The 115,343-nt window shown below is 65.7% G+C and carries 109 protein-coding genes (2 of these 109 only partly in view); 66 read left to right on the top strand and 43 right to left on the bottom strand.

Translation table 11 applies throughout. From position 1 onward, the window contains the following. Positions 1–248, top strand: the 3' portion of a protein-coding gene (locus tag ACRVY7_RS18475) for a hypothetical protein (RefSeq protein ID WP_431818131.1). The gene continues 373 nt to the left of window position 1, outside the view; 248 of the gene's 621 nt are visible here — the last part of the coding sequence; its start codon lies beyond the left edge, outside the window; the stop codon is at positions 246–248. A gap of 13 nt (positions 249–261) precedes the next feature. On the opposite strand, the gene ACRVY7_RS18470 is transcribed toward ACRVY7_RS18475, so the two are convergent. The 3 genes from ACRVY7_RS18470 to ACRVY7_RS18460 form a co-directional block, all read right to left on the bottom strand. Then, positions 262–873, bottom strand: a complete 612-nt coding sequence (locus ACRVY7_RS18470; RefSeq protein WP_431818130.1) for a universal stress protein — start codon at positions 871–873, stop codon at positions 262–264. Positions 874–1,154: 281 nt separating this feature from the next. Continuing rightward, positions 1,155–1,856: a 3-phosphoshikimate 1-carboxyvinyltransferase gene (locus ACRVY7_RS18465; RefSeq protein WP_431818129.1), complete on the bottom strand. Its 702-nt coding sequence runs from the start codon at positions 1,854–1,856 to the stop codon at positions 1,155–1,157. Then, positions 1,853–2,746 (bottom strand): Lrp/AsnC family transcriptional regulator, encoded by an 894-nt coding sequence (locus ACRVY7_RS18460; protein ID WP_431818128.1) that lies wholly within the window; start codon positions 2,744–2,746, stop codon positions 1,853–1,855. The genes ACRVY7_RS18465 and ACRVY7_RS18460 overlap by 4 nt, the downstream gene beginning before the upstream one ends. A gap of 260 nt (positions 2,747–3,006) precedes the next feature. On the opposite strand from ACRVY7_RS18460, the gene ACRVY7_RS18455 reads away from it, so the two are divergent. The 8 genes from ACRVY7_RS18455 to speB are packed head-to-tail and all read left to right on the top strand — an operon-like array spanning position 3,007 to position 10,195. Then, the gene (locus tag ACRVY7_RS18455; protein ID WP_431818127.1) at positions 3,007–3,843 is read left to right on the top strand and encodes an ABC transporter substrate-binding protein; all 837 of its coding nucleotides are present in this window, start codon (positions 3,007–3,009) and stop codon (positions 3,841–3,843) included. 2 nt (positions 3,844–3,845) lie between these two features. Beyond that, positions 3,846–4,580 carry an amino acid ABC transporter permease gene (locus ACRVY7_RS18450; protein WP_431818126.1) on the top strand — a complete coding sequence of 245 codons (735 nt, stop codon included), beginning with the start codon at positions 3,846–3,848 and terminating at the stop codon, positions 4,578–4,580. Next, complete coding sequence (locus ACRVY7_RS18445; RefSeq protein ID WP_049699276.1) at positions 4,577–5,344, top strand: amino acid ABC transporter ATP-binding protein; 768 nt, start codon at positions 4,577–4,579, stop codon at positions 5,342–5,344. Before ACRVY7_RS18450 ends, ACRVY7_RS18445 begins: the two co-directional genes overlap by 4 nt. A gap of 57 nt (positions 5,345–5,401) precedes the next feature. Next, complete coding sequence (locus ACRVY7_RS18440; RefSeq protein WP_431818125.1) at positions 5,402–6,379, top strand: C-terminal binding protein; 978 nt, start codon at positions 5,402–5,404, stop codon at positions 6,377–6,379. Beyond that, positions 6,373–7,263 (top strand): sugar phosphate isomerase/epimerase family protein, encoded by an 891-nt coding sequence (locus tag ACRVY7_RS18435; protein WP_431818124.1) that lies wholly within the window; start codon positions 6,373–6,375, stop codon positions 7,261–7,263. Before ACRVY7_RS18440 ends, ACRVY7_RS18435 begins: the two co-directional genes overlap by 7 nt. Beyond that, a complete protein-coding gene (locus tag ACRVY7_RS18430) occupies positions 7,260–8,456 on the top strand; it encodes an aromatic ring-hydroxylating oxygenase subunit alpha (RefSeq protein WP_431818123.1) in 1,197 nt (398 codons plus the stop codon). The genes ACRVY7_RS18435 and ACRVY7_RS18430 overlap by 4 nt, the downstream gene beginning before the upstream one ends. Continuing rightward, the gene (locus ACRVY7_RS18425; protein WP_431818122.1) at positions 8,456–9,220 is read left to right on the top strand and encodes a class II aldolase/adducin family protein; all 765 of its coding nucleotides are present in this window, start codon (positions 8,456–8,458) and stop codon (positions 9,218–9,220) included. Before ACRVY7_RS18430 ends, ACRVY7_RS18425 begins: the two co-directional genes overlap by 1 nt. 6 nt (positions 9,221–9,226) lie before the next feature. After that, entirely contained in the window at positions 9,227–10,195 is a 969-nt protein-coding gene (gene speB / locus ACRVY7_RS18420; RefSeq protein ID WP_431818121.1) for an agmatinase, read from the top strand. A gap of 111 nt (positions 10,196–10,306) precedes the next feature. On the opposite strand, the gene rplI is transcribed toward speB, so the two are convergent. From rplI to rpsF, 4 genes are all read right to left on the bottom strand, one after another. Beyond that, entirely contained in the window at positions 10,307–10,759 is a 453-nt protein-coding gene (rplI, locus tag ACRVY7_RS18415; RefSeq protein ID WP_049699270.1) for a 50S ribosomal protein L9, read from the bottom strand. A gap of 19 nt (positions 10,760–10,778) precedes the next feature. Then, a complete protein-coding gene (rpsR, locus tag ACRVY7_RS18410; protein WP_005177187.1) occupies positions 10,779–11,036 on the bottom strand; it encodes a 30S ribosomal protein S18 in 258 nt (85 codons plus the stop codon). Between the two features lie 61 nt (positions 11,037–11,097). After that, positions 11,098–11,619, bottom strand: a complete 522-nt coding sequence (locus tag ACRVY7_RS18405; RefSeq protein ID WP_049699269.1) for a single-stranded DNA-binding protein — start codon at positions 11,617–11,619, stop codon at positions 11,098–11,100. Between the two features lie 126 nt (positions 11,620–11,745). Then, entirely contained in the window at positions 11,746–12,027 is a 282-nt protein-coding gene (rpsF, locus tag ACRVY7_RS18400; RefSeq protein ID WP_005202393.1) for a 30S ribosomal protein S6, read from the bottom strand. A gap of 206 nt (positions 12,028–12,233) precedes the next feature. Between rpsF and ACRVY7_RS18395 the strand changes: the two genes are divergently transcribed. Then, positions 12,234–13,685, top strand: coding sequence for a hypothetical protein (locus ACRVY7_RS18395; protein ID WP_431818120.1), 1,452 nt, complete (start codon positions 12,234–12,236; stop codon positions 13,683–13,685). A 10-nt stretch (positions 13,686–13,695) separates the two neighbouring features. Then, positions 13,696–14,277, top strand: a complete 582-nt coding sequence (locus ACRVY7_RS18390) for a GNAT family N-acetyltransferase (RefSeq protein WP_431818119.1) — start codon at positions 13,696–13,698, stop codon at positions 14,275–14,277. On the opposite strand, the gene ACRVY7_RS18385 is transcribed toward ACRVY7_RS18390, so the two are convergent. From ACRVY7_RS18385 to ACRVY7_RS18370, 4 genes are all read right to left on the bottom strand, one after another. Continuing rightward, positions 14,268–15,218 carry an 8-oxoguanine DNA glycosylase OGG fold protein gene (locus tag ACRVY7_RS18385; RefSeq protein WP_431818118.1) on the bottom strand — a complete coding sequence of 317 codons (951 nt, stop codon included), beginning with the start codon at positions 15,216–15,218 and terminating at the stop codon, positions 14,268–14,270. The two genes, ACRVY7_RS18390 and ACRVY7_RS18385, sit on opposite strands and share 10 nt — an antisense overlap. A 5-nt stretch (positions 15,219–15,223) precedes the next feature. Further along, positions 15,224–16,867, bottom strand: coding sequence for a glycosyltransferase family 87 protein (locus ACRVY7_RS18380; protein WP_431818254.1), 1,644 nt, complete (start codon positions 16,865–16,867; stop codon positions 15,224–15,226). Positions 16,868–16,931: 64 nt separating this feature from the next. Further along, positions 16,932–19,244, bottom strand: a complete 2,313-nt coding sequence (locus tag ACRVY7_RS18375; RefSeq protein ID WP_049699265.1) for a transglycosylase domain-containing protein — start codon at positions 19,242–19,244, stop codon at positions 16,932–16,934. A gap of 238 nt (positions 19,245–19,482) precedes the next feature. Beyond that, positions 19,483–19,881, bottom strand: a complete 399-nt coding sequence (locus ACRVY7_RS18370) for a DUF5318 family protein (RefSeq protein ID WP_039854392.1) — start codon at positions 19,879–19,881, stop codon at positions 19,483–19,485. Positions 19,882–20,112: 231 nt separating this feature from the next. Here ACRVY7_RS18370 and ACRVY7_RS18365 point away from each other — a divergent pair, with 231 nt between their 5' ends. Together ACRVY7_RS18365 and ACRVY7_RS18360 are read left to right on the top strand one after the other, a co-directional pair. Further along, complete coding sequence (locus ACRVY7_RS18365) at positions 20,113–20,808, top strand: PadR family transcriptional regulator (protein WP_064868777.1); 696 nt, start codon at positions 20,113–20,115, stop codon at positions 20,806–20,808. Further along, entirely contained in the window at positions 20,801–21,889 is a 1,089-nt protein-coding gene (locus ACRVY7_RS18360) for an inositol-3-phosphate synthase (RefSeq protein ID WP_049699263.1), read from the top strand. The genes ACRVY7_RS18365 and ACRVY7_RS18360 overlap by 8 nt, the downstream gene beginning before the upstream one ends. A gap of 122 nt (positions 21,890–22,011) precedes the next feature. Here the strand turns inward: ACRVY7_RS18360 and ACRVY7_RS18355 are convergent, their stop codons facing one another. After that, positions 22,012–22,743, bottom strand: coding sequence for an MSMEG_1198 family transcriptional regulator (locus tag ACRVY7_RS18355; protein WP_431818117.1), 732 nt, complete (start codon positions 22,741–22,743; stop codon positions 22,012–22,014). Between the two features lie 235 nt (positions 22,744–22,978). Between ACRVY7_RS18355 and ACRVY7_RS18350 the strand changes: the two genes are divergently transcribed. The 6 genes from ACRVY7_RS18350 to ACRVY7_RS18325 all read left to right on the top strand — a co-directional run bounded on the left by ACRVY7_RS18350 (position 22,979) and on the right by ACRVY7_RS18325 (position 28,666). Further along, positions 22,979–23,593: a helix-turn-helix transcriptional regulator gene (locus ACRVY7_RS18350; RefSeq protein ID WP_431818116.1), complete on the top strand. Its 615-nt coding sequence runs from the start codon at positions 22,979–22,981 to the stop codon at positions 23,591–23,593. A gap of 49 nt (positions 23,594–23,642) precedes the next feature. Further along, positions 23,643–24,572, top strand: coding sequence for an NADP-dependent oxidoreductase (locus tag ACRVY7_RS18345; protein WP_431818115.1), 930 nt, complete (start codon positions 23,643–23,645; stop codon positions 24,570–24,572). A 61-nt stretch (positions 24,573–24,633) separates the two neighbouring features. Next, positions 24,634–26,043 (top strand): acyl-CoA synthetase, encoded by a 1,410-nt coding sequence (locus ACRVY7_RS18340; RefSeq protein ID WP_431818253.1) that lies wholly within the window; start codon positions 24,634–24,636, stop codon positions 26,041–26,043. Between the two features lie 223 nt (positions 26,044–26,266). Next, positions 26,267–26,842: a TerD family protein gene (locus ACRVY7_RS18335; RefSeq protein ID WP_049699260.1), complete on the top strand. Its 576-nt coding sequence runs from the start codon at positions 26,267–26,269 to the stop codon at positions 26,840–26,842. A gap of 125 nt (positions 26,843–26,967) precedes the next feature. After that, positions 26,968–28,128 (top strand): DUF475 domain-containing protein, encoded by a 1,161-nt coding sequence (locus ACRVY7_RS18330; protein ID WP_431818114.1) that lies wholly within the window; start codon positions 26,968–26,970, stop codon positions 28,126–28,128. Continuing rightward, on the top strand, positions 28,058–28,666 hold the full coding sequence (locus ACRVY7_RS18325; RefSeq protein ID WP_431818113.1) for a TerD family protein: 609 nt from the start codon (positions 28,058–28,060) through the stop codon (positions 28,664–28,666). The genes ACRVY7_RS18330 and ACRVY7_RS18325 overlap by 71 nt, the downstream gene beginning before the upstream one ends. A 95-nt stretch (positions 28,667–28,761) precedes the next feature. On the opposite strand, the gene ACRVY7_RS18320 is transcribed toward ACRVY7_RS18325, so the two are convergent. Genes ACRVY7_RS18320 through ACRVY7_RS18310 form a run of 3 tightly spaced genes read right to left on the bottom strand, consistent with a single transcriptional unit; the run spans position 28,762 to position 30,861 of the window. Next, positions 28,762–29,526 (bottom strand): AIM24 family protein, encoded by a 765-nt coding sequence (locus ACRVY7_RS18320; RefSeq protein ID WP_431818112.1) that lies wholly within the window; start codon positions 29,524–29,526, stop codon positions 28,762–28,764. Then, positions 29,523–30,233: an AIM24 family protein gene (locus ACRVY7_RS18315; RefSeq protein ID WP_431818111.1), complete on the bottom strand. Its 711-nt coding sequence runs from the start codon at positions 30,231–30,233 to the stop codon at positions 29,523–29,525. Before ACRVY7_RS18315 ends, ACRVY7_RS18320 begins: the two co-directional genes overlap by 4 nt. Positions 30,234–30,240: 7 nt before the next feature. Continuing rightward, a complete protein-coding gene (locus tag ACRVY7_RS18310) occupies positions 30,241–30,861 on the bottom strand; it encodes an AIM24 family protein (protein WP_049699468.1) in 621 nt (206 codons plus the stop codon). Between the two features lie 127 nt (positions 30,862–30,988). Here ACRVY7_RS18310 and ACRVY7_RS18305 point away from each other — a divergent pair, with 127 nt between their 5' ends. From ACRVY7_RS18305 to ACRVY7_RS18280, 6 genes are read left to right on the top strand one after another with little or no spacing between them, the layout of a single operon-like run. After that, a complete protein-coding gene (locus tag ACRVY7_RS18305) occupies positions 30,989–32,092 on the top strand; it encodes a coiled-coil domain-containing protein (RefSeq protein ID WP_431818252.1) in 1,104 nt (367 codons plus the stop codon). Further along, on the top strand, positions 32,089–33,291 hold the full coding sequence (locus ACRVY7_RS18300) for an HpcH/HpaI aldolase/citrate lyase family protein (protein WP_431818110.1): 1,203 nt from the start codon (positions 32,089–32,091) through the stop codon (positions 33,289–33,291). The genes ACRVY7_RS18305 and ACRVY7_RS18300 overlap by 4 nt, the downstream gene beginning before the upstream one ends. Next, entirely contained in the window at positions 33,288–34,613 is a 1,326-nt protein-coding gene (locus tag ACRVY7_RS18295; protein ID WP_431818109.1) for a phosphoribosyltransferase family protein, read from the top strand. Before ACRVY7_RS18300 ends, ACRVY7_RS18295 begins: the two co-directional genes overlap by 4 nt. After that, complete coding sequence (locus ACRVY7_RS18290; protein WP_431818108.1) at positions 34,610–35,752, top strand: cysteine protease StiP family protein; 1,143 nt, start codon at positions 34,610–34,612, stop codon at positions 35,750–35,752. Before ACRVY7_RS18295 ends, ACRVY7_RS18290 begins: the two co-directional genes overlap by 4 nt. Then, positions 35,749–36,588, top strand: coding sequence for an HAD family hydrolase (locus ACRVY7_RS18285; protein ID WP_431818107.1), 840 nt, complete (start codon positions 35,749–35,751; stop codon positions 36,586–36,588). Before ACRVY7_RS18290 ends, ACRVY7_RS18285 begins: the two co-directional genes overlap by 4 nt. After that, positions 36,585–37,829 (top strand): TerD family protein, encoded by a 1,245-nt coding sequence (locus tag ACRVY7_RS18280; protein ID WP_431818106.1) that lies wholly within the window; start codon positions 36,585–36,587, stop codon positions 37,827–37,829. The genes ACRVY7_RS18285 and ACRVY7_RS18280 overlap by 4 nt, the downstream gene beginning before the upstream one ends. 21 nt (positions 37,830–37,850) lie before the next feature. On the opposite strand, the gene ACRVY7_RS18275 is transcribed toward ACRVY7_RS18280, so the two are convergent. Further along, positions 37,851–38,489: an LURP-one-related/scramblase family protein gene (locus tag ACRVY7_RS18275; RefSeq protein WP_431818105.1), complete on the bottom strand. Its 639-nt coding sequence runs from the start codon at positions 38,487–38,489 to the stop codon at positions 37,851–37,853. Between the two features lie 9 nt (positions 38,490–38,498). Here ACRVY7_RS18275 and ACRVY7_RS18270 point away from each other — a divergent pair, with 9 nt between their 5' ends. Next, entirely contained in the window at positions 38,499–38,873 is a 375-nt protein-coding gene (locus ACRVY7_RS18270; RefSeq protein ID WP_049699251.1) for a YidH family protein, read from the top strand. Continuing rightward, complete coding sequence (locus ACRVY7_RS18265; RefSeq protein ID WP_431818104.1) at positions 38,870–39,208, top strand: DUF202 domain-containing protein; 339 nt, start codon at positions 38,870–38,872, stop codon at positions 39,206–39,208. Before ACRVY7_RS18270 ends, ACRVY7_RS18265 begins: the two co-directional genes overlap by 4 nt. A 115-nt stretch (positions 39,209–39,323) precedes the next feature. Here ACRVY7_RS18265 and ACRVY7_RS18260 read toward each other — a convergent pair whose 3' ends face one another. The 5 genes from ACRVY7_RS18260 to ACRVY7_RS18240 form a co-directional block, all read right to left on the bottom strand. Beyond that, the gene (locus tag ACRVY7_RS18260; protein ID WP_431818103.1) at positions 39,324–40,061 is read right to left on the bottom strand and encodes a DUF429 domain-containing protein; all 738 of its coding nucleotides are present in this window, start codon (positions 40,059–40,061) and stop codon (positions 39,324–39,326) included. A gap of 2 nt (positions 40,062–40,063) precedes the next feature. After that, positions 40,064–41,365, bottom strand: coding sequence for a TrpB-like pyridoxal phosphate-dependent enzyme (locus ACRVY7_RS18255; protein WP_431818102.1), 1,302 nt, complete (start codon positions 41,363–41,365; stop codon positions 40,064–40,066). A gap of 127 nt (positions 41,366–41,492) precedes the next feature. After that, a complete protein-coding gene (locus ACRVY7_RS18250) occupies positions 41,493–43,913 on the bottom strand; it encodes a phosphoketolase family protein (protein WP_431818101.1) in 2,421 nt (806 codons plus the stop codon). A gap of 157 nt (positions 43,914–44,070) precedes the next feature. Continuing rightward, the gene (gene dinB, locus ACRVY7_RS18245) at positions 44,071–45,333 is read right to left on the bottom strand and encodes a DNA polymerase IV (RefSeq protein ID WP_431818100.1); all 1,263 of its coding nucleotides are present in this window, start codon (positions 45,331–45,333) and stop codon (positions 44,071–44,073) included. A 54-nt stretch (positions 45,334–45,387) separates the two neighbouring features. Next, complete coding sequence (locus tag ACRVY7_RS18240) at positions 45,388–46,194, bottom strand: IclR family transcriptional regulator (RefSeq protein ID WP_431818099.1); 807 nt, start codon at positions 46,192–46,194, stop codon at positions 45,388–45,390. 173 nt (positions 46,195–46,367) lie between these two features. Here ACRVY7_RS18240 and dhaK point away from each other — a divergent pair, with 173 nt between their 5' ends. The 4 genes from dhaK (at position 46,368) to ACRVY7_RS18220 (ending at position 51,654) form a co-directional block, all read left to right on the top strand. Beyond that, positions 46,368–47,357 carry a dihydroxyacetone kinase subunit DhaK gene (dhaK, locus tag ACRVY7_RS18235; RefSeq protein ID WP_049699241.1) on the top strand — a complete coding sequence of 330 codons (990 nt, stop codon included), beginning with the start codon at positions 46,368–46,370 and terminating at the stop codon, positions 47,355–47,357. A gap of 15 nt (positions 47,358–47,372) precedes the next feature. Continuing rightward, positions 47,373–48,017 carry a dihydroxyacetone kinase subunit DhaL gene (dhaL, locus tag ACRVY7_RS18230; RefSeq protein ID WP_431818098.1) on the top strand — a complete coding sequence of 215 codons (645 nt, stop codon included), beginning with the start codon at positions 47,373–47,375 and terminating at the stop codon, positions 48,015–48,017. Then, positions 48,014–50,608 (top strand): phosphoenolpyruvate--protein phosphotransferase, encoded by a 2,595-nt coding sequence (ptsP, locus tag ACRVY7_RS18225; protein WP_431818097.1) that lies wholly within the window; start codon positions 48,014–48,016, stop codon positions 50,606–50,608. Before dhaL ends, ptsP begins: the two co-directional genes overlap by 4 nt. Positions 50,609–50,691: 83 nt before the next feature. Beyond that, positions 50,692–51,654, top strand: a complete 963-nt coding sequence (locus tag ACRVY7_RS18220; RefSeq protein ID WP_431818096.1) for an aldo/keto reductase — start codon at positions 50,692–50,694, stop codon at positions 51,652–51,654. A 9-nt stretch (positions 51,655–51,663) separates the two neighbouring features. Here ACRVY7_RS18220 and ACRVY7_RS18215 read toward each other — a convergent pair whose 3' ends face one another. Further along, positions 51,664–52,326 (bottom strand): class I SAM-dependent methyltransferase, encoded by a 663-nt coding sequence (locus tag ACRVY7_RS18215; protein ID WP_431818095.1) that lies wholly within the window; start codon positions 52,324–52,326, stop codon positions 51,664–51,666. A gap of 390 nt (positions 52,327–52,716) precedes the next feature. Here ACRVY7_RS18215 and ACRVY7_RS18210 point away from each other — a divergent pair, with 390 nt between their 5' ends. From ACRVY7_RS18210 to ACRVY7_RS18200, 3 genes are all read left to right on the top strand, one after another. Continuing rightward, a complete protein-coding gene (locus tag ACRVY7_RS18210) occupies positions 52,717–53,499 on the top strand; it encodes an LLM class F420-dependent oxidoreductase (protein WP_064865771.1) in 783 nt (260 codons plus the stop codon). An 11-nt stretch (positions 53,500–53,510) separates the two neighbouring features. Further along, on the top strand, positions 53,511–54,308 hold the full coding sequence (locus ACRVY7_RS18205) for a DUF1295 domain-containing protein (RefSeq protein ID WP_431818094.1): 798 nt from the start codon (positions 53,511–53,513) through the stop codon (positions 54,306–54,308). A 202-nt stretch (positions 54,309–54,510) separates the two neighbouring features. Next, entirely contained in the window at positions 54,511–56,487 is a 1,977-nt protein-coding gene (locus tag ACRVY7_RS18200; RefSeq protein WP_431818251.1) for a TPM domain-containing protein, read from the top strand. 474 nt (positions 56,488–56,961) lie between these two features. On the opposite strand, the gene ACRVY7_RS18195 is transcribed toward ACRVY7_RS18200, so the two are convergent. Further along, the gene (locus tag ACRVY7_RS18195; RefSeq protein WP_049699233.1) at positions 56,962–57,180 is read right to left on the bottom strand and encodes a membrane protein; all 219 of its coding nucleotides are present in this window, start codon (positions 57,178–57,180) and stop codon (positions 56,962–56,964) included. A gap of 59 nt (positions 57,181–57,239) precedes the next feature. On the opposite strand from ACRVY7_RS18195, the gene ACRVY7_RS18190 reads away from it, so the two are divergent. Together ACRVY7_RS18190 and ACRVY7_RS18185 are read left to right on the top strand one after the other, a co-directional pair. Beyond that, positions 57,240–57,698: a MarR family winged helix-turn-helix transcriptional regulator gene (locus ACRVY7_RS18190; RefSeq protein WP_331436316.1), complete on the top strand. Its 459-nt coding sequence runs from the start codon at positions 57,240–57,242 to the stop codon at positions 57,696–57,698. Between the two features lie 141 nt (positions 57,699–57,839). After that, positions 57,840–59,057, top strand: a complete 1,218-nt coding sequence (locus ACRVY7_RS18185; protein WP_431818250.1) for an MFS transporter — start codon at positions 57,840–57,842, stop codon at positions 59,055–59,057. A 111-nt stretch (positions 59,058–59,168) separates the two neighbouring features. On the opposite strand, the gene ggh is transcribed toward ACRVY7_RS18185, so the two are convergent. Further along, a complete protein-coding gene (ggh, locus tag ACRVY7_RS18180) occupies positions 59,169–60,509 on the bottom strand; it encodes a glucosylglycerate hydrolase (RefSeq protein ID WP_049699465.1) in 1,341 nt (446 codons plus the stop codon). A gap of 75 nt (positions 60,510–60,584) precedes the next feature. Here ggh and ACRVY7_RS18175 point away from each other — a divergent pair, with 75 nt between their 5' ends. Next, positions 60,585–61,262 carry an SDR family oxidoreductase gene (locus ACRVY7_RS18175; RefSeq protein ID WP_431818093.1) on the top strand — a complete coding sequence of 226 codons (678 nt, stop codon included), beginning with the start codon at positions 60,585–60,587 and terminating at the stop codon, positions 61,260–61,262. 324 nt (positions 61,263–61,586) lie between these two features. On the opposite strand, the gene ACRVY7_RS18170 is transcribed toward ACRVY7_RS18175, so the two are convergent. The 3 genes from ACRVY7_RS18170 to ACRVY7_RS18160 all read right to left on the bottom strand — a co-directional run bounded on the left by ACRVY7_RS18170 (position 61,587) and on the right by ACRVY7_RS18160 (position 64,721). Further along, positions 61,587–61,982 carry a nuclear transport factor 2 family protein gene (locus ACRVY7_RS18170; RefSeq protein WP_431818092.1) on the bottom strand — a complete coding sequence of 132 codons (396 nt, stop codon included), beginning with the start codon at positions 61,980–61,982 and terminating at the stop codon, positions 61,587–61,589. A gap of 46 nt (positions 61,983–62,028) precedes the next feature. After that, on the bottom strand, positions 62,029–63,201 hold the full coding sequence (locus ACRVY7_RS18165; RefSeq protein ID WP_431818091.1) for a thiolase family protein: 1,173 nt from the start codon (positions 63,199–63,201) through the stop codon (positions 62,029–62,031). A 98-nt stretch (positions 63,202–63,299) separates the two neighbouring features. Further along, on the bottom strand, positions 63,300–64,721 hold the full coding sequence (locus tag ACRVY7_RS18160; RefSeq protein ID WP_431818090.1) for an MFS transporter: 1,422 nt from the start codon (positions 64,719–64,721) through the stop codon (positions 63,300–63,302). A 55-nt stretch (positions 64,722–64,776) separates the two neighbouring features. On the opposite strand from ACRVY7_RS18160, the gene ACRVY7_RS18155 reads away from it, so the two are divergent. The 5 genes from ACRVY7_RS18155 to ACRVY7_RS18135 all read left to right on the top strand — a co-directional run bounded on the left by ACRVY7_RS18155 (position 64,777) and on the right by ACRVY7_RS18135 (position 69,890). Then, positions 64,777–65,241 (top strand): winged helix-turn-helix transcriptional regulator, encoded by a 465-nt coding sequence (locus ACRVY7_RS18155; RefSeq protein WP_431818089.1) that lies wholly within the window; start codon positions 64,777–64,779, stop codon positions 65,239–65,241. Between the two features lie 212 nt (positions 65,242–65,453). Further along, positions 65,454–66,167, top strand: a complete 714-nt coding sequence (locus ACRVY7_RS18150; protein WP_431818088.1) for a DUF4129 domain-containing protein — start codon at positions 65,454–65,456, stop codon at positions 66,165–66,167. After that, positions 66,164–67,534, top strand: a complete 1,371-nt coding sequence (locus tag ACRVY7_RS18145; RefSeq protein WP_431818087.1) for a DUF4350 domain-containing protein — start codon at positions 66,164–66,166, stop codon at positions 67,532–67,534. Before ACRVY7_RS18150 ends, ACRVY7_RS18145 begins: the two co-directional genes overlap by 4 nt. Further along, positions 67,531–68,592, top strand: a complete 1,062-nt coding sequence (locus ACRVY7_RS18140; protein ID WP_431818086.1) for an AAA family ATPase — start codon at positions 67,531–67,533, stop codon at positions 68,590–68,592. The genes ACRVY7_RS18145 and ACRVY7_RS18140 overlap by 4 nt, the downstream gene beginning before the upstream one ends. Then, complete coding sequence (locus tag ACRVY7_RS18135) at positions 68,592–69,890, top strand: DUF58 domain-containing protein (RefSeq protein ID WP_431818085.1); 1,299 nt, start codon at positions 68,592–68,594, stop codon at positions 69,888–69,890. The genes ACRVY7_RS18140 and ACRVY7_RS18135 overlap by 1 nt, the downstream gene beginning before the upstream one ends. 24 nt (positions 69,891–69,914) lie before the next feature. Here the strand turns inward: ACRVY7_RS18135 and ACRVY7_RS18130 are convergent, their stop codons facing one another. Beyond that, entirely contained in the window at positions 69,915–70,907 is a 993-nt protein-coding gene (locus ACRVY7_RS18130) for a stage II sporulation protein M (protein WP_431818084.1), read from the bottom strand. 111 nt (positions 70,908–71,018) lie between these two features. On the opposite strand from ACRVY7_RS18130, the gene ACRVY7_RS18125 reads away from it, so the two are divergent. Then, a complete protein-coding gene (locus ACRVY7_RS18125; RefSeq protein ID WP_431818083.1) occupies positions 71,019–71,882 on the top strand; it encodes an RDD family protein in 864 nt (287 codons plus the stop codon). Positions 71,883–71,975: 93 nt separating this feature from the next. Here the strand turns inward: ACRVY7_RS18125 and ACRVY7_RS18120 are convergent, their stop codons facing one another. After that, on the bottom strand, positions 71,976–73,175 hold the full coding sequence (locus ACRVY7_RS18120) for an acyl-CoA dehydrogenase family protein (protein ID WP_431818082.1): 1,200 nt from the start codon (positions 73,173–73,175) through the stop codon (positions 71,976–71,978). 126 nt (positions 73,176–73,301) lie between these two features. On the opposite strand from ACRVY7_RS18120, the gene ACRVY7_RS18115 reads away from it, so the two are divergent. Both ACRVY7_RS18115 and ACRVY7_RS18110 read left to right on the top strand, forming a co-directional pair. After that, positions 73,302–73,634 carry a TfoX/Sxy family protein gene (locus ACRVY7_RS18115; RefSeq protein WP_049699222.1) on the top strand — a complete coding sequence of 111 codons (333 nt, stop codon included), beginning with the start codon at positions 73,302–73,304 and terminating at the stop codon, positions 73,632–73,634. Positions 73,635–73,730: 96 nt separating this feature from the next. After that, positions 73,731–74,342, top strand: a complete 612-nt coding sequence (locus ACRVY7_RS18110) for a hypothetical protein (RefSeq protein ID WP_431818081.1) — start codon at positions 73,731–73,733, stop codon at positions 74,340–74,342. A gap of 9 nt (positions 74,343–74,351) precedes the next feature. Here ACRVY7_RS18110 and ACRVY7_RS18105 read toward each other — a convergent pair whose 3' ends face one another. Both ACRVY7_RS18105 and leuS read right to left on the bottom strand, forming a co-directional pair. Then, entirely contained in the window at positions 74,352–75,176 is an 825-nt protein-coding gene (locus tag ACRVY7_RS18105) for an adenylate/guanylate cyclase domain-containing protein (RefSeq protein WP_431818080.1), read from the bottom strand. Positions 75,177–75,291: 115 nt separating this feature from the next. Beyond that, positions 75,292–78,213, bottom strand: a complete 2,922-nt coding sequence (leuS, locus tag ACRVY7_RS18100) for a leucine--tRNA ligase (protein WP_431818249.1) — start codon at positions 78,211–78,213, stop codon at positions 75,292–75,294. An 88-nt stretch (positions 78,214–78,301) separates the two neighbouring features. On the opposite strand from leuS, the gene ACRVY7_RS18095 reads away from it, so the two are divergent. Next, on the top strand, positions 78,302–78,850 hold the full coding sequence (locus tag ACRVY7_RS18095) for an SdpI family protein (protein WP_431818079.1): 549 nt from the start codon (positions 78,302–78,304) through the stop codon (positions 78,848–78,850). Between the two features lie 3 nt (positions 78,851–78,853). Continuing rightward, positions 78,854–79,840, top strand: a complete 987-nt coding sequence (locus tag ACRVY7_RS18090; RefSeq protein ID WP_431818078.1) for a bile acid:sodium symporter family protein — start codon at positions 78,854–78,856, stop codon at positions 79,838–79,840. Here ACRVY7_RS18090 and ACRVY7_RS18085 read toward each other — a convergent pair. After that, on the bottom strand, positions 79,724–80,524 hold the full coding sequence (locus ACRVY7_RS18085) for a DedA family protein (protein WP_431818077.1): 801 nt from the start codon (positions 80,522–80,524) through the stop codon (positions 79,724–79,726). The genes ACRVY7_RS18090 and ACRVY7_RS18085 overlap by 117 nt on opposite strands. A 97-nt stretch (positions 80,525–80,621) precedes the next feature. On the opposite strand from ACRVY7_RS18085, the gene ACRVY7_RS18080 reads away from it, so the two are divergent. The 4 genes from ACRVY7_RS18080 to ACRVY7_RS18065 all read left to right on the top strand — a co-directional run bounded on the left by ACRVY7_RS18080 (position 80,622) and on the right by ACRVY7_RS18065 (position 84,488). Continuing rightward, positions 80,622–80,957: an ArsR/SmtB family transcription factor gene (locus ACRVY7_RS18080; protein WP_431818248.1), complete on the top strand. Its 336-nt coding sequence runs from the start codon at positions 80,622–80,624 to the stop codon at positions 80,955–80,957. Beyond that, positions 80,957–81,745 (top strand): cation efflux transmembrane domain-containing protein, encoded by a 789-nt coding sequence (locus ACRVY7_RS18075; protein ID WP_431818076.1) that lies wholly within the window; start codon positions 80,957–80,959, stop codon positions 81,743–81,745. The genes ACRVY7_RS18080 and ACRVY7_RS18075 overlap by 1 nt, the downstream gene beginning before the upstream one ends. A gap of 46 nt (positions 81,746–81,791) precedes the next feature. After that, positions 81,792–82,445: a DsbA family protein gene (locus ACRVY7_RS18070; protein WP_431818075.1), complete on the top strand. Its 654-nt coding sequence runs from the start codon at positions 81,792–81,794 to the stop codon at positions 82,443–82,445. A 135-nt stretch (positions 82,446–82,580) separates the two neighbouring features. Beyond that, positions 82,581–84,488, top strand: a complete 1,908-nt coding sequence (locus ACRVY7_RS18065) for an HNH endonuclease signature motif containing protein (protein ID WP_431818074.1) — start codon at positions 82,581–82,583, stop codon at positions 84,486–84,488. 165 nt (positions 84,489–84,653) lie between these two features. On the opposite strand, the gene ACRVY7_RS18060 is transcribed toward ACRVY7_RS18065, so the two are convergent. Beyond that, entirely contained in the window at positions 84,654–85,319 is a 666-nt protein-coding gene (locus ACRVY7_RS18060; RefSeq protein WP_431818073.1) for a YqgE/AlgH family protein, read from the bottom strand. A 34-nt stretch (positions 85,320–85,353) separates the two neighbouring features. Here ACRVY7_RS18060 and ACRVY7_RS18055 point away from each other — a divergent pair, with 34 nt between their 5' ends. Continuing rightward, on the top strand, positions 85,354–86,829 hold the full coding sequence (locus ACRVY7_RS18055; RefSeq protein ID WP_431818072.1) for an MFS transporter: 1,476 nt from the start codon (positions 85,354–85,356) through the stop codon (positions 86,827–86,829). Here ACRVY7_RS18055 and ACRVY7_RS18050 read toward each other — a convergent pair. After that, positions 86,718–87,266, bottom strand: coding sequence for a hypothetical protein (locus ACRVY7_RS18050; protein WP_431818071.1), 549 nt, complete (start codon positions 87,264–87,266; stop codon positions 86,718–86,720). The two genes, ACRVY7_RS18055 and ACRVY7_RS18050, sit on opposite strands and share 112 nt — an antisense overlap. Positions 87,267–87,369: 103 nt before the next feature. On the opposite strand from ACRVY7_RS18050, the gene ACRVY7_RS18045 reads away from it, so the two are divergent. Together ACRVY7_RS18045 and ACRVY7_RS18040 are read left to right on the top strand one after the other, a co-directional pair. Further along, positions 87,370–88,461, top strand: a complete 1,092-nt coding sequence (locus ACRVY7_RS18045) for an aminotransferase class V-fold PLP-dependent enzyme (protein WP_431818070.1) — start codon at positions 87,370–87,372, stop codon at positions 88,459–88,461. A gap of 142 nt (positions 88,462–88,603) precedes the next feature. After that, entirely contained in the window at positions 88,604–89,536 is a 933-nt protein-coding gene (locus ACRVY7_RS18040) for a diacylglycerol/lipid kinase family protein (RefSeq protein ID WP_431818069.1), read from the top strand. Positions 89,537–89,552: 16 nt separating this feature from the next. Here the strand turns inward: ACRVY7_RS18040 and ACRVY7_RS18035 are convergent, their stop codons facing one another. Next, entirely contained in the window at positions 89,553–91,016 is a 1,464-nt protein-coding gene (locus tag ACRVY7_RS18035; RefSeq protein ID WP_431818068.1) for a CCA tRNA nucleotidyltransferase, read from the bottom strand. 136 nt (positions 91,017–91,152) lie between these two features. Between ACRVY7_RS18035 and ACRVY7_RS18030 the strand changes: the two genes are divergently transcribed. From ACRVY7_RS18030 to ACRVY7_RS18020, 3 genes are all read left to right on the top strand, one after another. Continuing rightward, a complete protein-coding gene (locus ACRVY7_RS18030; RefSeq protein ID WP_431818067.1) occupies positions 91,153–92,427 on the top strand; it encodes an NUDIX hydrolase in 1,275 nt (424 codons plus the stop codon). Continuing rightward, a complete protein-coding gene (locus ACRVY7_RS18025; protein ID WP_431818066.1) occupies positions 92,420–95,386 on the top strand; it encodes a DUF6049 family protein in 2,967 nt (988 codons plus the stop codon). Before ACRVY7_RS18030 ends, ACRVY7_RS18025 begins: the two co-directional genes overlap by 8 nt. Before the next feature lie 257 nt (positions 95,387–95,643). Further along, entirely contained in the window at positions 95,644–99,792 is a 4,149-nt protein-coding gene (locus ACRVY7_RS18020; protein WP_431818065.1) for a murein biosynthesis integral membrane protein MurJ, read from the top strand. Here ACRVY7_RS18020 and ACRVY7_RS18015 read toward each other — a convergent pair. Further along, positions 99,776–100,717, bottom strand: coding sequence for a sterol desaturase family protein (locus ACRVY7_RS18015; protein WP_431818247.1), 942 nt, complete (start codon positions 100,715–100,717; stop codon positions 99,776–99,778). The genes ACRVY7_RS18020 and ACRVY7_RS18015 overlap by 17 nt on opposite strands. A 137-nt stretch (positions 100,718–100,854) precedes the next feature. Here ACRVY7_RS18015 and ACRVY7_RS18010 point away from each other — a divergent pair, with 137 nt between their 5' ends. Further along, positions 100,855–101,547 (top strand): TetR/AcrR family transcriptional regulator, encoded by a 693-nt coding sequence (locus ACRVY7_RS18010; protein ID WP_431818064.1) that lies wholly within the window; start codon positions 100,855–100,857, stop codon positions 101,545–101,547. Between the two features lie 70 nt (positions 101,548–101,617). Beyond that, positions 101,618–102,046 (top strand): PPOX class F420-dependent oxidoreductase, encoded by a 429-nt coding sequence (locus ACRVY7_RS18005; protein WP_431818063.1) that lies wholly within the window; start codon positions 101,618–101,620, stop codon positions 102,044–102,046. 45 nt (positions 102,047–102,091) lie between these two features. Here ACRVY7_RS18005 and ACRVY7_RS18000 read toward each other — a convergent pair whose 3' ends face one another. Further along, the gene (locus ACRVY7_RS18000) at positions 102,092–103,960 is read right to left on the bottom strand and encodes an alpha/beta hydrolase (RefSeq protein WP_431818062.1); all 1,869 of its coding nucleotides are present in this window, start codon (positions 103,958–103,960) and stop codon (positions 102,092–102,094) included. 169 nt (positions 103,961–104,129) lie between these two features. On the opposite strand from ACRVY7_RS18000, the gene ACRVY7_RS17995 reads away from it, so the two are divergent. Beyond that, positions 104,130–104,786 (top strand): CPBP family intramembrane glutamic endopeptidase, encoded by a 657-nt coding sequence (locus tag ACRVY7_RS17995; RefSeq protein ID WP_431818061.1) that lies wholly within the window; start codon positions 104,130–104,132, stop codon positions 104,784–104,786. 414 nt (positions 104,787–105,200) lie between these two features. Here ACRVY7_RS17995 and ACRVY7_RS17990 read toward each other — a convergent pair whose 3' ends face one another. Further along, entirely contained in the window at positions 105,201–105,542 is a 342-nt protein-coding gene (locus ACRVY7_RS17990; RefSeq protein WP_049699454.1) for a winged helix-turn-helix transcriptional regulator, read from the bottom strand. Between the two features lie 295 nt (positions 105,543–105,837). Here ACRVY7_RS17990 and ACRVY7_RS17985 point away from each other — a divergent pair, with 295 nt between their 5' ends. The 4 genes from ACRVY7_RS17985 to ACRVY7_RS17970 all read left to right on the top strand — a co-directional run bounded on the left by ACRVY7_RS17985 (position 105,838) and on the right by ACRVY7_RS17970 (position 109,127). Next, positions 105,838–106,920, top strand: a complete 1,083-nt coding sequence (locus tag ACRVY7_RS17985) for a DUF6670 family protein (protein ID WP_431818060.1) — start codon at positions 105,838–105,840, stop codon at positions 106,918–106,920. 70 nt (positions 106,921–106,990) lie between these two features. Next, the gene (locus ACRVY7_RS17980; RefSeq protein WP_431818059.1) at positions 106,991–107,509 is read left to right on the top strand and encodes an SRPBCC family protein; all 519 of its coding nucleotides are present in this window, start codon (positions 106,991–106,993) and stop codon (positions 107,507–107,509) included. Further along, positions 107,506–108,645, top strand: coding sequence for a DUF6670 family protein (locus tag ACRVY7_RS17975; RefSeq protein WP_431818058.1), 1,140 nt, complete (start codon positions 107,506–107,508; stop codon positions 108,643–108,645). The genes ACRVY7_RS17980 and ACRVY7_RS17975 overlap by 4 nt, the downstream gene beginning before the upstream one ends. Further along, positions 108,642–109,127 (top strand): nitroreductase family deazaflavin-dependent oxidoreductase, encoded by a 486-nt coding sequence (locus tag ACRVY7_RS17970; protein ID WP_431818057.1) that lies wholly within the window; start codon positions 108,642–108,644, stop codon positions 109,125–109,127. Before ACRVY7_RS17975 ends, ACRVY7_RS17970 begins: the two co-directional genes overlap by 4 nt. 42 nt (positions 109,128–109,169) lie before the next feature. On the opposite strand, the gene ACRVY7_RS17965 is transcribed toward ACRVY7_RS17970, so the two are convergent. Further along, positions 109,170–109,427, bottom strand: a complete 258-nt coding sequence (locus ACRVY7_RS17965) for a hypothetical protein (protein ID WP_431818056.1) — start codon at positions 109,425–109,427, stop codon at positions 109,170–109,172. Positions 109,428–109,455: 28 nt separating this feature from the next. Between ACRVY7_RS17965 and ACRVY7_RS17960 the strand changes: the two genes are divergently transcribed. Then, on the top strand, positions 109,456–110,193 hold the full coding sequence (locus ACRVY7_RS17960) for a nucleotide-binding protein (RefSeq protein WP_431818055.1): 738 nt from the start codon (positions 109,456–109,458) through the stop codon (positions 110,191–110,193). A 262-nt stretch (positions 110,194–110,455) separates the two neighbouring features. On the opposite strand, the gene ACRVY7_RS17955 is transcribed toward ACRVY7_RS17960, so the two are convergent. The 3 genes from ACRVY7_RS17955 to ACRVY7_RS17945 form a co-directional block, all read right to left on the bottom strand. Beyond that, positions 110,456–111,484: an SMI1/KNR4 family protein gene (locus ACRVY7_RS17955; RefSeq protein ID WP_431818054.1), complete on the bottom strand. Its 1,029-nt coding sequence runs from the start codon at positions 111,482–111,484 to the stop codon at positions 110,456–110,458. Between the two features lie 124 nt (positions 111,485–111,608). Continuing rightward, positions 111,609–113,177 carry an ABC transporter permease gene (locus ACRVY7_RS17950; RefSeq protein ID WP_431818053.1) on the bottom strand — a complete coding sequence of 523 codons (1,569 nt, stop codon included), beginning with the start codon at positions 113,175–113,177 and terminating at the stop codon, positions 111,609–111,611. Continuing rightward, positions 113,174–114,085, bottom strand: coding sequence for an ABC transporter ATP-binding protein (locus ACRVY7_RS17945; RefSeq protein ID WP_431818052.1), 912 nt, complete (start codon positions 114,083–114,085; stop codon positions 113,174–113,176). The genes ACRVY7_RS17950 and ACRVY7_RS17945 overlap by 4 nt, the downstream gene beginning before the upstream one ends. Positions 114,086–114,239: 154 nt before the next feature. Here ACRVY7_RS17945 and ACRVY7_RS17940 point away from each other — a divergent pair, with 154 nt between their 5' ends. Continuing rightward, a complete protein-coding gene (locus tag ACRVY7_RS17940) occupies positions 114,240–114,614 on the top strand; it encodes a GbsR/MarR family transcriptional regulator (protein WP_431818051.1) in 375 nt (124 codons plus the stop codon). A 151-nt stretch (positions 114,615–114,765) separates the two neighbouring features. Here ACRVY7_RS17940 and ACRVY7_RS17935 read toward each other — a convergent pair whose 3' ends face one another. Further along, positions 114,766–115,343, bottom strand: partial view of a PA domain-containing protein gene (locus tag ACRVY7_RS17935; RefSeq protein WP_431818050.1) — the 3' portion only. It continues 382 nt past the right edge of the window; only the last 578 of its 960 coding nucleotides appear in the window; its start codon lies off the right edge, out of view; its stop codon occupies positions 114,766–114,768.

The following is a 115,343-nucleotide window of genomic DNA, read 5'->3' as shown; positions in this document are numbered from 1 at the left end:
GCTTCCGTCCGCCGCGTCTGAGTGTCGGCACACGGGTGACGATCGCGGGTGTCACCTGCACGGTGCCCTCAGCCACGCAGGTTGCCTGCCGCACCGGCAATCGGGCGCTGATCTTCTCGCCCGGATTCCACAAGTTCTACTACCCCGCGGGAGACACCGCGCACAACGGCAATCCCGCTCCGCGCTACCTGCCGGCGTCACTGCAGGCGTCGAGTCAGCTACCGCTCGTGCCGGCGCCGCCGAGCTGATTGGCCCCTATCGTCACTCCGCAGTCGCGGGGGCGCCTGCTCGACGCCGCTCACGCAGGTTGCGCACGCCACGTGGCGTAGCGGTGAGTAGGTACCCCGCATCGACGCCCTTGTTGACCATGAGGATCGGAATATCTGTTGTGGCGCACAGCCTTCGGGCCAATCGACCCGGCCCGGACGCATACCCGAGAACCATTGCGGCCGCGTCCAGGTCGCGGGATTCACGCGCCAATACGACGTGGGGACTACCGCTGCGCACCAGAGCTCGAACATCGGAAGCTCCTGCGGCAGAGGCGACTTCTCGTGCGCGTCGCTGAACTTCATGGATCACCGAGAGTTCCTCGAGCTGATAGGCGTCGACGCCCAGCTCATCCCGCCAGCGTCGTTCCTCGTGACTGCGGTGGGGATTCGCCCGCTGCCGCGCGACGGCACTGACGAGGTAGAGCGGCGCCTCGGCGCGGACCGCACGAGCGCAATACTCGACCGCCCAATATGATTCGTCCGTTCCGCACACTCCGACGACGACGGGCGGTACTGACGTTCGGGTCTGGTTCTGGGATGACCTGCGCAGGGGAATGGTCGCGACGGGATTGTGCTGGATCTGGTGACCGAAGAGAGTGTGCATGGCGGTGACTTCCGAGATGGGACTGCATAGCTGCGAACGCGAATCCCTTACACCGGCACACCACGTCGGGCACCATTACCGAGCTGGACCCGGGGAACTCGCTGCACATGACGCTACGAGCGCGAGCCAGTGCGGTATCGGGTAGCCGTCTACCCCACTTTCGCGGCCGCGAGTCCGCGTCGCGGCGTACGAGTACGCAGTTCACGAGAATCGCCAACTACATCGTCCGCACGATCTCGCGCCACCCGGGACGCTCACGAAACAGGCGCGCGTGCCCACCTTCACAAATAGGACGCACGCCCCAGGTAGTCACGCGGCAGACGGGCGCTTCCGGGCACGAGATACTCGTCGGCGCTGATCATCCGCGACCACTCCGACGCCACCCCGGGCCACAGGTTCTCAACTCGGTCCCACTCCGACACGGAGACGCCATTGACGACGAGCCCTGTCAGAAGTCCCGCCAAACCGAGAATCGGTGTGGTTGTGGTCCATTCGATCGACCTCAGCGGCTGCGGCGATACCTCGATGCGGTCACTGTGGACCCCGATGTCGGCTCCCGCCCGTCGCAGATTGTCGGTGGCCGCGAGGTCGGCTGGCGATGGGGTTCCCAAGAAGACGCTGGGTCCGGTGGCCAAACACGCAGTTACGAGTAGAAGCGGGGTGAATGGCTCCGTCGCGCCCGAGGCCACCGTGATCGGTGCCAGAGCACCACTCGTGGAGCGCCCGGTGACCGTGAGGCCATCGGCTGATGACACTACGTAGCCCCCCATATCCGAGAAAGCCATCAGCATCGACTCCGCGGCAGGGAGGTCTGTCGGCCAATTACGCACCAGCACAGTGCCGCCCGTTATCAGACCTGCAGCAGCGAAGGCTATCGCGACGGCACCGTCCGTGCTCGGCGACTGCGTTACAGATGCCGGAACCGTCACTCGTGCACGCACCGGTGATGTCGTACTCGGTACCTGCCATCGTTGCGCACTCACGATAGAACCTCCAGCGGATAGGTATAGCTCTCTTTCACCGTGCTCAGATGCACCCAACTATCCAGATGCAGAACCGGTTTCAGCCCGCGCAGCCGATCCAGAACACTAACGACCTCAGCCAGCGAATCGGCATCGACGGTGGCTAGCAAGTCGTAGCGACCGATCGTCTCGGCCAGAAACCGCACCTCGGGCATTTCAGACAACCGGTCAGTACAACTCGATGCCGGCCCCAGTACCGAAAGTCCTACTCCTACATCGACTCTGGTGTCTCGCCGACCCGCGCGAGAGATGGCTCCGATCCGGACGACGCCGGTGTCGATCATCCGTAACACTCGTGTCCGTGCGGTCCCAGTGGACACACCCACCTTATCCCCCAGTGTGGTGAAAGCCATGCGCCCGTTCTCCTGCAGAAGCGTCAACAGCCGACCGTCGACCGCATCGAGCTCGACGTTTTCGGCATGACTCGGGCGCAGGACATCCGCCACGAGCTTCGTGTAGAAGAGCGTTTCGGTTGCACGAACACCGTCAATCGATCGCACGCGATCTAGCGCGCGTGCGAGGTCGCCGTCACTCCTGCTGCGTACCTCAGCAATCAGCGGACAGGACCCCGAAGTAAGCGAGACAAATGGCACGTCAGGCAATCGGGACAACTCGTCGGCTACGCGGCGCACCGGCCGGTCGACGCTCAGCGAGACATGGGCCAAGGAACGGATGCCGAGCGTTAGCGGGTGCACAATGCCCACCACCCGGATCACCTCGTCGTCGAGGAGTTGGGACAGCCGACGGGCGACCACCGACCGCGATAATCCCACACGGTCGGCAAGCTCTTGAGTGGTGATGCGGCCGTTGAAACGCAGTGCCTCCAGAATCTCCAGGTCCGCGCCCGACATTCCTACCGAGGTCGGAGCGCGACCGACCTCACGAGAAGTTAACAATGCCAATGCCCCTTGCCACGACGATCAGATCTTCAGCGCTTCCGGCTCGAAGCAGCTTCAGCGCGGACAATATGCGCCGATTCTAGTCACTATTGCAGTGAGACCACCATCTGGCTGACAACTTGCATTGCGGCCGAAGTGCCACGTCCTTAGTGTGGTCCCCGATCCACTGGCGCGTCCACCCATCAGCCCCACTGAACAATTGAGGAACCCTCATGTCACGAAAAGTCCTGGCAACTGTCGTCGCACTCGCAGCCACAGCCGCACTGGCCGCATGTGGCGGGGGCGGCGAAGGCACCCAGGCGTCCGGCGACGCACCCGCTGGCCTACTGAGCAACGGAAAGCTCTCTGTGTGCACCGATCCCGAGTACCCGCCGATGGAGTACTTTCAGGGCGGCGACACGTCTAACCCCGTGGGTTTCGATCCGGACGCCGCTCGCGCCCTAGCCGACAAATGGGGCCTTGAGATCAGTTGGCAGAACACCGCATTCGACGGTCTGATGCCTGCGCTTCAGGCGAAGCGGTGCGACATACTCTGGGCAGCACTGTATTTGAGCCCGGAACGCCTTCAAGTGGCGGACGGTACACCGTTCATGAACACCGGCCCGGGGCTGATCGTGCCATCAGGCACCACCGACATCACAACCTCCGATGACCTCGCAGGCAAGACGGTTGCCGTGCAGGGAGGCGGGAGCAACGAGCTGACTCTCAAGGAACTCTCAAAGAAGTTCACGAGCGAAGGCAAGGAGCCGATCACCATCCAGCCATACCCCAAAACCGCGGAGACCGTGGCGGCTGTCACCAATGGGAAGGCCCAGGCTCTGATCGAGACCGACGTCGCAGTCGTCGAGATGGTGAACAAGTCCGACGGAAAACTCAAGAGTGTTCCCGGCGTGTTTCCCACTGATACCAAGTTCGGGGTCTTCACCCGGAAGGGCTCCCCGTTAAGTAGCGCTGTGGCCGAGGCACTTCCACAGTTACAGGAAAACGGCACTCTTGAGAAGATCGCTACGAAATACGGACTCGATCCCAAGCAGATCGTGACGAAGTAGTCATGACCTTCGATTGGGGAGTCTTCGTCAGCGCACTGACGTCGGAAGCCTTCTTTCGTGGTGCGCTGCTCTCGCTCGCGCTGGCCGTAACGGCGATGATCGCGGCCAGCATCGTCGGATTCGTGGTGGCTCTGCTGCGTATCGCGAGGAACCCTGCTGCCCGATTGGTCGGCTGGACCTACGTGTGGTTCTTCCGAGCCATTCCGACGCTGCTGGTGCTACTACTGATCTGGAACGCCGGACCGCAGCTGTTTCCCGCCCTGCGTGAGAACTGGTTTACCCCATTCCTGGCTGCCTTTATTGGTTTTACAGTCGTCGAGGCCGCGTACATGGCCGAAATCTTGCGCTCGGCACTGCTCAGCGTCGACGAGGGGCAGCACATCGCGGCCAGAGCAGTCGGCCTGCCACCCCACAAGGTGCTGTTCAAAGTGGTTCTGCCACAGGCAATCAAGGTGGCCATTCCACCAAGCGGGAACGAATTCATCGCAATGCTGAAGTACACGTCGCTCGCGTCTGTCATCTCACTGCGCGAGCTTCTGACCACCGCGCAATCCGAGGTGTCAAACACGTTCCGGTACGCGGAGTACTACTCGGCCGCGCTGGTCTACTACCTGGTGATCGTCAGCGTCGCCATGGCCTGTCAATACTTCGTCGAGGCCCGCTATCGCTGGATCTCGAAAGGCCAGCGCACCGAATCCACCCCGGTGCCCGCTGCCGGTCAGGAGGTCCCAGCATGAATCGACCGGTCCTGGAAGCGCTCAACCTTCACCGCACGTACGGCGATACCGAAGTGCTCAAAGGTGTTGACCTGTCGCTTGATCGAGGTGAGGTCAAGGCCCTGCTCGGGCCGTCGGGATCGGGCAAGTCGACGATCCTGCGACTCATCGCCCTGCTCGAGCCTGCCGACGAAGGAGAGATCCTGCTCAACGGAAAGCAGGTGGGCGTCACGACCAACACCAATGGGACCACGCGCCCGCTGCGCGAAGCGCAGTTGGCAAAGCAGCGACGCGACATCGGAATGGTATTCCAGCGCTTCAACCTATTTGCGCATCTCGATGTGCTGCACAACGTGACACTTGCACTTACCGAGGTCGCAGGCATGTCCAAGAAGGAGGCCGCGGAGACCGCCGCCGTGATGCTGGAGCGCGTGGGCATGGGTCATCGGCTCAAGCACTATCCGAGCGAGTTGTCCGGCGGACAGCAGCAGCGGGTGGCAATCGCACGCGCTCTGGTACTGAACCCCACAGTCATGCTGTTCGACGAACCTACCTCTGCCCTCGACCCAGAACTCGTCGGGGAGGTTCTCGCCGTGATGGAGAAGCTCGCCGATGAGGGAATGACCATGGTCGTGGTGACCCACGAGACGCGTTTCGCGCGTCGGGTCGCCGATGAGGTCGCCTTGTTCGACCACGGACGCATCATCGAATCCGGCGAACCCAGCGCCTTTTTCGATGATCCCCAGCATCCCCGTACTCGACAGTTTCTTTCCCACCTGCACTGAACACCGTGTCGCTGAGAACCGAACGTTTCTCATTTACTCGGAGATGGAGCACCAAAGATGAAGACCACACCGCTCGCGGTGTACACCGACGTCGGCGATCTCGATGCAGCGTCGGGCGTCGCGATGCTGGAGCACAACGGTTTTCGCGTTGATCAACTCGAGACCGAGGATGCCGACGTCATCGCCGGAGCGGCAGCCGAGGCAACCGCCCTGTTGGTGGGATACGCACCGATCGATGCCGAACTGATGGACCGGCTACCGAATCTACGGGTCATCGCCTTGTTGTCACGCGGATTCGACAACGTGGACGTCGACGCCGCGAGCGCGCGCGGTATCTGGGTCAGCACTGTCGCCGACCTGGCCACCGAAGAGGTGGCCACCCACGCGTGGACTTTGACCCTCGCACTGGTTCGGCGACTGGTCTACTTCAGCGGCTCCGGCCTCCGCACATCGTGGTTGGATCGACCAGATACGCTGCCGCGCAGACTGTCCGAATTGACCATCGGTGTGGTGGGTCTCGGCCGCACCGGTCGGACCTACGCCCGGTATGCCGCCGCGATGGGTGCGCAGGTCATCGCATGTGACTCCGGTAGCGGCCAGAGTTCGGGTCCCGCCGGCGTGACGATCACCGATTTGGACACCGTCATCGAGAACTCCGATGTGCTTTCACTGCACCTCCCACTCACCGACGAAACCCGGCGAATCGTCGGTGCAGACCTGATCGCTCGCATGCGAGACGGCGCCTATCTGGTCAATGTCGCGCGCGGCGGCCTCATCGATAACGCGGCGCTGCTGGCCGCGTTGCAGTCCGGGCATATCGCCGGCGCGGCGCTTGACGTCATTGACCCCGAACCACCTGCCGCCGACGACCCACTGTTCAACCATCCCGAAGTGCTCACCACCCCTCACATCGCGTATCTGTCGCAGACGACATCGACCGGCTACATCGACGCGCAGGCAGGTAATGCAGTGGCGTGGCTACGCGACGGGCGGCCACTCAATCCGATCAATGATCCGGCGGTCTCGACATGCTGAATACCTCCAACCTGTGTGTGTACCAGTCCCTCTGGGCGATGGAAGACCTCCCCACGGTCGGAAATAGTTGGACGCTCGCAGAACAGATCGAACGCATCGCAGGATCGGGATTTGCGGGCCTTGCCGTAGATCTGGGTGCCCGTCAGGCACCTTCCGCCGAGCGACTCGTGCCGCTTCTCGCCGGAAGCGGCTTGCGCACAGCAGTCTTCGCCTTCGTCTCCGACGACGACGCAGTCCGTTCGGCCGTAGCCTATGCACAACGAGTCAAGGCAGATCGGATGGTGTTGTGCGCCCAGATCTACGGGTTTGATCCGAAACCATTGGCCGCCACCCTCTTGCGTTGGTACGAGATCGGCTCCGTCGCAGGCATCCACATCGAGATCGAGACACACCGAAATACGGTGACCAACGACCTCCGCTTCACCGCATGGCTGCTGGACTATCTCGACGAACGAGTCGAACTCGCCGGCGATTTCTCCCATTTCGTCTGCGCCAATGAACTTCCCGAAGAACCGACCGCCGAGCACGACGCTCTCTTTGCGAAAGTTCTCAGCCGGTGTGGATCACTTCAGGGACGCATCGCGACGAGGGGTCAGGTGCAGGTTCCGGTCGAATCGCCCGCAGCCAGACCGTGGGAGAAGCGATTCCGAGACTGGTGGCGTACCGGCTTCGAGCAGATTCTCGCCCGACGAGGTGCCGATGCCGAGATCATGTTCTGCACCGAACTCGGCACACGCCCTTACGCCATCACCGATACGGGCGGCAATGAGATCTCGGACCGGTGGGCCGACGCACTGATCCTCAAGGGTTGGGCCACAGAGGAATTCGACGCTGCGCTCGCCTTGCACTCGTCAACCCACGACTACACAGGAGTCATCCGATGACTGTAGACAATCCGGCACCCGCCACCGTGGTCAACGGTAGCGGCAACCGCATCATCGCAGGGCCATTGACTTCTGACTCGAGCCAACACTCGATCATCCCGACACGGGCTTACACGGGAACCGCCGAGTACGCCCTCGAGCAGGAGCGGGTGTTCTCGTCGGGTTGGGTGTGGGCAGGCTTCGCCCACTGGGTGGACGAACCGGGCAAAGTGCATCCGGTGTCCATCGGCGGCAAGCCGCTGTTGATCGTGCGCGACGAGGAGCAGCGCATTCGGGTGTTCCACAACTCATGTCGACATCGCGGCATGGTGATGATGGAGGAACCCGCAAAGGTGCGACGTCGAATCCAATGCGCTTATCACTGCTGGTCGTACAAGCTCGACGGCAGCCTCAATGCCACGCCGTATCTCAAGCGTGAACGTGGTCGGGAAGTGCCCCAAGGCGCGGAACACCTTGGACTACTTGGCGTCTCGTCGCACGTCTGGGCCGGTATGGTCTTCGTCAACCTCGGCGTCGAGTTCGATTCAACCGAGGCAGCTGCAGCCGACTTCGAAGGGATGCTGTCGCCAATCTTGCAGCGCTGGAATCACATCGACTTCTCGCGCCTCCACCTCGCGCAAGAACGCGAGTTCGACATCGGCGCCAATTGGAAGCTCATCGTCGAGAACTTTCTCGACTTCTACCACCTGCCCTTCATCCATCCGCAGGTCGGGCCGGTGAGTGCGTCACTTGACGTCGACGATGTGTGGCTCGCCGACCATATTCTCGGCGGGACCTATCCACGAGGCGCAGCGGGCAAGGCAGCTAAAACCGACGATGCACTGCCATTTTTGGGTGATGTGCCACCGGAGCGAACCGAAAGTCAGGACATCTTCTGCGTCTTTCCCAATGCGCTGCTGTTCTTGGAGGCCGACTGGTTCCAAGTGATCGGTTTCGACCCGACGGCGCCGGACCGCACAATGGAGCACATGGCAATCTTCGTCGACGCCGAGGCCGGTGGGGAGCGATACAGCGCGGCTCGAAAGAGCCTCACCGACATTCTCTTCGAGGTAAACGAGCAGGACGTGCCCATTCTGTACCGCATGCAGGCCGGACGACACTCTCCCGCATCGAACTTCACCAACCTGGTGACTCATTGGGATCAAATCACCGCCGCATTCCAACAGCTGGTGGCACAGCGGGCGGGGTACTGATGAGGACGGTCGACGCGGTCGAGCCGACCGAAGCGCAACTGCGGCGAGAACTGGCCGCGGTGTATCGGCTGGTGGCGCACTTCAAGATGACCGACCTGATCTTCACCCACATCTCGGTGCGGCTGCCCGGTCCCGACGATCACTTCCTCATCAACCCCTATGGCCTGCTGTTCGAGGAGATCACCGCGTCGAATCTGGTGCGGATCGACCTGGACGGCCGAGTCGTCGGCGACTCTGACCACACCGTGAACCCGGCTGGCTTTGTCATCCACAGCGCCATTCACCGCGAGCGCGAGGATGCACACTGTGTGCTGCACACCCATACGTTGGCCGGGTGTGCGGTGGCCGCTTCGTCGTCGGGTCTGCTTCCGCTGAACCAGATCTCGATGGAGTTCTACAACAGAGTTGGCTATCACGACTACGAGGGCGTGGCGCTGAACCTCGACGAGCAGAAGCGGCTGGTTGCCGACATCGGCGATCATCCCGCGCTGATCCTGCGCAATCACGGTCTGCTGACGGTGGGTCGTACTCCGGGACAGGCGTTCCTGCGGATGCACTATCTCAACAAGGCATGCGAGATCCAAGTAGCGGCAACGCGCGCCGGAGAGGTGATACTGCCGGACCCCGCGATCGCCGAGCACACCGCACAGCAGCTGAGTGGCCAAGATGCCGGCGACGACTACACCGACGACGTAGGCCTCGAGCTCGCCTGGCAGGCGATGTTGCGATTGGTCGAGCGAGTCGCACCCGACTACAAGGAGTGAAAAAAGATGTCGGACAACACTATTCACGATTCGACCATTCTGGGCCCGCCGGACGCGAGCCGTGCACCCCGCTACACCGAGCCCGGCACGTTTGCCCGTCTACCTCGACTGTCCGAGGTGGGCGATGCCGCGGTCACGATTGTCGGCATCCCGTTCGATACGGGTGTCAGCTATCGGCCGGGCGCACGATTCGGGCCCGGACACATCCGAGCGTCGTCGAAGTTGTTGCGGCCCTACAATCCTGGCCTGGACATCGCGCCGTTCGGCGTTCATCAGGTGGCCGATGCAGGCGACATCGCGGTCAATCCGTTCGACATCGTGGAGGCTCTGGACACCGTCGACCACGCGGCCACGGCTCTGAGCGAGAACGGCTCGCGACTACTCACGCTGGGCGGTGATCACACGCTGGCACTGCCGCTGCTGCGCGCGATGCACAAGTTGCACGGGAAAATTGCGGTGCTGCACTTCGACGCCCACCTCGACACCTGGGATACATATTTCGGGGCGCCGTTCACACACGGCACCCCATTTCGCCGGGCCAGCGAAGAGGGCCTGATCGACATGGAACGGTCCATGCACGTCGGGACCCGCGGCCCTTTGTACGGCAAACAGGACCTCGAGGACGACGCGGTTCTCGGTTTCCAGGTAGTCCGAAGCGACGACTACCAGTTCGACGGTGTGCGTTCAATCATCGATCGCATTATCCGGCGCGTTTCCGGTGGACCGGTGTACGTGTCGATTGACATCGACGTCCTCGATCCCGCGCACGCCCCCGGGACCGGCACCCCGGAGGCCGGAGGTATGACCTCACGTGAGTTGCTCAACACGTTGCGTGGCTTGGTGGGGCTGAACATCGTCGGAGCTGACATCGTCGAAGTGGCCCCAGCTTATGACCACGCGGAGGTCACAGGTATCGCCGCAGCACATGTGGGATACGAGCTCTTGTCGGTGCTGGCGTGTAACGAGGTGCGGTAGCCATCTTCCGCGTCTCGTACCCGTGCCCCACAGACGACGAGAGCCGGGCGGAACGATGTCCGCCCGGCTCTCGACCGGTGTACAGCTACTGCGTATCTGGCAGCGGGTAGATCAAGCAGCGACGACGTCGACCTGAACGGTCGCGGTGACGTCGGGGTGCAGGTTCACGACGACCGGGAAGGTGCCGGTCGACTTGATGTGTCCCTTGGGCAGTTCGACGGTGCGCTTGTCGACTGCGGGGCCACCTGCGGACTTGATCGCGCCGGCGACATCGCCAGCGGTGACCGAGCCGAACAGCTTGCCCGAATCGTGCGTCTTGACCGACAGGCTGATGCCCGACAGGTTCTCGAGCGCCTGCTTGAGCTCGTTGGCGTGCTCGACGCCACGGACCTCGCGGGCCTCCTGCGAGCGTCGGATGGTCTCGACCTGCTTCTCGGCACCACGGGTGGCCTTGATGGCCAGGCCGCGGGGCAGCAGGAAGTTGCGGCCGTAGCCGTCCTTGACCTCGACGGTGTCGCCTGCTTCGCCGAGGTTCTCCACGGCAGCGGTGAGGATGAGTTTCATGTCGTTATCCCCTTCCGGCTTATCGGGCGGTCGACGTGAAGGGCAGCAGTGCCACCTCACGCGAGTTCTTGACGGCCACAGCGACGTCGCGCTGATGCTGGACGCAGTTGCCGGTCACGCGACGCGACCGGATCTTGCCGCGATCGGACAGGAAACGACGCAGCAGCGCGGTGTCCTTGTAGTCGATGTCGGCCTTCTTGTCCTTGCAGAAGGAGCACGCCTTGGTCTTGGTGACCTTCTCGACGCGCACCTTCCGGGTGCTCTTAGCTTTTGCCATGTGTACTTACTCCAAAGTTGTTGCGAGGACGCCTCTTTCACATGAAGGGCGTCGTCGCGGTTCAGAAGGGGGGTTCGTCGTCCCCGCCGCCGAAGTTTCCGCCACTGCTCGCGGGTGCACTGCCCCACGGGTCGTCGGCAACCTGCTGGCCCGAGCCCGACCCGCCGCTGCGGCTTCCGCCGCCGGACGAGCCGAAGCCTCCGCCGCCACCCCCACCGCGCGAGGCCTTGTTGACCTTCGCGGTGGCGTACCGCAGCGATGGGCCGATCTCGTCGACCTCCAGCTCAACAACAGTGCGCTTCTCACCCTCGCGGGTTTCGTACGACCGCTGCTTGAGACGGCCCTGCACGATGACCCGGGATCCCTTGGTCAGACTCTCGGTCACGTTCTCCGCGGCCTCGCGCCAGATGTTGCAGCGCAGGAACAGCGCTTCGCCGTCCTTCCACTCGTTCGTCTGACGATCGAATGTGCGCGGCGTCGACGCCACCGTGAAGTTGGCCACCGCCGCACCCGACGGAGTGAACCGGAGTTCCGGATCAGCCGTGAGGTTGCCGATGACCGTGATGACCGTGTCGCCTGCCATGTGTTTCCCCTTAGGTCTACGTGTGGGCACTCGTCGAAATCGATGTGCACCGCGAGTTGAGTTCAACCCTAGGTGTCGACACCGACGAGATCGATGGATTCGTTCGGTCGATCAGGGATCTGTGGGTTACTTGCGCAGAACCTTCGTGCGCAGAACCGACTCGTTGAGCTTCAGCTGACGATCGAGCTCGCTGACCGTCTTGGGCTCGGCGTTGAGATCGATGACGGCGTAGATGCCTTCGCTGTGCTTCAAGATCTCGTACGCGAGTCGGCGCTTGCCCCAGATGTCGACGTTATCCACCTTGCCGCCGTCGTTGCGGACAACGTTGAGGAAAGTATCGAGTGAAGGGGCGACGGTGCGCTCGTCCAGATTAGGATCGAGAATGACCATCAATTCGTAGTGACGCATAAGACCACATCACCTCCTATGGGCTCATCGGCCACGGACTGTCCGTGGCAGGAGGGTCGCCTGCGTCGGCAACCGCTCCACCATACACGGGGCACCCCTGACCAGCGAAATCGCGCTGCAACGCACAAGCCCGCCCCGCCGAGACGACGCCGCCCGGCGGGTAGGTGACGCAGACCACGGGCCCGCCATCTCCTACCCTGTAGGCCATGCCCGCGCTCCGCTTCTCTCCGACCATGGGCTTCGGGCAGTACACACTGTCTCGCCGAGGCGAGACGGCGTTGATCCTTCTGGTCTCGCTCCTTCTCACGTCGGTGGCTCTGTACTGGTCTTATGTCATCAAGGTGAAGTGCGGCGGCGAGCCGTTCTTTCCCGACGGTCGGTCGCATCACTTCCCCGTCGGCGACGTCGACGCCGTGGTCCCCTGCTACTCCGACCTGATGTACCTGTGGGTCGGGCGCGACATCAACAACCACATCTTCCCGTACATCCACGGCGGGATCGGCCCGAACGGCCACCTGTTCGGCGGCGTTGTCGAGTACCCGGTGCTGTCCGGAATGCTGATGTACCTCGGCGCGATCGGCGCCAACACCGACACCGAGTTCTTCCAGCATTCCGCGCTGCTGCTCGCCCCTTTCGCCTTCGCGATCACCATCATGCTGGCGTTGATGACCCGCTGGTGGGTCCTTCTGTGGGCAGCCACGCCGCCGCTCGTGCTCTACGCCTTCCACAACTGGGAGCTGCCCGTCGTCGCGACAGCGGTCGGTGCCGTCGCGGTGATGGCGTGGGGTGCGTCGACCAACCCACGAACCGGCGAGCGTCGACTCTCACTACGAACGTCGGCGATGCTCGCGGCCGTGCTGTTGGGAATCGGCTTCTGCCTCAAGCTCTATCCGGGCTTCTTCGCGCTGCCGCTAGCGCTGTACGTACTGACGCGCGGCGCGGGCGGCATGATCAATGCGCGTCGTCGAACCGAGGATCTCGACTGGACCGGCGCGATCATGACTGCCGCGGCGGCTGCCGTGACGGTGATCGCGATTCAGTTGCCGTTCATGATCGTCGGCTTCGAGGGCTGGAAGGCCGCACTCTCGTTCCAGGGCAAGCGGAAGTCCGACGTCGACACCAACTCCATCTGGTACTGGGGACTTCGACATTTCACCGGCGGACAGACCGACACGTACAACTCGCTCGTCGGCATGCTGTCACCCCTGCTGATCCTGTGCGCCTTCGCGCTCGCGGTCTATCTGGGGTGGCGGGTGTACCTGCAGTCGGGCACGTATCCGTGGATCGGCGTCTCGGGCGCAATGCTCGCCGGATTCATGTTGTTCCACAAGGTCCACTCGCCGCAGTACACCCTGTGGATCCTCCCGTTCTTCGTGCTGCTGAAGACGCGGTGGCCGATCATCGTCGCCTACCTCATCGCCGACTTCCTGTTGGACACCACCATCTTCCGTTTGTTCGGCATCTACACGGCGCACGCGCCGATGCAGTGGTGGGTGATGGCGGGCGTGAACATCGGCGTCTGGGTGACCGCCGCGATCCACCTCTACCTGATCTTCGCGTTCGTGCGTGCCCCGCTGCGAGAACCGTTGGCCACCATGGTCGCTCCACGGCCACGGCCCTCCGACGACCCCGAACCCGTGCTCGCGACGTCGTCGTAGAGGAGTCGACATGAACGAATGGCTTGGCGACGTTCCACTCGTCGGCGAACGCGTCACCCTGCGGCCCTTGACCTTCGACGACGCTCCCGCCCTCGCGCGGGTCGTCGACGATCCGCAGCGCTTCGCCTGGACGTCGGTGCCGCGCGACGAGGAGTCGGCGCGCGAGTACATCGCCGCGGCACACGCCGACGATGCGCGCATCGCCTACGCGGTCGTCGACAACAGCAACGGACAGCTGGTCGGCTCGACGAGCTACTACGACATCGACCACGCGAACCTCTCTGTCGCGATCGGGTACACCTTCTACGCCGAGAAGGCGCAGGGCACCGCGGTCAATCCGACCGCGAAATACCTTCTGCTGCATCACGCCTTCGACGACTGCGGCGCCGTACGCGTCGTGTGGCACACGCACGAGAACAACGCGCAGTCGAGGGCGGCGATCGCGAAACTCGGCGCCGAGTTCGAGGGACTCCTCCGCAAACATCGACGCTGGGCCGACGGGTGGCGCACCACCGCGCAGTACGCCATGACCGACGACGACTGGCCCGCTGCGAGAGATGCTCTGCTGCAGCGCATCTCACGTCACGGGTAAGACATCCCGATTCGCCCGTCGCGGTATCGCCCGTACTCGTCGTGACGCAGGTAGCCCGGTTCGCCCACGTCTCCGATCGCTCGCATGATCTTCGCTCCGATCTTGGAAAAGTGTTCTGCCGCAGGCGAGCTGGGGTTCATCTCCGACAGCATGCCCATCCAGTGGTAAACGAGCTTCAGGTCGTTGGCATTCAGGGGCCCCGGAACCCACCTGTCGTATGGCTCCTCCTGCCACGTGTCGCGGTGCCACGACTGCCATCCGTAATCCCACCCGCTCGGTGGTGCTATCGCGACGAGACCGTTGACGACGACGTCGAGTCGTTCGACGCCGATCTCGGTGCGCCAGCGTCGTAGCAGGCCCAGATAGGCGACGTACTCGTCGGCCGACCAGTTTGTGGTGCTCAGGCTGTCCCAACCGGCCCAGCGCAGCGCACGTGCCACCGCGGGCTCGATCACCTGGCAGGGATGGTCGGCGGCGCCTGCTCCGGCGAAGTAGAGGTACCAGGTGAAGCCGCTCGGCCCGAGTCGGTCGATGCGGTTGGTGCGTCCGGGACGCAGCATGTCGTAGGCCTTGTCCGGATCGGTTGACGCGATGGCTGCTGCCTCCTGCAGCACGCGGGCGACGCGGCTGCGATTGGCGCTCACCGCGATGATGCGTTTGCGGTTGTCGGAGACGGCACGCCCGGTGCAGAACGCGACGGAGTTCCACAGCAGTGTGAGCGCCGCGTCGGGGCTCGTGGACGCGAGTGTGCCCAGGTCGAACAACTCGGCACGCGAGCGAGACGTGCCGATCCCGGCGTCGGGGAGGCCTGCGGCGACGAGCTCGTCGCGCCACCAGTTGCCGTCGATCTGCACGGTGTCGGTCATGAGGGCTGCGGTGCGGTCGGCGTGCGCGGCCCATTCGATGAGTTCGGTAGGAGCTGGGAGGTCGGGTGTTGTCATGCACCCTAGGACGTCGAGAACCGCCGCTCGGTTCCACCTGATTTTCCTGCCGTGCCAGTTCCCGCCACGACCTTTCCTGCCGTGACATTTCCTGCGAGGCCGTCAGGTAGCGCGGCATCACGCGGCAGATACGCGCCGATGGCGCCGTCGAGTGGTCCGCCCGCCGGATCGTCGAGCGGTCTGCCGCGTCGATCTCGACGCACCAGGTCGTCCTCGGGGTGGTAGATCTGCCAGATCACGACGATGCACAGCACGATCACCATCAGCGCGCGAACGACAACGGCCAGGGTGAACCAACCCTCGGGGAGCCAGCGGCGCGACGGATCGAGAAACAGCGACATCCGCGGAATCCACACCAGGGCGTCGATCACCATCCACGTCATCAGCAGTCGCGTATGCGGAATGGCCAGTACAGCGAGAGGCACGAGCCACAGCGAGTACTGCGGACTCCACACCTTGTTCACCAGCAGAAAGCCCGCGACCATCAGAAACGCCAACTGCGCGAGACGCGGTCGGGTCGGCGCGCGCAGCGCCAGGTAGCCGATCCCGCACGCGATCAGGACCAGCAGACCGAGTGTGATCGCGTTCAGCAGCGTGATGTTCCATGTGAAACCAAACGCTTTGGCGAGGATGCGGAAGAGGGTGTCGGAGTCGGCGCCGCGCTCACTGTTGTAGCGGAAGAACTCGTACCAACCGCGCGGATACAGCACCAGGATCGGCAGATTCACCACGACCCACGTCAGCACCGCCACCGCCGCCGCGGTCAAGAAATCGGTGACCCGTCTTGCCCTCAGGCATAGCACGAGGAGAACGAACAGCAGCAGGATCGGATACCACTTCGACGCGACACCGAGTCCGATGAACAACCCCGCGAGCCAGGGTTTGTTGCGCGCCCACGCCAGGATCGCGACGGCGACCATCGCCACCGCGATTGCGTCGAAGTTGGTGAACGCGTGGACGATCACCAGTGGTGAGAGCGCCGCCAACCACGCCGCCCAGATGCGCGTACGAGCGGTCAGCGCCGTCGCCCAGACGACGACGAGCCAGAACAGCGCGAGGCCGAGCGCCACGAGGTTGAAGAACAGGACGACGCTCAGCGCCCCGGGGATGCCGAACTCGTCATGCAACCACTGCCAACCGTGCGCAGCCTGCGCGGCGGCGTACATGTAGAGGCCGGTCAGCACCGGGTACTCCATGTACCGCTTGATGGTGTTGCCGTTCTGGTCTTGCTGGAACCAGTACGTCTTGTAGGGGAACGCACCCTTGTCCAGTTGTTCGGCGCCGTAGAGCGCGATCACGTCGGAGTAGCAGAGATTGGTGAACTGACGCTGGTTGTCCCAGTCGAGTCGCATCGAATGCCCGGCGTCGTTGGCCTCCGACGTCGCCGGAGCCTGCTGCAGACAGCCGGCCTTGCCGTACCAACTGAGCGCCAACGCACACAGTGACAGCAGGAACAGCACACGGATCGGTGTCCAACGACGACTGCGTCCGACGGCCGCGTGCGTACCCAGCGGGCCGCCGATCACGCGGCTCGCGTCGCGCGCGACGACGTCGGTCCTGCTCGGGATCACGCGCGCGTCGTCGACCCGAAGGTCATCAGACAGCGCAACCGGGCTCGCTACCCCGTCGGAGACAACCCCGCCAGGAATCGATCGCTGCTGTGACTGCGCCGACGCGGCGTCGTCGAAGTGCTTTCCCGACGACGAGCGACGGTCAGCCGACCGGCGGCTCAGGGGTGACTCCGCCCTCGTTGCCGGTGCCGGTATTGCCCTCGCCGTTACCGCCGTTGCCCGCACCACCGTTCCCGGTGGTGCCGTTACCGTTTCCCGGCTCAGGATTACCCGGGAGCGGGATCGTCACGCCGGGAGCGAGGGTGATGCCGCCACCTCCGCCACCGCCGTTTCCGTTGCCCGGAATCTGCGGAATCTGCGGGGTGTTCTCCCGCGGCGCGCGTGTCCGCGGCGTGTTGTAGTCGGGGTTGTACGTCTGCGTCGGCGCCTCGGTCGGCGCACCTGCCTGACCACCGACGGCCGCGGGCTCCGGGAACTGCTCGATCTGGTCACCCTCGAGCGCGTTGTTCATCGACTTGCGCCAGATCTGCGAGGGCAGTCCGCTGCCGTAGACCGGCGAACCCCCGTAGTTGGTCAACGCGGTGCCCTTGTCGGTACCGACCCAGACGGCCGTGGACAGCTGCGGCGTGTAGCCGACCATCCACGCGTCCTTGTTCTGCCCGGTGTCGCCGAGCTGCGCGGTGCCGGTCTTGGCCGCCGACGGACGTGTGCCGTAGGTGCCGTCGGAGAGTCCGTTGCCGTTCGAGTACGCGGCAATCGGCTCGAGCGCCGAGGTCACGTTGTCGGCGACCTTCGCCGGGAAGACGCGCTTGCCGTCGTTCTGCTGATGCTCGTAGAGCACCTCGCCGGTCGAGGTCTCGACCTTCTGCACCATGTACGGCTCGCGATACACACCCGACGCTGCGAGGGTTGCGTACGCAGACGCCATGTCGATCACCCGCGACGGGTACTGACCGAGCACGACGCCGCCCTCGACCTGACCGTCGGGGTTCTGGAGCGTCTGCTTGATGTCGCCGAACGACTCGGCGACACCCGCGGTGTGCGCGGCGTCGGCGACGGCACGCGCCTGACCGTTGAGGTCCATCATCAGGCGGTAGTAGACGGTGTTGAGCGACATCTTCATCGCCGTGGCGAGGTTGCACGAGCCGCAGCTCTCACCGTCGGAGTTCTCGACGGTCAGACCCGACGACGTCTGATACGGCGCGGAGCTGTACACCTTCGACAGCGGGATTCCCTGCTGCAGTGCAGCGACGAGCGCGAACACCTTGAACGACGATCCGGTCTGCAGACCTGCCTGCGCGTAGTCCCAACCCTGGCCGTCGTCACCGCCGTAGTAGCCGCGAACTCCACCGGTCTTGGGGTCGATCGACACGACGGCGTCGCGGATCTTGTCGGGCTCGCCGTTGAGCACGCCGTTGTCGCACGAGTAGATCTTGTTCTCGCGGCACGCGGCCTGCACGGCGGCGTTCTGCGCCTTGGGGTCGATGGTGGTGGTGATCTTGAGACCCTCGGTCCGCACCTGCTGCTCGGAGATGTTCAGCTTGTTCAGCTCGGCCATCACCTGGCGCTTGATCAGACCGTTGGGCCCGGGCGTCTCGACGGCCGCCGCGGGCTGCGGGTAGACCTTCGGGTACTGCATCGACGCACGCTCGGACTGCGTGAGCGAACCGGTCTGCACCATGCCGTCGAGCACGTAGTTCCAGCGGCCCTCGGAGGCGACCTTGTCGACAGCCGGGTCGTAGTAGGAAGGCGAACGGATCGCCGCCGCAAGCACTGCGGACTCCTCGGGAGTCAGCTTGCTGACGTCCTTACGGAAGTAGGCCTGAGAAGCTGCGGACACACCGTAGGCGCCGCGGCCGAAGTAGATGGTGTTGAGGTAGGCGGCCATGATGTCGTCCTTGGACCACTGTCCCGACATCTTGGTCGCGATTGCGAGCTCTTTGAACTTGCGCTCATAGCTGTGCTCGTCGCCGACGAGCGCGTTCTTGACGTACTGCTGCGTGATGGTCGAACCACCACCGGCGTCGGCGTTGTTGGTGAAACGACCGAGCACCGCACGGCCGATACCCGTCACCGAGAAGCCCTCGTTGCTGCGGAACTGACGGTCTTCGGCCGCGATCACCGCGTCCTGCATCGACTTGGGGATGTCGGTGATCTTGACGTCGGTGCGGTTGCCCTCCGGCGGCACGACCTTGGCGAGCGTCTTGCCCGTCGAGTCGGTGATCAGCGCAACCTGGTTCTGCTTGATATCGCCAGGGCTCGGCACCGTCGCGGTCGCGTAGGCGATCGCGAAAGCAAGGATGCCGATCAGGATAACCGCGGGGACCAGCCCGCCGAGAATGCCAAGCGTCCAGGCGATCACGCGATGCCGTGACTGCGTTGTCTGCTCGGCATCTTTCTTGGCCGATCGAGTCGGCCGTTTTCCCGTGCCGCGCGACGACTCCGTCCCGCTCATCGATCACCTTTCCGCACCGCGATCCAGGTCCCGCTCACGCGCGCCTGTGCCGTGTTGTTCGAGGTCAGAACCGCCACCGTGGTCGGTTTACCGTTCCTCACAGTACTTCTCCATCGCATCGAGCCCACTCCACTGTGACGTATGCGGCGGTCGCGCGGCAAAAACCTGCGGCACACACCACACACGTCAGAACGTCGACGAGCGCCTAATCTCTCGTCGACGAACGTGCAAACAACAGTTATTCGGCCACCCGACGACGACGTCGTGTCGATCGTGGCGGCAGACCCGCAACGTACGACTGGACGAGATGGTTCCAGCTACATGTACGGCAGACCTCGACGACGTGCACGGTGAATTCTTCGGCGGTCGCGTCGAGTGAGGCGATCTCTTCTGCGGTACGCGCGGACCCCGACACCTGGCCGAGCCGGTCGCCGAACACCCACGACACCAGCGTGACCTGCTCTTTGCGGCAGATCGGGCACAGCGTCGACGACGGGCGCCCGTGAAACTTCGCGGCGCGCAGCAGGTAGGGATTCGCGTCGCAGACGTCGGCGACGGCTGTCCGGCCGGAGTGGACATCGGACAGTCGGGACCGACGCTGCAAGGCGTAGTCGACGATCTGGCGCACGTGTTTCAGGGTACGTCGTCGCGCTCGGGGACGTCCGCGCGGACGCGCGCCGCGTCGAGCCTCGCAAACGCGCGGGTCGCCCGCCGGACACTCGCGCGACATGTTGTGGACACTCCCCCGTCGACACAGTTATATCGGTGCGATACATTGGAAACCACATCGACGCGACATGCCGTGCCGTCCCATCAGACTCTCTCGGCGTGCGCGATCAGCCATGAGACTCCGAGGAGGTGCGCACCCATGCTGGAGCTCGCCATTCTCGGATTGCTGCTCGAATCGCCCATGCACGGCTACGAGCTGCGCAAACGCCTCACGGGGTTGCTGGGCGCATTCCGCGCGTTCTCGTACGGATCGCTGTACCCGACGTTGCGCAGGATGCAGGCCGACGGCCTGATCGACGAAGCGAGCACACCCGCGGGCATGAAGGTGCGTCGCGGCCGCCGCGTGTACCAACTGACCGAGAAGGGTCGCATCCGCTTCAACGAGCTGGTCGCCGACACCGGACCGCAGAACTACACCGACGACGGATTCGGCGTCCACCTGGCCTTTTTCTCCCGCACCCCCGCGGTGGCCCGGATGCGCATTCTCGAGGGGCGTCGGCGTCAGGTCGAGGAACGGCGTGAGGGATTGCGCGAGCTCGTCACTCGTGCGACACGTGCGTCGGATCGCTACACCCGCCAACTGCACGAGCTGAGTCTGGAATCGAGCGAGCGCGAGGTGCGCTGGCTCAACGAACTCATCGCCGCAGAACACACACTTCCGGACGCGAACCCACAGCCGGGTCGCGACGGGACACAGGAAACACCCGAGCCGCCGGAATCGGCTGCGCTCGACACCACCCCGGTGACGCAGAATTCGCCGGCGGTAACCCACGTTCCAGGGTCCAGCGACGTTCGCGGTCCCAGAGAAAAAGAAGGAGAACCCGACCATGGGTGAGCCCAATAAGGTGCGCGTGGCCATAGTGGGCGTAGGAAACTGCGCTTCATCCTTGGTCCAGGGCGTTCAGTACTACAAGGATGCCGACGAGAACTCGACCGTCCCCGGTCTGATGCACGTCAAGTTCGGTCAGTACCACGTGCGCGACGTCGAGTTCGTCGCCGCGTTCGACGTCGACGCCAAGAAGGTCGGCTTCGACCTCTCCGACGCGATCTTCGCGAGCGAGAACAACACCATCAAGATCGCCGACGTCCCGCCGACCGGTGTCACCGTGCAGCGCGGCCACACCCTCGACGGTCTCGGCAAGTACTACCTGCAGACCATCACCGAGGCCGACGGCGACGGCGTCGACGTCGTGAAGACCCTCAAGGACAACGACGTTGACGTCCTGGTCTCCTACCTCCCCGTCGGCTCCGAGCAGGCTGACAAGTTCTACGCACAGTGCGCGATCGACGCGGGCGTCGCCTTCGTCAACGCACTGCCGGTGTTCATCGCCTCCGACCCCGAGTGGGCCGAGAAGTTCCGCGCCGCAGGCGTGCCGATCGTCGGCGACGACATCAAGAGCCAGGTCGGCGCGACCATCACCCACCGCGTGATGGCCAAGCTGTTCGAGGATCGCGGCGTGGCACTCGACCGCACCTACCAGCTCAACGTCGGCGGCAACATGGACTTCAAGAACATGCTCGAGCGTGAGCGTCTCGAGTCGAAGAAGGTCTCCAAGACCCAGGCCGTCACGTCGAACCTCACCGGCTCGCTCGCCGGCAAGGTCGAGGACAAGAACGTCCACATCGGACCGTCGGACCACGTCGCATGGCTCGACGACCGCAAGTGGGCCTACGTCCGCCTCGAGGGACGCGCCTTCGGCGACGTGCCGCTCAACCTGGAGTACAAGCTCGAGGTCTGGGACTCCCCCAACTCGGCAGGCATCATCATCGACGCCGTGCGCGCCGCCAAGATCGCCAAGGACCGCGGCATCGGCGGACCGATCCTGCCCGCCTCGGCCTACCTGATGAAGAGCCCGCCCGAGCAGCTCGCCGACGACGTCGCGCGCCAGCAGCTCGAGACGTTCATCGAGGGCTGATCCGACGGTCTGACCCCGTCACGCCACACGATGCCCCTTGGTCCGGACTTCCGGACCAAGGGGCATCGTCGTATGTAGGTGTCGAGCGTGTGGGGGGTGTGTCGTCCGAGGGGCAGCGACGCTCACGCCTGCGGCGCCAACACGTCCTCGTGTCCGTGTCGGCGGCACCAGCTCACGATGTATCGCGCGTGCAAACCGCACCAGCGATACACCGACGCCTGCGTGAGCGGGAGGCGGTCGTCGTGTTCGCGGCGCTCGAGCATGAGCGGACCGAGGTAGTGGCTGGTCACCTTGTTCGCGGTGTTGTGCGACACCTTCGCAACCGTCGCCAGTGTCGCGTTGTCCGACGCATTTCCCGCGGCAATGGCGCCGGCCATGCGTGCCGCCGTGATCCCGCGCCTGCCGGAGAACAACTCGTACAGCGGCGGGTGAGTCGGCGAGGGCACCCGGTCGTCGAGCTTCGAGCCGTGAGCGACGGTGCGCAGCGCCGCGATCAGCGAGCCGAATCCGTCGGCTTTGGCTACGACGCCCCAGACATCCGGCCGCAGCCGTGCTTCTTCGAGATGATCGATCTCCATGGAGTGCCCCTGGGTCGCCAAGAGCACCGGCGCGAGGCGGTCGGCATGATGGAGGCCGTCGAGGACGTCCAGACCGTCGAACGTCCACTCGATGTCGGGTCGATTCCAGATGAGGTCGGCGCAGACGACGTCGAACCGTACGCGCCCGGACACGCTGCGGACGAACTCCTCCTGGTCGCGGGCCACGACAACAGTGGCACCCTCGATAGCCGAACGCACCGGTTCGGCCACCACATGCCCAAGCGGTGATGCGATCAGGATGCGCATCCCTTCCATGGCCACTCCCCTCGAGCGCGGGTTCGCATGCGTGATTACGCATCCCATGCCAATTTTCATGCGCGATCTTGCATGCACATGTCTATGTTAGGCGTTTTCGTGCGTGAACCCCGCACATATATGTCATCACAAGTGCTGACTTGCGCAGCCGCCGGGGGCAGGATTCTTTATGCTCGATTTGCTCGAGTACATCAAATGCACACTCGCGCGCTGCGCATTTTCCGGGGGGACCTCAATGACTGCCGACGTCGTCAGCGAACTCGACACCGCACCTTTGGAGGCCGTCCGGACCGCACCCACCGCGGTGATCATCGCAGAACACGACGTCATCGACTCGGCGCTGGCCGTGTTCGTCGAGGACGCCGGACATCGCGCAGTCATCATCGACCTCGACAACGCGACCGATTCACTCGGCGGACTCGACGCCCCTGGCATCACGATCGTGCGGTCCGCGCGCCGCGTCGCTCAGGTCCGGTCCATTCGTGCGCTGAACGGCACCGTGATCGGCGCGATCGGCGTGCCTGTGTCGGACGCGCGCAGCATCGACATCACCGACCCCGGCCACGCGCTCGACGTCCTGGCCGCGATGGCAGGAAAGTCGGAGTCGGCCCAACCCCGCGTCCCCCGCATCCACCTCACCGAACGCGAGCGCGAGATCCTCACCGCGTACGTCCTCGGCGCGACGCTGCGCGAGACGGCTCGCCGGTTCTTCATCGCCGAGAGCACGGCACGCGAGCACTATCGTCGGGTTCGGCAGAGGTATCTCAACGCCGGCAGGCCCGTCTCCAACAAGGCCGAGCTGCTGCTCGCACTCATCGCCGACGGCTGGGTGCGCCCCGAGCAACTGTGAACCCGCGAATGAAAGCCGACGCCTCCGCGCTGATCAGTAGTGTTGAACCATGCGCGTGCAACGGTGGGTGGCGACCGGTCCCGGCGGTCTCGACGACTTCGCATTCATCGATGACCAGCTACATCCACCCGGGCCGGGCGAGGTCAGTATCGAAGTGCTCGCCGCAGGCGTCAATCCCGCGGACCTCAAGCACACGCTGACCGCATCGGACTTTCCCGTCCCTGTCGGCTACGAGGTGTCCGGAGTGATCGCGGCACTCGGCCCGGGCACCGAGATTGCCTCTGGCGCAGCATCTCCCGGCGACGACGTCCTCGCATTCCGCGTATACGGCGGCTACGCGACCGCGTTGACGGTGCCCGCGGACAGGGTGTTCGCAAAGCCTTCGACGCTCAATGAGGCCTCGGCTGCAAACCTGCTGCTCGCGGGCACGACCGCCGCCGACATGCTTCGGGCGTCACGCGCGGCGACCGGCGACACGGTTCTCCTACACGGCGCGTCGGGTGCGGTCGGCATGGCGGTGTTGCAACTCGCGCTGCTGCGCGGGATCACCGTGATCGGGACGGCGAGTCCGCGCAGTTTTGAGCGGGTCGTCGAATTCGGTGGTCTCCCAGTCGAATACGGACCAGGGCTGGCCGATCGTGTTCGCGCGCTGGCTCCGAACGGCGTCGACGCCGCACTCGACGCGGCCGGTTCCGACGAGGCCATCGATACATCCGAGGAGTTGGTCGCCGACCGCTCGCGCATCGTCACCATCGTGGCGCGCGACCGCGCCCAGCGAGACGGATTCGTAGCTCTTGGCGGTACACAGCCAGAGAGTGCCGCCTACCGCGATTCGGTTCGGGCGGAGTTGATCGCGCACGCCGCGGCGGGCGACCTGGTGGTTCCGGTCGCCCACACCTTCCACCTGTCACAAGCGCGTGCGGCTCTCGAACTCGTCTCGGGCGGACACGCGGGAGGCAAGGTCGCGCTGCTGGTATGAGTCTGATGATCGTGGCCGAGGAGGATAGTGCCATAAGGAGAGCCGTGGCACAGTGAGAGACGTGTTGTTGCCCTACCTTGTCCCCGCCGCGCCCGATGACCCCGACGCGGTGACCGTCGGCGACGACGCGCTCTCGCGCGAAGACCTCGTCGGTGCGGCAACCGCTGTCGCAGAACGGATTCGCGGAGCTCGCACGCTGGCCGTGCTCGCCCATCCGACGATCGAGACAGTCCTCGCCGTCGTCGGTGGCCTCATTGCGGGAGTTGCGATCGTTCCCGTGCCGCCGGATTCCGGCCCGCGCGAACTCGAGCACATTCTGACCGACTCGGGTGCGCAGGCGTGGCTCGGCGCCGCACCCGATTCGACGACACTGCCGGTCATCCCGATCCGACGCTTCGCCCGCTCGTGGCATTCGCATCCCGAACCTCCCGGCGAGTCCACCGCGCTGATCCTGTACACCTCGGGCACCACCGGCCTCCCCAAGGGCGTGCCGATCACGCGCCGCGCGATCGCCGCCGGACTCGACGCGCTGGCCGATGCGTGGGCGTGGACCTCCGACGACACTCTCGCCCACGGCTTGCCGCTGTTCCATGTCCACGGGCTGATCCTCGGCGTTCTCGGCCCACTGCGCCGCGGCGGCAGGCTGATTCACACCGTCAAGCCCACCCCCGCGGGTTACGCCGCCGCGGCCGCTCGCGGTGCGTCGATGTTCTTCGGCGTGCCGACGGTTTGGACTCGTATCGGCGCCGATCCTGCTGCAGCGCAGTCACTTTCCTCAGCACGACTACTGGTGTCGGGAAGTGCCCCGCTGCCCGTCCCGGTGTTCGACAGGATTCGTGAGCTGACCGGACACGAGATCGTCGAACGATACGGCATGACCGAAACCATGATCACCGTGTCGACCCGATTCGACGGCGAGCGCCGACCAGGCTGGGTGGGAATACCGCTGCGCGGCGTCGAAACACGGCTGCGGAGTAGCGAGATCGACTCCGGTGCAACGGATCTACCGCACGACGGCGAGTCGGTCGGCGACCTGCACGTGCGCGGACCGATGGTCGGGTCGGGATACCTGAACCGGCCGGAGGCCACGGCCGAGAGTTGGCTCGCCGACGGCTGGTTCGCGACGGGCGACGTCGCAGTGATCGGCGACGACGGCATGCACCGCATCGTCGGCCGTGCGTCGACCGATCTGATCAAGTCGGGCGGATTTCGTGTCGGCGCGGGCGAGATCGAGACCGTCCTACTCGGGCACCCCGCCGTCGACGAGGTCGCGGTGATCGGCGTTCCCGACGACGACCTCGGGCAGCGGATCGTCGCATATGTCGTCGGGTCGGCAGTCCCCGACGACGAGCTCATCGGGCTCGTGGCCACCGAGCTGTCCCAGCACAAGCGGCCCCGGGAGATCAGGCGCGTCGACTCACTTCCACGCAACGCGATGGGCAAGGTGCAGAAGAAGCTGTTGACGCAGTGACCAGTCCGTTCGGCCGCCTCTGTTCGACCACCGTCGGCGTTCGACGCCCCGCAACCCGGATCGACATCATTCCCTCGGCCTACGGCCAACCAGCTTCTATGTTCCCGTCAGCCGTCCGTGGGTAGGGTGGCGGGCGCGTCGGCAATATGTCCGACTTGTCACTTACGATGTGACCGTCATTCGACAGTGGCTCCCGCCACACCGCGGCAGAAAGGCACGAAACATGGGCGTCAGCCTGAGCAAGGGTGGAAACGTATCGCTGACCAAGGAGGCTCCCGGCCTCACGGCTGTCGCAGTCGGCCTCGGCTGGGATGCGCGGACCACCACCGGTGTCGAGTTCGACCTCGACGCCAGCGCAATCGCGTGCGGTACCGACAAGCGGGTGCTCTCCGACCAGCACTTCGTGTTCTTCAACAACCTCCGCTCGCCGGAGGGCTCCATCGAGCACGCCGGTGACAACACGACCGGTGAGGGCGACGGCGACGACGAGGTCATCAACGTCGATCTCGCGGGCACCCCTCCCAACATCGATTCCATCGTCTTCCCGGTCTCGATCTACGACGCCGACTCGCGCGGTCAGTCGTTCGGCCAGGTTCGCAACGCCTACATCCGCGTCGTCAATCGCGCCAACGGCTCCGAGATCGCCCGCTACGACCTGTCCGAGGACGCGTCGACCGAGACCGCGATGGTCTTCGGAGAGCTGTACCGCAGCGGTGCCGACTGGAAGTTCCGCGCCGTCGGCCAGGGCTACGCGTCGGGTCTCGCGGGTATCGCCCGCGACTTCGGCGTCAACGTCTGATCCACGTCGCTACGATGCCGCGCCTGACATTCGCAGGCGCGGCATCTGGCTTGTTTGACCGCGTGAGCCCGGCATCGGGACACGTGGTCTCCCTACTTCGGTGATGCAAGAAAGGCCGCTCCACCGTGATCTTCCGAATATTCGGGCTGTCCATCGCCATCACGATCGCCTCACTGGTGGTCGCGTTCATCTATGGCGGCCCAACCGCCCTGTTCCTCACACTCATCCTCGGCATCCTCGAGGTTTCGCTCTCCTTCGACAACGCGGTCATCAACGCGACCGTGCTGCGACGCATGAGCGCGTTCTGGCAGAAGATCTTCTTGACCATCGGTGTGCTGATCGCGGTCTTCGGCATGCGGCTGGTCTTTCCGCTCGTGATCGTCTGGTTGAGCGCCAAGCTGAATCCCGTCGAGGCGCTGCGTCTCGCGCTCAACCCGCCGACCGACGGCTCGCCGACCTACGAGCAGATCATCACCGACGCGCACCCGCAGATCGCGGCGTTCGGTGGCATGTTCCTGCTGATGCTGTTCCTCGGCTTCGTCTTCGAGGAGAAGGAGATCCACTGGCTGCGGTGGATCGAGCGCCCGCTCGAGCGCATCGGCAGGCTCGACCAACTCTCCGTTGTCGTCGCTGTGGCCGTCCTGGTCATCACCGCTGAATGGATCGCACCCGACGACGAGCGCTCGACGGTGCTCTTCGCCGGCGTACTGGGTATGACCACCTACATCCTGGTCAACGGGCTCGGCGAACTGTTCAACACCCCAGAGGAGCTCGAAGAAGGCGCCGAATCGGAATCGCTCCCTCGCTCGGGTCCCAGCGAACTCGCCAAGGCGACAGGCAAAGCAGGCTTCTTCCTGTTCCTCTACCTCGAGGTGCTCGACGCGTCGTTCTCGTTCGACGGCGTCATCGGAGCATTCGCCATCACCGCCGACCCGATCATCATCGCGTTGGGCCTCGGCTTCATCGGCGCGATGTTCGTGCGTTCGCTGACCGTCTTCCTCGTCCGCAAGGGCACGCTCAGCGAGTACGTCTACCTCGAGCACGGCGCTCACTGGGCGATCGGCGCACTGGCGCTGATCCTCATGTACTCGATCGGCACCCACGTCCCCGAAGTGGTCACAGGCCTTGTCGGCGTCGTACTCATCATCGCGGCTTTGGTCTCCAGCATCATTCGACGCCGCAACCACCCCGAAGACACCCCGGAAGGAAAATCCGATGGCGATCAACATGAACAAGGTGACACTGAGCAAAGCGACCCCGACGATCTCGCTCGCCAAAAGGGGTGACGGCCAGGGAAACATGCGCGTCAACCTCAACTGGGACCAGGGTTCCGGTGGAGGTAGATTCTTCAAGCGCTCCTCGGGCATCGACCTCGACCTCGGGGCCATGTATGAGCTCGCCGATGGCAGTAGGGGCGTCGTGCAGGCGCTGGGCAATTCGTTCGGCTCGCTCGATCGCGCGCCCTACATCTTGCTCGACGGCGATGATCGCAGTGGAAGCAGCACCGGCGGCGAGAATCTGCACATCAACCTCTCCGACATCGGACGCTTCCGTCGGGTCCTGATCTTCGCCTACATCTACGAGGGCACCCCGAACTGGTCGTCGGCCAATGGCGTCGTGACACTGTTCCCGAGTTCGGGGCCGCAGGTCGAGGTTCGCCTGGATTCAGCAGACGACCGCGCGGTCTCCTGTGCCATCGCAATGCTCACCAGCAATGGCAACGAGCTCAGCGTCAGCCGCGAGGTGCGCTACATCCAAGGCGCGCAGAGGCACATCGACGAGGCCTACGGCTTCGGGATGAACTGGACAGCGGGCCGCAAGTAGCACGTACGACGAAAACGCAGAACCCGGTTACGACGACATTCGTTGTCGTAACCGGGTTCTCGTGGTTCATGCGGCAGCTCTGACAGAGCCACGCCTCAGCCCTGCTGCTGCCCCAACTGCCGGGAAACCTCCTGGTTGATCTGCTGCAGACCCGGCACCGAGAGTCCGGACAACTGTCCTTGAATGGTGCGGACGATGGAGAAGTCGCTGCGAACCTTCTCGCTCGACTGCACGAGAACCGTTCCGCTGCCGGTGAAGTCGAACTGCTTTTCCTCACCCGACTGCACACCCATCCGGTGCGCGGTTGCCGCGATGAGGTCGGTGACCCACGACTGGTCGTAGTGGTGACTCGGTGACGGGCAATCCGCCCAGCCCACAAGCGCTTCCGGGTCGACCCGCACCGGGGGTTCGACGAACATGACCGGGCCGTTCGACGATGCGAGGAACTTTCCCGTGCCGAGCAGGGTGAGGAAGCCGGGCACGATCGACTGTTTCAACGAGAGCTGCGGTTGGAACGCAAGGAGATTCGCGGCTCTGATCGTCAGGTTGCCGTCTTCGAGGTCGTAGGAGTTGATGTTGTATCCACGGTCACCGATGATCAGCTTCCCGTGTCCCTCGGCCACCACGAAGTCGCCGAGATACAAAGGCGCAGAGAACTGTTGGGCCACCATATGGAGGAGCTGACCGTTCAACCCGTGCTGCAACGAGCTGAACTTCATCTGCCCGTAGAACGCGATCATCGCGCCCTTCGACATGAACCACGGGGAGTTGAGCTCGATGCAGAACGAGTAGTCGTTGCCCTCGATGTTGTCGTCGACCGGCAGCGACATCGGATTCCACACGGTGTTGAGTGCGCTCACAGCTTCTCCTCCGACGCCTGTACGTACACGGTTCCATGACCCGCACACTGCAACTGCATTGCTTCGCCACCGGTTCGGCCGACGTTGCGCCAACTCACGTTCGACGTCAGCGTGGTGGTCACCTGCCCCGCTGCCGCGACATACGCCTGGGGATCGACGGTGACGGGTGGACGGTCGGGGGCGACCCCGAGTTCGAAGACTCCGCCGTGGCCGAGAATCACCACCTGCCCCTGACCGGACAGCTGAGTGGTGAACATGCCCTGCCCAGTGACCGCGCCCGCAGCGGCGGACCGCAGCGAACCGAACAGTCCGCCACCACCGCCTCCACTGCCGCCGCCCTGGGCGGTCACCGACACCACAGATGCCTGCAGGCCGGACGTGTAGGCCAGCGTGCGCGACGCTTCGACCCGGATCAGGCCGCCGACCCTGCCGACGTCGACGATCTCTACCTCGATCCCCCGGAACCCGAAGTGCACGACCCCGTGTCCGGTGGCGAGCAGCGTCGACTCGTGTTCGCCTGCGAGTCGCTGCCCGATGGCACCTCCGATTCCCGACATCCCACCTGAGCCCGCTCCCATACCGGCGATCTGATGCGGCTGGAACCGGACGTCGCCCGTGTAGAACAACATCGCGCCCCTGCGAGCGACCACCGGTCCGGACTGCGCGACGTCGACCGACACGACCTTGCTGTTGACCTTGGTGAACACGTTTCGCCTACCGTTCCGCCGGCTGGATCGACACCACGCCGGTTCCGTCCCAACGCAGCGAGAACGCCTCGCCACTGCCCTGTCCGACGGCCGAACGCCACGACACATCGGTCACGAACGACTGCGAGAGTGCACCGCGCGCACAGACGAACGCGTCGGGGTCGACGATCAGCGGGTACTGCGGCGAGACCTCGAGGTGGATCAGCGGCCCACCGTGCGACACGATGCCCACCTGGCCGTGCCCGCTGACCGTCGTGGTGAACAGTCCTTGACCGGCTGTCGCGCCCTGCATGCCCGCGAACGTGACGTTGGTCTGAAGGTTGCCGTTGAGCACCATCAGTTGCTGCGACTCCACCTGAAGCGTCTCACCGTTGAGCTCGATGATCGTCGTCTCGGCGGCGTTGTGCGCGAAGTAGACGACTCCGGTACCGCCGGCCTCCATGAGTGACAGCGATTCGCCGGTTGCGCGACGCTTGATCCCGGCGACGAGTCCGTCGCCGCCACCGAACCCCGCGGACTTGAAACTGACCTGGCCCTCGAAGGCGACCATCGAACCGGAAAGCGCGCGAACAGAGGTGTTGTTCAGACGCGCCTCGATCACCCGCTTGGATCGCTGTACCAGTTGCACGTTCATCCTCTCGTCGTACCCTGACGAAACTAGTCGATAGCATCAGACGGTGGGCAGTAGGTTCTGGCGACGGGGAGAGCGTGGCAGCTCAGGTGTGCCCGCCGACACCGCTGCGTCCGTCCAACAGATGACCACGGCCTTCCTGGACTCCGAACAAACCTTGAGCAGCATAGACGGTGCGGTCGCAACGGCTCAGGAGCTCGACCCTCGTTCGCGGCTGCGGGGTGAGTGGAATGCGTTGCGAGAGCGCTACTCCCAAGCAACTGACGGCTATCTCAACCTCTCGAATGCACCACGACCGACACCGAGCGAACTCGCACGGTGCACAGAAGCGTTGCGGTCACTCCAGGGCGAGATGCAGCGTTTCGCCGACGCGAACGCCGCCGAACTCGGCCGTGCGGGGCGCACCGTCGACGAAGTCGCATCGCTCGAACGTCAGGCTCAGGTCGCGGCGACGCAGGTGCGCGGCACACTCGCGCAGGCACCAGCCAACCTGACGACGCTGCGGAGCGTCCGCGTCGCCGCCGAGAGGTTCGACGCCGCGCTGGCCGAACAGCGGGCGGCAACGGGTCTGCTCGCCAGACGGGCAACCGCTCAACGCGTGCTCGCCGCGCGCCAGTCGCTCGACGACGCGCTCGCCGATGCGCCGTCACTCACCGAGCGCGGCCAACGGGTCATCCGCTCGGTCGACACACGCCGCAGCGGGATCATGACTCGTGCCGAGCGCATGCCGGGCGAACTCTCGACCCTCCGCAGAGAGTTCAGCCTCGAGTGTTCGCTCGATCTGCAAGACAATCAGGAGGTGTTCTCGCGGTTTCTCGCCGCCGCCGATGGCCGATTGGCGCAGGCCCGCTCCCACCTTTCCGACGCCCCTGACCTCGCCATCAGCGAGGCCGAAGCCGCCCGCGACGAACTCGATGGCGCAGAACAGGCCGTGGATGCGGTCGCCGAGAGGCTGCGCGGTCTGCGCGAGGTGCGCGCCGACCCCGGCGCTCTCGAACAGCGCGTGCGATTCCGCCTGCGAGACGCTCAACACTTCGCCGTCGACAACGCTCTGGTTGACGAATGGGGCTCAGTGCTCGATGCTCAGGCCGACCGAATTGTCCGTTCACGGAGTGCCCTCGATCGGGTACATCCGGACTACTGGACGTATTCAACAGAGCTGACAGCAATTGAGCGCCGCATCGTCGAGATCGTCGAGCGGATGAGGGGGCAGGTGGCCAGGCGATGACACTCACAACCGATGCGCCCAGTGCGAGTCGGGCAGGCAACGGCGCCAGGCACTTTCGTCACCTACCTGAGTCGACGCGGGAACGGTTGTTCGTCGCGCAGCCATCGCCGGTCTCCACGTCATGGTCGACCGACCGCCTCGCGATCGCGCTCGGGGCCACCCTCTACGTACCTGCGACGCGTCCCGACCTCGCCGAGGTGATCACCCGCCGGCACGCCGACGGTGTCGTGTCGATGGTCATCGACCTCGAAGACGCTGTCGCCGACGGTGACCAGGCCACCGCCATCGAGAGCGCCGTCGACGCACTACGCCGACTCGATTCGACCGCCGCGGCAGAGATGATGCTGTTCGTTCGCGTCCGTTCGGCCGATCAGATCGCGACCATCAGCGAGGCGATCGGCTCGTCCGACTCGCTCATGGGATTCGTGCTGCCGAAGTTCGACGCCGAGAACGCGCACGAGTTCTTGATTGCGGTGCGGGACGCCAGTATTCGTGCCGGTAGGCACTTCTGGGCCATGCCGGTACTCGAATCCGCGGGGATCGTTCACCGCGAGAGTCGCGAACACCACCTGTCGGTGATCGGCGAGGCTGTCGACGAGCACCGGTCCCGAGTGCTCGCCATTCGCATCGGTGCGACGGACATGTGCGGACTGTTCGGCATCCGCCGCGATCGCGACCTGACCATCTACGACGTCCGCGTGGCCGCAGACGCAATAGCGTCCATCATCAATCGGCTGGGTCGATGCGACTCCTCGGGTCACGTCATCACCGGACCGGTGTGGGAGTACTTCGCCGACCACGAGCGCCTGTTCAAACCGGCACTCCGGCAAACGCCGTTCCAGGAACAGGGCGCCGTGTGGTTTCGCAGCCAGTTGGTTCGCAGAGACCTCGACGGATTGCTGCGGGAGATCGCACTCGACCGCGCGAACGGTATGCAGGGCAAGACCGTCATCCACCCGAGCCATGCCGCTGCGGTGCACGCACTCAGCGCGGTGACCCACGAGGAGTACCACGACGCGCTCGACGTGCTCGCCTCCGACACCGGCGGCGTGCAGGCATCGACGTATCGGAACAAGATGAACGAACGTAAGCCGCACCGGAATTGGGCGTCGCGGGTGATCGACAGGGCAGCCGTGTTCGGGGTCACCCACCCCGGTGTCGGCTTCGTCGACCTCCTCACCGCGATGGATCTCTCGTGACAGCTATCGGTTCCCGCGCAGCACACGTCGTCGACTCCGCGGACACGTCGAGCTGGGCCGCCGACACCTTCGGGGTGAGGATCGCAGACACCACTGTCGACCCTCGATCCGACTGGAGCATGGACGAACTCGTCGTCCTCGGACTGCGCCGCAATCGCAGGCGCGCACACCTGCTCGTGTCGACTGTTCTCGGCAAGCACATCCCCACCCCTCCCGAACGCGTCCGACGGGCCGCAGACGACCTCGCAGCGCTCATCCGTGATCGCATCGGCGCCGACGCGGCTGAGAAGTCGACGGTCCTCGGGTTCGCGGAGACGGCAACGGGCTTGGGCCACTCCGTCTTCCATGGGCTCGCCGCTCACGCGTATCTGCACTCCACTCGTCGACATCCGCCGGGAGCGCTCACCGTCGGGTCGTTCGAAGAAGGCCACTCGCACGCGACAACTCATCTGTTGCAGCCGAGTTCGATCGAGTTGCTCTCCGCCAACCCCGACAGTCCGTTGATCCTCGTCGACGACGAGATCTCCACCGGGACAACCGCGTTGCGCGCCATCACCGCGATACACGAGATCACCGGCAGACGTGACTATGTGGTCGCTTCGCTCGTCGACCTGCGATCACCCGAACATCTTTCAGCTACAGCCGATTTCGCGTCCAACAACGACGTCCGCATCGAGTACGTGTCGCTTGCGCAGGGCAGCATCGACCTTCCGGAAGGGCTCACCGACGCGGTGTGGGAGTCACCCTCAACGCAACTCAACCCGATCGGAGTCCGGGGCGAGGTCACCACGGTGGCATTGCCGTGGCCCGCCGATGTGCCCGAGGGCGGACGCCATGGCTTCCTACGTTCGGACACAACGGGATTCACCAATGCCGTCGACGAAGCGGTGGCGACATTGCTGCCTGAACTCGAGCCGTCGACAAGCACTGTGGTGGTTGGCCACGAGGAGCTGATGTATCTGCCGCTCTGCATCGCCGAGGGGCTTGCACATGCCGGCATCCCCACGACGTTCCAGACCACCACGCGCTCACCCGCATTCGTCCGCGACGTCGACGGCTACCCGCTGCGCCGCGGCCTGACCTTTACCGCGCCCGAACACGACCCCGGTACACCGCGATTCGTCTACAACCTGCTCGACCCGGACGGCTCGCCCGACCTTCCGCGGATCGTGTTGATCATCGACGACCCCGCCGACACTCCCGACCTGACGGCACCGGGTGGGGTCCTCGATGTGATGACCGCGGCGGGCCACGACGTCGTCGTCGCGAAAGTTACTGCCACCGGCCAATGCGCGCTGCGCGACGCACGGAGCGACTCGTGACAGCTCAGCGACTGACCACACCGGAAGCGCGGAACTCCGAGCTACGCGGACCGGACTTCGGTTCGTACGCACCTGATGAGGTGACCTGGCTCCTGAAGGACCTCTCGCATATCGAACTCGAGGCCGACCTGGCCGTTCGTGAGCGCCGAATCCAGGCGGGCACAGCGCATTACGCGGAGTCGTTGCCCATCGAGTATCAGCCGGGAGCCGCGTACCAGCAGTTGTTTGCCGACACCCTCGACGACTCGGCGCAGCGCCTCGCGCACGCTGTCGGCGTCGTCGGAGAGCTCATCGTTGCCGAGCGACATCGCGAGCCAACTCTGGTGTCGCTCGCGCGGGCGGGCACGCCCATCGGGATCCTGCTGAGACGCTGGCTGAACCATGTTCATGGCTGGGCCGCACCGCATTACACGATCTCGATAGTTCGCGATCGCGGCATCGACACGGTCGCCCTCGACCACATCACCGACCGCCACGACCCCACATCCGTGGTGTTCATCGATGGGTGGACAGGCAAGGGCGCGATCCAGCGCGAGCTGACGGCGGCGCTCGACGCCTACGCTCGAGACGGTGGGCCACACCTCGCCGACGAACTCGCCGTTCTCGCCGACCCCGGGTTCGCCACCACCACCTTCGGTACGCGCGACGACTTCCTCATCGCCTCGGCGTGTTTGAATTCGACCGTCTCCGGGCTGATTTCACGAACGGTTCTCAACGCCGACCACATCGGTGACGGCGAGTTCCACGGCGCCAAGTTCTATCGCCACCTCGCCGAGCACGACATGTCGAATCGCTTCCTCGACGTCGTGTCCGCGCAGTTCGACGTGGTGCGCGACGCCGTCGTCTCGCACCTCGCCGCTTTGGATGCCGCCGATCGCACGCCGACCTGGGCAGGCTGGGAATCCGTGGAGGCAGTCCGCGCGGAGTACGGACTCTCGTCGGTGAACTTCGTCAAGCCCGGTGTCGGGGAGACCACACGGGTACTGCTGCGGCGCGTACCGTGGCGGGTTCTTGTGCGAGACAACGACCTACCCGAGCATCGGCACATTCGAATCCTCGCCGCCGAACGCGGAGTACCCGTCGAAGTGCGCGCCGACCTCTCGTACTCCTGCATGGGTTTGATCAAGGAGGACTCGTGACCGGATTGGTGGCGAGCGATCTGGACCGTACGCTGATCTATTCGCGTGACGCCATGGGAGAGAATCAGTTCCGCGATACGTCGCCGGTGTGCGTCGAGATCTACCGCGACGCTCCGCTCTCGTACATGACGAGTTCGGCGATCGCGCTTCTCACCGATCTTCGTGCGCACGCACCCTTCGTGCCGGTGACTACACGAACTCCCGAGCAGTTCGGCCGTGTCCAGCTGCCGGGAGGAACACCTCACTACAGTGTGGTCAGCAGCGGCGGCCGCATCCTCGTCGACGGTGTCGACGACCACAGGTGGCGAAGCGGCGTCGAACGTGCCGTTGCTGCTGGTTCTGCGCCGCTCGATGACGTTGTTGGGCGATTGGCCGTTGCAGCAGAAGAGGATTGGGTGAGCACGCTGCGCACCGCCGACGACCTGTTCTGCTACCTGGTCGTCGACACCAAGCGCCAGCCCGAGCACTTTCTGCCGGAGTGGGAGCAGTGGTGTGCCCGGCACGGGTGGGTCGCCTCCCAACAGGGTCGCAAGATCTACGCCGTGCCCGAGGCGGTCACCAAATCCGCTGCGGTCGAGGAGGTATACCGACGCTGCGTCGACGATGGTCTGTTGTCAGCCGGCGACCCGGTCTTCGCCGCGGGTGACGGCAGGCTCGACGTCGACCTACTGGAGTTTGCCCATGCCGGTATCCGGCCCGCTCACGGCGAGTTGGCCGAGTTGGATTGGCGGCATCCGACGGTGACCGTCACGGCACAGTCGGGTGCGTTGGCAGGTGAAGAGATACTCGAATGGTTGCTCGACGCAGTGACCCGACAAGCAAGGACGGCGATATGACGACAGTGTTGTCGAAAGGCCAGAACGCACCGCTACCCGCGGGCGAGATCGCGATCTCCGTGGATGTTGCTGCGCCGGTTGATCTCTCGGCGCTGTTGGTCACTCCCGATATGCGCGTGCGCTCCGACGCCGACTTCGTCTTCTACAACCAGCCAACCGGGGCAGGCGTCACGCTTGCGCCCGCCACCGGCCGGCAGACGCTACGGATCACACCCGCCGCGGTGCCCGCCGAGATTCACGCGGTGCGCGCGGTGATCACACTCGACGACGCGTCGTCGTCCTTCGGTAGGACGCCACCGCCCATCGCGCGTGTCTTCGACGCCGCGGGCACCGAGCTGTTCTCGTTCACCATCCCCGACCTGAGCAGCGAGACCGTCGTCGTGGCAGTTGAGGTCTATCGCCGGGACACGGGGTGGAAGGTGCGCTCCATCGGCCAGGGCTACGCGGGCGGTTTCGCCGATCTCGTTCGGGATCACGGGGTTTCGGTCGACGACGCCGCTGCCGCGCCCGCTGCGCCCGTTCCCGTGCCGCCTGCTCCGCCGGTGCCGCCTGCTCAGTTCACTCCTCCGCCGGCCCCACCGCAGGCGCCGCCCGCCCCGCAACCGCCCGCCCCACCACAGCCTGCCCCACCGCAGCAGCCTGCCGAGATCAGCCTGTCCAAGAACAAGCGCGTCAACCTGGCCAAGGGTCAGAAGGTGACGTTGCGCAAGGACGGCGGTGTCGCGCTCACCCAGGTCCGCATGGGACTCGGATGGGACCCGGTCAAGCAGCGTGGCTTCTTCGGCGGCGGGTCGCAGAGCATCGACCTCGACGCATCGGTGTTGATGTATTCACGCGGTTCACTCGCCGAGACCGTCTTCTTCGGCCATCTTCGGAGCCGGGACAACTCGATCGTCCACTCCGGTGACAACCTGACCGGGGCGGGCGAGGGCGACGACGAGGTGATCCGAGTCAACCTGCAGGCGATCCCACCGCAGATCGACAATCTCGCGTTCATCGTGACGTCGTACCGCGGGCAGACCTTCGAGGCGATCGACAACGCCTTCTGCCGACTCGTCGACGACACGACCGGCGCCGAGTTGGCGCGCTTCACGCTGCAGGGTGGGATGCCGTTCACCGGCGTGCTCATGGCTGTGATGTCGCGCAGCGGCGGGGACTGGAAGATGCGCGCCGTCGGCGACGGCTTCAAGGCCAAGACCCCGCGGGCCGCGGAGAAATACCTCGGCCGCTACCTGGAGTAGGGCTGCGCGGGCGCGCAGCGGTCACATCGTTGCCGCCGATGAGCTGGCGGCGTCGGCACGAACGCGGTCGATGGCGACGACGAGCGAGATGATCATCGCTTCGAGCGCGTCGTCGAAGATGTCGACCTCGTAGGTGTCGCCCCAGCTGAGCCACTTCTTGCGAATACTGGCGACCCGCTGACCACTGCGCGACACGTCGAAGTTCATGTCCCACCAGTCACCGGAGACATCCAGCGCAGCACCCTCGATGAAGTACTTCGGCTTGAAGAAGCTGAACTCCTTGCGGATCGTCGCGACCTCGACGCCCTGCATCTCGACCGTGAAGCGTGGCAACAGACTGAAAGCGGTCTTCGTGATCTCCGCGATCGGAGCGCCTGCTCCGTCGGTCACGGTGAAGCGCTTCGGCACCCGCATGAAGCTGCCTTGCACGTAGTAGCGCGGTTGCTCGGACTCGCCGAACACCGTGAACTTCTCGCCGACCGAGAAGACCTTCTGCTTGATGTACAGCCTCGACACGATGCACCCTCTTCCGCCGTAACGCCCACCATAGCGACGCCCGAGAATGCCGAGTGGGCGCTTCTGCGCGTCGACTGGGCGCTCGAGACTGTCGACTGGGCGCTTCTGAGCGTCGAGTGTGCGTAGGCCGACGCGATCAGCCACAGTGGGAAGGTGCCCGACAACGCCACGAACGAGTCATCCGTCGCGCCACCGCGCGAGCCCGATTACCGCTTCACGCTCGCAAATGAGCGCACGTTCCTCGCGTGGCAACGCACAGCCCTCGGACTCCTCGCCGCTGCGATCGCTGCGTTGCAGTTCCTGCCCGATCCGACGCACCCCGCGTTTCGGTACGGACTCGGACTGGCTCTCGGACTCCTCGCCATCGTCGTGTCAGCGGGCGGCCTCATCCGGTGGAAGCAGAACGACGACGCGATCCGACACGAGCGGCCACTGCCGAGAAGCTCACTGATTGCAGTGCTGGGTGTCGCATTGACGGTGATCGCAGCGGCAGCGGTCATCACCGCATTGATCGTCGCGCGACCATGAGCGATCGGTCCGACCCCGCGATGCGCGCCGGATTGCAACCACAGCGCACCGACCTCGCTTGGAGCAGAACGTCATTCGCGATTCTCGTCAACGGTCTTCTCGTCGCCGGTCGCGAGGTGTTGCGACCGAGTTCTTCGCCGACGCCGCTGATTTACGCGCTGTGTGCCGTCGCGGCCGTCGCCTCCGTCGTGGTTGCCGTCATCGGACGTCGACGTCGGCGAGTGCTCGGCGAGCACTCCGCCCCGCTCCACCGCTCGGACACAGCGGCCATCATGACGACGGGCGCCGCAGTGCTGACGACGATCGTCGTGCTTCTCACCGCTGCGCTCGTGTAGTAACGCTAGGCGGAGTAGTCGGCCGCGAACTTCCGGTTGCCCAGACGCTCGGATTCCGCGCCTGTGGGCAACCGCAACCGAGGCTCCTATCTAGATACGACGACGCCCGCTCGGGTTATCGCAGGTCGTCGAGCGTGCCCGTCGGAACGTGAATCCAGCCCTCGCGGTGGGCGATCGGCAGGTCGGCTTCCAGTGGAAGCGTAGTGCCCCCGAGACTTGCCGCACGGGCGATGAGTGCGGTGACGACGGCGTCGAAGGCGTTGTCGTTGACGGCCATGAGCGCAGAGTGCGACCCCAGGTCGAGCCACGGTATCGCCACTCGCAGGTCGTCGACGAGTTCGGCGAGCACGGCACGACGCGTCGAACGCTTGTATCCACGCGACGTCAGTTCCCAATGTTTCAGTGCGCCAGCGGGATACGCCTCGACGGCCCAGCCGTCGACCCGGTCCGACACACCGAGGTCGGCAAGCAGACCCGCGCAGCGAAAGGCTACGTGCGCGATCTGATCCGCGGATACGCTGAGCGGTCGCCCGAGCCCGTGCTCGACGAGGTAGCGATCAGTGCGTCGGTATGCGAGGGGGCGACGTGCAGCGATGTCGTCGAGCCGCGAATCCTTCGGCGTGTCGCCCCGGTGGTGAGCGCTGACGAACTCGACGAAGGCGTCGGGCCACCCGAACGGCGAGTCGATGCCGCAGCGATCCGCGCCGTCGACGAGCGCACGGATCGTCGAATCGTCTGCGGGAGTGACCAATTCGCGGAGCACAGCCGAATACCCACCGCGTTCACGCCATTCGACGACGGCGACTGCGGTCGACGCGGGCGAGGCAGAGAGGTCGACGCCCGCGGTGATCACGCTCAGATCTTTCCGTCGAGGAACTCCGCGTAGGCAGGAAGGTCGAGTTGACCATGACCCGACAGACCGATCACGACGACCTGCTCGGCAGGATTGTCGGCGACGTGTTGGGCGCACGCGGCGATGGCGTGCGTCGACTCGGGCGCGGGCACGATGCCCTGCGTGCGCGCGAACTGCACGCCCGCGGCGAACGCGTCGTGCTGATCGATTGCCACACCCTGCACCAGGCCCTGCTCGACGGTGTGGCTCAGCGCTGGCGCCATGCCGTGGTAGCGCAGACCGCCTGCGTGAATGGGATCGGGCACGAAATCCATTCCGAGAGTGTGCATCTTGAGAAGTGGAGTGAGGCCCGCGACGTCGCCGTGGTCGTAGCGGTACTCGCCCTGCGTGATCGAAGGGCACGCGGACGGTTCCGCGGCGATCACGCTCGGGTTCGACCGACCGTGGATCTTCTCGCGCAGGAACGGGAACGACAGACCAGCGAGATTGGAACCGCCACCCGCACAACCGAATACGACGTCGGCACCACCGGGTTCGACGGCGACGAGCTGTTCGACGGCCTCCTGACCGATCACACTCTGGTGCAGCACAACGTGATTGAGCACGCTGCCGAGCGCGTATCGGGCGTTGGGGTCGTTGGCTGCGACCTCGACGGCCTCGCTGACGGCCATCCCGAGACTGCCCGTGGTGTCGGGGGTCTTCGCGAGAATCGCGCGGCCCGACTCGGTCAGCGTCGACGGGCTCGAGTGAATCGTGCCGCCGTACGTGCGGATCAGATAGCCGCGGTATGGCTTCGATTCGTAGGAGGCGCGCACCTGCCAGACCTCGACGTCGATGCCGAACTGTGCACCCGCGAACGCGAGCGCACTGCCCCACTGGCCGGCCCCGGTCTCGGTGGTGAGCTTCCGGACGCCGTCGACGCTGTTGTAATACGCCTGCGCGACAGCGGAATTGGTCTTGTGCGAGCCGACGGGGCTGACGCCCTCGTACTTCACGTAGATTCGCGCGCCCGTGTTGAGTGACTCCTCGAAGCGTCGCGCGCGGATGAGCGGCGACGGCCGCCACATCTTGTAGATCTCGCGCACCGGTTCGGGGATCTCGATGTACGGCTCGGTCGAGACCTCCTGCGCGATCAGTCCGCTCGGGAAGAGCGCGACGAGATCGTCGGGTCCGACCGGCTCCTTGGTGCCCGGATGCAGATGCGGCGGGATCGGCTCGGAGAGCTCTGCCGCGAGGTTGTACCAGTGCGTCGGCACGTCCACGGTGATGAGGTCCGGGTTGCTTGCGTCCACGTGCATCGTCATGCGGACACTCTAGTCCGCGTGCGGGCCGCGCCGCGGGCGATGTCGGCGCTCGGCGTCGGGCCGGGTGGTTGGGCCCGCGCACGGCTGCTCGACGTCGGGTGGCGCGACCACCCGACGTCGGGCGCGCCTAGTCCCGCGAGCCGCTCGGGGATGACCACTTCCAGTCGCGCACCTCGGGGAGGTCCTCGAAGTGCTCGCGGACGTAGTCGTGGTGGCGGGCGAGCTGGTTGTTGCAGTACGCCACCAGCTCCTCGGCCTTCTCAGGGGCGCGGCGAGCTCGACGCAGCGCCTCGATCACCAGGTGGTAGCGGCTCATCTTGTTGAGCACCACCATGTCGAACGGTGTTGTGGTCGTGCCCTGTTCGGAGAAGCCGCGCACGTGGAAGCGGCCCGGATGGGTACGCCCGTGCACCAACTGGTGGATCGCGCGCGGGTAGCCGTGGAAGCCGAACACCACGTCGACGTCGCGCGTGAACAGGTCATTGAACTTCTCGTCGGAGAGCCCGTGCGGGTGATCGTTCTGCGGCAGCAGCACCATCAGGTCCATCACGTTCACCACGCGCACACGCAGGTACGGCACCCATTCGCGCAGCAACTGCGCGGCGGCGAGGATCTCCTGCGTCGGGACATCGCCCGCGCTGGCGAGCACGATGTCGGGCAGCTCGCCCTCGACGTTCTCGGTGCCGGCCCAATCCCAGATCGACGCTCCGGCGGCGGCCTGCTTGTTGGCCTCCTCCAGCGACAGGTACTGCAGGTGCGGCTGCTTGTCGACGACGATCAGGTTGACGTGATCGCGGCTGCGGAAGCAGTGATCCGAGATCGAGAGCAGCGAGTTCGAGTCCGGCGGCAGCCACACGCGGACCACCTCGGGCGAGAGGGGCAGCACGAGGTCGATCAGTCCGGGGCCCTGGTGAGAGAACCCGTTGTGGTCGTTTCGCCAGCACGTCGACGTCAGCAGGATGTTGAGCGACGCGACGGGCTCACGCCACGGGAGCGTCGCCGCGTGCTGCAACCACTTGGTGTGCTGCACCACCATCGACGCGCTCACCATCGCGAACGCCTCGTAGGTCGCGAACACACCGTGCCGACCCGTCAACGTGTAGCCCTCGAGCCAGCCCTGGCACAGGTGCTCGCTGAGCACCTCCATCACACGACCCGACGGCGAGAGGTTGTCGTCGTATTCGGTGACCGGAAGCTGCCACGCGCGGTCGGTGACCTCGAAGACCGCTCCGAGTCGATTACTCGACGTCTCGTCCGGGCAGAAAAGTCGGAACGTGCCGCCGCCGTCGGCGTCGGAGTTCTGCGTGTAGATGTCGCGCATGAACTCGCCGAGAACACGGGTCGTTTCGAACGAGACGTCGCCCGGTTCGGGGATGTCGAGTGCGTACTGCTCGATCGGTGGCAGCCGCAGCGGCGAGAGCAACCGTCCGCCGTTGGCATACGGCGTCGCACCCATCCGGAGATCGCCCGCAGGCGCGAGCGAGGCAATCGATTCGACGATGGCGCCGTTGTCGTCGAAGATCTCCTCCGGCTTGTACGACTTCAGCCACTCCTCGAGGATCGCGAGGTGCTCGGGGTTCTCCCGCACGCCCGACAGCGGCACCTGATGCGCCCAGTGCGTGCCCTCGATCTTCTTGCCGTCGACCTCTTTCGGTCCGGTCCAGCCCTTGGGTGTGCGCAATACGATTGCGGGCCAGTGGGTGTCGGGCAGCGTCGACCCGGCGCCGTCGGCGCGCGCCTCGGACTGGATCTCACCGATCCGACGACGGGCCTCCACGATCGCAGCACGCAGATCGGAGAACACCTGAGCCGGATCGTCGCCCTCGACGAACGTCGGAATCCAGCCCTGACCGCGCAGGTAGTCGGTCACCTCGGCATCGGTACTGCGGCCAAGGACCGTCGGACCTGCGATCTTCGCTCCATTGAGGTGCAGGATCGGCAGCACGGCGCCGTCGCGCGCGGCGTTGAGGAAGGCGGGAATCTTCCATGATCCCGACAGCGGTCCGGTCTCGGCCTCACCATCGCCGATGACACACGCGACGGTCAGGTCGGGGTTGTCGTAGGCCGCGCCCGCTGCGTGTACCAGTGCATATCCGAGCTCGCCGCCCTCGTGGATACTTCCCGGGGTCTGCACGCTCACGTGGCTGGGGATGCCGCCGGGCGTCGAGAACTGACGGCAGAGACGCTTCACGCCGTCGGCGTCGAGAGAGATCTTCGGGTAGACCTCGGTGTAAGTGCCTTCGAGGTAGGTGTTCGCGACAAGCGCCGGGCCGCCATGTCCGGGGCCGGTGATGTACAGCCACGAACTGTCGGACTCCTTGATGATCCGATTCAGCACCGTGTAGATCGCCGAGAGTCCCGGGCTGGTTCCCCAGTGGCCGAGCAGCCGAGGCTTGATGTGGTCGCGCGAAAGTGGTTCGCGCAGCAAGACATTGTCTTGCAGATAAATCTGGGCGACGGTGAGGTAATTCGCCGCCGCCCACCATCGCAGGTCGGCGTCAAGATCCGCCTGCTCGTACGCGCGCTGTTGGGTGGAGACCTCGGTCATGCGGGTTCCCTTCGAACTCGTCGACTCCTGATGGTGCTCTTATCCATTCCCCCTTCCATCAGTTCTACGCGGACACCAAGCCGCGCGCGCGACTCTTCACCGTAAATTCGCCCAAGGTGTTACCCAGCGCGCCGTTTCCGAGGTGCAAAGCCGCCGCTCAGTCCGGCAGCATCGGGGCGTCGTCGCCGTGGTGGCGCCCGAGGAGTACGCCGCGGGTGACGGCGTCGCGTCCGAATCGCGTTCGCAGATCGTCCATCGCGGTGTCGAGGTGAGCGCCCCGACCGCTGAGTGGACTCGACGCCCCGACCGCGCGCACCCGGCGGTCGGCAGGGTCGGGTTGATCGAAGGGCAGGGTGAGCTGTATCGAGTCGCGCTCGTCGAGTCCGGTGAGCGACAACCCGATCAACGTGCAGCCACGGTCGCGGATCACGGGCAGGGCGTCGTCGAGCAAGCCGCGCGCCGACGACATGATCACGTCGGTGCGGTCGGTGACATCGGACAGTGTCCGCGATCGGGTTGCACGCGAGAAGTCGTCGAATCGGAGACGCAATACGACTGTGCGACAGACTCGTTCGGCATTTCGGAGGCGACGCCCGAGGCGTTCGACGATCGCGACGACGGTCGCCTCGAGGTCAGCTTCGCTCTTCGGTCGACGGCCGAGCGCTCGTTGCGAACCGATCGACGAGCGTCGACGCCCGGTCTCGACACGACGCGGGTCGGTGGCCATCGACAGTGCGAAGAGGTGACGCGCAGAGCCCGGTCCGACGATGTGCTTGAGTGAGCGCTCCCCGAGCCGGGCGATCCCGCCGACCGTGGTGACGCCCGCGTCGTGGAGTTTGGCCTCGGTCACCGGCCCGACGCCCCACAGCCTCCGAACCGGCAGCGGGTGCAAGAACGCAATCTCGGTTCCAGGTGCCACCTCGAGCAGCCCGTCGGGTTTGCCGACGGCGCTGGCAACCTTCGCGAGGAACTTGGTGCGCGCAAGACCCACGGTGATCGGCAGTCCCACCTCGTCGCGGACGCGTGTACGCAGGCGCTCCGCGATCTCGACCGGCGTACCCGACACTCGACGCAGGCCCGCGACGTCGAGGAACGCCTCGTCGACCGAGATGCCCTCGACGATGGGCGTGGTGTCGTGGAAGATCTCGAAGACCGCGCGGCTGGCCTCGACGTAGGCGTCGAAGCGCGGCGGCACCACGATCGCGCGCGGGCACAGCGCCCGCGCCTCGTGGCCCGGCATCGGCGACCGCACGCCGAACGCCTTGGCCTCGTAGCTTGCGGCGAGCACAACACCACCACCGACAAGCACCGGCCGCCCACGTAGCGCCGGGTTGTCGCGCTGCTCGACCGACGCATAGAACGAGTCGAGATCGGCGTGCAGTATCGACGCCTCGTGCCGCTCGCGTCGCTCGATCCGCATAGAACACATGTTCGCATGCGGGTCTGACATTTCTCTACGCCAGACCGGTGACGATCAACCCGTGCGAGACCTCCGCCGCCACGCGTCCTTGTCGGTGGCGCGGTCGTCCTGAACTGCGGGAGGCCAGGTGGCAGCGCCCAGCTCGCGCGAGGTGTTGCGGGCGACGTCACGCAGCATGGACGCGACCGACGACTCGAGTGGCCACTGCTCGACGTCGGCGACGACGCCGACAGCTCCGATCGGACCACCCATCCGGTCGGTCAACACGGCTGCGAGTTCACACTCTCCGAGCACAGCCTCTTCGACTGACTCGGCGAGTCCGGTCGCGCGCACATCGGCAAGCGTCGCGCGCAGGGCCGCGGGGTCGGTGAGGGTCGAGCCGGTCATGTCACGCAGGTCGACGCCGAGAATGTCGTCGGTCAGCTTGGCGTCGAACGCCATGATCGCCTTGCCAAGGGCCGACGCATGCGCGGGGATGACGATTCCGACCTCGGGCATCTGCCGCGAACCGTCGAGCCTCGGCTGGTGATGGACCACCACGACGTCGTCGATCAGCATCACCGCGGTGCGGACCGCGAGTCCGCTGCGTCGTGCGAGATCCTCGGCCCACGGCGCGATCCGCGCGCGCAGTTCGAGGCTGTCGAGGTAGACGTTGCCGAAGGTGAGAACCGCGGGTCCGAGGCGGTAGCGACCCGAGTCGCGCTCCTGCACGACCATCCGGTGGGCGAGCAGCGTGCGGACGATGCCGTGGACGGTCGACGGCGGCAGCTCGAGCCTCTCGGCGATTTGTCCGAGACTCATCCTGTGGTCGCCCGCAAGCACCGTGAGCACGCGGAGCGCGCGGTCTACGGACTGAATCATCCCGACATTCTCGCAGCAATCGCTTCAGCCATCTGCCCGAGGCGAGATCTCCTCGGTTCCATCTGTGAAAAGTATTGCCCGTCACATCTCGTGTGGCGTAGTGTGACGTTTCATTCGATAATGCCGAATGAATCACTCGGCGTCACCGCACGTCCCCGTAGGAGTTGTGGCTCATGAAGAAGTTCATCAACGAGCCGGCCGATGTGCTGGCCGACGCACTGCGCGGGGTTGCGGCCGCGCATCCCCGACTGCGCGTCGACCACGAGAACAGGGTGATCTTCCGTGCCGAGGGACCGCGCAGAGGAAAGGTCGGGTTGGTCTCGGGCGGAGGGAGCGGCCACGAGCCACTGCACGGCGGCTTTGTCGGCCCGGGGATGCTCGACGCCGCCGCCTGCGGGGAGGTCTTCACGTCGCCAGTCCCCGACCAGATCCTGGCCGCGACCAGCGGCGTCGACGGCGGCGTAGGCGTGCTGCACATCGTGAAGAACTACAGCGGCGACGTGATGAACTTCGAGATGGCCGCGGAGCTCGCCGACGTCGAGGTGGTGTCTGTCATCGTCGACGACGACGTGGCTGTCACCGACAGCAGCTTCACCGTCGGTCGACGCGGCGTCGCGGGCACCGTCTTCGTCGAGAAGATCGCCGGGGCGGTCGCCGAGCGCGGCGCCGACCTCGCCGAAGTCGCCCGACTGGCACGCAAGACAGATGACAACGCACGCACCATGGGCCTCGCCCTCACCTCCTGCACGGTCCCCGCGGTCGGTCACCCGACGTTCGATCTCCCCGAGAATCAGATCGAACTCGGCGTCGGCATCCACGGCGAACCGGGCCGCAAACGCGTCGAGCTGCCTTCGGCGAACGAGATGGCGCAGATGCTGATCGATCCGGTTCTCGCAGACCTCGACTTCACCGTCGGTGAGAACGGCGTAGTGCTGCTGGTCAATGGCCTCGGTGGGACACCCCTGATCGAGCTCTATCTGATGTGTGCCGAGTTCTCACGACTCCTCGACGCCGCAGGCATCACGGCAACGCGCACCCTCGTCGGCAACTACGTCACCAGCCTCGACATGGCGGGCTGTTCGGTCTCGCTGCTGCGACTCGACGACGAGCTCACCGAACTATGGGACGCTCCGGTCGACACACCGAACCTGCACTGGGCTTGATCGAAAGGGCACGTCATGACCACCATCACCACCGACACCATCGCGACCTGGCTCCGTCTGTTCACCAGCGACGTGGTGGCCAACGTCGACGAACTGACCCAACTCGACGCCGCGATCGGCGACGCCGACCACGGATCGAACATGGAACGCGGCATGACCGCCGTCGTCGACGGACTCGCCGATAGTCCAGACCTGCCTGGACCGCTATTGAAGAAGGCCGGCATGACACTCGTCAGCAAGGTCGGCGGAGCCAGCGGCCCGCTGTACGGCACCCTGCTGCTGCGGATGGCGGGCGCCATCGGCGACAGCGCGGAGATCGACGACGCAACACTCGCCGCGGCACTGCGTGCGGGGCTCGCCGGGGTGGTCGACCGCGGGCACGCACAGGCCGGCGACAAGACCATGTTCGACGCGCTCAACCCCGCATGCGACGCCCTCGACGCCGCGCTCGCCGACGGCGCAGCGCTACCGAAAGCACTGCAGGTCGCCGCCGATGCTGCCGCTGCCGGGCGCGACTCAACAGTCGACATGGTGGCCCGCAAGGGTCGTGCATCGTATCTCGGAGAGCGCAGCGTCGGACATCAGGATCCGGGAGCGACGAGCGCGGCGATGCTCGTCGACGCACTCGCCGAAGCCGTGAACGCGGCCGGCACACCATGACCGGGCTGGTGGTCGTCTCCCACAGCAGAGCACTTGCCGACGCCGCGGTGGCACTGGCATCGGAGATGCTCCACGGATCGACGACGCGCATCGCCATCGCAGCAGGACTCGACGCCGAGACCTTCGGCACCGACGCCACCGCCATCGTCGACGCGATCGAGAAGGCGGACGACGGCCAGGGCGTCGTGGTGCTGATGGATCTCGGAAGTGCCGTTCTGTCAGCCGAACTCGCGCTCGAACTGATCGATGCGGAGGTCCGCGAGCGCACCGTGCTGTCGGCGGCACCGTTGGTCGAGGGACTCATGGCCGCGGCCGTGACCTCCGCCTCCGGCGCCCCACCCTCCGACGTCGCCGCCGAGGCGGCCGGTGCGCTGACACCGAAACGGTCGGCGTTGGGCGTCGTTGAGGAGGATGTGCCAGCGAGTGGTGAGGATATGTCTCCCGACGGTGAGTCCGCCGTCGTCGAGGTCGAGAACCCGCATGGCCTCCACGCCCGACCAGCCGCCCGATTGGTCACGGAGGCAGGACAATTCGACGCCGAGGTCACGCTGCGCAATCTCGACACCGGCGCCGGCCCGGCGTCGGCGAGGAGCCTGTCGCAGGTCGCCGGCCTCGCCGTGCGGTGCGGCCAGCACCTCGAGATCGACGCGAGCGGCCCAGACGCACAGGCCGCCGTCGAGCATCTGGCCACGCTGGCGCGCAACCGCTTTGGCGAGGAGGATGCCCCCGCCTCTTCCGCTGGTCGAGCTGCCCCCACCGCTGGCCGAGCCGCCTCCCCCGCTGGCCGAGCCGCCCCCACCGCTGGCCGAGCCGCCTCCCCCGCTGGCCGAGCCGCCCCCACCGCCGGTCGAGCCGCCTCCCCCGCAGGTCGAGCTGCCTCTTCGACTGGTCAAGCCGCCTCCCCCGCTGGTCGAGCTTGTCGAGACCACCCCGCCCTGCCGGCGTCGCCCGGGATCGCGATCGGTCCGGTGTTCACGCCCGCGGTCGTCGACGTCGGGCCCCCGGACGAGCAGTTCGACTCCGCCGACACCCAGTCCGCCAGACTGCGCGACGCCCTCGACGCTGTACGCGCCGACATCGAGAGCCTGCGCACCACGACGGCGCAGCACAGCCCCGCCGACGCCGCCATCTTCGACGCCCACCTGGTGATGCTCGACGATCCGGACCTCGTGGCCGCAGCCCTCGAACGCGTCGAGTCCGGTGTGCCCGCGTCGCGCGCGTGGGCGGAGGCAGTGGCGGCCGTCGAAGCCGAATGGCGCGCCGTCGACGACCCCTACCTGCGCGAGCGCGCTGTCGACGTGCACGCAGTCGGACAGCAGGTACTCCGCAAGCTGGCAGGCATCCCGGACGCGACCATCGATGGCACCGGAATCCTCGTCGTCGACGATCTGCTGCCGGCACAGGCGGCCGTCCTCGACCCCGAGAAAGTCGCAGGCGTCATCCTCGCGGGCGGAAGCCCGACCAGTCACGCTGCAATCCTTGCCCGCGCGCGAGGTATTCCCGCGGTCGTCGCGGCAGGCGCCGACGTTTTGGCCATTGAACCCGGTGTCACCGTCGCGCTCGACGGATCGACCGGTGAGGTCATCGTCGACCCCGACGATCAGACCCTCGAACGGCTACGCGGTGAGGCATCACGTGCTGCAGAGCGCGGAGAGCTTGCCCGCGCGTCGGCACACGAGTCGGCGAGCACAGCCGACGGCACGCGAATTCTGGTGGCGGCCAACCTTGGCTCTGTCGAGGATGCACGCGCCGCCGCCGAAAGTGGCTCGGACGGTTCGGGTTTGGTCCGTACCGAGTTTCTCTACCTCGACCGTGCGGAGCCCCCCACCGTCGACGAGCAGATCGACACCTACCTCGCGATGGCCGATGCCCTTGGTGGCCAACGCATCACGCTGCGCACGCTCGACGTCGGAGGCGACAAGCCGCTATCGTTCGCGCCGCGACCCGCCGAAGAGAACCCCTTCCTCGGCCTCCGCGGACTCCGCCTCGCGCTGGCCGAGAAGACACTGTTCGACGACCAGCTCCGGGCCATCGTCACCGTCGCACACCAGACTCCGATCAGCATCATGTTCCCGATGGTGACCACCGTCGACGAGTTACTCACTGCTCGAGAGCATCTCGACGCCGCGATCACTTCCGTCGGACGTGGTGAACCGGCGGGACTCGAGGTGGGAATCATGATCGAGGTCCCCGCAGCGGCTCTCAAGGCCGCGGCCTTCGCGCCGCACGTCAACTTCTTCAGCATCGGTACCAACGACCTCACGCAGTACACGTTGGCCGCCGAACGCGGCAACACTTCCGTTGCAGCGCTTGCAGATCCACTCGATCCCGCAGTCGTCACACTGATCAACAGGGTCTGCCGCGGTGCCGGACCCGACCGTCTCGTCGCAGTCTGCGGAGAGTTGGCAGCCGACGAGACGGCAACCGATCTCCTTGTTGCGCTTGGGGTTCGCGAGTTGAGCGTCGCTCCCCGCGCCGTCCCTCCGATCAAACAGGCAGTACGTGGCATCGATGTCCCGACCAACCCCAGGCTCGTCGAGCGGTGCCTCGAAGCCGACACTGCTGCCTCGGTGCGCGCGGCGCTCACCTAGTGAGCAGCGCCGCTCGATAGACTCGAACGCATGCAGGTCATCACGCGAGCGGACACCGTCTACGGGGTTTACGAGGTCGAGAAGTGACAACACCAAGTGCCACAATCGGACTGGGCCTGGCAGCCGTTGGTCGTCCGGCATACATCACGACGGGCCGAGACTACGACCTCGGCGACGAACGCAGCATCGAGGACATGCGCGTGCGCACGTACGCCGTGCTCGACGCCGCCTACGCCGACGGGGTCCGCTACCTCGACTGCGCGCGGTCGTACGGATTGTCGGAGCAGTTCCTCGCGGACTGGTTGAGTGATCGACCCGACGTCGACGACGTGGTCGTCGCCTCGAAGTGGGGTTACCGCTACGTCGGCGAATGGGAACTCGACGCTGCGGTCCACGAGGTGAAGGACCACAGTCTCGGCGAATTCGTCGACCAGTGGACGGCGAGCCACGCGATACTCGGCGAAGCACTCTCCATCTACCAGATCCACTCACTGACACCCGACAGCCCGGCACTGACCAACTCCGCACTGCTCGACGCTCTCGCCCGAGTGCGCGACGACGGCTACCGCATCGGCTTCTCGACGTCGGGCCCGTCGCAGGCCGACGTTGTGCGACAAGCGATCTCGATCGAGATTGGCGGAGCGCCGCTCTTCGGAGTCGTCCAGTCGACGTGGAATCTGCTGGAGACGTCGGTGGGACCAGCGCTGGCCGAGGCCGCGGAGGCGGGCCTGTCGGTGGTCGTGAAGGAGGGTATGGCCAACGGTCGGTTGGCGCCCGGCGTCGACGACGATTCCGACGCCCGACGCGCCGTCGACCGTGTTGCGGCCGAACTGGATGTGCCCGCCGACCAGGTCGCGTTGGCGGCCGCGCTGGCTCAGCCGTGGGCCGCACATGTGCTGTCGGGCGCGGTGAGCGTCGAGCAGGTCGACAGCAACGTCGCCGCGAGCACCGTGACACTCGAACCCGCAGTCCTCGCGGAACTCGTCGCGCAACCCGAGCCGCCAGCCGACTACTGGTCGAAGCGGTCGCAGCGCGACTGGAGCTAGAGCTGGCTGCTATCGGGCGGGCAACCTGCGCGCATGCAGCACCACGTCGTCGATGTGGTGCCCGCCGCCCGCGGGGATGCCACGCGGACGAGTCTCGTGGGTGAGGATCTCCCAGCCACCTTCTTCGGATTCACCGTCGGCGGACCGGCCCTCGAGCAGGGTCGCGATGTCGTCCGGTTGCACGTAGTCGGCGGGGTCGAATCCGTGCGCGCGCACGCCCTCTGGCGCGTGTCCAACGACCAGCAGTGATCCGCCCGGCCCGACAGCGTCGACGAGTTTCTGTGCCACCGAACGGTTTTCGGCAAGGATGGGGAAGTAGTGCGCCGCGACAAGCCCGAAGTCGCGACCCGGGACGTCGTCGACGACGAGATCTGCTTGCAGCCAAGTGATCTCGGGTCCGGGGAAGCTCTCCCGGGCCCGGTCGACGGCGACTTGCGAGATGTCGATCGCCGTGACCTGCCAGCCGCGCTCGGCGAGCCAGCGAGCGTCAGCGCCTTCACCACTTCCGACGTCGAGCGCGGTGCCCGGCGCGAGGTCGGAGGCTTCCGCGATCAAGGAGGGATTCACGTTCGACGTCCAGAGGCGCTCGGTGTCGGCGTACCTCGCGTCCCACTCGGCGGCCGTGTGCGGGTTCTGGTCGCCGGTGTTCTGCTGACCGTGTGCAGTGCTCATGCGTCGAGCGTGGCACGGCCGCCGCGCGGCGTCGAGCAGCGTTGCGCCGGAGGCAAGAAGTGGTCTCGACAAGCTCGACCAGCGGTGGGTGCGCCCGACCAGCGGGGTGGGCGCTCGACAAGCGGGCGGGGTGGTCTCGACAAGCGGGCGGGGTGGTCTCGACAAGCTCGACCAGCGGTGGGGGCTCGACCAGCGGGGTGGTCTCGACCAGCGTGGGGGGCTCGACCAGCGTGGGGGGCTCGACCAGCGTGGGGGGTGGTCTCGACAAGCTCGACCAGCGGGGTGGGCGCTCGACCAGCGTGAGAGTGCGCTCGACCAGCGGGCGGCGCGCGCTCGGGCAGCGAAAGTCGGTCATCGACGCGGCGGCGGCGGAGGGGCAGACTGGGAGACATGGCATTTCCCATTCGCATCGGAGTCCAGATCCAGCCGCAGCACGCCCCCGACTACTCGCTGATCCGCGACGCGGTCTTGCGGGCAGAAGACCTCGGCGTCGACATCATCTTCAACTGGGACCACTTCTATCCGCTCTACGGCGACCCCGACGGGGCGCATTTCGAGTGTTGGACCATGCTCGGTGCGTGGGCTGAGCAGACCGAACGCGTCGAGATCGGTGCGCTCGTCACGTGCAACTCGTACCGCAATCCCGACCTGCTGGCCGACATGGCGCGCACCGTCGACCACATCTCCGGTGGCCGACTCATCCTCGGTATCGGCGCGGGCTGGTTCGAGAAGGACTACGACGAGTACGGCTACGACTTCGGCACCAAGGGCAGCCGCATCGGCGAGCTGGGCGAGGCACTCCCACGGATCGCCTCGCGGTTCGAGAAGCTCAATCCCCAACCCACCCGACACATTCCGGTCCTCATCGGAGGCAGCGGCGAGAAGAAGACCCTCCCGCTCGTCGCGAAGTACGCCGACGCCTGGCACGGCTTCAACGACGTCGAGACCTACCGGCACAAGACCAAGGTGCTGTCGGGGTACTGCGAGGAGATCGGTCGCGACCCCGAGACCATCGAGCGGTCGGCGGGCATCCCGTTCACCGGCGACGTCGAGGAACTGGTGCGCACCGCCGACGCCATCAGCGCCGAGGGCGTCTCACTGATCACCGTCGGCACCACCGGCCCCGACTACGACCTCACGGCCGTCGAAGCCCTGTGCCGCTGGCGCGGGTGAACTGAGTCGATATGTCGAGCCTCGCCGTCGTCGCGATCATCGCGGGTGTCATCTCGCTTGGCTGCTGGGTTGCGTCGCTGATCACCGGCGACACGTCCTGGGTCGACCGCATCTGGTCGGTCGCACCTGTCATCTACCTCTGGGTGTTCGCGGCGTACAGCCACTTCGACGCCCGGGTGATTGTGATGGCGGTGCTCGTGACCGCGTGGGGCATCCGACTGACGTTCAACTTCGCCCGACGCGGCGGGTACACCGGCACCGAGGACTACCGCTGGGCCGTGCTGCGCTCCCGGATGAGTAAGTGGCAGTTCTGGTTGTTCAACCTGTTCTTCATCGTGATCTACCAGAACCTGCTGCTCGTGCTGATCACGCTGCCCGGCTACACCGCGCAGCGTCATCCGGGCGGGTTCGGTGTGCTCGACGTCGTGCTCGCGGTCGCCTTCCTGGCGTTCCTCGCCGGGGAGGCCACGGCCGACCAGCAGCAGTGGGAGTTCCACGCGCGCAAGACCGCTGGCCAGACGTCGACGCGGTTCTGCACGACCGGGCTGTTCCACTACTCGCGGCACCCGAACTACTTCTTCGAGCAGGCCCAGTGGTGGGTGATCTACCTGTTCGGCGCCGTGGCCGCGGGGGCGATCCTGCAGCCGACGATCGTCGGCGCGGTGCTGCTGACGCTGCTATTCATCGGCTCTACCAAGTTCACCGAGTCGCTGACGCTGTCGAAGTATCCCGAGTACGCCGACTACCAGCACACGACGTCGGCACAGATCCCGTTGCCGGCGAAGCGACGTCGTACAGCGGCGGCCTGAGCGTCGATCCCCGGCGGGGCACTGCTGTTCACGCGACGTTCGTCGGGCGATCGGGGCAATTGCCCCGAGACGGGCGTGGCTGCCTTCGGTCCGACGGCGTCAACGGCCTAGATTTGATGACATGCTCAGACCGCTTGCTGTCGGAAAGAACATCACGGACCCGCGCGTTCTCCTGCGTGTGCTGATTGTGGGAGCACTCCTCATGCTTGCGGCGCTGGGTACGTGGGTGGGCGCGGACTCTGCGCGCGCCGAGCCGCCGATGCGACTACCCGACCAGGTCACCGACCCCGCCGACGCGCTCTCGTCGTCGGATCGCACGCGGGTGCAGCAAGCCGTCGAGACGCTTTATAGCGAACACGGCGTGCAGTTGTGGGTCGTCTACGTCAAGACATTCAACGGTCTGGGCAGCGAGCAGTGGGGCTCGCAGACCGTGCAGATGAGCGACCTCGGCGAGCACGACGTACTCCTCGCCGTCGCCACCGACGACCGCGCGTACCGCTTCGACGCACCCGATTCGGTCGACGGTCTCGACCGTTCGACGCTGGATTCGATCGCCAAGGACAACATCGTGCCCGCGCTCAAGAAGTCGGACTGGCCGGGCGCGGCCGTCGGCGCCGCGAACGGTCTCGGCTCGGCACTCACGCCGTCGCACACCGCCGCGATCGTCACCGGAGCGGTCGGTGGTGTCGCGGTCGTCGGCGGCGGTGGCGCCTACCTCTATTCGCGGCGGCGTCGAAAGCAGAAGTTCGAGTCGCAGCTCGACTCCGTTCGCGAACAGGAACTCACCGGCGACGAACTGCTGTCACAGCCGATCGAAGTACTCGAACCCTGGTCGCGCGAGGTCTTGACCGACACCGACAACGCGATCCGCACCAGCGAGGAGGAGCTGCGGTTGGCCGTCGACGAGTTCGGTCCAGCCCAGACCGCACCCTTCACGCAGGCACTCGACGCAGCGAAACGTGGTCTCGCGACATCGTTCTCGCTTCGACAACGACTCGACGACGACATCCCGGAGACACCCGACGAACGACGCTCGATGTTGGTGCAGATCATCACAACCTGCACCGACGTCGACGCCGCACTCGACGAACAGGTCTCGGCCTTCGACGAGATGCGCAACCTGTTGATCAACGCCGACACCCGATTCGCTCAGATCACGCAGCAACTCGTCGCGCTGCGAGCACGCCTCGAAGGTGCGGCCGGCCAACTCACGACGCTGACACAGAAGTACGGCGCATCGACTCTGCACTCGATCGAGCACAACGTCGACCTTGCCGCGCAGGAGATCGGGTTTGCCGAGAGCAGCGCGGATCAGGGTCGTGCGGCGATCGCGCGTCCCGTCGGCGAGCAGGGTGCAGCCGTTGCCGCGATCCGCTCGGCGGAGGGCGCCATCGGCCAGGCCGACAAGCTCCTCGACGCGATCGACAACGCCGACAACAACATCGCCGCCGCGCACACCCAGCTTCCCGCGCTGATCGCCGAGGTCGAGGGCGAGTTGCAGGAGGCGTCCGGGCTGTCGACGGATGGCGGGCCAGAGTTGGCGACAGCGGTCGCATCGGCCACCACGGCACTCGAACGCGCCAAGTCCGGGACAGACCAGGACCTATTGGGAGTGTTCACCGCACTGGTCGACGCCGACGCCGACCTCGACGACGCGCTCGATGCCGCCCGCGGCGCATTGGCACAGCGCAAGCAGCGAACCGAAGTACTCACCGCTGCGCTGACCAGCGCGCAGGCCAAGGTCACCGCGGCGTCGGACTTCATTTCAACTCGACGCGGCGCCATCGGGTCGACCGCACGCACCCGCCTCGCCGAAGCGCAGCGCCTGCTGCAGTCGGCCAACACGACCGCGCAGAGCGACCCCACGGCGTCGACCGACGCGGCGCGTCGAGCCGGCTCGCTCGCCGACCAGGCACTCATGGCCGCACAGGGCGACGTGGTGAGTTGGCAGCAGAGTCAGCAGCCGCGATCGAGCACCGGATCAGCGGCCACGGGCGCGGTACTCGGCGGCATCCTGGTCGACAGCTTCCTGCGCGGATCGATGCGCGGCGGCGGCTACGGCGGAGGGTTCGGGGGTGGCTTCGGCGGCGGTGGCTACACCAGCGGCGGCGGCCGCAGCCCCGGCTCGTTCGGCGGGTCGTCGAGCTCGGGCCGCATCGGCGTCGGGGGCCGGTTCTAGGCTCGGGTTCGGTCGGGCTGGCGCTGCGCAGAAAGTGACGCCCTGTGGGCCGCTCGCATGTACCGGTACGTGTGGGTGAGCCGAGGGGTGCGGTTTTCTGCGGGCGCCCGGTTGCCGTGCGCGCCCCGGTGACTGCGCGCCACGCTACTGCGGCTCCGGCCGTCGCGCGCCACGCTTCTGCGGGCCGGTTGCCGCACCCCGCAGAAAGTTACGTCCGGTGGGCCGCTCGCGTGTACCGGTACGTGTGGAAGGCCCGAGGGGTGCGGTTTTCTGCACGCTCGAGTGCGGCGCGCGCCCGGTTGCTGCAGTCTGCGCGCGCCCGCCTGCTGCACGCGCCACGTTGCTGCACGCTCGGCCACTGCGCGCGCGGGCGCGCCGCAGTCCGCAGAAAGTTACGTCCCGCGGGTCACTCGCATGTACCGGTACGTGCGGGTGACCCGAGGGGTGCGGTTTTCTGCGCGCTCCCGGACGCTCCTACGCCGACTTCCGCCCGAAGCCCAGGTACGCGATCGGGCCGATGTAGTTGATGAAACTCGCTGCGGCCCAGGCCTTCTTGGGGCCGCGTACCTGCTCGGCGGGGCGCTTCTTGAGGTCGCGTAGGGCGTAGCCCTGCAGCGCGAACTGTGCGACGGCGGCGACGCTGATCAGTGCGCGCTTCGCAGGGGTGAGCTTCTTCTTCGTGTCACGAGTCACAGCGCCACACTACCGTTCGACCTTTTATTTCATAAGCCTAAGTATTAGAGTTACTAAACGTGACCGAGAACAGTGCAGACATCGCCCGAGCGCTTCGCCCCTCCGTGACGCGGCTCTACCTGGCGTTGCGTCGGCACACCCCGATTCCCGAGTACACGGCTGCTCAGGCGTCGGCGCTGGCCACGATCGTCGACCACGAGCCGATGCGGATGGGCGAACTCGCCGAGCGCGAGTCCATCCGGATGCCAACGGCAACAGCCCTGGTCGACGGCCTGTGCAAGAGCGGACTGGTGGTTCGCTCGCCCGATCCCGATGACCGACGCGCCGTGCTGGTGCGGCTCACCGACCACGGGCACGAGGTTCTCGAGCGGGTTCGGGGGCAACGCGAAGACGCGCTCGCCGCGGCACTCGAACGACTTTCCGACGACGACCGAGCGCGGCTCGCCGCGGCCGCCCCCGCATTTCGGGCACTGCACGCGGAGCTCGAGGGGACGCCGTCCCCGACCCCGGCGAAGTAAAAGCAGCGGCGAAGTAGCAGTCCCCAAGGCTGCAGCCCCAAAGACTTTAGTAAGCAACAACTTTCGACTGAACACGAGGTAGATGTGACAACCACGACGGAGAAGCCGACGCAGTCGGCGCCAGAGGAGCACTCCCATTCACTGATCGAGACCTTCAAGGGTCAGCCCCGGGCCGTGTGGGTGACCGCGTTCGCTGCGGTCATCGCCTTCATGGGCATCGGCCTCGTCGATCCGATCCTCAACACGATCCGCGAGGAACTGAACGCGCCGCCGTCGAAGCTGACGCTGCTCTTCGCCGTCTACCTGGGCGTGCAGGTGATCGCCATGCTGATCACCGGTTGGGCCGCGTTCCGCTACGGACCCAAGCGCACGCTGACCGTCGGCCTCGCGCTGATCGTCATCGCAGCGGGCGTCTCGACGTTCGCGGGCAACATCGACCACCTCATCGCGATGCGCGTGCTCTGGGGTCTGGGCAACGCGCTGTTCATGGCGACGGCGCTGGCATTCATCGTCGGCGCGGCCAAGGGCGGGCAGCACGGCGCGATCCTGCTGTACGAGGCCGCGCTCGGCGTCGGCCTGGCCGTCGGTCCGCTGCTCGGAGCACTGCTCGGAGCGTGGACGTGGCGTGCACCGTTCGCGGGTACCGCCGTCCTCATGCTGATCGGTGCTGTGCTGTGTGCGTTCATGCTGCCGGCCGACGGTCCGCGCTCAGAACGTGTCGCGGTCAGCATTGTCGACCCGCTCAAGGCGCTGCGTAACCGCACGTTGCTGCTGACGTCGATCGGCTCGGCGTTCTACACCGGCGCACTGTTCACGGTCATCGCCTACGCGCCACTTGCCATGGGCCTCAAGCCGATTCCGGCGGGCATGGTGTTCTTCGGCTGGGGTCTGTTGACCGCACTCTCGGGTGTCTTCGTCGGGCCGCGGCTCGCCGAGTGGATCGGACAGCGCGGTGGCGTGATGACCGCGATCGTCGGCTACGGCGTCGTGATGGCGCTCGCAGCGGTCGGTGTCGCCACCGACCAGGTGTGGCTGACCGGACTCGCGATCGTGCTCTCGGGTCTCCCGTCGGGCATCCTCAACACGCTGTTCACCGGCGTCGCTATGTCGTCGGCTGATCCCAACAAGCCGCGCTCGGTTGCCAGTGCGGGCTACAGCTTCCTGCGTTGGATGGGCGGCGCGGCGTCGGCCGTGTTGGTCGCCTACCTCGCGGAGTGGTTCGCTCCGGCGGCCCCGTTCTGGTTCGCCGTCGGCTACTGTGCCGTCGCCGTGATCGCGGTCGGGTTCGTGCAGTCGAAGAAGGCGGAGTCGCACCACGTCGACGAGGATGCCGCGCTGGTCGGTGCGGAAGAGTTCTGAGTCTCCCCTGATACGAAAGAGGTTGCCCCGCGGTCCACTCCGGACCGCGGGGCAACCTTCGTCTTATGGCACGTCGACTCATGCGGAGCGTCGACCTGTACGGAGCCGCAGTCAGTCGAGCCAGTCGAGCACCGACGCCGCGGTCCAGCTCTGCTGCATGCTGCCGAGCGCTTCGCCGGTGAAGGGCTCGTAGTACTCGGCGAACGCGCCGTCGGTTGCCTGCCGTAAGCCCTCTTCACGGAGGCGGGCGGAGCGTTCGGTCCACCCGCGGCGTGCAAATGCCCAGCTGAACAGCCACGTCATCACGGGCCAGACCGGGCCGCGCCAATACTCGCGTGGGCGGAAGTCGGCCGAGATCGGCGACGTCGACGGCGGGACGCTGAACCTCAGGTCGGGGTGTCCGCAGAAGCGCGGGCCGTCGAAAAGTCGTAGGAGTGCTCGTTCCCGATCACGGGACAGCCCGCCGCACAGCAGGGGCGCAAAGACCGCGATGGTCTCGGAGTTGATCCACTGCCCCGCGCGCAGATCGAAATCACGCGCGGCACCGTTGCGGTCGTTCGCGGCAGCCACCACGCCGGCCTTGAACCGATCCGACCACGCCCGCAGGTCTCGCACGTCAGCGCGCGGCTTGGAGTAGTCCTCTCCGATCGTCGCGAGAACATCGCATGCGACGGCGAAGATCGCACTGACGAAGACGTCCTCGACCATGAAACTCATGACCTTGGGCAGGACCTCGTCGTCGTAGTGCGCTCGTTTCATCTCTTCGACGAGCCAGATGTAGCGGTCGTATTCGAGATCGGTCGGGCGCATCGAGAGGTCGGTGACGTGCTCGAGGTCGGCGCGGGTGTAGGGCGGCAGATCCTCGCCGGGGACGACACGCGAGTACGGACCGTCCCAGCGCGGCGAGTTGTCCATTCCCGATTCCCAGCCGTGGTAGATCGTGACGCGACCGCGCCCGAGCGGATCGCGTGCGTGGGCGAGCCAACGATGCCACCGCATCAGCGCGCCCCACCGGCGGTCGATGAACTCGTTCGCGACGGCCCGCGTCGAACGGCCGTGTCGTCGTGAGTGATCCAGGATGCGCTGCACCGCGATCGCGTGCACCGGCGGCTGCGTGATGCCAGACGTCTCCGGATAGTCGGGTGCGGCGTCGGCCAGGCGCGAGCACTCCCATCGACCGGGGCCGGGGAAATACCCATCACGCCCGTTGGCGAAAACGATGTGCGGGATCATGCCGTTCGACCACTGCGCCGAGAGCAATGTGTCCATCTCGATGACGGCACGCTCGACGCTCAGCGGTGCGAGACCAACCGTCACGAACGCCGCGTCCCAGCTCCACATGTGCGGGTAGAGACGGGGTGCCGCGCTGGTCATCGTGCCCAGATCGTTTCCGCGGAGCAGATACGCGGCTCGTGCCGACAACTGCGTTGGGGTGAATCCATACCTGGCCACGCGTTGATTCTGCACTGCCTCGACTGTCCTCGCCGCTCGAGGTCGTCGGTCGTGACCGCCGGTACGGTTGGACGCGTGCCAACCGCATTGATCACCGGAGCAAGCCGCGGACTCGGCGAGCAGATCGCCCGACAACTCGCACCGACCCACACGTTGATTCTCGGCGGCAGACCGTCGGCCGCACTCGACGCGCTCGCCGCGGAGCTGGGTGCCACGACATTCGCCGTCGAACTCACCGACCACGCTTCGGTTGCCGCGGCCGCGGAGTCAATACCGTCGCTGGACGTACTGGTCCATAGCGCGGGAGTCGGTTCGACGCTGCGCACTGTCGCCGAGACAGCCGTCGACGAATGGCGTCACGTGCTCGAGGTGAATCTCGTTGCCGCGGCCGAGGTGACGCGTGTGCTGCTCCCCGCGCTGCGGGCGGCGCAGGGTCACGTCGTGTTCATCAACTCGGGCGCGGGGATTCGCGCCAACCCCGGTTGGGGCGCGTACGCCGCGAGCAAGTTCGGGCTGCGCGCGCTGGCCGACGCCCTGCGCGGCGAGGAGACCGCGCTGCGCGTGACGTCGGTGTTCCCCGGGCGAATCGACACCGACATGCAGCGCGAGCTGGTCGCGATCGAGGGCGACGACTACGACGCGTCGAAGTTCCTGAAGCCCTCGACGGTCGCGGGCGCGGTGGTCACCGCTATCCACACCCCCGCCGACGCGCACCCCACCGAGATCGTGCTGCGGCCGACCGGGCGTGGGTGATCTCGACAGGCTCGATCAGCGAGGGTAGCGCTCGATCAGCGGCTGGCTCCTTCCCGCTGGTCGAGCGGGCGCGAGCGCAGCGAGCACCCTGGTCGAGACCACTCCCCCGGGCGGGTGATCTCGACAAGCTCGATCAGCAGGGATAACGCTCGATCTGCGAGGGGTTCCGCTCGATCAACGGGCGGCTCGTTGCCGCTGGTCGAGCGGGCGCGAGCGCAGCGAGCACCCTGGTCGAGACCACTCTCCGCCGCGAGTGATCTCGACAAGCTCGATCAGCGGGGATAGCTCGATCAGCGGGGGTAGCCCTCGATCGGCGGGAACTCCCTACAGCTGCTTGAGGTCGCTCGGCTCCCAGACGGCGCGCATGGAGGAGATCTTGCCGTCGGCGTCGAAGACCATGATGTCGATCGGAGTGATCTCGAACCGCATGTCGGACTTGCCGGTGACGAGCGTGAACTCGAAGACCGCGGTGTCGCCCGCGATCTTCTTCCAGTTCAGGGTGGCGACGTGCTCGTCCATGCCGGTGATGATCGAGTAGAACTCGACGAGCTGCTCGCGGGTGTTGCGGATGTCGGCACCGATCGGGTCCTCCACCGTCGCGTCTGCGGCGAAGAGATCCGCGATCTGCTCGGCGGTGCCGTTGGTGAGCAGATCGATGTACGCACCTACGGCGGCGTTGATCTTGCTCGACAGCTCGGTCTGTTCTTGTTCGACGGTCATACTTGGTCTCCAAATCTAGAACGTGTTCTACTTTGGAGACAAAGTATCAGTCGAGGCGCTCGTAGATGGTGGCGTTCGCGATTCCGCCCGCCTCGCACATGGTCTGCAGCACGAAGCGCCCGCCGCGCTGTTCGAGCGCGTTGATGGCGGTCGCGGCGATGCGTGCACCGCTCGCGCCGAGCGGATGCCCGATCGCGATCGCGCCGCCGTTGACGTTCACGCGGTCCAGGTCGACGTCGAGTTCCTTTGCCCAGGCGAGCACCACGGACGCGAACGCCTCGTTGACCTCGAACAGGTCGATGTCGTCGAGGCTCAGTCCCGCGCGGGCCAGCACCTTGCGGGTCGCGGGAATGATCGCGGTGAGCATGAGCAGCGGGTCGTCGCCGACGACGGCGAACGAGTGCACGCGCGCCCGAGGTCGCAGTCCGAGCTGTCGCGCCCGCTCCTCGTTCATCACCAGGACAGCCGCCGAGCCGTCGTTGATCTGGCTCGCGTTGGCCGCTGTCACGTTCCAGCCGATCTGCGGGAATCGTTGCGCGATCGCCTCGTCGTAGTAGGCGGGACGAAGGCCTGCGAGTGTGTCGAGCGTCGAGCCGACGCGGATCCCCTCGTCTGTGGTCAGCCCCGCAAGCGGGACGATCTCGTTGTCGAAGAGTCCGTTCTTGGTCGCTGCGGCGGCCAGTTCGTGTGAGCGCAGGGCGAACTCGTCCATCTCGGTGCGCGAGATGCCCCACTTGGCTGCGATCAGCTCCGCCGAGATACCCTGCCCGACAAGCCCTTCGGGGTAGCGTTCGTCGAATGCCACGCCGTTGAGGTCGTCGGTGCCAAATGCCGCCGAGCCCATCGGTACCCGCGACATCGATTCGACGCCCGCACCGACCACCACGTCGTAGGCGCCCGCGATGACTCCCTGCGCCGCGAATGCGATCGCCTGTTGCCCACTGCCGCACTGCCTGTCGAGCGAGACGCCGGGCACCGACTCCGGGTAGCCCGCCGCCAACAACCCTCGACGTGCGATGTTGAGGCTCTGCTCACCGACCTGCGTGACAACGCCGGTGATCACATCGTCGATGTCGGAGGGATCAATTGCATTGCGTGACAGTAGTTCCCGCAGCGGGTGAGCCAGGAGGTCGACCGGGTGTACGTCGTGCAGAGCGCCCGTCGGCTTGCCCTTGCCGACCGGAGTACGCACCGCGTCGACGATGACTGCTGTGTTCATGACCTTCATACCTTTCGTGGGGGTGAATCATGTTGTGCCCGAGACTGTTCGGGCGGAGCGGTGCAGTGATAGCAAAACCGCAAGACCACTAGACCGGATCAACCGATGTTCGACGCCGCGACCGCGCGAGCCTGACCGGATGTGCGGCGCACAAGCGGGCCGAGTGCGAGAATCGTTGCGCCTGCGGCGAAAGCCGCGCAGACCCACCAGGTTCCCGTCGTGACCCCCGCGCCGAGCATGGCGACCAGCGCACTGGTGCCGATCGTCGTACCCAGCTGTCGCGACATCGTGATCACCGCGCTGCCTCGGCCGGCGATGGCAGCGTCGAGTCCGCTTGTGGCGGTGGCGATCAACGCCGGAATGACCAGCCCGACGCCGAATCCGCCGAGGAGCCAGCCGGGCAGGAAACCGGCGGCGTAGTTGGGATCGGACGCGTCGGTGCTGATTCCGATCAGCACCATTCCGATGGCCCACAGGCCCGCTCCCGCGGCGGCGAGCAACCACGGTGAGACCGTGGTTGCCATTCGGGAGACCAGCACCGCCGCCACAGGCACCATCAGCGGGCCGGGCGCGACTGCCAGGCCGCTGCGGATCACCGAATAGCCCCAGCCCTTCTGCAGCAACAGGATTCCGTCGAGCAGGCCGGCGGCGAAAGCGATGCTGAACAGGAGCATCGCTGCCGTTCCGAACGAGAACTCCGGGCGCGAGAACAACCTTGTGGGGATCAGCGGGTCGTCGGATCGCCGATCGATGAAGACGAAAGCCACACCCAGGATCACGGCAGCGACGAGCACGGCGATCGCGCGCGCTGAACCCCAACCCCACTCGTCGCCCTGCACCAGGTAGAGGACGCCGAGCGCGCTCGAGGCCGCGAGTAGCACGGCGCCCGTGAGCATTCCGACCGAGACGGCAGCGCCGGAGCGTTGTTGCTGCACACCGGAGTCGCGTCCGAAGACCCGAACTGCCGCGATCACGAACGCGATTCCGATCGGCACGTTGATCAGAAATGCTGCACGCCAGGAGAATTCGACGAGAATACCGCCGACGACCGGCCCGAGCGCCGCCGCCATCCCCGACGTCGCGGCCCAGATGCGCACCGCACCTGCCCGACGCTCCGGTGGCACCGACGTCACCAGCAGCGCCAGGCTCGCGGGTGTGAGCGCTGCCGCGCCGACGGCCTGCAGCACTCGCGCGGCGATGAGCACACCGAGTGTCGGTGCGCATGCCGCGAGGGCGCTTGCCGCGGTGAAAACGACGACTCCACCGATGAAGCCGCGGCGGTTGCCCAGCCTGTCGCTCGCGGCTCCCAGCGGGATGAGAAGTGCGGCGTAGACGATCGCATAGGCCGAGAGCGTCCAACTGACCGCGGTGAGCTGCGCGCCGCCGAAGTCCTCGGCGATGTCGTCGAATGCCACGTTGACCACGAAGAGGTCGAGTGCGACCAGGAACGGCGCGCCGCACGCGACCGCGAGAAGAGCACCGGCGCTGTGCCGTCGTTCGCTCTGGCTTTTGTTTTCCATAGTCAGACTGTTTACCCGCTGACTATGACATCGTCAAGTCAGCTAGACTGTGGGTATGGAGTTACGTGGACCTCTGGCCGAAAGGGACAACTGGACAGCGGATCGGTGCTCGATCGACAAAGCCATGGGCGTGATCGGCACCCGATCCGCGATGCTCATCCTGCGTGAAGCGTTCTACGGGGCAACACGATTCGACGAGTTCGCGCGCCGCGTCGGAATCACCGACGCCGTCGCGTCGGCTCGGCTGCGAGAACTCACCGAGGCGGGGCTGTTCGAGAAGGTCCCCTACCGCGAGCCCGGCCAGCGCGTCCGCAACGAGTACCGCCTCACCGAGCAGGGCCGCGGGCTACTGCCGGTGATCGTCGCGCTCATGCAGTGGGGCGACCGGTACCTCCAGCCCAGCGGGGCCCCGCTCGACCTGACCGACACCGACGGCGAGCCCATTCATGCCGCTGTCGTCGGACCCGACGGCACCGAACTCGGACCCGACGACATCTCGCTCGCACTCCATCGCAAGTAGCGATCACCCACGACCTCACCCTTCATCTGAGAAACCGACAATCTGGGCCGTGCCGTCGGCGGTTTGATAAGTTCGCCCTCGCAACGGACGGCTACGGATGGCCGCTGTTGAGAGCTCAGCGCGGGAACCAGCCGGGGACCACGAACAGCACGGGATGAGGGGGTCGCGATGGACGCACGCTCCCTGAACCCGCCTGTGCGGGGATTCGCGCCGTGAGCGTGCTGCTGCTGGCCGACGGCCTGCATCCCGACAACGACACTGCCCGACGCTGGGCCGACGACGAACTGTCGAAGCCGGAGTATCACGAGCAGGCCACCACGCCCGCGCAGCCGCCTGAGCCCAGACGGAACTTCTTCTCCGTCCTCTACGACTTCTTCACCGGCGGACCAGCTCCGGACACGACGCTGATCGTGACCATCGTTGTCGTGGTGTTGGTGCTCATCGCACTCGTGGCTTTCGCGATCTTCTTCGTGCGACGCACCCCTCGGGCGCGGCGCACCGAAACGTCGGCTCCCCTCGCCGACCTGACACTCAAGTCCGGCGAATACCGTTCGGCCGCAGAGGAACTCCTCGATAGGGGCGATCCTGACGGTTGCGTGCGCGAAGCGATGCGCGCACTCGCCCGACGGGGCATCGAACGCGGGTACATCGTCGCGGCACCGTCGTTGACCGCTCGCGAGGCGTCGCGTCGACTCGGCATCGCCTTCGACGACAAGCGCGGCCAACTCCGTTGGGCCGCTGAACTTTTCGACGCCGTCGAGTACGGCTACCGACACGCCGACCACGCGCAGGCGCAGGCCATGCTCGAGCTGGAACGCTCGATCCGTAGGGGCCGCGCGCGGTCTGACACGGACCACGTTTCCGTGGCTGGCGAGAACATAACGCACGGCGACATGACGAACGACGATGTGGCGGCCGGCCGGTGAGCGCACCCGTGAGCGCGCCGCCCGCGGCTCCCGAGGGCCGGTCCGGCCCAGCTCCGTCGCGTCCACGAAATCGACGTCGAACCTGGTTGATCGTCCTCGGAGTCGTGGTTGCTGTGCTGATCGTCGTGCTTGTCGCCGCCCTCGCGCTGGGCGGCGCGCCGTCGTCGAAGCCGAAGCCGCCGACGCCGAGCAACTCGGTGGCGGGCGATCCCGACAACCTCGGGCCGACGGGTGCCCGTGCCGTCACGAAGGTGATCAGCGACCACGGTGTCGACGTCACCGTGGCGCGGGGACTCGACGAACTCCGCGATCGCACGACACCGGGCGCCGACGATACCGTCGTCCTGAGCGGATCCGGCGCTCTCACCCCGGCCAACGCGTCGTACCTCCTCGACAAGTTCCGCGGCGTCAAGCGGGTGATCCTGCTGCAACCGTCCGGCAGCGCGATCGAGGCGCTAGGGCTGCCGGTGACCGTTTCACTGATCGCGCAAACCCGATCAACGGCAGCGTGCTCGCTCCTCGGGATCGCCCCCGACGACGTCATCTCGTCACAAGGCATCGGCTTGGGTTCGCACTCCTCGGCCGCCAGGTACACGCCGACGCAGCCAGCGGCATCCTGCTTTCCCGACGACACCGGCACCGGTTCAGATGTGGCCGATCAGCCGGGACAGATCGTCGTGGTACCCGCGACGAGCTCGCACCCCGAGATCGTCGTGACCGACGGCGACTTCTGGCAGAACGCCACCCTCGCCGAGAACGACAATGCGGGCGTTGCCCTCCGCGTGCTCGCCTCCTCCGGTCGACTCATCTGGTTCATTCCGAGCTTTGGCGATCGACCACCTGAACCGGGTGAGCCCGACACCGACCCGCGTTCTCAGATTCCGCGTTGGATCGGCCCCGGATTCCTGCTGGCAACATTCGCTGTCTTCGCGCTGATGCTCTGGCGTGGACGACGATTCGGCCCCATGGTCACCGAGCCGCTACCCGCCGTCGTCAAGGCGATCGAGACCACCCAGGCCCGCGGACGCCTCTACCATCGCGCCGGAGCCGATACGCGCGCGGCAGCGATCCTGCGCATCCGCACCATCTCGCGCATCGCCGGGTACCTCGGACTCCACTACGACCCAGTGCACGCTCTTGACGCGCTCGACGCCTCCGACGAACGCGATGACTCGGGCGTATGGGCACCGGACGGTTCCGACTCGTCTGTCGCCGCGATCATCAGCGTCGCGGCAGCGGCGACACACCGAGACGCCCGCGACGTCGCACGACTCCTGACCGGCCCGTTGCCCGAGGGCGACGATGCGCTGGTCGTCTTCACCACTGAATTGACCGCTCTAGAGAAGGAAGTCCGGGGCACACCATGACCGCACCCTCAACTCCGCCACACTCGACTTCGCCGGCACCCCCGCGGCCCGCGTCGTATCCGCCTGTGGCGGGCGGCAAGACGGCTTCGCCAGGCGCAGATGAATTCTCGACGTCCGCGCGTGCCCGACTGAATGCGGTACGTGCCGAAGTCGGCAAAGCCGTTGTCGGACAGGATACTGCGGTCTCCGGGATGCTGATCGCGCTGCTGTGTCGCGGTCACATTCTGCTCGAAGGCGTTCCGGGAGTGGCCAAGACACTGCTGGTGCGGTCTGTCGCTGCTGCCCTCGACGTCGACACCACGCGCGTGCAGTTCACCCCCGACCTGATGCCCGGCGACGTCACCGGATCACTGATCTTCGACGCCACGGCGTCGGAGTTCAGTTTCCGGGAAGGTCCGGTGTTCACCAATCTGCTTCTCGCGGACGAGATCAACCGAACGCCACCCAAGACGCAGGCGTCGCTGCTCGAAGCGATGGAAGAAGCGCAGGTATCCGTCGACGGGGTGCCGCGCGCCCTGCCCGAGCCGTTCCTCGTCGCGGCGACCCAGAACCCCGTCGAATACGAGGGCACCTATCCGCTTCCGGAGGCGCAGCTCGACCGATTCCTGCTGAAGGTCACCCTGCCGATTCCACCGCGCGATGACGAGATCACCGTATTGGCAAGGCACGCAGCGGGATTCGATCCGCACGATCTGGCTGCTGCCGGTCTGCGACCGGTCGCATCGGGCTCCGATGTGATCGCGGGCGCCGCAGCGGTGCGACGGGTGGCCGTGGCACCGCAGATCGCCGCCTACATCGTCGACATCGCCCGGGCGACCAGGATGTCGCCGTCGCTCTCGCTCGGGGTCAGCCCGCGCGGTGCCACCGCGCTCCTCGGCACGAGTCGCGCGTGGGCGTGGCTGAACGGACGTGACTTCGTCACACCCGACGACGTGCAGATGATGGCGCAAGCGACTCTTGCGCACCGCCTTTCGCTGCGTCCGGAGGCCGAACTCGAGGGAGTCTCGGTCGGCGCGGTGCTGGCTGCGGCGATCGGTTCCGTTCCCGTCCCACGCTGATGGTCATCACCGGCCGCTTCTTCGCGCTCGTCCTCGCGGGGGCCATTCCGACGGTGTTGTTCCCGCACTACTGGGTGGTGTTGGCCTGGGTCGCGTTATGCGTCGCGCTACTGGTGGTCGACCTCGCCGTCGTCGGAAACCCCACGCGCACTCTCGAATTACGTCGAGTGCCGTGCGGTCCGGTTCAGCTCGGCCAATCGACCCAGACGACGCTGCTGGTGCGCAACTTGTCGGGCAGTCGATTTCGCGGTCTGATCCGCGACGCATGGCAGCCGTCCGCAGGCGCGGACCCGACGACGCCACGGCCGGTGAATCTTGGCCCACAGCAATCAGAGTCGATGACGACGACCCTCACACCCACCCGCCGCGGTGACCGACTGGCCGTCGGCGTGACAGTTCGACGACTCAGTCCGCTCGGACTCTGCGCCCGACAGCGCACCGTCGTCGTTCCGGGCTTCGTACGTGCGCTGCCCGTCTTCACCGCGCGCAAGCATTTGCCCTCGCGGCTGGCGTACCTGCGGCAGCTCGACGGCCGGTCAGCTGTGCGCACCCGCGGTCAGGGCACCGAATTCGACTCCCTGCGTGACTATGTCGAGGGCGACGACGTACGCAGCATCGACTGGCGTGCCACCGCTCGACGTCGCTCCGTCGTCGTCCGCACGTGGCAACCGGAGAAGGACCGGCACATCGTGATCGTGCTCGACACATCGCGGACGTCGGCCGGTCGTGTCGGTGACGCGCCGCGACTCGACGCCGCGATGGATGCGGCGCTGCTCCTGGCGTCGCTTGCTTCGCACGCGGGCGATCGGGTCGACTTCATCGCGGGCGACCGCGTCGTGCATCGCAGGGTCATCGGAGCGCCACGCACAACGTTGCTGAGCGACTTCGTGACCGCGATGGCGCCGCTCGAACCCGCTCTGGTGGAAGCAGATTGGCCGATGCTGTGCACCGAGGTGAGCAAGGTGTCGCGCCAGAGAGCACTCGTGGTGTTGTTGACACCGCTCGAACCAGCCGCGGTCGAGGAGTCGCTGCTGCCGCCGCTCGCCGCACTCGCACAGCGCTACCAGGTCGTCATCGGATCGGTATCCGACCCCATGCTCGACGAGATGGCTGAACGTCGCGACGACGTCCGCGAGATCTACGACGCCGCTGCAGCGGTGCGCACACTGACGTTGCGGGGCCGCACGGCGTCGGGGTTACGCCGTCTCGGCGTCGACGTCGTGGATGCCGCGCCCGACAAGCTTCCCGCAGCGCTCGCCGACCACTACCTACTGTTGAAGTCGCGCGGAATGCTCTGAGCGGCTTGCCTCCCCGGGTATCTGTCAGGCGACGGGAAGGCTGTACCCGCGGTCGATCTCGTCGAGATCGCCTGTGGCACCGCGATCGTGGGCGCGACGTCCGAGTACCAGCGCGTACAAGAGGAACCCGACCCACACGGTGACGCCGATACCGATGCGCGCCCACGTCGGGAGACCCGATGGGGTCACGAACGCTTCGATGGCTCCGCAGATGAGCAGCAGCACAACCAATCCGATACCGATGGCGATGGCGGTACGTCCGGCCTCGGCAAGTGAATCCGAGCGCTTCCGGTCGCCGGGCGCGACCCAGGACCAGAAGATGCGCAGCCCGACCCCCGCCGCCACGAACAGACACGTGAGTTCGAGTAGCCCGTGCGGGGTGATGAGGCCGAAGAAGAGGTCGGCCCGACCATGGTTGATCATGATCGAACCCGTCACCGCGAGGTTGAGAATATTCTGGTAGAGCATCCAGATCACCGGGAATCCGAAGACCCCGAAGGCGATGCACAGCAACGCAAGTCGGAAGTTGTTTGTCCAGACCTCGAACGCGAACGACGACGCGGCGTTCTCGGAGTAGTAGTTCTCGAAGTCGTCGTTGACGAGATGCTCGATCTGCTCCCGCGACCCGAAGGTGTGCTCCATGGTCGGGTGGTCGAGGAGCCACCAGCCGATGCCGACGGCGAACGCGATCGAGACGACCAACACCGTCAGCCACCACCGACGAGTGCTGTAGAGCGCAGCGGGCAGAGTCGTCGTGACGTACCGCACCAGTTGGTCCCACGTGGTCACGGTCGACCCGAGTGCGTGCCCACGAGCCCGCGCCAGCAGCGTCGACAAGTATGCGATTACCGCACGGTCTGGCGCCGACGATCGGATCACCGAAAGGTGCGTGGCCGTGCGCTGATAGGCGTCGAGGATCTCGTCGGATTCGGCGCCGGTGAGGTGTCGTTTGCGTGAGAGTTCGTCGAGTCTCTGCCACGTCGGTGACTTCGCTCGTACGTAGGCGTCGAGATCCACATCGGTAGCCTAGCCAGACCACGGGCACGGCTGTACCCCTGTCGGGATTCATCATTCGCGTAGCCCACGAGACGCTACGTTCGCGCCACCGCAGCCGCTACGGTAGTGCGTATGTACCCGGGGCCGAACATGCATGCAGGGCCGACCATGTACGCGGGGCCAATCACGTACACGGGCGGGACGGTCGGGCTCGGGCGCAACGACCTCGTCTCGGGTGAGGCAGTCGCACTGGACCTTCCGCCGGCGTCGCTCGGTCGGCGGATCGTTTCGGGAGTGATCGACGTCGCGATCGCTCTCGTCGTACTCATCGCGTTGATCTGGGTGTCGGCGAAGGTCGGCGTGAGCCTGCGCGACGGCGCTGTGCTGGCGGGTGCGTTCGCGTTGTCGTCGGTGCTGGCGTTGATCGTCCTGCCGACGGCGGTGGAGACGCTGAGTCGTGGAAAGTCGTTGGGGCATTGGGCGCTCGGCTTGCGCACGGTGCGCGACGACGCCGGCCCGATCGGTTTCCGGCACGCGTTCACGCGGTCTCTCGTCGGCGTCGTCGAGATCTTCGTATTCTTCGGTGTGCCCGCGATTGTGTGCGCTGCCATCAGCCGCAAAGACAAGCGCGTCGGCGATCTCGTCGCGGGCACCTACGTGATCCGCGACCGGCGTTCGCTCGAGGTCGCAGGCACCGCGGTCATGCCGCCATACCTCGCAGAGTGGGCGCGCACCGCCGACATCGGGGTTCTGACCGACCACCAGGCCATGCTGATCCGCGGCTTCCTCCATCAAGCGCCGTCGATACGCGACGACGTCCTACGTGCCGCTCTCGCAAGGCAGTTGGTGCAGACGCTCGCGCCGTACATCTCACCAGCGCCACCTGCCGGGGCCGACGACGTGGACGTGCTCAATGCCGTTGCGGCCCAACGCCGACACCGCGAGTGGCTCCGCCTACAGCGCGACGAGGAACTTCGGCGCCGCGTGCTCCGCTGAGCACCCGGCGTCGACTGGGTGCTGTATCCGGCCGACTGGGCGCTGTATCCCGTCGACTGTGCGCCTTATCCCGTCGAGTGGGTATCGCGACCGCTACTTCAGCTCGCTGCTCGACTTGCCGAGCACGCGTCGCGCGATGATCAGTTGCTGGATCTGCTGTGTGCCCTCGAAGATGTCGAGGATCTTCGAGTCGCGAGCCCACTTCTCGAGCAGCCCGACCTCGGAATAGCCTGCGGTGCCACCGATCTCGACTGCCTTGTTGGTCAGTTCGGTGACCATGCGGCCCGCCTTGGCCTTCGACATCGACGCCTCGGTCGAGTTCGGCTGCTTGTTGTCGGCCATCCACGCGGCGCGGATCGCCAGCAACCACGAAGCCTCCCAATCGGATTCGAGGCGGATGAAGTCGTGGACGGCCGCTGCCTGATTGGCGGCGGGCTTGTCGTAGTCGATGACGTGTCCGGCGCCCTCGAGTGTCGCGCGCAGCTCCTCGAGTGCCGCACGTCCGAGGCCGACGGCCATCGCCGCGACCAGCGGGCGCGTGTTGTCGAAGGTCTGCATGACCCCCGCGAATGCCTTCTTGGTGTCGACTTCCGGTGAGCCGAGCAGGTTTTCGGCGGGCACACGGGCGTTCTCGAAGCGCAGCACCGCGGTGTCGGACGCCTTGATGCCGAGCTTGTGCTCGAGGCGGACGACCGACACACCCTCGGTGTCCATCGGTACGACGAAGCTCTTGATCGCGGCACGGCCGGCACTCTTGTCGACGGTCGCCCACACGACGACGTGATCGGCGCGCGACCCCGCGGTCACAAAGATCTTCTCGCCGTTGATGACGTACTCGTCGCCGTCGAGTGTCGCGGTGGTGCTGACGGCGGCCGAGTCGGAGCCGAAGCTCGGCTCGGTGATCGCCATCGACGCCCAGACGTCCTTGAACTTCTCGAGCTGCTCAGGGTTGGCCACCGCGGCGATCGCGGCGTTACCCAGACCCTGATACGGAATCGACAGCATGAGCGCGACGTCGCCCCAACCCATTTCGACGCCGTGCAGCACCGCACGCATGTTGCCGCCGTTGACGACGTCGGACTTCTTCGCCGACGACTTGTCCGCGGCGTCGGACTCGCGTCCCTTGCGGGCGGCTTCGCGAGCGAGTTTGCCGAGCTCGTCGAGCTCCTGGGGGTAGGTGTGCTCGGCCTTGTCGTACGTGCGCGAGATGGGCCGGAAGATGTGCTCGGCGGCGAGATGCGCCTGCTCGGTCACCGGGGCGAGCTTCTGCGGGAGCTCGAGGTTGATTGCCATGCCGGTATCTTACTGCGCGGTAAGATAGATTTCCAGCCCTCCCCGCAAGTGCTTTCCGCTCCTGCGGGGCGTCGTCCGTCAGCCGTAACCGACCCGTGCAGCTCGGAGCCCGTTTACGCTGGCCACATGGCCTACGACGACGATCTCGCCTACCGCATCCGCGAGCTGCTGTCGGGTGAGAGTGGCGTCGCCGAGAAGTCGATGTTCGGCGGCCTCGCGTTCTTGGTCGACGGCAACATGGCCGTTGCGGCGAGCGGGCAAGGTGGACTGCTGGTGCGCGTGCCGCCCGACGAGACCGACGCCTACCTGGCCAAAGCGCACACCGCCCCGATGGTCATGTCGGGTCGGGAGACGCGTGGCTGGTTACGGGTCTCGACTGACGGCATCCGCACCAAGCGTCAGCTCGAGAAATGGGTCGGCGTGGGCGTCGGCTACGCGCGATCGTTGCCGCCGAAGTGAGTGACTCGACGTAGCTCGCGAAAGGCATGGCTCCCGAAATCCTGTCTCCCGAAATTTTGTTGGCTGTAGCGTCGTCGAATGCCATTGTGAAACCCCATGACTGTCCGACGATTCGACGACGCCTCGGTGGCCGACTGGCTGATGGCCGACGGGCGAGACTGGCCCCGAGCGGTGACCCGCGGGCCGCTCGGCTTCGATGCGTATGCACGTCTGTTGCGCATACCCGACCCCGCATTTCCGGGGCAACGTGAGACCGACGTCGAATCCGTCTTGGGGCCAGGCGATTTGTGGCAGATCGCCATCGCAGTCGAGGATCTGCGTCCGCATACCACCACTCCTGATGAGATCTACTACCTCATCTGGGACGGGTGTGGTTATCCAGAACTGCTCAGCGGCGGCGCGCCCATCGTCGAAATCCGCGACGAGCGGGGAGCATCCATGCGTGACTACCACCTGTTCGTCGGCGACACCGACATGCTGGGTTGGCTGCCGCCCGAACCCGAGCCGACGCCGCGACACGGACACTCGATTCTGCCCGCGCCCGCATTCGTCTGGCCTGCCGATAGGGCGTGGTGCTTCACCGAAGACATCGATCCGCACTTCGCCACGATCGGCGCGTCGGCAGCGGCCATCGCAAGTCTTCTTCGGGATACGCGTATCGAGACGGTCGCCGACGACCCGGACGTCTCGCCGCCGTTCTATCGCTGACGGCCTAACTCACTCATCGAGAAGCGGCACCACGGCGAACACTTCGAGATCGCGTGGCGTGCCCTTCGCCTTGAAACGTCTTTTGCGGCTAAGCAATTGGAGCCCGTCAGCGGACTGCAGCGCATCGCTGGTGGCCAGCACCTCGCCGGTTCCGGCGGCATCGGCGACGCGGGCCGCGATGTTCACGTCGACACCGAGGTAGTCGCCACCGACCTGCCGGGGAGTTCCGGTGTGCACTCCGGCGCGCAACTGCGCGCGGTAGTCGTCATGGGTGATCGCGCTGACGGCGCCGCACAGTTCGAACGCGGCGAGGATCGCGTCGGCGGCATCGGGGAACACCGCCATCACGCCGTCGCCGAGCGACTTCACGATTCGGCCGCGATGAGCGCCGACGATGTCGCTGCTCACCCGATTGACCTCACCGATCAGCGACAGCACGCTGTCGTCACCTGCGCGTAGGGCCCACGACGAGAATCCGACGAGGTCGGTGAACAGGACCGTCACGTCGCCGCTCGCGGTGGCAGTGGCCGACCTGCGATCGACGAGCGCCTGCCACACCTTCACGACGCTGAGTGCCAGCTCGCGCGACGCGCTGGGCGACCGATCGCTCCCGGTCAGCAGCTTCTCCATGCGATCGGAGAGGCGCGTCGGGCGCGAGAGGTCGAGTTCGGGGACCGTCTCGGGCGTCAGCTTTCGCGGCAGCTGAGCAGCACGGATCAGCGACGGCGTCCGGTCGGCCCGGGTGAGAAACTCGCCGACACGCGCCGGACCCGACGGCACGGGCTTGTCATCAGGCGGCGTCGAGCCGGGGGTGGTGTCATCGTCGGACGTCACGAGTCAGATCGTAGCGACAAGCTCGACCAGCGACGGCGGGCACGAGGGCGCGACGGGTGGTCTCGACAAGCTCGACCAGCGAGTGGGCGCTCGACGAGCGAACCCCGCGCGCCCGCTACGGAACGATGTTCACCATTCGGCCGGGCACGACGATCACTTTGCGCGGCGGCTGGCCGTCGAGGATCGCGAGGATCTTCTCGTCGTCGAGTGCTGCGGCGCGGATCGTCTCCTCGTCGGCGTCGGCGGGCACCGTGATGCGGCTGCGGACCTTGCCCTTGACCTGGATCGGGATCTCGACGGTGTCGTCGACAAGGTAGCGCTCGTCGGCGACCGGGAACGGTCCGCGCACGAGCAGTTCGTCGTGTCCGAGCCGCGACCACAGCTCCTCAGAGATGTGCGGCGCAAGTGGCGCGAGCATCAGGACGAGCTGTTCGACGGTGCTGCGGGGCGCACCGTCGGGGAACTGCTTGGTCAGGTGACTGGTCAATTTGATCAGCGCGGCGACGGCGATGTTGTCGCGCAGGCCGTTGTAATCCTCACGAACCTCCGCGATTGTCTTGTGCAGCAGGCGAAGTGTCTCGTCGTCGGGTTCGATGTCGGCGACGCGGACGGCACCCGACTCCTCATCGACGACCAGGCGCCACGCACGCTGCAGGAATCGCTGCAGTCCCACAACGTCTTTCGTTGCCCACGGGCGTGACTGATCGAGAGGCCCCATGTACATCTCATAGAGCCGCAACGTATCTGCACCGTACTCGGCGGCGATGTCGTCGGGAGTCACCGAGTTCTTCAGCGACTTGCCCATCTTGCCGTACTCCTGCGTGACCTTCTCTCCGTTGTAGAAGAACTCGCCGTCGACCTCGGTGACCTCTTCCGCAGGCACATAGATGCCGCGTGAATCGGTGTAGGCGTAGGCCTGGATCATGCCCTGGTTGAACAACTTTCGATACGGCTCACTGCTGGTGACGTAGCCGAGATCGAAGAGCACCTTGTGCCAGAAGCGCGAATACAGCAGGTGCAGAACAGCATGCTCGACGCCGCCGATGTAGAGGTCGAGGCCGCCCGGATCGCTGAGACCGTGCAGCTCCGGCCGCGGACCCATCCAGTACGCCTCGTTCTCCTTGGCGCAGAACTCTTCTTCGTTGGTCGGGTCGATGTAGCGCAGTTGATACCACGAGCTTCCGGCCCACTGCGGCATGACATTTGCGTCCCGCTTGTACTTCTTCGGACCGTCGCCGAGATCGAGTTCGACGTGGATCCAGTCCGACGCCTTCTCCAGCGGCGGACTCGGCTCACTGTCGGCGTCGTCGGGGTCGAAGGCGACGGGCGCGTAGTCCTCGACCTCCGGAAGCTCCACGGGCAGCATCGATTCGGGCAGTGCGTGCGCGCGACCCTCCTCGTCGTAGACGATCGGGAACGGCTCGCCCCAGTAGCGCTGACGAGCGAAGAGCCAGTCGCGCAGTTTGTACTGCACGGTGCCCTGCCCCGAGCCCTGCTCTTCGAGCCACTCGATGATCGCGGCCTTCGCGTCGTCGACGTTCTTGCCGTCGAGGAAGCCCGAGTTCACCAGCGGACCGTCGCCGACGTACGCCTCCTCAGAGATGCCGGCCTCGGAGCCGATGACCTCGACGATGGGCAGTCCGAAGACCGTCGCGAACTCGTAGTCGCGTGAGTCGTGTGCAGGTACCGCCATGATCGCGCCCGTGCCGTAGCCCATCAGCACGTAGTCGGCGACGAAGACCGGAACCTGTCGTCCGTTAACCGGATTCGTCGCGAACGACCCGGTGAAGACGCCGGTCTTCTCCTTGTTCTCCTGCCGCTCGAGATCAGACTTCGCCGCGATCGACGCGCGATAGTTTTTGATCGCCTCGGCAGGCGTCGACGCTCCGTAGGTCCACCGCTCATCGACTGCCGTGCCGTCGGCACCCGACGGCCATGCGGCGGCGGTGAGCGGGTCGACGAGCGGATGTTCGGGGGCAAGCACCACGTAGGTGGCGCCGAAGAGGGTGTCGGGTCGCGTAGTGAAGACGTCGACGGTCACCTCGCCATCGGCCTGTGCCGGGACGCCAGGCACCGGGAACTGCACCTGGGCGCCACGTGAACGTCCAATCCAGTTGCGCTGCATGGTCTTGACCTTTTCGGGCCAATCCAGCACCTCGAGGTCGTCGAGCAGGCGGTCGGAGTACGCGGTGATGCGCATCATCCACTGCCGCAGGTGCTTGCGGAACACCGGGAAGTTCCCACGGTCGCTTCGGCCGTCGGCGGTGACCTCCTCGTTGGCCAGCACGGTACCGAGGCCAGGAGCCCAGTTGACGAGTGAATCACTCAGGTAGACAAGACGATACGAGTCGACGACATCGGACTTCTCGGCTGCGGACAGATCGGCCCACACCCGACCGCCGTCGAGAGTGCGTGCACCGCTGTCGAATTCGGCGATCAGCTCGTCGATGCGACGCGCCTTGCCGGCCTCGTCGTCGTACCAGGCGTTGTAGATCTGCAGGAAGATCCACTGTGTCCAGCGGTAGAACGAGACGTCGGTGGTGGCGACTCGACGTCGCTCGTCGTGCCCGAGGCCGAGGCGTCGGATCTGGCCGAGGTAGCGCTCGATGTTGGCCTCGGTCGTTGTGCGGGGGTGCGTACCGGTCTGCACGGCGTACTGCTCTGCCGGTAGACCGAAGGAGTCGAAGCCCATGGTGTGCAGCACGTTGGCGCCCGACATGCGCCGGAACCGCGCGAACACGTCGCTGGCGATGAAGCCGAGCGGATGTCCGACATGCAGACCGGCGCCGGACGGGTACGGGAACATGTCCTGGACGAAGAGCTTGTCGGGGGCATCGGGGCCGCTGCCGTCGAAGGCACTCATGTCGCCGGCCAGCGGTCCGACCGGGTTGGGTGCCTCAAAGGCGTGGCGCTGAGTCCACTCGCGCTGCCAGCGCTCCTCGATCTCGCCCGCGAGTCGGGCGGTGTAACGGTGCCCCGGAGTCGCGGAAGCTGGGTCGGTGCTCGCCTGATCGGCGGCGCCCTCAGAGGTGGAGATGTCGGCGGTGCTCACCTCACCAGGGTAAATCGTGGCTTCACCTGCCCTGAAATCGACGTCGGATGGGCGGGAAAAGTATGGTGGTCGGGTGAGTGTGGTGTCGATCGTCGTCTCGGTATGCGTCTTTGTGCTGGCCCTGGTGTGGCTGGTGGTCGGAGTGGCGGGCCTGATCGGCCGACTCCCGCGCAATCGATACTTCGGAGTCCGCACCGATTCGACGATGGCCTCGGCCGAGGTGTTCACGCTGGCCAACCGCATCGCGGCCCCCGGAACACTGGGCGCGGCGCTCATCTTGTTCGCCGGTGGCGCGCTGACGCTCGCCGTCGACAGCGGCTGGTCGGTCGTGTTCGGACTGGTCGCGCTTGTTGCTGGTGTTCTGATCGTCGGCGCTGTGAGCGGTTACGCCGTGCGCGCGGCCGACGCCGTCGCCCCAGCTGATGATGCGGGCTGCAGTTGCTGCTCGTCGGATCACGGCAGCGTCGACGACGCACATGCGGCGGAACCTGCGGAGACCAGCGCGGCCGCCGACTGCGGCACCGACAGCTGCGCATCGTGCACGCTGCGCGGCATGTGCAGCACTGACGATTCGTCGAGCGGTACGGCACCGGCACAGCCCGACCGCGCACCCATTCAATAGGACGTGCGCCGACTCCTCGCCCGGTCTCCGATCGACGGCTTCGTTCTGGCGATTCTCGCTGCGGTCGTCGTGGCCGCGTTCTTCCCGGCGCGCGGGACGTTTGCCGAGGTGCTCGACTGGGCGGTCACGATCGCCATCGGATTCCTGTTCTTCCTGTACGGCGCGCGCCTGCATCCCCGCGAGGCACTCAACGGGCTGTCGCATTGGCGGCTGCACCTGACGATTCTGGCGTTCACGTTCCTGGTGTTCCCACTCGTCGGCCTGGCGATACGGCCCCTCGTCGAACCGCTGATCGGTCACGACCTCTACACCGGCCTGCTGTACCTGACGCTGGTGCCGTCGACGGTGCAGTCGTCGATCGCGTTTACGTCGATCGCCCGCGGCAACGTACCTGGAGCGATCGTGAGCGCCTCGGCGTCGAATCTCATTGGTGTTGTATTGACTCCACTGCTGGTGGTGGCCCTGATGAGCGGTACGAATGGCGTGCACATCTCGGCGTCGTCGGTCGTCGAGATCCTGCTGCAGATCCTGGTTCCGTTCATCATTGGCCAGCTCTGCCGACCGCTGGTCGCGCCGTTCCTCAAGCGATACGCCGAGCCGACCAAGTTCGTCGACCGGGCGTCGATCGTGCTCGTCGTCTACGCGGCATTCAGCGAGGGCGTCCGCAACGGGATCTGGTCGATCGTGAGTGCGTGGCAGGTGGTGGCGGTTGCGGTGATCGCCACCGTGCTGGTCATCGTGATGCTCGCACTCACCTGGTGGAGCGCGCGGCGACTCGGATTCAGCCGCGCCGACGCCATCGCGATTCAGTTCTGCGGTACTAAGAAGAGCCTCGCCACCGGCCTACCGATGGCCACGGTGCTGTTCGGCGGCTCAGTCGTCGGGCTGATCGTGTTGCCGCTCATGATCTTTCACCAGATCCAGCTCATTCTCTGCTCGTGGTTGGCCACCCGCTACAGTCGCAGCCACGACGCCGTCGACGCCCGCTGACGCCCGCGCGGCGAGTCGACGCCGGATGAACACGACGAGCACATAGACCGCCGCGCAGCACACCAACCCGATCACGACGTAGAGCAGGATCGTCGCACCGAGGACTGCGCCTGCGAAGTACCCGGCGAGCAGCACGGCGGTCACCCAACTGACGGCCCCGACGATGTCGGCGAGGCCGAACCGCACGAACTGCATCCCGGTCATCCCGGCGACCCTCGGCATGAGCGTGCGGACGTAACCGACCCAGCGACTCGCGGCGACCATCAACATTCCGGATTGATTGAGCCGCGCGCGCGTCCGTTCCCATCGCTGTTCGCCGAACCGTCGCCCGAGAGGTGATTCCATCAGGCGCGGGCCGCCCACTCTTCCGAACCAGAATCCGACCGCATCGCCCGCGATCGCGCACACACAGGCCACCGTGATCAGAACGCCGAGGTTGGTATTGCCCACGCCTGCAGCCACGCCCGCCGCAAGGAGGAGTGCCTCGCTGGGCATGATCAGACCCGCGAAGATGACCGCGGTTTCGAGAAACACGACGCCGCCGGCTATCAGGTAGACCGCCCACACCGGAACCGACCTGATCAGGTCGATCAGCCAGTCGGCGAGTGAATGCACCTGCCCGACGTTAGCCGCAGCTCTGACTCGACGACGCGGCGGCTTGGGGAACTCGGGGGCTGACTCCACGGTCGTCGAGGGTGCTGCGCGACGGCGATCCCGGCGGGCCGGCTCCGAAAGGGTTCAGCTTGTCGTGAATACAGAAATGGATGTACCGTCTGTATTCATGGAGACCGTGGCGGCGAGTCAACGCGATGCGCTGACGAGGTTCGGATACGCGTTGTCAGACTCGACGCGCACGCAGGTGCTGCTGCGACTGCGGAATGGTGGCGCGTATCCCGCGGAGTTGGCCGAGGCGATCGGGGTGTCACGCCAGGTCTTGTCGAACCATCTTGCTTGCCTGCGGGGATGCGGGCTTGTTGTTGCGGTACCCGAAGGTCGCCGCACTCGATACGAGCTGACCGACGGCCGGATTGCCCACGCCTTGGACGACTTGCTCGGATTGGTTCTCGCGGTCGACCCGACGTGTTGTCCAACCTCCGACGAGCAGGATTGCTGCTGATGGCCGACGAGTTGGGTCTCCCGTCGGTGGGTCGGCCGTCGGTGGGTCTCCCCGATGCGAGTCGGCCGGCACTGAGTGTTGCCCGCCGGGAGTTGTTGCAGCGTCGGATTCGGTGGTTCGTCGCGGCGACCATCACCTACAACGTCGTCGAAGCTGTGATCGCGATCGGCGAGGGTGCGCGTGTGTCCTCGACAGCCTTGATCGGCTTTGGCCTGGATTCGGTCATCGAAGTGTCGTCGGCAGCCGCGGTTGCCTGGCAGTTTGCGGGTTCGGATCCGGAACGGCGCGAGAAGGTCGCGTTACGGATCATCGCGTTCTCGTTCTTCGCCCTGGCGGCCTACGTGAGCGTGGACTCGCTACGTTCCCTCCTCGGTACTGGTGGCGAGGCGCGTCACTCGTCGATAGGGATTGTCTTGGCGGCAGTCAGTTTGCTGATCATGCCGCTTTTGTCGTGGGCGGAACGTCGCGCCGGCCGTGAACTCGGCTCGCTGAGCGCGGTGGCCGACTCCAAACAGACTTTGTTGTGCACGTACCTCTCGGCGGTACTGTTGCTCGGGTTACTTCTCAACAGCCTGCTCGGGTGGTCGTGGGCCGACCCGATCGCCGCTCTCGTTATCGCCGCGATCGCGGTCCGCGAGGGCATCAACGCATGGAAGGGCGACACGTGCTGTGCACCCAGCATCGGCCAGCGCGCCGGCGAGCCCGCTGGGTGCGACTGCTGCAGCACGGAGGTGACGGGCCAGGGCGCTACCCCGAGGGCCACACCGGACGCGTCGCAGTCGGCCTGACCAGACCGATGCCACTCCCCTACGACATCGCCTCGGAGCTGAACGCGTGAGCAAACCGATCAAGATCGCCTGGGCGGTACTCGCTGCCATCTTCGTCGGTATCGGTGTTGCCGTCTTTGCCATCGACGACGCCGCGTCCCCGACTCCGGCTGATACTGCCGAAGTGTCTGATCTCGTTGTACGCCCCGACAGTCACCGCCTGTCCTCGCCCGAGCAGAGCCGGGCGCAGTTCGTGGAGTTCCTCGATTTCGAGTGCGAAGCCTGCGGCGCCGTCTACCCGATCATCGAGGACCTGCGGCGCGCCTATGGCGACCGCGTCACCTTCGTCGTCCGCTACTTCCCGATGCCTGGACATTTCAACGCCGAACGCGCTGCTCGTGCAGTCGAAGCTGCCGCCCAGCAGGGTCGGTTCGAGCAGATGTACCAGCGCATGTTCGCCACCCAATCCCAGTGGGGTGAACAGCAAGTCCCCGCTGATGACCTGTTCCGTGGCTTCGCCGTTGACCTCGGCCTCGACATGGCAGCCTTCGACGCCGCCTACAACAGCCCGGCCACGCTCGAGCGAATCCGCGCCGACGTCGCCGACGGCCTGTCCCTGGGCGTGCAAGGCACTCCCACGTTCTTCCTCGACGGGAAGCGGCTACAACCGTCCACAATCGACGAACTCACCGCCGCCGTGGAAGAGGCAGCGTCTGCGTGATCGACGTCGACCGGGACTCCGGGAAACGCTTGTCCACAAGGTCGAAAAATTGTTCGAGAATTCCTCGCCACTGTCGGTATTGTCGGGTAATGTAGAACACATATTCGACATGGCGTGGGGCGGGGGTGGCGGCACGTGAACAGCAACAGCAATCGCAACAACAGTGAGAATGGCCGTGCGCCTTCGGCTTTGGCCACTGCTGCGGTGGGGTCGGCGGATGCGGTGGTGGCGGAGAAGCTGTCACGGCTTGCCGCGGTGTTGGATGAGTTGGCTGCCGTCGATGTGTCGTTGGTATCCGATGCCGCGCTGGTGGAAGCCACCGTGGAGGCCGAACGGTTGGCGTTGCGGACTGCGGGTGCGGTCACCGATCGCTTGATTGTGGAAGCCTCCGACCGCGACCTGCCCCGCGCCCTGGGTTTCCGCGATGTTCGCAACTTCATGGGACAGGGCTTGCATATCGGTGACCCGGCGGCGCGGCATCGGGTGATCGCCGCGACCGGCTCATTCACCACGATCTGCGGCGACCGACTACCACCGTCGTGCCCCACGTTGGCCGGCTATGTCACCGAGGGTCGCGTCGCGGGCGCGCACGTGCGCGCGGTACTCGAGGTGCTCGAAGCGATCCCCGGTGAGGTGTCGGCCGAGACAAAAGCCGCCGCCGAAGCACAGATGGCCGGCTACGCGGTCCAATTCACGCCCGCCGAAATCACCAACCTCGGGTCACGATTGTTGGCGCATCTCGATCCGGATGGGACGCTGACCACCTCGAAGGACCGTAAACGTCGACGTCGCCTGTGGGTGAACCGACAGAACGCGCAACTGATGTCACGGTTGACCGCCGATCTCGATCCGATCGCCCGCGCCCGCCTCGACACAGTGTTGGATGCGTGGGCCAAACCCGGCATGAACAACCCCGACGACCCCGACTCACCGGTCGGTCCGATCACCACCGCCAATGCTGAACAGGTCGCGGCCGCGGCCCTACGCGATCAACGCTCACCCGCCCAACGCAACCACGACGCCTTCTCCGCACTCCTGCAGCAAGTACTTGAATCAGGGATGTTGGGCAACACGCATCGCGGATTACCGATCCAGGTCATCGTCACCACCAGCCTGCACGAACTCGAAGCACAAGCAGGGATCGCACAAACCACATCCGGAACACTCCTGCCCATCCACGACGTCATCAACATGGCCGCCACGACCGGGGCGAGCCAGTATTTGGCGGTCTTCGGCGACCACACCAGCATCCCGCTCTACCTGGGGCGGTCGAAGCGGATCGCGTCGCTGGGACAACGACTCGCCTCGTTCGCCTCACCCGGCGGGAAGATGTGCTCGGCACCCGGCTGTAACCAACCCGCGAGCAGGGTGCAGATGCATCACGCCGCGAAAGACTGGGCCGACGGCGGACTCACCGACATCGACCAACTCGTCCCGGCGTGCGATGTGCACAACCGGAGAGTCGGCACGAAGCCCGGCCAGTTCACCACCCGCATGATCACCGAAGGCCCCGACACCGGGCGGGTCGCATGGCGGCTCAACGCCAAGCCGGGTATGCCGGAGAATCCCGAACGCATCAACCGCATCGCCGACGTCAAAGCCGATTTCCACGACTACCTCACCGCCGAACACGCCAGCAATCAAACCGCAGCCGCAGCACGCACAACAGGCACAGGCACAGGCACAGACGCGACGGTTATCGAGATCGGTGCGCGAGGCTCGGGTACACCGGACGCCGAGATCGTCGCGGATGCGATCGGCGCCTGGATGGTGTCGCCGTCTTCGATGCCAGGTGCGCCGAGCGCGAATGAGCCCACGTTGACCGGCATCGAGCGCGCGCTGGTTGGCAGCATGCCCGTCGGCGACACCCTGCCCCTCAGCAGGCGCGTCGACATCAGATGGAACCTAGCCAGCCCACCCGACCCCGAGCCGCCCACAGACCCGGAAGCGCCTACAGGTCCAGCCCCACCAGACGGCCCCAACCGGCTCGGCGGCGTCGACCCGCCAGACAGCCTCGGCCCACCGCTGGCCGACGCCGCCTGACCGTCGCGCCTACCAGTACGACGCGCCGAACCGGGCGCAACGTCGAATCCGGTTGTGCCGCAACCTATCTGCACCCCGCCACCACGCACCGGTGGCGGGGCAGATGTGGTTGGGCACCGCACGGCCGGCCTGCCGGCCTTGGATCTCGGCGGGGCAGCGGGATCGTCAGTTCTGGTCGACGTCGATCGGAAAGGTCGAGAGGAGCGGCATTGGCCAGGGCTGGCGGCGCAGGACATCCGCCCACACGTCCACGGTCGGCGGTGCGAGGAGGTCGCGCGGAAGCGCTGAGGCGAGCAGCCAACTGTCCTGGGCGAGCTCCGCGTCGAGCTGGCCTATCCCCCAACCCGCGTATCCGGCAAAGATGCGGACGCCCTCGAGAACCTCGGCGAGAAGTTCTTGGTCGGCGTCGAGGTCGACGAGTACCACCCGGCCGTCGACCGGACGAAGCCCTTCGATTCCCTCGATGTCGACGCCGTGTTTCGTGACTCCCAGGCACAACGCTGCGTCTTGCTTCACCGGCCCTCCGATGAACAGCGCCTGCGGCGACGCAGCGAGATCAGTCCACTGCGGAAGGATGTTGTGGACTGCGGTCTGGCTCATCCGATTGAGGATCACGCCGAGGCTGCCGCCGTCGTTGTGTTCGATGATGTAGATGACCGAGCGCGCGAATGTGGGTTCGGTCAGGTCTGTCGAAGCGAGAAGCAAGGTACCCGCCCGCACGCTGTTGGCCGACTCCATGTCGCGGGCATCAGGCATACCGCCACCCTCGGCTCCGTCGGAGTTCTCGGGTGAGAAATCGTCCGCGTTGTCACCACCCACAGTGATTATCATCGCATGCCTTATGCGTGCAGGTCGGTACTCTTGATTGGTGAGCTCCACTGCGCGCGACGGCCGATCTGTGCGTGGCGCGTGGCGCGATTTTCTCGAGTCGTTACGCAGTTCTCCTGGTCTCGGACGGCTGCTCTCCGTGCGCCTCGCCAGCCAACTGACCGATGGCGTGTTTCAAGCAGCGCTGGTCGGTGGAGTGTTGTTCAATCCCGAACGCCACGCCGATCCGCTCGCCGTCGCAGGTGGCATGGCAGTGCTGCTGCTCCCGTACTCGGTCATCGGTCCTTTCGCCGGAGCGCTCCTCGACCATTGGGACCGTCGAGCTGTCTTGTTGTACGCCAACCTGATTCGCGGTCTGATGATCGCTTTCGTCGCAATCGCCATCGCCACGGGAACCCCCGACACGGTTGTGCTTGTCGGTGCACTCGCAGTGACCGGCGCCAGCCGCTTCGTGGCATCCGGTCTGTCCGCCGGACTCCCCCATGTCGCGTCGCAAGATGTCATCGTCGCGACCAACGCGCTGTTCACGACGCTCGGCGGGTTCATGCTCTCGGTGGGTGCTGTCCTCGCGATGGGGGTGCGCCTGCTCGCCGGATCGGACAACACGGGCAGCGCGATCACGATGATCGCGGCCGTGGTGATGGCCATCCTCGCGGCGTACCTCGCACGGGGATTTCCGCGACTGCAACTCGGTCCCGATCACCCCGACGATCCCGGCCGCTCGGCGGTGCACGCCGTTGCCGTTGGTCTGCAGCACGGCGCGATCGCCGTCGCGCGGTGCAAACCGGTGGCCGCCGCACTGTCGGCGATCGGGGCGCATCGCGTGGTGTTCGGTATCAACACGCTGATGCTGCTGGTTCTCGCGCGCCATTCGGGATCCGGGGATGGCCTCGACCGTGTCGGCGCCGTCGTCGGCTGCACCGCAGCGGGCGCATTGGCTGCGGCATTCATCACGCCGGTCGCTGTGGATCGATTCGGCCGCAAGGCGACGCTGATCACCGCACTGGCAGTCGGGGCCGTCGCAGAACTGTCGCTGCTCTCCTTCTCGTTCGTCGTCTTCTGCATCTCCGCGGTGGTGTTGGGCCTCATCGGTCAGGTCGCGAAACTGTGCGGAGACGTGTCGATGCAGGTCGACATCGACGACGCCGTGCGTGGCCAGGTGTTCTCGGTCCAGGACGCGGTGTTCAACATCGCCTACGTCGCTGCGATCGCAATCGCCGCCACCACGATTGCGCCCGACGGCCGGACGCCGGCACTCGTCGTGGTTGCCGTGGTGATCTACCTGGTCGGAATCGCCGCCGTGCGGTTGGTGCATCCGGGACGCGACGAGCTGGTCGGCGCGAGCCACCACGCAGCCGAGCACGCCCGCCACGAGCGTGAGCAGGAGAAGCACTCGGACTCTCATCTGCCGAACTCGGGCGCATCAGCACCGAAGGCCGCGTCGGCGATCCCGTCGCCGTCGGAGTCGACGAGCACGGTGTCGAAATCGCCGTCACCGTCGGAATCCACATAGAGCCGACGCTCGGCTCCCGAGCCTCCCGCCCCAGGATCAGCGACCCCGGCATCGACGACCTCGGCGTCGACTCTGCCGTCTCCGTCGAAGTCGAGCCGCTGTGTCGAGGGTTGACGCCCGGCGCGCGGCGTCGGCTCGGGCGACTCGCCCTGACCTGCGGTGACGCCCTGCCCTACCGCGACATCCCACAGGCCGCGTCCCGAGTCGCGGTACTGGCGCTCGGGTCGGCCGTCGTCGTCGAGGTCGAGTGCTGCGACGTCGGCGTGGCCATCGCCGTCGACATCCCATAGGGCGTCGTCGGCACGTCCGTCACCGTCGAAGTCGATGCTGACCGCGTCGAGGGTGCCGTCGGCGTCGAGGTCGAGGTCGGCTGCGCTCGACCAACGGCTCAACGTGCCATCGCCGGGGCCGAACACGTACTCGATCAAGGGATCCACGCGTCATCAGACGTTCAGCGGGGCTGGTTGGTTCCGTTACGGACTCCCCAAGATTCCCCAGGACGCAGCACGGTGCGTTTTGTGAGCACGGTACGTTTTGTTCATGTATGTGAGCGAGCTGGGAGAGCAATTTCACCGCGCTCGTCTCGAGCCGGCGATCACACACCTGGATGCCGCGTCGGCGGGACGTTCGTCGAACGCTGTCATCGGGACAGTGTCGGCGCATCTGTGGCGTGAGGCCGAACGCGGTTCGTACGTCGCAGCAGAGGACCGCGCGGACGAGATCGCCAGAGACAAGCGCGACATCGCCCAGCTCCTCGGTCACACCCCCGACGAGCTCACCTACCGCGAGAGTGCCCGTGCCGCACTACGCACGCTGCTGACGTCGTGGAGTCTGCCCATGGCCTCGACGGTCTGGGTTGCCAAGAACGAGTTCGGACCCAACCTCGTCGAGTTCGAGCGCCGCGGCTACGCCGTCCGGCCGCTTCCCGACGGTGACGTCTACGGCCACGTCGACACCGACGCGCTGGAGAACATGCTGCAGTTCGAGCAGCCCGACTTCATCCACATCTGCCACGTCGGCTCGATGTCGGGTGCAGTGCAGCCTGTGGCGCGGATCGTCGAGGTCGCACATCAGGTGGGCGTGCCAGTCGTCGCCGACATGGCGCAGGCCGTCGGACACGTACCGACGGTCACCGGCGCCGACGTCGTCTACGGCACCAGCCGCAAATGGCTGACCGGTCCGCGCGGCGTCGGATTCCTCGCTGTGCGCCGTGATTCGCTGCGCCCTGTCGAGGTCGACCCGTCGCAGTCGTTCATCGCGGGCATGCTCGGCCTCGGCGTCGCAGTGTCCGAGGTACTCCAGACCGGTCAGCAGCGGGTCTTCCGCGAACTCGCCACGATCGGTCGCACCACCCGCGAGCGGCTCGACGGGATCGGCAGTTGGCAGGTGCTCGAACCGGTCGACGAACCGTCGGCCATCGTCACCCTCGCCCCACCTCCCGGATTCCAGAACGCCGACGTCCACCAGGCGCGCGACAAACTCTTTGAACTCGGCCTGCTGGTGACCGCCGCCGACTCCTGGCGTGCCCCCCTCGCGGGCGACACGTCGGTACTCCGGATCAGCCCGCACCTCGACGTCACACGCGAGCAGCTCGACCGCCTCGCCGACGCCCTGCGCACGATGGGTTATTAGCGCGCTTCGCGCGGGGGCTACTAAGCGCCAATCAGAACCGCTCACGCCGCCAGGCGCTTGCGTAAAACGTTCAACTTGGTCTGACGACCCACCAGTGTGACCTGCCCCTTTGCCGAGAGCCAATGTGACAGACTGATCCTCGATGTCTGCGAGCCCAGAGAGTAAGAGCGCGGTCGGTCACCTCGCGATCGTCGCCAACCCGACGTCGGGTCACGGCGCCGGACAACGCGTCCTCGGTGCCGCAACAGCCGTGCTGCGCGGCCGGGGCGTCAGCCACGAAGTCCTGACCGCCGACACACGCGAACAGAGCGCACAGCTCGCCGCCAAGGCGGCAGAACGCGGAGCCGACGCGATCGTCGTCGTCGGTGGCGACGGAACCGTGCAGACAGTGCTGCGCGCAGTTCACAACAATCGGTTGCCGCTCGGAATCATCCCCGCAGGCAGCGGAAACGACGCCGCGCGCATGCTCGACATTCCGCTCGACGACGTCGCACGTGCTGTCGCGATCGTCCTCGACGGCAACACGCGGCGCATCGACCTCGGTCGCGCTTCCTTCTCCGACGGCACCGTCGACCTGTTCTGCACCATCGCCGCGACGGGATTCGACGCGGCCGTCGCCGAACGCGCCCGGGATCTCTCCTGGCCGAGCGGGCGCGCACTCTTCGCCTTGGCCGCGCTGCGACAACTCCCCAAGCTCAATCGACACCACTATCAAGTGCGCGTCGACGACGTCGAGGTCGAGACCGACGCCGCATTCACCGCCATCGCCAACGGTCCGACGTACGGGGCCGGGATGCGGATCGCACCCCACGCCAGCGCCGACGACGGCGTCTTCGACATCGTGATGGGTTCCCACCCCCGGCACCTGCCACGACTGTCGCTGCTGCGCGGTCTCGCCCAGGTGCTCTACAGCCGCGTCGAGAAGAATCCGCTGTTCAAAGACATGCAGGGTCGCGAGGTGGACCTGTACTGCGACCCGCCTGCCGACGTGTCACTCGACGGCGACATCGTCGGCTCGCTACCGACCGTCTTCGACATCATCCCGGGCGCCATCGACGTGTACGCACCGCACTGAGTGGCAGGCCAGTCGGTTAACCCTCGCCGCGCTCGGCCCACCACTCTCGAAGCGCCGCGACGGCCTCCTCGTGCGACAGCGGGCCGCGGTCGAGGCGCAATTCCTTCAGATACCGCCACGCCTGTCCGACGACCGGTCCGGCAGGGATCTGCAGGATCTCCATGATCGCGTTGCCGTCGAGGTCGGGGCGCACCCGTTCGAGGTCCTCCGCGGCTGCCAGCGCGGTGATCCGCTCCTCGAGGCTGTCGTAGTTCTCCTGCAGCCGCCGAGCCCGGCGCTTATTGCGGGTGGTGCAGTCGGCGCGCACAAGCTTGTTGAGTCGATCGAGCAGCGGACCGGCGTCGGTGACGTAGCGTCGGACAGCCGAATCGGTCCACCGACCCTCTCCGTAGCCGTGAAAGCGCAGGTGCAGGAACACCAGGGTCGCCACGTCTTCGACGACGGCCTTCGGATACTTCAAGGCGCGCATACGCTTTCGCACCATCTTCGCGCCGACCACCTCGTGGTGGTGGAAGCTCACGCCGCCGTCGGACTCGTGTCGTCGGGTGGCGGGTTTGCCGATGTCGTGCAGCAGCGCTGCCCAGCGCAGGATGAGGTCGGGGTCGTCCTGCTCGAGGTCGATCGCCTGCTTCAGGACGGTCAACGAGTGCTGATAGACGTCCTTGTGCTGGTGATGTTCGTCGATGGTGAGCTGCATGCCCGGTATCTCGGGGAGCACGCGGTCGGCGAGTCCGGTCTCGACCAGAACGTCGATCGCCTCGATGGGGTGCTCGCCGAGGATGAGCTTGTCGAGTTCGGCCCGCACCCGCTCCGCGGTGATGCGGTTGATCTCATCGGCCATCGCGGTGATCGCGTCGAACACGCGCGGCGCGAGCCGGAACCCGAGCTGCGAGACGAACCGCACCGCGCGAAGCATGCGCAGCGGATCGTCGTTGAACGACTCCTGAGGCGTCGCAGGGGTATCGATGATTCCGGCGAGTAGGGCTGTCATTCCGTCGAGCGGGTCGTGGAACTCCGCTGGCCCGGTCGGGCCGATCGCGACGGCCATGGCGTTCATCGTGAAATCGCGGCGCACGAGGTCGGCTTCGAGCGAATCGCCGAAGGTGACCTCGGGATTCCGCCCGACGCGGTCATACTGGTCGGCGCGGAACGTCGTGATCTCGATCATCACGTCGCCCTTGCGTGCCGAGATCGTGCCGAACTCGATGCCGGTGTCCCAGATCGCGTCGACCCAACCGGTCAGCAGGCGGGTGATCTCGTCGGGGCGGGCGTCGGTGGTGAAATCGAGGTCGTTGCCGAGGCGCCCGAGCACCGCGTCTCGCACCGAACCGCCTACCAGGTACAACTCGTGATCGGCCGTCGTAAAGCGCTCACCGAGCGGCGCCAGAACGTCGGAAAGCCCCTGGAGGGTGACCGCGGCGGCCGCGAGAAGCCTGGTGCGGCGCTCGATGCGTGCGTTCGATGCGGTCGGGTCGGTCACGGCACGCCAGCCTACCGTCGTGGGCACCGCAGAAACATCCCGGCACCCGCGCCGAACCCCCTTCTGAGCGGTTCCGTTCGCGGCGCACCCACGGCACTGGGCAAACGGCAGGTGACCAGCGGCTAGCATCGAGTCTGTGTCCACCGAGTCCCCGACCAACCGCGCAGACGTCTCAGGCGACGTCTCGTCGGCTGGTCACGGCGGTATTTCGGGTGGAAATTCAGGAGCGACGACGGGCAATGCCGCGGGTACATCGACTGGTTCCGGCGGGAAACCGGTGGGCAACTCGGGCGTTGGTTCGGCTGGCAAACCAGGCCCGTCGCGCCGCTCGCGCAGGGGTCGTCGACGACGCCGCGCACAGGACAACCGGCGCGCCGATACCGCTGGGACCGACCATCGCGCCGGTGCCGACCCTGCCCTGAACAGCAAGAACAACCTGAACAGCAAAAACAACGACAAGCAGCGAGACCGACAGCGCAAACGCGCGCCGTCGCCGGCGGATGTCGCACGCGCGACCTCCCGCTCGCACCGCGTCGAAGCAGGCATGGCCGACGCCGAACCCGCCGACAGTGACGCCGAAACGTCGATCGAGGGTGCGCATGCGAAGGTGACGCCGCCCAAGCCGTCGGACATCGCGGTCGTCAGCGCGAAGATCACCAAGACGGGCCTGACCCACGCGTCGAACGGCCCCAAACCGGGCCAGAACCGCAACCGCCGCCGCGCCACCCGCACGGGCGATCGCAGCGCCAACAGCCCCGACCGGCTGCAGACCGTGCGCGAGACCTCCGCGGGCGGGCTGGTCATCTCCGACCTCGAGCTCCCCGTCGACGAACTGTCAGCGGCGCTCATCGGCCGCGTCGACAGGCGCGGCAGGTTGATGTGGTCGCTCCCGAAGGGGCACATCGAGACCGGCGAGACCGCGGAACAGACCGCGATCCGCGAGGTCGCGGAGGAGACCGGTATTCAGGGCACTGTGGTCGCACCCCTCGGCAAGATTGACTACTGGTTTGTCAGCGAGGGCAAACGCATCCACAAAACGGTGCATCACTATCTGCTGCGCAGCGTCGGTGGAGAGCTTTCCGACGCCGATTACGAGGTCAGCGAGGTCGCATGGGTGCCGTTGCACGAGTTGCCGCGCAAGCTCACGTACTCTGACGAGCGGCGATTGGCCCGGATGGCGCGCGGCGTGATCGCCGATCTGGCCGCCGACCCCGCACGGTTGGCCCAATCCGAGGCCGAGAGCAGCCGCACCGAACCGAACGCATATGAGAAAGCCGCAGCCGCACGTAATCAGCGACGCAACGACGTCGGGCATCGCTCGGAGGTCAAGCGCCGCACGGACAGTCAGCCCCAGGCGCGGCCGCGTCGACGGCGCAGGCGTCCTCGGCGACCTGCGTCCGGGGATGCGTGACGTCCTGCGCATCGGTAGTTCTCGGCGCCTGAGCGCCTCTTTCGTCACGCGTGCGCGCGTTCTTCTCGCTGTTGTCGGCGTGGTGATCGTCGCGGCATTGTGTGCTGCTCCGGCCGCAGCGGTACCCACCACCGGCACCTCGGGCGCAACGACGTCACCGTCCGACGACCAGCGGTTTGCCTCCGTGGTCATCGACACACTCACGCCGTCGATGGTGACCACGACGTCGGGACCGGACGTCACCGTCGAGGGCCACGTGCGGAACACCAGTTCGCGCACGATCAAAGATCTGAGCATCCGCCTCGAACGCGGCGACGCCGTCCGCGACGCAGCGGGTCTGCGCAGCAGTCTTGCCGTCGCGCATCCTCCGATCGCCGTCGCCGGAGCGTTCCGCAATCTCACCGACGAACTCGCTCCCGGCGCCGAGGTCTCGTTCCGAATCAACATGTCGCTCTCGGGTGAATCGGGCATGCAGATATCGCGGCCGGGCGTGTACCCGCTGCAGGTCAACGTCAACGGCGTCCCCGACTACGGGTCGATGGCCCAGGTCGCAGGCTCTCGGACGCTGCTCCCCGTTCTCTCGCTGCCGCCGGACAAAGGTCGGGCCGCACAATTCGACTCGTCGGAATTCGATTCGACGCCGGGCAGCACGGACAGCACGTCCACCAGCGGAAACGACGGCCTGGGCGCCGACGGCGCGGTGTCAGCCGACATCTCCGACCCCGCACGCATCACGATGCTCTGGCCCCTCGCGGCTCCCCCGCAGCTCGCGCCGGGGGGTCTCGGCGGCGGCACCCAACCGGTCCGCCTGATCAGCGACGACATGGCCCGCTCGCTGCGCGACGGCGGTCGCCTGCACGAACTCCTGGAATCCGCACGCAACGTCGTCGGCACCGCCGCGAACGATTCGGGCACAGGGGCAGGCACCCCCGGCGACTCCGGCAGCGCCTCCAACCCACCAGCGAGTGGTTCCGGTTCGGCGACCTCCGGGTCTGACACGTCGACCGGTTCCGGGACGTCTGATTCCGCGACGTCTGATTCCGGAACGTCGGGTTCTGGGACACCCGGTTCGGCAAACCCAGGCTCGGGAACATCGACGGCTCCGACCCAGCAGACCGCCTCCGACCTGCAACGAAGCATGTGTCTGGCCGTCGACCCAGACCTTTTGGTGACCGTTCGCGCGATGTCGCTGGGTTATGAGGTGTCCAGCAACCCCGCCGACCCGACGTCGCGCACCACACCCGGCACCGGTAGCGACGCCGCCACGCAGTGGCTGGCCGACCTTCGTGGTGTGGCGGCACGGACGTGTGTCGTCGCGCTGCCGTTCAGCCAGACAGATCTGACCTCGCTGGCACGTATCGAGCGCTCGGGACTGACCGCCGCCGCGCTTGACGCACCCGCAGACGTCGTCGATGCAATTCTCGGCGTGCGCAGTGTGCGGGGCCTGACGATTCCCGCGCTCGGCGCGGTCGATCAGGCGGGCAGCAAGCTGCTGCGCGATACGGGACACGGCAAGGTGCTCGCATCGGCGTCGTCGGTGGATCCGACCGGGAATCCGAACACCGCGGGCCTCTACAACGTCGGCGGACTGCTCACCCAGACCTACGACTCGTCGGTCAGCGCCGCGATGGGTGCGGTGGGCACGGCCCCCCTGGTTTCCGCACTCACTCCGCCGAGCCAGCAGTTCGACCTCGCCGCCGAGTCTCCGGTCAGCAGGCGCCAAGCCGCCGTGGCGGCACTGGCATTCCGCTCGATCGCGACTCCCGGGTCCAGCACGAGCGGGGAACCGAACACCAGCACTCCCGTCACGAATACCGCCGGACGCGCGGACGTCGTGATGCCCCCGACCTACTGGTCGGCCACCTCCGACGACGCGAACGCACTGTTCTCGACCGCCACTGTTCTCTTCGGCTCGCGCGCAGCTACGCCGGCCCCGCTCGACGACCTGGTCAACAGGATCGGCGGAGCAGCAGCACCCGCACGGCTCGTCGAACCCCCGGGCATCGGCCCTGTCTCACAGATCGGACCAGTGCTCACCGACCGCACCGTCGACTCGATCCGGTCGGCGGCCGACGAATCGTGGCGCCTGCAGGGTGCGCTGGTCGATTCGGCTGACGTCGACGCCAGTCCCGAGCGTTACGTCTCCCAGTTGCGTGAGGATCTGCTCCGCTCGATCCGATCGCCCGACGAGAACAACACCGCAACACGGACCCGCCTTGCGCGGGAACGCCAGCAGCGTGTCGATGCGGTGCACTCGACGCTCCGCCGAATGCACGGATCGGTCACCATCCTTGACCCCGGTGGCCGATATACCCTCGCCTCGGAGCGAAGTCCGCTGCTGCTCGTCGTACGCAACGACCTCGCGCTTCCCATCAGGGTCCGCATCACCACGACCGCACCGAAAGATCTCGAGATCGGCGACGTCGGGGTCGTCGAGATCCCGGCACGCGGCACCCGACAGATCCAGTTGCCGACTCACGCGCAGTCATCCGAGGCGATGACGGTGACCATCGGGATGTCGACGGTAACCGGTGTCACACTCGGCACCCCGATCAAACTGTCGGTGTACTCGAACGCGTACGGAAAACCGCTGTTCATCGTCACGATTTGTGCAGCGGTCGCGTTGATCTTGCTCACGGCACGCCGCCTGTGGCGCCGGTTCCGCGGCAGGCCCGACCCCGCTGACCAAGACCGTCCCGAGCCCGACGAGCTGGAACGGATGCTCGCGGCGAGCACGTACCAGCAGCGGCGCCGTACCCTCCAACAGGAGGAAGCGCTCGTCGAGACCGATCAGTTCGACGGGATCGCGCGCGACGACGCTGAGCCACCTACGGCGCAGGACAGCGGCACAGCGGTCGACAGCAGCCGAGCGGTCGACAGTGGCAGAGCGGTGGACAGTAGTAGATCGGTCGACAGCAGTAGAGCAAAGGACAGTGGCACGGACAGGACAGGCGCATGAGCGATCGAGGACAACGCGGCGATCAGCCACGGCGATCCGCGCCAGAGTCACCGCGGCGAGCCGCGTCGGAGCCACAGAGGCGAGCCGAATCAGAGCCACAGCAGCCAGGTGCACAAGACTCACAGCGGCCGGCACCGTCAGAACAACAGAAGCGATCCGCGCCCGAACAACAGCGCCGTGCCGCGCCGCGTCGCGTACCGCCGACTGATGCGACGACGCAGCGCGGGTCGGGTGCCTCGGGCCCCCGTGACCCCGGTATGCGCGACCCCGGTGTCGGGCCGGCACCGCTGAACGGGCCGGTCGGTGCTCGTCCCCCGCTGTCGGGGCGAGCAGCTCCCCGTGTGATCCCTCCGGCACGCCCGGACGCCCCACGTTCGACGACTCGCGATCCGCGCCCGTCCCGTGATCTGCCTCCTCATCGCGACGGCCAGCACGAACGCCCCCGCACCGACCGTGCTCAGCAGCCGCCGAGTGCACGGCGGCCACCGACTGATCAACCACCGACTGACCAACCACCGCGTGGTAACCAACCTCGACGCGGCGCCCAACCCCCGCGTGCCGCCCAGCCCCCGCGTGCCGCCCAGCCTCCCCGCGCGGGACGTCCGCTGCGCGAGACCCGACCTTCGGCGAGCGCGCGCCGACCCGAACCGTCGAAGTCACAGCCGTCGAACGCCCAGGGCCGGCCCGCGCCGACTCCCGCAGCACGGGCCGCTGCGCCGGCGTCCACCGCGACCCAGGCGCGCGAGGCCGATACTTCGAAACCCAACACCCCAGACGCCGACACCCCAGACACCGACGACTCGTCGTCGACCGGTCTCGCGCGCGACTCCGACGCGAGCATCGTCAAGACGTCCGGGTCGATCGCGCTCGCCACGCTGACCAGCCGCATCACCGGGTTCATCCGAACCGTGCTGGTGCTTGCGATGCTCGGTCCCGCGATCGCGTCCGCGTTCCAGGCGGCGTACGTGCTGCCGAACATGATCGCCGAGGTCGTCCTCGGTGCCGTGCTGACCGCGATCGTGATCCCGACGCTCGTCCGCGCAGAAGCCGAGGACCCCGACGGTGGTCGAGGCTTCATCAACCGCATCTTCACCCTTGCGCTGTGCATGCTCGGCGCTGCGACGGTGATCGCTCTCGTCGCTGCTCCCCTGCTCACCTACCTCAACGTCGGCGACGGCGACGTCAACAGGCCGCTGACCACAGCGCTCGCCTATCTGCTGCTGCCGGAGATCCTGTTCTACGGGCTGTCGGCGCTGTTCATCGCCATCCTGAACATGAAGGGCCTGTTCAAACCGGGTGCGTGGGCTCCGGTGCTGAACAACGTCGTCCAGATCGCGACGCTCGTCCTGTACGCACTGATGCCCGGCGAGATCACACTCAATCCGGTCAAGATGTCCGAGCCCAAGCTGCTGGTCCTGGGTATCGGCACCACGCTCGGCGTCGTTCTGCAGGCGTGCATTCTGATCCCGTGGCTGCGTCGCGCGGGGGTGCAGCTGAAGCTGCAGTGGGGCATCGACGCGCGGTTGCGCGCCTTCGGGCGCCAGGCGGTTGCGATCGTCGGCTACGTCGCGATCCTCCAGGTCGGACTCGTCATCACCTACCGCATCGCCTCGCACGCCGACTCGTCGGGCATCTCGGTGTACGCGACGCACTGGCAGCTTCTGCAGCTCCCGTACGGCGTGCTCGGCGTGACGATCCTGACCGCGATCATGCCGCGCCTGTCGCGCAACGCTGCCGCCGACAACCGTGACGCCGTCGTCGACGATCTGTCCCTCGCCTCCCGCCTGACGATGGTCGCTCTGGTTCCGACGGTCGCGTTCATGACGTTCTTCGGTCCGGCAATCGGTATCGCGATCTTCAACTTCGGCAAGTTCGACGCCTCGATCTCCTCGCAGCTCGGCTCCGTCCTCGCCTGGGGCGCATTCACGCTCATCCCCTACGCCATCACGCTCGTCCAGCTCCGCGTGTTCTACGCCGCGCAGGATGCGTGGACTCCGACCTGGATCGCGCTCGGCATCACCGTCGTCAAGATCGCGTCGTCGTATCTGGGTCCGGTGCTCTTCTCCGATCCGCACATGGTGATCCGTTGGCTGTCGCTGTCGAATGGTCTCGGCTATCTCGCGGGCGCGATCGTCGGACACTTCCTCCTCCGTAAGCGGCTCGCCTACCGACGCCTCGAGGGGGTTGCGCGCACGACGATCGTGACGCTGATCGTGTCGCTCGGCGTCGCCGCGATCGTCTGGGTCGTCGCCGAGTTGTCGGGTCTCCACTACTTGGGCACGGCAGAGGGCAAGCTCGGTTCGCTGGCATATCTGCTGATCACCGCAGTCGTGGTGCTCGGTGTGACCTACGCGGGGCTGTCGGCGGCAGGACTGCCCGACGTCGTGGCGATCGGTAATTCGGTGCGCCGCTTGCTCGGTCGGTTCATCCCCGCTCTCGCGCCGCCCGCCGGTCAGGTCACGGAATCGTCGCCGACCATCACGGTTCAGTTTCCGCGGGTCACTGCCGATGAATCGCTCCCGTACTCTGGTCAGGTACAAGTGGTCCGGCGATTCGACCGTGGTACCGCGACCTGGCAGTCGTATGCGGTGCTCAGCGGTGGTGCCGCCGGTGGTCGGGGTCTCGAAGTCGGCTCGCCAACGCGTGAACCACGAGATATTCGGTATCGCAGGAAAGGAGTCCGACGCGTGACTGACAGCGGCTTGACTGACAGCGGCTTGAGTGGCAGCGAGGTCGAGACCACCCCCCAGTCCGAGACGTCCTCCGATACGACGAGTGAGCAGGCCAAGACCAATGAGCCGCGCTCATCCTCAAAGACCGGCGGACCCACCCCCGATCCCGACCGTCCCGAGGCCATCGGCACGCCCGTGCGCCGCGGACCGCGTCTCATCCCCGGCGCGGCTGTCGCCGGCGGTCGTTACCGCCTCCTCGACACCCACGGCGGCACCCGTGGCCTCCAGTTCTGGCGCGCACAGGACATCAACCTCGACCGCGAGGTCGGCCTGACCTTCGTCGACGCCGAGCAGCTCGCACCACCGCCCGAGCGCGGAGATCAGCCGAGCGCAAGCGATTCCGGCCCCCAGGGCGTTCTCACCCGCACCCTGCGACTCGGCCAGATCAGCTCCGCGGGTGTCGCACGTGTTCTCGACGTCGTGCGTGGATCGTCGGGTGGCATCGTCGTCACCGAATGGGTCCCCGGATCGTCGCTGGCCGACGTCGCACGCTCCGGTCCCTCCCCCATCGGCGCCGCCCGTGCCGTCCGCGCGCTTGCGGCCGCCGCCGAAGCCGCACACCGTTCCGGCGGCGCGCTCTCCATCGACCATCCCGACCGTATTCGGATCAGCACCGACGGCAATGCCGTGCTCGCCTTCCCGGGAACCCTTGCGGGCGACGACAAGTCGTCTGATGTCCGCGGACTCGGCGCCGTGCTGTACGCGCTGCTGCTCGCACGGTGGCCTCTCGACGGCGAGACCGGACACCACCTCGTCACCACAGCCGACACGACGACGCCCGTCGGCGGCCTGCCCATCGCCTCCCCCGGACCCGATGGTGAACCGATCGATCCGCGAGAGGTCAAGTCCGACATACCTTTCGAGATCTCGGCGGTCGCCTCGCGCGCACTCGACGGCGCACGCGGTATCCGCACTGCGGGCACCGTCCAGCACGTCCTCGACCAGGCAACCGTCCTCGACCTACCGACCGACATGCTGCCCGCCATCAACGACGACGAGGCGCCGGTGCGGATCGGCACCCACGAACCGTCAGCGGCTGCGGCCGCTCGTAAGCGCAACGTCGGGTTGCTCGCGGGCGCGGCGCTCCTCGCGCTGTTTGTTGTCATCGCGCTGATCGTTTGGGCCACAGGCATTTTCGGCGGCGACGAGGGCGACACCAACATCAACTCGATCCTCCCGACGACCTCGGCACCTGCCACACCCGGCAACCCGGCGCCCCCGCCCGCTGCAGGCACGGCGATCCCGCTCAATGCCGTCTCGATCGTCGACTTCTCCGCTCAGCCGCCGGACAATTCCGTCAATCTGCAGAACGTGATCAGCGGTGCCGCTCCGCCGTGGCGCAGCGACAGTTACCGCGGCTCAGCGACTTTCGGTGGACTCAAGAACGGCATGGGCCTCATGTTCGACCTCGGCAGTGAGCAGAACGTCAAGGCCGTGACCATCAAGACGCCGACGCCCGGCTTCAACGTCGAGATCCGCGCCGCACCGTCGGCAACACCGACCGCGGCGCAGACCTCGACGGTCGCAACCGGCACGGTCGATCAGCCGAGCACGACGCTGACGGTCGAGAATCCGCAGGGCAGTCGCTACGTGATGGTCTGGCTCACCTCGCTGCCGAGCACAGGCAACGGCAGCTACCAGGTACAGATCGGCCAGGTCACGATGGCGCGCTGACGCGCCCGTCACCGCTTTCGACTGCTTCGGTCCCAGTGGCGCCGGCTCCGGCGACGCTTGCGGGCGCCCATCCGGGTGGACCGAACACGTAACCCAGGCGGGCACGCCAGCTTGCCGCTCCGCGGACGTCGCGCGCGATGCTCGCGTACTCGTGTGTTTGAAGCTTCACGATGTTGTACGTGCCGACCGGCTTGGTGAGTCCGTATGTGGGACGGTGTGTTTCAGGCGCGAATGAACCAAACAGCCTGTCCCAGATGATCAGCGTGCCGGCGTAGTTGCGGTCGAGATACTCCGGATCACTCCCGTGATGCACCCGGTGATGCGACGGCGTGTTGAAGACGAATTCGAAAGGGCGCCACATCTTGTCGATGCGCTCGGTGTGAATCCAGAACTGGTACACCAGGTTCAGCGAGTACGCCGCGAACACCAACGCGGGCGGCACACCGAGAAGGGGGAGTGGCAGCCACATCACAAGCGCCGCACTGATATTCCACTTCTGCCGCAGCGCCGTCGCGAAGTTGAAGTACTCGCTCGAATGGTGCGCTTGGTGCGTCGCCCACACGAGTCGCACCCGATGCGACACCCGGTGCGACCAGTAGAACAAGAAGTCGACGCCGAGGAACGCGATAACCCACGTGTACCAGGCGGTGACGGGAAGATGCCACGGCGCGAGGTAGGCGAAGATCGCCGTGTACACGAGCAGCCCAAGCAGTTTCCACGCTGCGCTCGTGGCAATCGACACCACACCCATCGACAGACTCGCACGGGCATCGCGCTTCTCGTAGGCACCCTTCGGCGCGCGACCATCGTCGTCGGATTCCTCGAGCTTGTAGGCCGCGAACCACTCGATGGCCAGCATCGTCACGAAGAACGGGATCGCGAGGACCGTCGGCTCCCGCATGGGGTCGGGGAGTAGGTCGAGCATCGTGAGTGTCACCTCCGGGCCGCTATCTGACACGGCTGTGTGTCAGATTTATGTTGACACAGTATCGTCTCAGATGGGGCGTGTCCATGCCGCCCGGCCAACGAGACAGACAGGTCGACCAGACAGGAAAGGATTCCGTGACACTCGAGACCTCCCAGCCCGGACCTTCGGGGCGGTTGTACGCCGGAACGGGGCCCGAGCAACGTCAGGCGCGGCGTCGAGCAGCTTTTGTCGACGCCGGACTGAACCTGTTCGGCCGCGAAGGCTTTCGTCACGTGTCGGTCAAGCGGCTCTGCGACGAGGCGGGCCTGACCCAGCGCTATTTCTACGAGTCCTTCGCCGACAGAAGCGCGTTGCTGGCAGCTGTGTACGAGCACTGCGTCGACATCTGTCGCGCGGCCGTGGGGGAGAGCCTCCTGCAAGTCCCCGACGCCCCCAGCGGCCCCGCGACCAGCGACGACGCACCGGATGAGCAGCGCCTCGCACAACTCACCCGCGTCGCCCTCGACGCCCTACTCGAACGCCTCACCGGCGACCGACGGATGGCGCGTGTGATCCTCGTCGAGGTGGTCGGAGTCGACGCCTCGCTCGAGCGACTGCGGATGGACGCGATTCACGGGTGGGCCGAACTGGCCATGCACATCGCATTCGACGACGAGCAGCCGCCGGAGCGGTTCCGGCTCGCCGCGGTCGGGTTGATCGGTGCTCTCACGCAGCTCCTCGTCGACTGGTACATCGCGACCGAGGCCGGAACACCTGCCGCCGACGTCTCCGACATCCGGGACGTCTGTGTCGAGATGTTCATCGCGACGTATCAGCGCCTGGCCTGACACACGACCTACCCTGGAAATCGGTCTACCGCCGCACAACCGACATCACCGGACGAAAGGTACCCGAACCATGTCCACAGCCGAGCTGACCGACCAGGTCGTCGAATTCCTCTCCACCGGAACACGAACCGGCAAGATCGCCTGGGTGTCGAAGGACGGTCGAGCGTTGGTCACACCGATCTGGTTCATCGTCGAAGATGGCGCGCTGGTGTTCAACACCGGTCTGGATACGTCGAAAGGTCGCGCGCTGCAACGTGATTCGAGGGCAACGATCGTCGTCGACGACGAGAAGCCGCCGTTCTCGTTCGTGCAGGTCCAGGGCACCGTCGCCTTCGACGACGACCCCGCCGACCTACTGCGCACAGCCTCAGCAATCGCCGAGCGGTACATGGGTCCCGACCTTGCCGAGCAGTACGGCAAACGCAATGCCGTACCCGGCGAAGCGCTCGTGCGACTGACGCCGACGAAGGTCATCGCCGCCTTCGACATCGCCGACTGAACTGCCTGACCAAGTACCCCGGCGACCGGCCGCGGCACCCACGCACTACCCGTCGCGGTGCAGTCGCGGCTCGAGTTGCTGTGTCTTCTCGTCTGTCCAGCCGGGCGGCTGCAGGATGCGTGCCCAGGCGTAGGGGATGGCCGACTGATAGTTGTGGCCGTGGCCGTCGGGAACGTTGACAGACACCGCCATGTCGGCCGACACCTGGAGGAAGGTGACGAACGGAATCCAGTGGGTCGCGCTGATGACGTCCCTGCCGCGCTGTTCCTTGAGCCAATCCGGTTCGCGCAGAATGAGTTGCGGCGACCACCACGCGATCGGGTCGGACGCGTGCTGCAGGTAGACCATGCGCGAGTAGTCCCACGGTGCGTCGGGCCGGTCGAGATCTTTCTCGTCGGCGATAAAGCGCACCTGCCTACCGTTGTTGTAGATCGGCAGCCACTGCGGTGATCCCTTGTCGCGACCCGCGGTGGCATCGTTCCAGAGCGTGTTGCTGAACGTCGGACCGGAGAGCAGCGCGCCGTCGGTACGCGCGGTGACGGTCGGGACCGTACCGAAAGCCGCTTCGGCGCCGAAGGATCCGAGACTTTCGCCGAAGACGACGAGCTTCGGACGCTCCGCTTCGGGAAGCTCGCGCACCTTGGCGTCGACCGCCTCGAACAGTGACGCACCCGCCTGGCGTGCACGCTCCTTGTCGACGATGAATGAAATCCAGCTCGGCAGATACGAATACTGCATCGCCACCGTGGCGACGTCGCCGTTGTACATGTACTCGAGCGAGTCGATGGTCGCCTTGTTGAGCCAACCGGATCCGGTCGTCGACCCGATCGCGATCACCTTGCGCTTCAAGCCACCCGCGCGCACGAGCTCGTCGGCAGCCAACTGCGCGTTGGCGCGCAGATTGTCGCCGGAACCCAGTCCGACGAACGCTCGGATCGGCTCCATCGCCGGTTGCTGGTTGAACTCCGACAGCTTCGCGATATCCGGTCCGTTGGAGACGATCACACGACCCTCACGCCCGAGCGACTCCCACGTCACCAGCGACCCGGGGCCGCCCGATCGGAGCCCGGACGTCGGGGGAGCGGTGTTCGGCCGGACCTCGTCGTTGGCAGAGGCGAATGTGCTGTTGAGCGCCTTCATCGAGTACTTCGCGACAACACCGTTGAGGATGAATACGGTCACCAGCGCGACCACAAGGAGTCCCGCGACCGCGGCAACGCGTGGCGGAGCGATCTTTCTGAGCTGTCGCACAAGCCATGTCACGAGACTTGCCCATGCTTGCCCGATCACCATCAGCAGCACGAAGACGAGCACGGCGAAGATCGCGATGATCGGATACGCCGTCCAGGTGAGGTTTTCGACACCCATCAGATTGCGAATCTCGGTCTGCCACCGCGAATACCAGTACAGCATCACGACCGTGCCGATGATCGCGATCAAACCCAACGCAATCCAATAGTTTCGCTTCGGCGACGGCCAGCGCTCCGAGCGAGACAGCATGTACCGCACCAGCCAGGCGATGAACACACCGACGCAGTAGCCGACTGCCGCAGCGCCACCCGACACGACGCCCTGGAACAACGGGCCGCGCGGCAGCAACGAGGGCGTCGTCGACAACCATAGGAAGACCGTCCCGAACATGAGCCCGGCGAAACTGATGCGATGCGCGTAGGCCAGCGCCGCGTGCCGCAGCTTCGACGACCAGCTCGACGACGACTTGCCGTGCTCGTCTTCGGCGTCGGGCTTGCTGTCTTGGTCCGCCTTGTTCTCGACGGCGGGCTTGGCGTCGGCTGCCGCTTTGCTGTCGACAGTGCTGGGCTCGGCGAGTTGGCCGTCACCGTCGGGTGCGGGACCCGAGGTGCTGGTCTTCGACGACGCGTCGTGCTCGGAGCCGGTCGCTGGCTTGTCTGGCACCTGGGCACCCTTCGTGGTCATCGGACATCGATGTGACTCGTGAATCCTAAACCTGTGCGACGCTACCGTGGTGAGCCGCAACGACAATGTGTCATCCGCGAGTTCACGCTTGCCCGATTCTCGAAGGCGTCGTCGACTGTGGTTGGTGCCAATTGTTGGTGCCGCGTTAATGCTGACCGCACAGATGTGCGCTCATTTCCTGCACTTTCCGGGCGTCGAATGGTTGGTGACCGTCGCCGCGGTGGTTGCCGTGTCCATCGCGCTCGCCGCGGGGCTCACACACGAGGACCTGGGCCTCGGCCGTGCGGGCCTGCGCAGCGGCGGACGGTACGCGTTGGTCATCGTCCTTGCGGTCGTTGTTGTGGTCGTTGTCGGCGTCGCCATTCCGCCGACACGCGAGCTGTTTCAGAACGACGCCTATCGCGACCTCGGACACGCGCTACTGGCTGCGTTCGTCGTGATTCCCTTCCAGACGGTGCTGCCCGAGGAGTTGTTCTTCCGTGGTGTCCTGTTCGGCTCGCTACGTCGACTCACAACGCCCACCCGCGCCCTGCTGATCCAAGCCGTGCTCTTCGGCTGTTGGCATGTGGTCACGTCACTCGGACTCACCGCGGGCAACGCGGGCCTGTCAGACCTCTTCGGACAGACCGTGTTCGCACAGGTCATCGGTGTCGTGGTGGCTGTCGCCGTCACGGCAGCGGCGGGTGTGCTTCTCGGATGGCTCCGCGTGCGCAGCGACAGTCTGCTCGCTCCTATCGCCTTGCACTGGGCCGCCAATGGCATCGGTGCCGTCGGTGCCGCGCTGGCTTGGCGGTTCGGGGGATAGGCGGTCCGAATAGGCGCTCGAACCGGACAGTACCCGCGACGATCCGACAACCCCGGTTCGCGCGGCACAGACGAGGTCCGGCCGAATTCGGCGCGATGGCTGGGGCCCGTGTCCGCCGGTGCGGAAAGCAGGGGAAGGGTCCGCGCGGCATCCAGCCGTGCAGAAACTAGGGGAAGTATTCTTTTCCCGGCTTGTGTACGTTTCCGTGAGTTGTTTCTTGGGGAACGGTCAGGGACTCGAGGAAGAGTTCGACAAGGCACCTTAGAGCCGCGTCGCTAAGCCGGGAAAGCAGTAATGAAAGCCACGATTGCGATCCCGATCTTCGATATCTAGGCCGACGCCGGAACTCCCAAGCGGTATAGAGCACATGCCGCCCGCACTCTCCCTTTAGGCGACCTGTCGGTGAAACGAGGGTCAATCACGGTGCGCCAATTTCCACGACTTCGCCCATAGCTCGAGTGGCCCCAGGCTGACCAGAAGCGCTGCGCCGTGCGTCGTCAACCGGTAGCCCGAGCGTCCTTTGGTGACGATCTTCGCGTCGACCAGCTCGTCGAGCCGCTGAGACATCGTCGTCGGAGACGCCTCGGGAATTCGGCGACGAAGGTCGGAGAATCGCACCGCTCCGAAGCGGAGTTCCCAGAGTATCCGCAACATCCATCGACGGCCCAAGAGGTCGAATGCGGCCATGATCGGCCGACCAGTCTCCGAGCCGCGGACAGCGTTCCCAGGGATGGGAGCTGACTCGTCGTCGGACATGGTTTCGAGAATACCGGGCGACTTCAGCCCCTGAACGCGTGCCACACCCTTGCATCTTTGGTCCAATTAGTGGACTATCGATCGGTATGTCAGTCGGCATAGTTTCATGGCTAGCCCGCGGGGATTTGCTCCAGTACTCGCCTGGAACGGCACGAATGTCGCTGGGAGCAGTCGCGCAAGGGAGCGACAGCTAGGTGATCGATACATCCGACCAACCCGAAGTGGTTCATAGATTGGATTACACCGTGTATCAACAGAGACTTCGCGGACCAGATCGTCGGCCAGGGCGGCCCACATGAACGACCGCATATCGACCGCCGCGGCTGCAGCCATAGTGCAGGTCGCAATCCCATTGGCCGACCGGCGAATTGACGCATCACAGAAGCCCTATGCGGGCAGCCCGGCATTGATCCCTCACGAGGCATCGCGGCGGTGGGGCTTCACGCATTTCGGAGTCTTCGTGCCACGGTTGCCGGACCCGCATCGATACCTGAATACGATGACCCTGATCGGTGCGACCGGAACCGAGTTGTTCGACAATGACGGGTTCGTCGTCGAGCCCGATGCCCGACGCACGACGACGGTCCTGTCGTCGACAGCACACGGAGACCAGTACCACTACCAGCGCTACGACGCGCGCCGCGATTGTGACTTGGCCGCAGACGGCTCGAGGCTGACGTGGGGTCAGGACCTCGAGATCGAGGTCGCACTGCCGAAAGTGGCGGTGCGAGGGCGGTATTCGACGTTTTCTGTCGATCTGCACCTGGAGGTCACCGACAACGTCGCCTACTTCACCAAGTCTCCGGTGTATGACCACCTGAGTTTGCTGGCACCGTACACGGGCACGATCACCGACGATGCCGGCGCGACCTCGGTGGAGGGGCTGGGGACCTTTGAATACTGCCGGGCGATGACGCCGCAGAACCTCTCCGCGTCCCCGTTGCCACCACGACTCAAACTGCCGTCGGACTATTTCACCTACCAGATTCTCCAACTCGATGACGTCACCCAGGTGCTTCTCACTGAGGTGCAGGCACGCGGCCAATCGGCGTGCCTGATGGCGCATCTACGGACCGCCGACGGTGATCGACAGGTCTTCGACGACGTCGAATTCGAGGTGATCGAGTGGGGTCGCGACCAGGTCGATCCGTGGGGACGCGGTATGCCTGTGCCGCAAAGACTTCGGTGGCTGGTTCGCGACAGCCAAGGTCACGAGGTCCTCGTAATCGACGGCGAGGTCGATGCGCCGTGGCGGTTCGGCCACGGCCGTGGCTACGTCGGCGCTTATCACTACACGGGCACCTTTCGCGCAGCGTCCGTCGCCGACACCGGATACATCGAGTGGATTGATCTGCGCCGCAGGCAGAGTCGGTCGTAAGCAGACCGACGGACTGCACTCAGCACAGACGACACCCAGCACTGATCGACTATCAACCAAAGGAGCGCCCATGGCCATCTGGACCACCCTTGACCCCGTCGACCTCAGCTACTTCGACACCGCACAGCACAGCTTCAGCTACGACATCGACATTCCGGGCGCTGATCCCGACACCGTTTGGGCAGATATCGTTGCGCCGCAACCGTTACCGTGGGTGCGCGCGCTGCGCGGGCACTACCTGAGTCCCGAGCCCCTCGGCGTCGGCAGCCGCCGCGAAGTAGCCGTGCTTCGGGGCGTGATGACCTTGCGTGAGCATTTCTTTCTGTGGGACAACACCATTCACCGGCACAGTTTCTATGCCACCGAGGCGAGCGTTCCGCTGTTCCGATCCTTCGCGGAGGACTACCAGGTCACAGCGTTGGGATCGGGGAGCAGGTTCACGTGGCGTTTCGCGTTCGACGCGCGCCGCGGCTTCGGCCCGATCGTCGCCGCAGGTGTCCCTCTCAATCGACGGCTCTTCGCATCGATCATCGGGGATACCCAGCGCCACTTCGACACCCAGTACCCCGCGCAAGGAGTAATACAGTGAGTTCCGCACAGGCAGCAAGGACCTCCGCACGTCCGGTTCACTACACCAGCACAGATCGGTCCGGCGGCCTCAAGCGTCTCGGGATCTCAGCGGTCGCTCGAGTCAAGCGTACCTCGAACCACAACTCTGCCGTCCGTGACGACCTCCCCAAAGATCTGACGTTCCCACCGAGTTCGACGCGCGTGCTAACCAAAGGTGCCGCGCACTACGGCATCATGATCCCCGACCTACCGGAGCCGCATCGATTCCTTGCCCACATGACCGTGATCGGCGGCACCGGATTCCGCGTCTGGGACGACAACGGCGCCATCCCGGGTCGGCCGCGCGGGATCACGCAACTGTGCTGGGGCACAGCGCAATCCGATCCGACACGCTCCTTCCACGTCTTCGGCGTCGACGAAACGGAACTGGCCGACGACGGGAGCGTTCTCCGCTTCGGACCGGACCACACCCTCACCGTCGACTACCCCTCGGTGCACCTACGCAGCACCCTCGACGACCTGAATGTCGCACTCGATCTGCACTGCACGGACGACATCAGCTGGGTCGCCGACAGCGAGATCTACCGCCACTACAGTCTCCTATGCCAGTACGAGGGCACGATCGCATCCAAAGACTCTGCCGCGCAACAGGTCAGCGGCACCTGCACATTCGAGTACGGCATCGGCTACGCGCCGTTCATGGACCTGCCGCGGATGCTTCCCACGCCGCTGAAGATCCCCGCCGATTTCTTCACCTACCACGTCCTCGATCTCGGGCCCGGAGAGCAGATCGTTGCCTGCGCGCTTGGCGCCTTCGGCCGCCATACCGCCCTCATGGGCGCAGATATCAGGCAGGTAGGCACGGGCGTACGACGGATCGGAGTCGAGGCAGAGTTCACCGTGACCGAGTTCGCCTCCGTACCAACCAGTTACGACGGCCGCGCCGAGATGGTACTGCCGACCGCGTTCACCTGGCGTTTCACCCATGACGACGGCACCACCTCCTACATCGACGGAACTGTCGATACTCATTGGCTCTACGCGGGCATGGGCTACATCGCCGGATACCACTGGCATGGCGAGATCCAAGGACGCACGCGTACCGGACAGGCATACCTCGAATACTCGGACCGACGGGCAGGAGCGCGGCGATGACACCGACGAGAACACTGACGGCTACGAGCCTGCTCCAGCGGATGGGCACCAACAAGGCTGTGTCGCAGGTCATGCGGCGCTCGGTGCCGCTGGACCGTTCGATCGCCCGACTCACCGGCGGACGGCTCCACCTCGTACCCCGCGCACTTCTGCCCCAGCTGATCCTCACCACGACGGGACGTCGAAGCAGCCAGCCACGAACGACGCCTCTCATCTACATAGAGGACGGCAACGACTACGTCGTCGTCGCATCAAATTTCGGCCAAAACCGCCGGCCCGCATGGTCATACAACCTCGAAGCAACACCAAGCGCCACCATCACCATCGGTCGCCAGACACAGTCGGTACGCGCCCAGCGCCTGACGGAGTCGGAGCGAACCGCTATCTGGCCCAAGGCAATTGCGGTGTGGCCCGCCTACCGAGACTACGAACGGTGGGCCGACGACCGCACGATCGACCTCTACCGGCTCGAGCCGACGTGACCCGCCCACCGATCATCGATGTCGAGAGCCAGGCAGTGATCGTCACCTGCGCGGACGATACTTGTGCGTGTCTTCGAAGACCACTTCGAAGGTTCCCGCCTCCGCGGACTCGATGAAGTCGTCGATGCTATCGGCCTGAACGATGGTGTCCTCCCAATCACGATGGCCCGGGAACATCATGACGACAGGGCTTGCGTCGCCGACACGAGTGTCCAACTGCAGTCGGCTCGATTCTCTACCGATGAGGCCAGCGGTGCGGTCGAGACGGTTGAACGTAGCGATCACCGCGATGATGAGCATCGTCGATTGCTCACAGTATGGTTCGTCTATGAGTGATTCTCCGCGCTGCCAGGTGTTCCTCGGTTCTTCAAGTGAAGGTAAGTCCGTCGCCGAGGCCCTGCAGACTGAACTGTCACCGTATTGTGAGGTCGAACGCTGGGATCAAGGAGTCTTCGAGCCTGGTGGTTATACGCTGGATTCACTAATTTCTGCTGCCGGCCAGGCTGATTTCGCAGTGCTTATCGCGACCCCTGACGACACCCGTGAAAGCCGAGGAAAGACCACGGCTGTGCCTCGGGACAACGTGATTCTGGAGTTCGGACTATTCGCCGGAGTGTTGGGTCGACAGCGGACGTTCGTCCTGGCGACAACCGGGACGAAGTTGCCCACTGACATCCTTGGGTTCACCACACTCACCTACCAAAACCAGAAGAATGAGCGGTCCGCCATTTCAACAGCCGCACGAGAGGTGCGTGCGGCTATTGACAAACGCGGCCCTCGGGTCGCCGCTGCAACAGGACCGAGCAATAAGAATGGAGAAGCGCAACTGCTCGATGAGGAGGTCGAGATGCTCATCAGCAACGCCGAGGCGCAAGGATGGACAGCGAAGTCGACCCGCACTGCGATCCGCGTGACCTCGCCGAAGCGTAGGACACATACTCTGACGAGGAGTACGGTGCCCATCACGCGTGAGGAACTGAGAACTTTCGCAAAGGAGTTGCGCGCCGATGGATTGCGCATAAGCACTGCGATCCGTCGGCCAGTCGACGAGTCCCCACTCGCGTAGCTGGAACAGGCCCCTCCGGTCCCCATGACGGATCCCAGAGGGGCAACGCTCCAACTTCATCACCATGAAGAGCACTCGAACGAGTACGCCGCGTCTTGGCTCGCCTCCAGCGATGCCTGCTCTGCTCAAGCGTCGCGCTCTCACAGGGATTTAGACCGCCTCCTGGGCGTATCAGCAGGAAACACCTTCCGCGTGAACATCATAGCCAGACCAGGTGAGCGCTTGCATGCATCTACCGCTTTCAAGAACCTTTCGCTGTGATTTATTGGGCTGGTTGGGTTTTCACCCACAGTCGCGCGACAGCCTGTGCGACGCCCTGGTCGGGAAATCGACCTGAGACTCGCACTCTGTGCGATCCGGTGCGACTCCACACAACGATTTCGTGAATCTCGTTGGTGTCGTCGAATCGGGTGACCATTTCGTAGCCTTCGTCGCCGAGATTGTCGACCGGCCGAACCGTCGACGACGTCGTCCTGCCGTCGAACCGGGTACTGGGCGTTTGTAACTGCTCCTCGAGGATAGGGAGAACACTATCGCGGAGCTGACCGTTGTTCTTGAACGACAAGAGCGAGAATGCGTAGCTATGGGGAAACTCGACCAGGCACGACACCTCCGTCGCCCCTTGTTGACGTGTGACGAGGGGCCGCGACTCGGCGCCCACAATGGTGCGTAGTTCGTCAGGTGAGGGGCACGGGAAGCCTTCGACGTCGTCCCGAGCGCCATTGGTGATCGCGTTCAAATCTGCGACAGCCTGGGCGAGGGACACCTCGATGCCTTGCTTCAACGTGATCTCAGGAATCGGATCGAGACCTGTATTCAATGCCGGCCGCGCACGGCCGTCGTGTGACTCGCTGGGAAAGACGTAGATGGTCTCCGGTGAGTACGGCACGACAATGATCGGAATGAGGACCTGGGGCTCCACGACGCTGTGAGGCCACGACTCTGGCGGGCACGATTCAAAGAAGATGTCGCGCAATTCGATGAGGTCAGCCCAGTCGGGACCACCGATGTCTTCACACGACAACAGCGTGAAGCGTCCGGTGAGCCCGACCCAACCGTTGGCCCTGCTGAGCAGTGCACGAGCATCGGGGTCAAGACGTGCCCCAATTCGAGCTTCCGCAGCGGCGATTTGCGCGGGTGTTGCCGGCGGTCGTGGCCCGGACGGCTCAGCGCCCGGCAACGGGACCTCAAGACCCTGCTCGACGAGTTGATGAGACACCTCGGCACACCGAATCACCAAGCCGTCCCAGCTATCTGAATCCGCCGCGTCGCTGATCGTCGTTTTTCCCACGGGTTGAGCATAGAGACGGCACTACCGCGCCTCGGCGGCGTCGAGGATTTCGTTGCGGATACCCAGGATTGAGTTGTTGTGGTTGCGCTCGGCTCTTGGGAGCGGTCGGTGCGGTGCTCCTGTGTCAGTGAACGTCTAGATGTCGGATCGCGCGGGTAGCGATGGCAGACAGGGCGACGGCGATAGCCAGGCAGACGACTGTCTGCCAGGAGTGCGCGGGGCCACTGGGGAGCTCAGGCACGAGCGCGAAGGGTGAGATGTAGAGCGCTTCGTGTGGGATGGCTCGGAACTCGACGGCGAACTCAAGCGCCTGGAATGCTCCGACGACAATGAAAGCGACGGCGGTGGCGGCGCGCGGCAAGGTGGACAGCAGCAGGGTGGTGAGCCCGATAAACACCCATGCCGCGGGTGCTCGCAGCGCGCCGGCGACGGCCATGATGCCAAACGAGCCAGGGTCGGTGCCGAGCTGCGCAAAGGCGATACCGAGTCCGAATGCGATCAGAACGGCGAGGGCGGCGAGGGCTCCGGTGGTGGTGTAGGCGAGCAGCCAGCGTGTTCGTGAGACGGGTCGCGAGAGGATGACTTCCGCGCGGCCGCTGGTGACCTCGCCGCGGAGTCGGAGGGTTGTCTGGATGCCGAGGAGGGCGGCGAACAGCGGGGAAAGATGGAAGGCGACCTGGATGAGGCCGGAGCCGCTTCCTGCGCTGCTATCGAGGGCGATGTTGACCTGTCTGTCCACGGTCGAGGACACCCCGCCTATGAGGAGCCCGACAACGAACGCACCCGCAGCCCAGCCAACGATGGCGTCCCGGCTGGTGCGCACAGCCAGGGAGGTGGGTCCACGCAAGGAGGCGTGGGCGTGCGCAGGTCCCACCCGTTCGGGGAACACGCCCGCGCCCAGATCGCGGCGGGAGGCAATCCACACCGCAGCGGCGGCCAGCGCGGTGGTGAGGCCGAGGGCGGGCAGCAACATCAGGGCGTTGTCGTCAGCGAACGGGCGGACGGCGGCGATCCAGCCGAATGGCGACATCCAGTAGGCGTTCCCGCCTATGGCGTCGCCTGCGCCGCGGAGCAGGAAGAATGCGGCCACAACCGCGATGGCGATGCCCGTCGCGCCGCGGGCGGTCTGCACGATCTGCCCGGTCAGCCCTGCCAGCGCTGCAGCAAGCAACCCGAGCATGGCGACTTGCACACCGACGAGCAGGGAGCCGGTGGCGGACGCGCCGATTCCGATGAAACCGACTCCGACAAGAATCCCGGCTGCCAGCGATCCGGCGGCAGTGACGCCGATCGCCGCGACCAGGGGAGCAGCTCGGCCTATGGCCGCCGCGCCGAGCATCTCGCTTGTGCCGCTTTCCTCGGTGGCGCGGGTATTGCGGATCATCGTGAGGACGGAGGCGAGGCTGATGAAAATCGTCGCGATCCCCAGCATCCGCCACAGCCCGACCCCGCCGGCATCCGTGCTCGAGACGGGCCCGATCAGGAACAACTCTCCCGCGCTGGCGTTCACTGACTTGGCGAGCGCCTCTCGGGCGGCCGTCGTCGGGTAGGTGGCGATGATGCCCGCGGCGACCACGAGCAGTAGCAGCCCGGAGAGTAGGTACCAGGCGGTGCCGTGCAGGCGTTCCCGGTGAAGTGTGAGCCCGAGCATCGGGCGAGTTCCGGTCGCGGCGGTTCCGATGGTGGTGGTCATGCTGTCGCTTCCACACGGCTTCGGGCGGTGTCGGTCTGGTCGTAGTAGTGCAGAAACAGATCTTCCAGCGTCGGCGGGGCGACCGTCAGGGTCTCGATGCCGAACGAGGCAAGTCGGGTCATCACCTGGTCGAACCGGGTCGTGGTCAGCTCGACCCGGTTCCCGTCCACCGTGACCCTCTCAATGCCCGAAAGCGCGTCCAGACCGGTGGGTGGGCGTGTCAGAGTCGCGGTCACGAGGGTGGTGGCGTGCCCTCGCAGTTCGGCCAAGGTGCCGGTGTCCACTACCTGCCCGTCGCGGACGATGCTGACCCGATCGCAGAGCTGCTCGACTTCGGAGAGGATGTGGCTGGACAGCAGTATTGTCTGGCCGGCGCGCCGAGACTCGCTCACGCACTGCTTGAACACCTCTTCCATCAGCGGGTCCAAGCCGGTGGTCGGCTCGTCCAGGATCAGCAGCTCAGCGGCCACACTGAGAGCTGAAACGAGGCCCACCTTCTGCCGGTTGCCCTTCGAATATGTGCGGCACCGTTTTGTCGGGTCCAGTTCGAAGCGTTCGATCAGTTCGTCGCGGCGGGCGCGGTCCTCACCGCCGTGCATCCTGGCGAGCAGGTCGATGACCTCCCCGCCGGTCAGGTTCGGCCACAGGCTCACATCGCCCGGCACATACGCCAGCCGACCCCGCACCTCCGGCATCGCCGTCCACGGGTCCTGCCCCAGCACGCGAGCGATGCCGCTGTCAGCGTGCAGCATCCCCAGGAGCACCCGGATCGTCGTGGACTTGCCGGCACCGTTCGGGCCGAGCAGCCCGTGCACCTCGCCCATACCGATCGCCAAGTCCAGTCCGTTCAACGCCCGCGCGTGCCCGAAGGACTTGGTGATGTGCTGCAACGCCACGGAGGTTTCCACACATCAGATAATACACACAATTCGTGAAGTATATGAAGTGTGAGTACGGTGTCCTGAGGAATGCGCCGGCAATAGGAGGCACGTGGTGGAGGAGCGAGACGACAAGTTTGTGGAGAGGTTCGCGGATGCGCTTGCGCGATCGGGGTGGCCTCGGATGTCAGCCCGGATCTTCGCCACCCTCATGGCCGCCGCCAGTGGCAGGCATACCGCCTCCGAACTCTCGTCTCGACTCGGCGTTGGTCCCTCAGCCATCTCCAACGGCGCGAAGATGCTTCGCTCGCTCGGCCTGGTCGACGTGACCCGCCAGAGTGATCGCCAGATCGTGTACGAGGTTCGCCCCGACACGTGGATGGAAGCCGTCGCCCACCAAGACGGAGAACTGCGCACCCTCGAAGGCATCCTCACCGAAGGAGCCCGCGCGACCGCAGAGCCGGAAGCCGCGGCCAGGCTGATCGAAACCGCCGACTTCTTCGCTTTTCTCCGAGCCGAACTCCCCAGCATCATCCAGCGTTGGCGAGATGCCCGCTGATCAGACGGACCGACTAGGTATGAGGCAGCCGCGCCACGGCGACACTCTTCGGTGAGCCCTCTCGTCGGCGAGGACTAAGTGCTGGGCTTCTTAAAAAGATGTCGCCGAGCGCATCGTCGAATCGTTTCAGAGTGAACTCGATTAATCGTAGCTAATCAATCGCCGATGAGTTCACCTGCCCGTGAAAGGAAACACTGAGGGCACGGCCATTAACAAGAAGCCGGATGGATTCCGGTTCGTCGCAGACCAGCACCGGGATCTCCGTCATATCAATTCGTGGGCTCTGCCAACGCGCGTCCGTCAGACGCTCATCGGATGTGATGACAAGCCCCGCTGCCCCTTCTCGTCGAGCAACGTCGTACTTCTGCTCAAAGCTACAGCCACCGCGGTAACTCACGACGAACCTGCCGAAAGCATTTGCGCGGCCTAGCTGACACCCGTCACCTGACGCTATCAGCGGCACTGAAACGCTATCGGTTCCGGTCGAGAACGAAAACGGCCTCAGACTGACCGGCATACCGTCAACGGAGGCATAGACGGCAGATGCTACGTACGAAAACCTCGTCTTCTGCCCCGGTCCGGGCACGGGAGAAAATGAGCCGTGCTCGGTCGAGTCCCGGTTGGGTTGAGCGTCTGATCCAGTGAAGGAAGGTCCACTGAGAACGGCGGTACCGGCGATGCTGGCTGAGGCTAATCGTCTCAAGTACTCTTCCGCGGATTCCTCCGTTG

Origin of the sequence: Gordonia jacobaea (genome assembly GCF_965344965.1) — a bacterium.
GTDB lineage: Bacteria > Actinomycetota > Actinomycetes > Mycobacteriales > Mycobacteriaceae > Gordonia > Gordonia jacobaea.
Note: the sequence above shows the minus strand (reverse complement) of the source record. Positions and strands in the feature narration are given on the sequence as shown.

Bases quoted from the DNA above. Each gene is read 5' to 3' on its own strand.
- ACRVY7_RS18470 (WP_431818130.1), bottom strand. From the start codon at position 873: ATGCACACTCTCTTCGGTCACCAGATCCAGCACAATCCCGTCGCGACC.
- ACRVY7_RS18460 (WP_431818128.1), bottom strand. From the start codon at position 2,746: ATGTCGGGCGCGGACCTGGAGATTCTGGAGGCACTGCGTTTCAACGGC.
- ACRVY7_RS18455 (WP_431818127.1), top strand. From the start codon at position 3,007: ATGTCACGAAAAGTCCTGGCAACTGTCGTCGCACTCGCAGCCACAGCC.
- ACRVY7_RS18450 (WP_431818126.1), top strand. From the start codon at position 3,846: ATGACCTTCGATTGGGGAGTCTTCGTCAGCGCACTGACGTCGGAAGCC.
- ACRVY7_RS18445 (WP_049699276.1), top strand. From the start codon at position 4,577: ATGAATCGACCGGTCCTGGAAGCGCTCAACCTTCACCGCACGTACGGC.
- ACRVY7_RS18440 (WP_431818125.1), top strand. From the start codon at position 5,402: ATGAAGACCACACCGCTCGCGGTGTACACCGACGTCGGCGATCTCGAT.
- ACRVY7_RS18435 (WP_431818124.1), top strand. From the start codon at position 6,373: ATGCTGAATACCTCCAACCTGTGTGTGTACCAGTCCCTCTGGGCGATG.
- ACRVY7_RS18430 (WP_431818123.1), top strand. From the start codon at position 7,260: ATGACTGTAGACAATCCGGCACCCGCCACCGTGGTCAACGGTAGCGGC.
- ACRVY7_RS18425 (WP_431818122.1), top strand. From the start codon at position 8,456: ATGAGGACGGTCGACGCGGTCGAGCCGACCGAAGCGCAACTGCGGCGA.
- speB (WP_431818121.1), top strand. From the start codon at position 9,227: ATGTCGGACAACACTATTCACGATTCGACCATTCTGGGCCCGCCGGAC.
- rplI (WP_049699270.1), bottom strand. From the start codon at position 10,759: ATGAAACTCATCCTCACCGCTGCCGTGGAGAACCTCGGCGAAGCAGGC.
- rpsR (WP_005177187.1), bottom strand. From the start codon at position 11,036: ATGGCAAAAGCTAAGAGCACCCGGAAGGTGCGCGTCGAGAAGGTCACC.
- ACRVY7_RS18405 (WP_049699269.1), bottom strand. From the start codon at position 11,619: ATGGCAGGCGACACGGTCATCACGGTCATCGGCAACCTCACGGCTGAT.
- rpsF (WP_005202393.1), bottom strand. From the start codon at position 12,027: ATGCGTCACTACGAATTGATGGTCATTCTCGATCCTAATCTGGACGAG.
- ACRVY7_RS18395 (WP_431818120.1), top strand. From the start codon at position 12,234: ATGCCCGCGCTCCGCTTCTCTCCGACCATGGGCTTCGGGCAGTACACA.
- ACRVY7_RS18390 (WP_431818119.1), top strand. From the start codon at position 13,696: ATGAACGAATGGCTTGGCGACGTTCCACTCGTCGGCGAACGCGTCACC.
- ACRVY7_RS18385 (WP_431818118.1), bottom strand. From the start codon at position 15,218: ATGACAACACCCGACCTCCCAGCTCCTACCGAACTCATCGAATGGGCC.
- ACRVY7_RS18375 (WP_049699265.1), bottom strand. From the start codon at position 19,244: ATGAGCGGGACGGAGTCGTCGCGCGGCACGGGAAAACGGCCGACTCGA.
- ACRVY7_RS18365 (WP_064868777.1), top strand. From the start codon at position 20,113: ATGCTGGAGCTCGCCATTCTCGGATTGCTGCTCGAATCGCCCATGCAC.
- ACRVY7_RS18360 (WP_049699263.1), top strand. From the start codon at position 20,801: ATGGGTGAGCCCAATAAGGTGCGCGTGGCCATAGTGGGCGTAGGAAAC.
- ACRVY7_RS18355 (WP_431818117.1), bottom strand. From the start codon at position 22,743: ATGGAAGGGATGCGCATCCTGATCGCATCACCGCTTGGGCATGTGGTG.
- ACRVY7_RS18350 (WP_431818116.1), top strand. From the start codon at position 22,979: ATGACTGCCGACGTCGTCAGCGAACTCGACACCGCACCTTTGGAGGCC.
- ACRVY7_RS18345 (WP_431818115.1), top strand. From the start codon at position 23,643: ATGCGCGTGCAACGGTGGGTGGCGACCGGTCCCGGCGGTCTCGACGAC.
- ACRVY7_RS18335 (WP_049699260.1), top strand. From the start codon at position 26,267: ATGGGCGTCAGCCTGAGCAAGGGTGGAAACGTATCGCTGACCAAGGAG.
- ACRVY7_RS18325 (WP_431818113.1), top strand. From the start codon at position 28,058: ATGGCGATCAACATGAACAAGGTGACACTGAGCAAAGCGACCCCGACG.
- ACRVY7_RS18305 (WP_431818252.1), top strand. From the start codon at position 30,989: ATGACCACGGCCTTCCTGGACTCCGAACAAACCTTGAGCAGCATAGAC.
- ACRVY7_RS18300 (WP_431818110.1), top strand. From the start codon at position 32,089: ATGACACTCACAACCGATGCGCCCAGTGCGAGTCGGGCAGGCAACGGC.
- ACRVY7_RS18280 (WP_431818106.1), top strand. From the start codon at position 36,585: ATGACGACAGTGTTGTCGAAAGGCCAGAACGCACCGCTACCCGCGGGC.
- ACRVY7_RS18265 (WP_431818104.1), top strand. From the start codon at position 38,870: ATGAGCGATCGGTCCGACCCCGCGATGCGCGCCGGATTGCAACCACAG.
- ACRVY7_RS18255 (WP_431818102.1), bottom strand. From the start codon at position 41,365: ATGACGATGCACGTGGACGCAAGCAACCCGGACCTCATCACCGTGGAC.
- ACRVY7_RS18250 (WP_431818101.1), bottom strand. From the start codon at position 43,913: ATGACCGAGGTCTCCACCCAACAGCGCGCGTACGAGCAGGCGGATCTT.
- dinB (WP_431818100.1), bottom strand. From the start codon at position 45,333: ATGCGGATCGAGCGACGCGAGCGGCACGAGGCGTCGATACTGCACGCC.
- ACRVY7_RS18240 (WP_431818099.1), bottom strand. From the start codon at position 46,194: ATGATTCAGTCCGTAGACCGCGCGCTCCGCGTGCTCACGGTGCTTGCG.
- dhaK (WP_049699241.1), top strand. From the start codon at position 46,368: ATGAAGAAGTTCATCAACGAGCCGGCCGATGTGCTGGCCGACGCACTG.
- dhaL (WP_431818098.1), top strand. From the start codon at position 47,373: ATGACCACCATCACCACCGACACCATCGCGACCTGGCTCCGTCTGTTC.
- ptsP (WP_431818097.1), top strand. From the start codon at position 48,014: ATGACCGGGCTGGTGGTCGTCTCCCACAGCAGAGCACTTGCCGACGCC.
- ACRVY7_RS18215 (WP_431818095.1), bottom strand. From the start codon at position 52,326: ATGAGCACTGCACACGGTCAGCAGAACACCGGCGACCAGAACCCGCAC.
- ACRVY7_RS18210 (WP_064865771.1), top strand. From the start codon at position 52,717: ATGGCATTTCCCATTCGCATCGGAGTCCAGATCCAGCCGCAGCACGCC.
- ACRVY7_RS18205 (WP_431818094.1), top strand. From the start codon at position 53,511: ATGTCGAGCCTCGCCGTCGTCGCGATCATCGCGGGTGTCATCTCGCTT.
- ACRVY7_RS18200 (WP_431818251.1), top strand. From the start codon at position 54,511: ATGCTTGCGGCGCTGGGTACGTGGGTGGGCGCGGACTCTGCGCGCGCC.
- ACRVY7_RS18170 (WP_431818092.1), bottom strand. From the start codon at position 61,982: ATGACCGTCGAACAAGAACAGACCGAGCTGTCGAGCAAGATCAACGCC.
- ACRVY7_RS18165 (WP_431818091.1), bottom strand. From the start codon at position 63,201: ATGAACACAGCAGTCATCGTCGACGCGGTGCGTACTCCGGTCGGCAAG.
- ACRVY7_RS18160 (WP_431818090.1), bottom strand. From the start codon at position 64,721: ATGGAAAACAAAAGCCAGAGCGAACGACGGCACAGCGCCGGTGCTCTT.
- ACRVY7_RS18155 (WP_431818089.1), top strand. From the start codon at position 64,777: ATGGAGTTACGTGGACCTCTGGCCGAAAGGGACAACTGGACAGCGGAT.
- ACRVY7_RS18140 (WP_431818086.1), top strand. From the start codon at position 67,531: ATGACCGCACCCTCAACTCCGCCACACTCGACTTCGCCGGCACCCCCG.
- ACRVY7_RS18135 (WP_431818085.1), top strand. From the start codon at position 68,592: ATGGTCATCACCGGCCGCTTCTTCGCGCTCGTCCTCGCGGGGGCCATT.
- ACRVY7_RS18125 (WP_431818083.1), top strand. From the start codon at position 71,019: ATGTACCCGGGGCCGAACATGCATGCAGGGCCGACCATGTACGCGGGG.
- ACRVY7_RS18120 (WP_431818082.1), bottom strand. From the start codon at position 73,175: ATGGCAATCAACCTCGAGCTCCCGCAGAAGCTCGCCCCGGTGACCGAG.
- ACRVY7_RS18115 (WP_049699222.1), top strand. From the start codon at position 73,302: ATGGCCTACGACGACGATCTCGCCTACCGCATCCGCGAGCTGCTGTCG.
- ACRVY7_RS18110 (WP_431818081.1), top strand. From the start codon at position 73,731: ATGACTGTCCGACGATTCGACGACGCCTCGGTGGCCGACTGGCTGATG.
- ACRVY7_RS18080 (WP_431818248.1), top strand. From the start codon at position 80,622: ATGGAGACCGTGGCGGCGAGTCAACGCGATGCGCTGACGAGGTTCGGA.
- ACRVY7_RS18075 (WP_431818076.1), top strand. From the start codon at position 80,957: ATGGCCGACGAGTTGGGTCTCCCGTCGGTGGGTCGGCCGTCGGTGGGT.
- ACRVY7_RS18060 (WP_431818073.1), bottom strand. From the start codon at position 85,319: ATGATAATCACTGTGGGTGGTGACAACGCGGACGATTTCTCACCCGAG.
- ACRVY7_RS18045 (WP_431818070.1), top strand. From the start codon at position 87,370: ATGTATGTGAGCGAGCTGGGAGAGCAATTTCACCGCGCTCGTCTCGAG.
- ACRVY7_RS18040 (WP_431818069.1), top strand. From the start codon at position 88,604: ATGTCTGCGAGCCCAGAGAGTAAGAGCGCGGTCGGTCACCTCGCGATC.
- ACRVY7_RS18025 (WP_431818066.1), top strand. From the start codon at position 92,420: ATGCGTGACGTCCTGCGCATCGGTAGTTCTCGGCGCCTGAGCGCCTCT.
- ACRVY7_RS18020 (WP_431818065.1), top strand. From the start codon at position 95,644: ATGCGCGACCCCGGTGTCGGGCCGGCACCGCTGAACGGGCCGGTCGGT.
- ACRVY7_RS18015 (WP_431818247.1), bottom strand. From the start codon at position 100,717: ATGCTCGACCTACTCCCCGACCCCATGCGGGAGCCGACGGTCCTCGCG.
- ACRVY7_RS18005 (WP_431818063.1), top strand. From the start codon at position 101,618: ATGTCCACAGCCGAGCTGACCGACCAGGTCGTCGAATTCCTCTCCACC.
- ACRVY7_RS17995 (WP_431818061.1), top strand. From the start codon at position 104,130: ATGCTGACCGCACAGATGTGCGCTCATTTCCTGCACTTTCCGGGCGTC.
- ACRVY7_RS17990 (WP_049699454.1), bottom strand. From the start codon at position 105,542: ATGTCCGACGACGAGTCAGCTCCCATCCCTGGGAACGCTGTCCGCGGC.
- ACRVY7_RS17985 (WP_431818060.1), top strand. From the start codon at position 105,838: ATGAACGACCGCATATCGACCGCCGCGGCTGCAGCCATAGTGCAGGTC.
- ACRVY7_RS17980 (WP_431818059.1), top strand. From the start codon at position 106,991: ATGGCCATCTGGACCACCCTTGACCCCGTCGACCTCAGCTACTTCGAC.
- ACRVY7_RS17970 (WP_431818057.1), top strand. From the start codon at position 108,642: ATGACACCGACGAGAACACTGACGGCTACGAGCCTGCTCCAGCGGATG.
- ACRVY7_RS17965 (WP_431818056.1), bottom strand. From the start codon at position 109,427: ATGCTCATCATCGCGGTGATCGCTACGTTCAACCGTCTCGACCGCACC.
- ACRVY7_RS17960 (WP_431818055.1), top strand. From the start codon at position 109,456: ATGAGTGATTCTCCGCGCTGCCAGGTGTTCCTCGGTTCTTCAAGTGAA.
- ACRVY7_RS17950 (WP_431818053.1), bottom strand. From the start codon at position 113,177: ATGACCACCACCATCGGAACCGCCGCGACCGGAACTCGCCCGATGCTC.
- ACRVY7_RS17940 (WP_431818051.1), top strand. From the start codon at position 114,240: ATGTCAGCCCGGATCTTCGCCACCCTCATGGCCGCCGCCAGTGGCAGG.